Origin of the sequence: Saccharopolyspora elongata, assembly GCF_004348985.1 — a bacterium.
Lineage (GTDB): Bacteria > Actinomycetota > Actinomycetes > Mycobacteriales > Pseudonocardiaceae > Saccharopolyspora > Saccharopolyspora elongata.
In genome coordinates, this window is record NZ_SMKW01000014.1 from 57,015 (window position 1) to 152,628 (window position 95,614).

General features: G+C 70.5%; 97 protein-coding genes. 77 read left to right on the forward strand and 20 right to left on the reverse strand.

What is annotated here, in order from left to right; translation table 11 throughout:
• Positions 1 to 8: 8 nt before the first annotated feature.
• Positions 9 to 242 (reverse strand): Lrp/AsnC ligand binding domain-containing protein, encoded by a 234-nt coding sequence (locus tag E1288_RS13195; RefSeq protein WP_132484746.1) that lies wholly within the window; start codon positions 240 to 242, stop codon positions 9 to 11.
• Between the two features lie 97 nt (positions 243 to 339).
• Between E1288_RS13195 and E1288_RS13200 the strand changes: the two genes are divergently transcribed.
• Positions 340 to 1,305, forward strand: coding sequence for a thiamine-phosphate kinase (locus E1288_RS13200; protein WP_132484748.1), 966 nt, complete (start codon positions 340 to 342; stop codon positions 1,303 to 1,305).
• A gap of 82 nt (positions 1,306 to 1,387) precedes the next feature.
• Here E1288_RS13200 and E1288_RS13205 read toward each other — a convergent pair whose 3' ends face one another.
• On the reverse strand, positions 1,388 to 2,605 hold the full coding sequence (locus E1288_RS13205) for an MFS transporter (protein WP_235883528.1): 1,218 nt from the start codon (positions 2,603 to 2,605) through the stop codon (positions 1,388 to 1,390).
• A 489-nt stretch (positions 2,606 to 3,094) separates the two neighbouring features.
• On the opposite strand from E1288_RS13205, the gene E1288_RS13210 reads away from it, so the two are divergent.
• Entirely contained in the window at positions 3,095 to 3,769 is a 675-nt protein-coding gene (locus E1288_RS13210) for a uracil-DNA glycosylase (protein ID WP_132484752.1), read from the forward strand.
• Between the two features lie 322 nt (positions 3,770 to 4,091).
• Complete coding sequence (locus E1288_RS13215) at positions 4,092 to 4,679, forward strand: Rv1733c family protein (protein ID WP_132484754.1); 588 nt, start codon at positions 4,092 to 4,094, stop codon at positions 4,677 to 4,679.
• 276 nt (positions 4,680 to 4,955) lie between these two features.
• Here the strand turns inward: E1288_RS13215 and rpmB are convergent, their stop codons facing one another.
• Positions 4,956 to 5,147, reverse strand: coding sequence for a 50S ribosomal protein L28 (gene rpmB / locus E1288_RS13220; protein ID WP_093262649.1), 192 nt, complete (start codon positions 5,145 to 5,147; stop codon positions 4,956 to 4,958).
• Positions 5,148 to 5,435: 288 nt separating this feature from the next.
• On the opposite strand from rpmB, the gene E1288_RS13225 reads away from it, so the two are divergent.
• The 7 genes from E1288_RS13225 (at position 5,436) to E1288_RS13255 (ending at position 16,126) form a co-directional block, all read left to right on the forward strand.
• Positions 5,436 to 6,986, forward strand: a complete 1,551-nt coding sequence (locus tag E1288_RS13225) for a DAK2 domain-containing protein (protein ID WP_132484756.1) — start codon at positions 5,436 to 5,438, stop codon at positions 6,984 to 6,986.
• A gap of 183 nt (positions 6,987 to 7,169) precedes the next feature.
• The gene (locus E1288_RS13230; protein ID WP_132484758.1) at positions 7,170 to 7,508 is read left to right on the forward strand and encodes a GntR family transcriptional regulator; all 339 of its coding nucleotides are present in this window, start codon (positions 7,170 to 7,172) and stop codon (positions 7,506 to 7,508) included.
• A 50-nt stretch (positions 7,509 to 7,558) separates the two neighbouring features.
• Positions 7,559 to 8,509, forward strand: coding sequence for a DUF1648 domain-containing protein (locus tag E1288_RS13235; RefSeq protein ID WP_165968091.1), 951 nt, complete (start codon positions 7,559 to 7,561; stop codon positions 8,507 to 8,509).
• Positions 8,510 to 8,520: 11 nt separating this feature from the next.
• Complete coding sequence (locus tag E1288_RS13240; protein ID WP_132484762.1) at positions 8,521 to 9,405, forward strand: CPBP family intramembrane glutamic endopeptidase; 885 nt, start codon at positions 8,521 to 8,523, stop codon at positions 9,403 to 9,405.
• 100 nt (positions 9,406 to 9,505) lie between these two features.
• Entirely contained in the window at positions 9,506 to 9,967 is a 462-nt protein-coding gene (locus E1288_RS13245) for a hypothetical protein (protein WP_132484764.1), read from the forward strand.
• Between the two features lie 84 nt (positions 9,968 to 10,051).
• Positions 10,052 to 12,289 (forward strand): ATP-dependent DNA helicase RecG, encoded by a 2,238-nt coding sequence (gene recG, locus E1288_RS13250; RefSeq protein WP_132484765.1) that lies wholly within the window; start codon positions 10,052 to 10,054, stop codon positions 12,287 to 12,289.
• A 459-nt stretch (positions 12,290 to 12,748) separates the two neighbouring features.
• Complete coding sequence (locus tag E1288_RS13255) at positions 12,749 to 16,126, forward strand: pyruvate carboxylase (RefSeq protein WP_132484766.1); 3,378 nt, start codon at positions 12,749 to 12,751, stop codon at positions 16,124 to 16,126.
• Between the two features lie 53 nt (positions 16,127 to 16,179).
• On the opposite strand, the gene E1288_RS13260 is transcribed toward E1288_RS13255, so the two are convergent.
• The 4 genes from E1288_RS13260 to E1288_RS13275 all read right to left on the reverse strand — a co-directional run bounded on the left by E1288_RS13260 (position 16,180) and on the right by E1288_RS13275 (position 20,147).
• A complete protein-coding gene (locus E1288_RS13260) occupies positions 16,180 to 16,602 on the reverse strand; it encodes a PIN domain-containing protein (RefSeq protein WP_132484767.1) in 423 nt (140 codons plus the stop codon).
• Positions 16,599 to 16,838 (reverse strand): DUF6364 family protein, encoded by a 240-nt coding sequence (locus tag E1288_RS13265; protein ID WP_132484768.1) that lies wholly within the window; start codon positions 16,836 to 16,838, stop codon positions 16,599 to 16,601. The genes E1288_RS13260 and E1288_RS13265 overlap by 4 nt, the downstream gene beginning before the upstream one ends.
• An 89-nt stretch (positions 16,839 to 16,927) precedes the next feature.
• Positions 16,928 to 18,031: an alpha/beta fold hydrolase gene (locus tag E1288_RS47945; RefSeq protein WP_132484770.1), complete on the reverse strand. Its 1,104-nt coding sequence runs from the start codon at positions 18,029 to 18,031 to the stop codon at positions 16,928 to 16,930.
• A 61-nt stretch (positions 18,032 to 18,092) separates the two neighbouring features.
• Positions 18,093 to 20,147, reverse strand: a complete 2,055-nt coding sequence (locus E1288_RS13275) for a HelD family protein (RefSeq protein ID WP_132484772.1) — start codon at positions 20,145 to 20,147, stop codon at positions 18,093 to 18,095.
• A gap of 225 nt (positions 20,148 to 20,372) precedes the next feature.
• Between E1288_RS13275 and rsmD the strand changes: the two genes are divergently transcribed.
• The 8 genes from rsmD (at position 20,373) to mutM (ending at position 25,615) form a co-directional block, all read left to right on the forward strand.
• A complete protein-coding gene (gene rsmD, locus E1288_RS13280; protein WP_132484774.1) occupies positions 20,373 to 20,933 on the forward strand; it encodes a 16S rRNA (guanine(966)-N(2))-methyltransferase RsmD in 561 nt (186 codons plus the stop codon).
• Positions 20,934 to 21,037: 104 nt separating this feature from the next.
• Positions 21,038 to 21,520 (forward strand): pantetheine-phosphate adenylyltransferase, encoded by a 483-nt coding sequence (gene coaD / locus E1288_RS13285; protein ID WP_093262682.1) that lies wholly within the window; start codon positions 21,038 to 21,040, stop codon positions 21,518 to 21,520.
• A gap of 110 nt (positions 21,521 to 21,630) precedes the next feature.
• Positions 21,631 to 22,056 (forward strand): ribonuclease domain-containing protein, encoded by a 426-nt coding sequence (locus E1288_RS13290; RefSeq protein WP_132484776.1) that lies wholly within the window; start codon positions 21,631 to 21,633, stop codon positions 22,054 to 22,056.
• Positions 22,057 to 22,253: 197 nt separating this feature from the next.
• Positions 22,254 to 22,985, forward strand: coding sequence for a DivIVA domain-containing protein (locus E1288_RS13295; RefSeq protein WP_132484778.1), 732 nt, complete (start codon positions 22,254 to 22,256; stop codon positions 22,983 to 22,985).
• A gap of 167 nt (positions 22,986 to 23,152) precedes the next feature.
• The gene (locus E1288_RS13300; RefSeq protein WP_165968092.1) at positions 23,153 to 23,725 is read left to right on the forward strand and encodes a YceD family protein; all 573 of its coding nucleotides are present in this window, start codon (positions 23,153 to 23,155) and stop codon (positions 23,723 to 23,725) included.
• Positions 23,726 to 23,727: 2 nt separating this feature from the next.
• Positions 23,728 to 23,910, forward strand: a complete 183-nt coding sequence (rpmF, locus tag E1288_RS13305; protein ID WP_093262685.1) for a 50S ribosomal protein L32 — start codon at positions 23,728 to 23,730, stop codon at positions 23,908 to 23,910.
• 14 nt (positions 23,911 to 23,924) lie between these two features.
• A complete protein-coding gene (gene rnc, locus E1288_RS13310) occupies positions 23,925 to 24,671 on the forward strand; it encodes a ribonuclease III (protein ID WP_132484780.1) in 747 nt (248 codons plus the stop codon).
• Between the two features lie 53 nt (positions 24,672 to 24,724).
• Entirely contained in the window at positions 24,725 to 25,615 is an 891-nt protein-coding gene (gene mutM / locus E1288_RS13315) for a bifunctional DNA-formamidopyrimidine glycosylase/DNA-(apurinic or apyrimidinic site) lyase (protein ID WP_132484782.1), read from the forward strand.
• Between the two features lie 99 nt (positions 25,616 to 25,714).
• On the opposite strand, the gene E1288_RS13320 is transcribed toward mutM, so the two are convergent.
• Positions 25,715 to 26,116 carry an SRPBCC family protein gene (locus E1288_RS13320; RefSeq protein WP_132484784.1) on the reverse strand — a complete coding sequence of 134 codons (402 nt, stop codon included), beginning with the start codon at positions 26,114 to 26,116 and terminating at the stop codon, positions 25,715 to 25,717.
• Between the two features lie 62 nt (positions 26,117 to 26,178).
• On the opposite strand from E1288_RS13320, the gene E1288_RS13325 reads away from it, so the two are divergent.
• From E1288_RS13325 to E1288_RS13345, 5 genes are all read left to right on the forward strand, one after another.
• The gene (locus E1288_RS13325; protein ID WP_132484786.1) at positions 26,179 to 26,778 is read left to right on the forward strand and encodes a CGNR zinc finger domain-containing protein; all 600 of its coding nucleotides are present in this window, start codon (positions 26,179 to 26,181) and stop codon (positions 26,776 to 26,778) included.
• A 282-nt stretch (positions 26,779 to 27,060) separates the two neighbouring features.
• A complete protein-coding gene (locus E1288_RS13330) occupies positions 27,061 to 28,314 on the forward strand; it encodes a bifunctional glycosyltransferase family 2/GtrA family protein (RefSeq protein WP_132484788.1) in 1,254 nt (417 codons plus the stop codon).
• Positions 28,311 to 30,389: an ArnT family glycosyltransferase gene (locus E1288_RS13335; RefSeq protein WP_132484790.1), complete on the forward strand. Its 2,079-nt coding sequence runs from the start codon at positions 28,311 to 28,313 to the stop codon at positions 30,387 to 30,389. Before E1288_RS13330 ends, E1288_RS13335 begins: the two co-directional genes overlap by 4 nt.
• A 138-nt stretch (positions 30,390 to 30,527) precedes the next feature.
• On the forward strand, positions 30,528 to 31,244 hold the full coding sequence (locus E1288_RS13340) for a response regulator transcription factor (protein ID WP_093262694.1): 717 nt from the start codon (positions 30,528 to 30,530) through the stop codon (positions 31,242 to 31,244).
• A complete protein-coding gene (locus E1288_RS13345; RefSeq protein WP_132484792.1) occupies positions 31,241 to 32,689 on the forward strand; it encodes a sensor histidine kinase in 1,449 nt (482 codons plus the stop codon). The genes E1288_RS13340 and E1288_RS13345 overlap by 4 nt, the downstream gene beginning before the upstream one ends.
• 247 nt (positions 32,690 to 32,936) lie before the next feature.
• Here the strand turns inward: E1288_RS13345 and asnB are convergent, their stop codons facing one another.
• A complete protein-coding gene (gene asnB, locus E1288_RS13350; protein WP_132484794.1) occupies positions 32,937 to 34,772 on the reverse strand; it encodes an asparagine synthase (glutamine-hydrolyzing) in 1,836 nt (611 codons plus the stop codon).
• Between the two features lie 264 nt (positions 34,773 to 35,036).
• On the opposite strand from asnB, the gene E1288_RS46895 reads away from it, so the two are divergent.
• The 7 genes from E1288_RS46895 to E1288_RS13380 all read left to right on the forward strand — a co-directional run bounded on the left by E1288_RS46895 (position 35,037) and on the right by E1288_RS13380 (position 43,169).
• Entirely contained in the window at positions 35,037 to 35,207 is a 171-nt protein-coding gene (locus tag E1288_RS46895) for a hypothetical protein (protein ID WP_165968086.1), read from the forward strand.
• A 5-nt stretch (positions 35,208 to 35,212) separates the two neighbouring features.
• A complete protein-coding gene (gene kdpF, locus E1288_RS13355; protein WP_207954339.1) occupies positions 35,213 to 35,299 on the forward strand; it encodes a K(+)-transporting ATPase subunit F in 87 nt (28 codons plus the stop codon).
• A complete protein-coding gene (kdpA, locus tag E1288_RS13360; RefSeq protein ID WP_132484798.1) occupies positions 35,299 to 36,960 on the forward strand; it encodes a potassium-transporting ATPase subunit KdpA in 1,662 nt (553 codons plus the stop codon). Before kdpF ends, kdpA begins: the two co-directional genes overlap by 1 nt.
• Positions 36,957 to 39,026 carry a potassium-transporting ATPase subunit KdpB gene (kdpB, locus tag E1288_RS13365; RefSeq protein WP_132484800.1) on the forward strand — a complete coding sequence of 690 codons (2,070 nt, stop codon included), beginning with the start codon at positions 36,957 to 36,959 and terminating at the stop codon, positions 39,024 to 39,026. The genes kdpA and kdpB overlap by 4 nt, the downstream gene beginning before the upstream one ends.
• Positions 39,027 to 39,203: 177 nt before the next feature.
• Complete coding sequence (locus tag E1288_RS13370; protein WP_132484802.1) at positions 39,204 to 39,806, forward strand: potassium-transporting ATPase subunit C; 603 nt, start codon at positions 39,204 to 39,206, stop codon at positions 39,804 to 39,806.
• Positions 39,807 to 39,942: 136 nt separating this feature from the next.
• The gene (locus E1288_RS13375) at positions 39,943 to 42,492 is read left to right on the forward strand and encodes a sensor histidine kinase (protein WP_132484804.1); all 2,550 of its coding nucleotides are present in this window, start codon (positions 39,943 to 39,945) and stop codon (positions 42,490 to 42,492) included.
• A complete protein-coding gene (locus E1288_RS13380) occupies positions 42,489 to 43,169 on the forward strand; it encodes a response regulator (protein WP_132484806.1) in 681 nt (226 codons plus the stop codon). The genes E1288_RS13375 and E1288_RS13380 overlap by 4 nt, the downstream gene beginning before the upstream one ends.
• A gap of 28 nt (positions 43,170 to 43,197) precedes the next feature.
• Here E1288_RS13380 and E1288_RS13385 read toward each other — a convergent pair whose 3' ends face one another.
• Genes E1288_RS13385 through E1288_RS13400 form a run of 4 tightly spaced genes read right to left on the reverse strand, consistent with a single transcriptional unit; the run spans position 43,198 to position 46,072 of the window.
• Positions 43,198 to 43,641 carry a hypothetical protein gene (locus E1288_RS13385; RefSeq protein WP_207954331.1) on the reverse strand — a complete coding sequence of 148 codons (444 nt, stop codon included), beginning with the start codon at positions 43,639 to 43,641 and terminating at the stop codon, positions 43,198 to 43,200.
• Between the two features lie 27 nt (positions 43,642 to 43,668).
• Entirely contained in the window at positions 43,669 to 45,234 is a 1,566-nt protein-coding gene (locus E1288_RS13390) for a putative T7SS-secreted protein (RefSeq protein ID WP_132484810.1), read from the reverse strand.
• Positions 45,234 to 45,581: a hypothetical protein gene (locus E1288_RS13395; protein ID WP_132484812.1), complete on the reverse strand. Its 348-nt coding sequence runs from the start codon at positions 45,579 to 45,581 to the stop codon at positions 45,234 to 45,236. The genes E1288_RS13390 and E1288_RS13395 overlap by 1 nt, the downstream gene beginning before the upstream one ends.
• A complete protein-coding gene (locus E1288_RS13400; protein WP_132484814.1) occupies positions 45,581 to 46,072 on the reverse strand; it encodes an SseB family protein in 492 nt (163 codons plus the stop codon). Before E1288_RS13400 ends, E1288_RS13395 begins: the two co-directional genes overlap by 1 nt.
• Positions 46,073 to 46,446: 374 nt before the next feature.
• On the opposite strand from E1288_RS13400, the gene E1288_RS13405 reads away from it, so the two are divergent.
• From E1288_RS13405 to E1288_RS13450, 10 genes are all read left to right on the forward strand, one after another.
• A complete protein-coding gene (locus E1288_RS13405; protein ID WP_165968093.1) occupies positions 46,447 to 46,818 on the forward strand; it encodes a hypothetical protein in 372 nt (123 codons plus the stop codon).
• A gap of 8 nt (positions 46,819 to 46,826) precedes the next feature.
• On the forward strand, positions 46,827 to 47,435 hold the full coding sequence (locus tag E1288_RS13410; protein WP_268951830.1) for a DUF3558 domain-containing protein: 609 nt from the start codon (positions 46,827 to 46,829) through the stop codon (positions 47,433 to 47,435).
• An 8-nt stretch (positions 47,436 to 47,443) separates the two neighbouring features.
• Complete coding sequence (locus E1288_RS13415; RefSeq protein WP_132484818.1) at positions 47,444 to 48,709, forward strand: PPE domain-containing protein; 1,266 nt, start codon at positions 47,444 to 47,446, stop codon at positions 48,707 to 48,709.
• Between the two features lie 2 nt (positions 48,710 to 48,711).
• Positions 48,712 to 49,515: an ESX secretion-associated protein EspG gene (locus E1288_RS13420; RefSeq protein WP_132484820.1), complete on the forward strand. Its 804-nt coding sequence runs from the start codon at positions 48,712 to 48,714 to the stop codon at positions 49,513 to 49,515.
• A gap of 90 nt (positions 49,516 to 49,605) precedes the next feature.
• Positions 49,606 to 50,301, forward strand: coding sequence for a hypothetical protein (locus E1288_RS13425; RefSeq protein WP_132484822.1), 696 nt, complete (start codon positions 49,606 to 49,608; stop codon positions 50,299 to 50,301).
• 37 nt (positions 50,302 to 50,338) lie between these two features.
• Positions 50,339 to 50,653, forward strand: coding sequence for a type VII secretion target (locus E1288_RS13430; RefSeq protein ID WP_132484824.1), 315 nt, complete (start codon positions 50,339 to 50,341; stop codon positions 50,651 to 50,653).
• A 14-nt stretch (positions 50,654 to 50,667) separates the two neighbouring features.
• Positions 50,668 to 51,432, forward strand: coding sequence for a hypothetical protein (locus tag E1288_RS13435; protein WP_132484826.1), 765 nt, complete (start codon positions 50,668 to 50,670; stop codon positions 51,430 to 51,432).
• A complete protein-coding gene (locus E1288_RS13440) occupies positions 51,429 to 51,947 on the forward strand; it encodes a hypothetical protein (protein WP_132484828.1) in 519 nt (172 codons plus the stop codon). Before E1288_RS13435 ends, E1288_RS13440 begins: the two co-directional genes overlap by 4 nt.
• A 116-nt stretch (positions 51,948 to 52,063) precedes the next feature.
• Positions 52,064 to 52,687 carry a nucleoside/nucleotide kinase family protein gene (locus tag E1288_RS13445; RefSeq protein ID WP_132484830.1) on the forward strand — a complete coding sequence of 208 codons (624 nt, stop codon included), beginning with the start codon at positions 52,064 to 52,066 and terminating at the stop codon, positions 52,685 to 52,687.
• A 332-nt stretch (positions 52,688 to 53,019) separates the two neighbouring features.
• A complete protein-coding gene (locus E1288_RS13450; RefSeq protein ID WP_132484832.1) occupies positions 53,020 to 53,442 on the forward strand; it encodes a hypothetical protein in 423 nt (140 codons plus the stop codon).
• Positions 53,443 to 53,472: 30 nt separating this feature from the next.
• On the opposite strand, the gene E1288_RS13455 is transcribed toward E1288_RS13450, so the two are convergent.
• The 3 genes from E1288_RS13455 to E1288_RS13465 form a co-directional block, all read right to left on the reverse strand.
• Positions 53,473 to 54,297: an NBR1-Ig-like domain-containing protein gene (locus E1288_RS13455; protein WP_132484834.1), complete on the reverse strand. Its 825-nt coding sequence runs from the start codon at positions 54,295 to 54,297 to the stop codon at positions 53,473 to 53,475.
• Positions 54,298 to 54,391: 94 nt separating this feature from the next.
• Positions 54,392 to 54,580, reverse strand: a complete 189-nt coding sequence (locus E1288_RS13460) for a hypothetical protein (RefSeq protein WP_132484836.1) — start codon at positions 54,578 to 54,580, stop codon at positions 54,392 to 54,394.
• Positions 54,577 to 55,056: a hypothetical protein gene (locus E1288_RS13465; RefSeq protein ID WP_132484838.1), complete on the reverse strand. Its 480-nt coding sequence runs from the start codon at positions 55,054 to 55,056 to the stop codon at positions 54,577 to 54,579. The genes E1288_RS13460 and E1288_RS13465 overlap by 4 nt, the downstream gene beginning before the upstream one ends.
• Before the next feature lie 145 nt (positions 55,057 to 55,201).
• Here E1288_RS13465 and E1288_RS13470 point away from each other — a divergent pair, with 145 nt between their 5' ends.
• Both E1288_RS13470 and smc read left to right on the forward strand, forming a co-directional pair.
• Positions 55,202 to 55,495, forward strand: coding sequence for an acylphosphatase (locus E1288_RS13470; RefSeq protein ID WP_132484840.1), 294 nt, complete (start codon positions 55,202 to 55,204; stop codon positions 55,493 to 55,495).
• 225 nt (positions 55,496 to 55,720) lie between these two features.
• Positions 55,721 to 59,443, forward strand: a complete 3,723-nt coding sequence (smc, locus tag E1288_RS13475; protein WP_235883529.1) for a chromosome segregation protein SMC — start codon at positions 55,721 to 55,723, stop codon at positions 59,441 to 59,443.
• Here the strand turns inward: smc and E1288_RS13480 are convergent.
• The gene (locus E1288_RS13480) at positions 59,419 to 59,814 is read right to left on the reverse strand and encodes a zf-HC2 domain-containing protein (protein WP_132484842.1); all 396 of its coding nucleotides are present in this window, start codon (positions 59,812 to 59,814) and stop codon (positions 59,419 to 59,421) included. The genes smc and E1288_RS13480 overlap by 25 nt on opposite strands.
• A 145-nt stretch (positions 59,815 to 59,959) precedes the next feature.
• On the opposite strand from E1288_RS13480, the gene E1288_RS13485 reads away from it, so the two are divergent.
• A complete protein-coding gene (locus E1288_RS13485; RefSeq protein ID WP_132484844.1) occupies positions 59,960 to 60,565 on the forward strand; it encodes a hypothetical protein in 606 nt (201 codons plus the stop codon).
• Positions 60,566 to 60,628: 63 nt separating this feature from the next.
• Here E1288_RS13485 and E1288_RS13490 read toward each other — a convergent pair whose 3' ends face one another.
• Both E1288_RS13490 and E1288_RS13495 read right to left on the reverse strand, forming a co-directional pair.
• Positions 60,629 to 62,128, reverse strand: a complete 1,500-nt coding sequence (locus tag E1288_RS13490) for a sodium:solute symporter (protein WP_132484846.1) — start codon at positions 62,126 to 62,128, stop codon at positions 60,629 to 60,631.
• Positions 62,129 to 62,137: 9 nt separating this feature from the next.
• Positions 62,138 to 63,268, reverse strand: coding sequence for an anhydro-N-acetylmuramic acid kinase (locus E1288_RS13495; RefSeq protein WP_235883532.1), 1,131 nt, complete (start codon positions 63,266 to 63,268; stop codon positions 62,138 to 62,140).
• A gap of 141 nt (positions 63,269 to 63,409) precedes the next feature.
• Here E1288_RS13495 and ftsY point away from each other — a divergent pair, with 141 nt between their 5' ends.
• The 27 genes from ftsY (at position 63,410) to whiG (ending at position 88,773) form a co-directional block, all read left to right on the forward strand.
• Entirely contained in the window at positions 63,410 to 64,840 is a 1,431-nt protein-coding gene (ftsY, locus tag E1288_RS13500; RefSeq protein WP_132484850.1) for a signal recognition particle-docking protein FtsY, read from the forward strand.
• A gap of 138 nt (positions 64,841 to 64,978) precedes the next feature.
• Positions 64,979 to 65,410, forward strand: coding sequence for an SRPBCC domain-containing protein (locus E1288_RS13505; protein ID WP_132484852.1), 432 nt, complete (start codon positions 64,979 to 64,981; stop codon positions 65,408 to 65,410).
• 3 nt (positions 65,411 to 65,413) lie between these two features.
• Positions 65,414 to 65,743 (forward strand): ArsR/SmtB family transcription factor, encoded by a 330-nt coding sequence (locus tag E1288_RS13510; protein WP_132484854.1) that lies wholly within the window; start codon positions 65,414 to 65,416, stop codon positions 65,741 to 65,743.
• Positions 65,744 to 65,795: 52 nt separating this feature from the next.
• The gene (locus E1288_RS13515) at positions 65,796 to 66,536 is read left to right on the forward strand and encodes a DUF899 family protein (protein WP_132484856.1); all 741 of its coding nucleotides are present in this window, start codon (positions 65,796 to 65,798) and stop codon (positions 66,534 to 66,536) included.
• A gap of 117 nt (positions 66,537 to 66,653) precedes the next feature.
• A complete protein-coding gene (locus E1288_RS13520) occupies positions 66,654 to 67,343 on the forward strand; it encodes a FadR/GntR family transcriptional regulator (RefSeq protein WP_132484858.1) in 690 nt (229 codons plus the stop codon).
• A complete protein-coding gene (locus E1288_RS13525) occupies positions 67,340 to 68,578 on the forward strand; it encodes a CynX/NimT family MFS transporter (protein ID WP_132484860.1) in 1,239 nt (412 codons plus the stop codon). Before E1288_RS13520 ends, E1288_RS13525 begins: the two co-directional genes overlap by 4 nt.
• A gap of 102 nt (positions 68,579 to 68,680) precedes the next feature.
• Positions 68,681 to 70,021 carry an ammonium transporter gene (locus E1288_RS13530; RefSeq protein WP_132484862.1) on the forward strand — a complete coding sequence of 447 codons (1,341 nt, stop codon included), beginning with the start codon at positions 68,681 to 68,683 and terminating at the stop codon, positions 70,019 to 70,021.
• Positions 70,018 to 70,356: a P-II family nitrogen regulator gene (locus tag E1288_RS13535; protein WP_132484864.1), complete on the forward strand. Its 339-nt coding sequence runs from the start codon at positions 70,018 to 70,020 to the stop codon at positions 70,354 to 70,356. Before E1288_RS13530 ends, E1288_RS13535 begins: the two co-directional genes overlap by 4 nt.
• Positions 70,357 to 70,882: 526 nt before the next feature.
• Entirely contained in the window at positions 70,883 to 71,467 is a 585-nt protein-coding gene (locus E1288_RS13540) for an AAA family ATPase (protein WP_132484866.1), read from the forward strand.
• Between the two features lie 304 nt (positions 71,468 to 71,771).
• The gene (locus E1288_RS13545) at positions 71,772 to 73,517 is read left to right on the forward strand and encodes a DEAD/DEAH box helicase (RefSeq protein ID WP_132484868.1); all 1,746 of its coding nucleotides are present in this window, start codon (positions 71,772 to 71,774) and stop codon (positions 73,515 to 73,517) included.
• A 232-nt stretch (positions 73,518 to 73,749) separates the two neighbouring features.
• Positions 73,750 to 75,294, forward strand: a complete 1,545-nt coding sequence (gene ffh / locus E1288_RS13550; RefSeq protein ID WP_132484870.1) for a signal recognition particle protein — start codon at positions 73,750 to 73,752, stop codon at positions 75,292 to 75,294.
• Positions 75,291 to 76,364 (forward strand): metal-dependent hydrolase family protein, encoded by a 1,074-nt coding sequence (locus E1288_RS13555; protein WP_132484872.1) that lies wholly within the window; start codon positions 75,291 to 75,293, stop codon positions 76,362 to 76,364. Before ffh ends, E1288_RS13555 begins: the two co-directional genes overlap by 4 nt.
• A 118-nt stretch (positions 76,365 to 76,482) precedes the next feature.
• Positions 76,483 to 77,304, forward strand: coding sequence for a CPBP family intramembrane glutamic endopeptidase (locus tag E1288_RS13560; RefSeq protein ID WP_132484874.1), 822 nt, complete (start codon positions 76,483 to 76,485; stop codon positions 77,302 to 77,304).
• Between the two features lie 109 nt (positions 77,305 to 77,413).
• Positions 77,414 to 78,166, forward strand: coding sequence for a CPBP family intramembrane glutamic endopeptidase (locus E1288_RS13565; protein WP_132484876.1), 753 nt, complete (start codon positions 77,414 to 77,416; stop codon positions 78,164 to 78,166).
• A gap of 190 nt (positions 78,167 to 78,356) precedes the next feature.
• Positions 78,357 to 78,797, forward strand: coding sequence for a 30S ribosomal protein S16 (rpsP, locus tag E1288_RS13570; RefSeq protein ID WP_132484878.1), 441 nt, complete (start codon positions 78,357 to 78,359; stop codon positions 78,795 to 78,797).
• On the forward strand, positions 78,794 to 79,033 hold the full coding sequence (locus E1288_RS13575) for an RNA-binding protein (protein ID WP_010305954.1): 240 nt from the start codon (positions 78,794 to 78,796) through the stop codon (positions 79,031 to 79,033). The genes rpsP and E1288_RS13575 overlap by 4 nt, the downstream gene beginning before the upstream one ends.
• Positions 79,034 to 79,041: 8 nt before the next feature.
• Positions 79,042 to 79,581: a ribosome maturation factor RimM gene (rimM, locus tag E1288_RS13580; protein ID WP_132484880.1), complete on the forward strand. Its 540-nt coding sequence runs from the start codon at positions 79,042 to 79,044 to the stop codon at positions 79,579 to 79,581.
• A gap of 72 nt (positions 79,582 to 79,653) precedes the next feature.
• Positions 79,654 to 80,466 (forward strand): tRNA (guanosine(37)-N1)-methyltransferase TrmD, encoded by an 813-nt coding sequence (gene trmD, locus E1288_RS13585; protein ID WP_132484882.1) that lies wholly within the window; start codon positions 79,654 to 79,656, stop codon positions 80,464 to 80,466.
• Between the two features lie 192 nt (positions 80,467 to 80,658).
• Positions 80,659 to 81,018 (forward strand): 50S ribosomal protein L19, encoded by a 360-nt coding sequence (gene rplS, locus E1288_RS13590; protein ID WP_132484884.1) that lies wholly within the window; start codon positions 80,659 to 80,661, stop codon positions 81,016 to 81,018.
• Between the two features lie 274 nt (positions 81,019 to 81,292).
• Positions 81,293 to 82,207: a signal peptidase I gene (gene lepB, locus E1288_RS13595; protein ID WP_132484886.1), complete on the forward strand. Its 915-nt coding sequence runs from the start codon at positions 81,293 to 81,295 to the stop codon at positions 82,205 to 82,207.
• Between the two features lie 7 nt (positions 82,208 to 82,214).
• The gene (locus tag E1288_RS13600) at positions 82,215 to 82,967 is read left to right on the forward strand and encodes a ribonuclease HII (RefSeq protein ID WP_207954332.1); all 753 of its coding nucleotides are present in this window, start codon (positions 82,215 to 82,217) and stop codon (positions 82,965 to 82,967) included.
• Positions 82,968 to 83,000: 33 nt separating this feature from the next.
• On the forward strand, positions 83,001 to 83,324 hold the full coding sequence (locus E1288_RS13605; RefSeq protein ID WP_009943624.1) for a DUF2469 domain-containing protein: 324 nt from the start codon (positions 83,001 to 83,003) through the stop codon (positions 83,322 to 83,324).
• 345 nt (positions 83,325 to 83,669) lie between these two features.
• Positions 83,670 to 84,071 (forward strand): YraN family protein, encoded by a 402-nt coding sequence (locus tag E1288_RS13610; RefSeq protein WP_132484888.1) that lies wholly within the window; start codon positions 83,670 to 83,672, stop codon positions 84,069 to 84,071.
• The gene (locus tag E1288_RS13615) at positions 84,072 to 85,592 is read left to right on the forward strand and encodes a YifB family Mg chelatase-like AAA ATPase (protein ID WP_132484890.1); all 1,521 of its coding nucleotides are present in this window, start codon (positions 84,072 to 84,074) and stop codon (positions 85,590 to 85,592) included. It begins immediately after the preceding gene.
• On the forward strand, positions 85,592 to 86,752 hold the full coding sequence (dprA, locus tag E1288_RS13620) for a DNA-processing protein DprA (RefSeq protein ID WP_132484926.1): 1,161 nt from the start codon (positions 85,592 to 85,594) through the stop codon (positions 86,750 to 86,752). The genes E1288_RS13615 and dprA overlap by 1 nt, the downstream gene beginning before the upstream one ends.
• A 112-nt stretch (positions 86,753 to 86,864) precedes the next feature.
• Entirely contained in the window at positions 86,865 to 87,839 is a 975-nt protein-coding gene (locus E1288_RS13625) for a tyrosine recombinase XerC (RefSeq protein WP_132484892.1), read from the forward strand.
• Positions 87,814 to 88,773, forward strand: a complete 960-nt coding sequence (gene whiG, locus E1288_RS13630; RefSeq protein ID WP_132484894.1) for an RNA polymerase sigma factor WhiG — start codon at positions 87,814 to 87,816, stop codon at positions 88,771 to 88,773. The genes E1288_RS13625 and whiG overlap by 26 nt, the downstream gene beginning before the upstream one ends.
• 60 nt (positions 88,774 to 88,833) lie before the next feature.
• On the opposite strand, the gene E1288_RS13635 is transcribed toward whiG, so the two are convergent.
• Positions 88,834 to 89,403, reverse strand: coding sequence for a M23 family metallopeptidase (locus tag E1288_RS13635; protein WP_132484896.1), 570 nt, complete (start codon positions 89,401 to 89,403; stop codon positions 88,834 to 88,836).
• 404 nt (positions 89,404 to 89,807) lie between these two features.
• Here E1288_RS13635 and rpsB point away from each other — a divergent pair, with 404 nt between their 5' ends.
• From rpsB to E1288_RS13670, 7 genes are all read left to right on the forward strand, one after another.
• Positions 89,808 to 90,656 carry a 30S ribosomal protein S2 gene (rpsB, locus tag E1288_RS13640; protein WP_132484898.1) on the forward strand — a complete coding sequence of 283 codons (849 nt, stop codon included), beginning with the start codon at positions 89,808 to 89,810 and terminating at the stop codon, positions 90,654 to 90,656.
• 190 nt (positions 90,657 to 90,846) lie between these two features.
• Entirely contained in the window at positions 90,847 to 91,662 is an 816-nt protein-coding gene (gene tsf, locus E1288_RS13645; protein WP_132484900.1) for a translation elongation factor Ts, read from the forward strand.
• 241 nt (positions 91,663 to 91,903) lie between these two features.
• Positions 91,904 to 92,650 carry a UMP kinase gene (gene pyrH / locus E1288_RS13650; protein ID WP_093262788.1) on the forward strand — a complete coding sequence of 249 codons (747 nt, stop codon included), beginning with the start codon at positions 91,904 to 91,906 and terminating at the stop codon, positions 92,648 to 92,650.
• Positions 92,651 to 92,813: 163 nt separating this feature from the next.
• Positions 92,814 to 93,371: a ribosome recycling factor gene (frr, locus tag E1288_RS13655; protein ID WP_132484902.1), complete on the forward strand. Its 558-nt coding sequence runs from the start codon at positions 92,814 to 92,816 to the stop codon at positions 93,369 to 93,371.
• Positions 93,372 to 93,407: 36 nt separating this feature from the next.
• Positions 93,408 to 94,253 carry a phosphatidate cytidylyltransferase gene (locus E1288_RS13660; protein WP_132484904.1) on the forward strand — a complete coding sequence of 282 codons (846 nt, stop codon included), beginning with the start codon at positions 93,408 to 93,410 and terminating at the stop codon, positions 94,251 to 94,253.
• Between the two features lie 354 nt (positions 94,254 to 94,607).
• Positions 94,608 to 95,339, forward strand: coding sequence for a class I SAM-dependent methyltransferase (locus E1288_RS13665; protein WP_207954333.1), 732 nt, complete (start codon positions 94,608 to 94,610; stop codon positions 95,337 to 95,339).
• A 76-nt stretch (positions 95,340 to 95,415) separates the two neighbouring features.
• Positions 95,416 to 95,614 (forward strand): transposase domain-containing protein (locus E1288_RS13670; RefSeq protein WP_207954334.1); only part of this gene is annotated, 199 nt, incomplete at its 3' end.

Here is a 95,614-nt window from a genome sequence, read left to right on the forward strand (position 1 = left end):
ACGGATCGTCACAGGTGCACCACGGGGCAGGTCAGGGTGCGGGTGATGCCTTCGACGTTCTGGATCTTCGCCACGACCATCTTGCCGAGCAGGTCGACGTTCTCGGCCTCGGCGCGCACGATCACGTCGTACGGGCCGGTGACGTCTTCGGCGCTGATGATGCCGGCGAAGTCCTTGATCTCATTGGCGACCGTGGCGGCCTTGCCGACTTCGGTCTGGATGAGGATGTATGCCTGAACCACGGCGTGCCCCTTCGTGTGGCCGATGTGCTCGGGGTAGGAAACTGGCAGAAAGCTACCCCATCGGACCGAGCGGATGCTCAAGGAAGGAAGGTCCCAGTTGGGTCCTGATTCATCGCAGGACGCACAGACCGTTTCCCAGCTGGGTGAGTTCGGCCTCATCGATCGGGTTACGGCCGGGCGGCCGCAGTCACCTGGCACGTTGATCGGGCCGGGCGACGACGCCGCGGTCCTGGCGGCCCCGGACGGCCGGGTGGTGGCCGCAACCGACGTGCTGGTCGAAGGGGTGCACTTCCGTTTCGACTGGTCGACACCGGAGCAGGTGGGCCGCAAGGCCGTCGCCGTGAACCTCTCGGACATCGCCGCGATGGGCGCGGTGCCGACCGGTCTGCTGGTGGGCCTGGCCTGCTCCCCGGACCTGCCGACGAACGTGGCCGACGAGCTGTCCGCGGGCATGTGGGAAGAAGCACAGCGGGTCGGCATCGGCATCGTCGGCGGAGACATGGTGTCGGCGACCTCACTGACGATCTCGATCACAGCGCTGGGCGACCTGCAGGGCCGGGAGCCGGTCACGCGGTCGGGCGCGCGGCCGGGGGACGTGGTCGCGGTGGCCGGGCGGCTGGGCTGGTCGGCGGCCGGTTTGGCCGTGCTGGGGCGGGGTTTCCGCTCGCCGGTCGCGGTCGTCGGCGCGCACCGCGTGCCGGAGCCGCCGTACGCGGCGGGGCCGCAGGCGGCCGTCGCGGGCGCGACGTCCATGGTGGACACCTCGGACGGGCTGCTGGCCGATCTCGGGCACATCGCCGAGGCGTCGCAGGTGGCCATCGACGTCCGGACCGAGCAGGTCGAGGTGCCGCAGCGGCTGACCGAGGTCGCCTCGGCGCTGGGCGCGGATGCCCGGCACTGGGTGCTCACCGGCGGCGAGGACCAGGCGCTGGCCGCGACGTTCCCGCCGGGACGTCCGCTGCCGGAGGGCTGGCACGCAATCGGCGTGGTCGCCGAGGGCGCCGGTGTCACGGTGGACGGTGGCGAGTACGAGGGCCCGGCGGGCTGGGAGCACTGGCGTTGATGCGGGATCGCCGAGGGCTTCCCCGAACGCGGAGAACCCCGATGCGCCACTGGCGCATCGGGGTTCTCCGCGTTCGGGGCGACTAGCTCGCCGAGGAACTCGCCGGGGCGGGCGCGTCCTGCATCAGCGGCTTGTTCGCCGTCTCCTTCATCAGCAGGATCGGCACCAGCGCCACCAGGGCCGCGGCCATCAGGTAGAACGCCGGGAACATGGTGTTGCCGGTCGAGGTGACCACGGCGTCGTTGACCAGCGGCGCGGTCCCGCCGAAGGCCGCCGTGGAGATGTTGTACCCGATGCAGAAGGCCGCGTAGCGGACCTTCGTCGGGAACATCGCCGGCAGCGTCGCCGCCAGCGGCCCGATCAGCTGCACGTGCCCGATCGCCAGCAGGCCCAGCCCCAGGATCGTGGTCAGCACGGTGCCCTGGGAGATCAGCATGAACGCCGGGATCGGCAGCACGATGAAGCAGATCGCCGCGGACAGGAACAGCGGCTTGCGGCCGATCCGGTCCGACAGCGCGCCCACCGGGGTGATGATCACCAGCATGAACAGCACCGTGAGCAGCAGCGGGACCAGGACCTGGTACTCCTGACCGTCCTCCACGTGGAGCGTGTTCTTGAGGTACGTCTCCATGTAGGTCAGGATCGTGTAGTTGGCGATGTTGATCAGCACCACGATGCCCATCAGGATCAGCAGCTGCCGCCACCATTCCTTGATCAGGTCCTTCAGCGGCGACTTGGCCACCTGGTGCGTCGCTTCCAGCTGCTTGAACGCCGGCGTGTCCTCCAGCTTGCTCCGCAAGTAGAGGCCGACTGCGCCGAGCGGACCGGCGATCAGGAACGGAATGCGCCAGCCCCAGCTTTCCATCGAGGCGCTGTCGAGGTTCAAGATCAGGATCGTCGGCACCAGCGCGCCGAATCCGAATCCGACGAGCGTGCCGAATTCCAGCCAGCTACCCCAGAAGCCGCGGCGGCGGTCCGGTGCGAACTCGGCGATGTAGGTCGCCGCGCCGCCGTATTCGCCGCCGGTCGAGAAGCCCTGCAGCAACCTGCACAGCAGCAGGAGCATCGGCGCGAAGACGCCGATGGCCTCGTAAGTCGGCAGCAGACCGATGACGAACGTCGATCCGGACATCAGCAGGATCGTCAGCGCCAGCACCTTCTGCCTGCCGATCCGGTCGCCCAGCGGGCCGAAGAACAGGCTGCCCAGCGGCCGGAACAGGAAGGAGATCGCGAAGACGCCGAAGGCCGAGATGGTCTCGAGCGGGCCGGGGAAGAACTGGTGGCCCACGTATGCGGCCACATATGCATATACGCCGAAGTCGTACCACTCCGTGCAGTTGCCGATTGCCGCTGCGCCGACCGCGCGACGGAGCAGAGAGCGCTGCTCGGCTGATGTTTCGGCTGATTCCTGCGAAGTCATGAGTTTGCGGCCCACCTCCGGGTCATGCCATCCACCCTTGCGGTCTTCAGAACTCCGGTGAACCTAGCCGAGCGGCCTTGAGGAGGCCACCAAAAGACGTGGATTGCGTTATTGCGATGTTATTTCCTATATGCAAAAGGTCACCGATCGAGCGGTCCGCGCGTTGTGCCGGAGTGTCGCCGATTTGACAGCCGAATTCGGCGGATGACTAGCGGAAATGGTGCTTTCGTGTGACAACCGGATACGGGTGTGCGCCATATCGCCTGGCATGTTACTTCCATCGAGTGTGACGTGCGACACATTGACCGTTCGAAGTCGATCTCGGGGGTTGTCCGGAGGGCGATCTTGGTAGCTCGCTAGGGTGCTCGGATGGTCGCACAGCCGTTGCACGAACTCGTGGAGGCCGGGTGGGCGAAAGCCCTGGAGCCGGTCGCCGATCAGATCAAGAAGATGGGCGAGTTCCTGCGCACCGAGGTAGCCGAGGGCCGGACGTACCTGCCCGCCCCGGAGCACGTGCTCCGCGCCTTCCAGCAGCCGTTCCACGACGTGCGGGTGCTGATCGTGGGCCAGGACCCGTACCCGACGCCCGGGCACGCGGTCGGCCTCAGCTTCTCCGTCGCGCCCGGCGTCGCGCCGCCGCGCAGCCTGGTCAACATCTACCGCGAGTACACCGAGGACCTCGGCCACCCCACGCCCTCCGGGGGCGACCTCACGCCGTGGACCGAGCGGGGGGTGCTGCTGCTCAACAGGGCGCTGACGGTCCGGCCCCGCAACCCCGGTTCGCACCGGGGCAAGGGCTGGGAGGAGATCACCGCGCAGGCCATCCGCGCGCTGGCCGCGCGGGAGGAGCCGCTGGTGGCGATCCTCTGGGGCCGCGACGCCCGCGACCTGCGCCCGCTGATGCCCGGCGTGGAGTGCGTCGAATCGCCGCACCCGAGCCCGATGTCGGCCGACCGCGGCTTCTTCGGTTCCCGCCCGTTCAGCCGGGTGAACGAGATCCTCGAACGCCGCGGCATGGAACCCATCGACTGGAAGCTGCCGTAGAAGGGTTTCTGCTGGCCTTGCTCAGCGGTGCAGGTGGCGGAACCTCAGACGCCGCCTGGACTGTGGGAGCCCCGACTTACGTATGACCAATACGCGGCGTCGGGGCTGTCCTCGCCAGGCGACGTCTGAGAACCCGCGGCGGCGCAAGTTGCGAGCGTGGCGAAAGAGAAAGCGGCTGCGCCGCTTGCCTGACCGCCCAGTATCGCCGAGCAAGCCCCGGCGCGGGCGCGTTTTGCCTGTTCGCGGCGTATGGATTTCGGTTCCGCCCGGTCGTACATTGGCCCTTGCCGGATGATGCGTTCAGGGCGGAAGAAGGCTCGTCATGAGAGCCGGCCGGAACGGCAGCGAGCTGCGGTGCCTGATCCGCAGGATCTTTCCGGGCGCGAACCCGCTGCGGCGGCGCACCGACTACTTCGAGCCCGCCGCGCTGCTGCTGGTCGCGCTGATCGCGGTCGCCACGGTGGTGGCGGCCCTGTTCGTCGCGCAGTCCGAGCTGCGCGGTCGGCTCGCCGACGTGGATCGCGAGCAGACGGCCAAGCACCAGGTGGTGGCGACGGTCGTCGCCGAGCTCGGCGCCGGCGCCGGGAACGCGCACCGGCCGGTCGCGGTGCGCTGGGGGCAGCCGCCGGACGAGCGCTTCGCCGTCATCGAGCTACCGGCCCGCGCCCCGGCGGCCGGAACCGTCCCGGTGTGGCTGGACCAGCAGGGCCGGCCGACCTCGCCGCCGCTGACCCGCGCCGAGGCGACCCAGGCCGCAGGCATGGCCGGGGCGAGCGTGCTGCTCGGATCTGCGCTGGTCACCACGATCGCCCTGATGGGGGCCCGGTTGATCGTGACCCACAGGCGGCTCGCAGCCTGGGCCGCGGAGTGGGAGAAGGTAGGCCCCCAATGGCGCAACCACGCCTCATGAACGGTACGTGGTCCTTTTGCGTGGCGGTGCGGGTGGCGGAACCTCAGATGCCGCCTCGGCTGCGGGATCCCCGACTTGTGTATGCCCAATACACGGCGCTGGGGCTGTCCTCGCGAGGACGACATCTGAGAACCCGCGGCGGTGCAAGTCGCATGCGTGGTGAGAGAGGAAGCGGCTCGCGCCGCTTGCCTGGCGGCGAGGCGTCGCTCAGTGCATTGACGGAGCACGCAGAAAGCCCCGGGGCGTTGGGCCCCGGGGCTTTGCGCGCAGTCGAGTTCAGCCGCGGACGACCTTGCCGGCCTTCAGGCAAGAGGTGCACACGTTCATGCGCTTGCGCTGCGAAAGGCCGATCTTGGCGTGCACGGTCTGAATGTTCGGGTTCCACCGGCGCTTGGTCTTCCGGTGGGAGTGCGAGACCGAGTTGCCGAAGCCTGGTCCCTTACCGCAGACGTCGCAGACGGCAGCCACGTCAGACACCCCTTAACTTTGCTTGACGGTTACAGCGATGAGAGCCGCAAGCGCACCACGGCCGCATCAGCCTCGCGTGAGCGCTCACTGTCCACCGCCGTGACCGGCGGCCTCAGCCCGGAGAACCCGGTTGCCCGGGGTCATCGCCACCCTGGGACCGGATCAGTGTAGCCCACCGGCGGAGGCGCTTCCGGCGGTGGGGGCGAGTGCCGATGCGTGCCGAACCTGGCGCGGACAGCGACTAGTCTCGGACAATCCGATCGTAGGTGGCTGCGTGGGAGGTCGCGGGTGTTGCGGACGCTGACTGCGGCGGCTGCCCGCCGGTGGGCCGACCTGGCGCTGGCCGGGCTGGCTGCCGAGCGCGACGCGATCGACCGGATCAACGTCTACCCGGTCGCCGACGGCGACACCGGCACCAACCTGCTGCACACGATGCGCGCGGCGGTGGACGCACTCGACGCGGTCGAGCCGGACACGCTCGGCGGCGTGCTCGCCGCGCTGTCGAAGGGCGCGCTCGGTGGCGCGTGCGGGAACTCCGGCGTGCTGCTTTCGCAGGCCCTGCGCGGCATCGCCGAGTCGTTGCGCGACGTCGCCGAAGCCGATGGCCGGGCGTTCGGTGCGGCGTTGGCCCGCGCGGACGAGCTGGCCAGGCAGGCCGTCGCCGAGCCCGTAGAGGGCACGGTGCTGTCGGTGTTGCGCGCCGCAGCGCTCGCGGCCGGGGCCGGCGAGCTCGACGCGGTCGTGCATCGCGCGACCCGGGCCGCTGTCGACGCGTTGGCCGCCACTCCGGGCCAGCTCTCGGTGCTCTCCGACGCCGGCGTCGTCGATGCCGGCGGGCGGGGCCTGGTGATCATGCTCGACGCTTTGCACGCGGTGGTGCGCGATGGCGAGCGGCTCGCGCCGGAGGCGCCGGTGGCGGGCGACTCGGGTGTGCTGGAGCACGAGTCGCAGCACGAGTACGAGGTCATGTACCTGCTGGCCGACACCGATCAGGACCGGGTCGCGGCGCTGCGCGATGCGTTGTGCGCGCTCGGCGACTGCGTGTCGGTGGTCGGTGACGGCGCGGACTCCTGGGCCGTGCACGTGCACTGCGACGACATCGGGGCGGCGATCGAGTCGGGCATCGGGACCGGGCGCGTGCACAAGATCAAGGTCACCCGGTTCGCCGACCAGCAGGCCGCGTTCGCGCGGGACGTCGCCGTGCTCGCCTGCGTCACCGACGACGTCCTGGGGGATCTGTTCGCCGCCGAGGGTGCGGATGTGCTGGTCGGCGGCGCGGAGCTGACCGAGGAGCGGCTCCGCGAGGCGTTCGTCGCGACCGGCGCCGCGCACGTCGTCGTGCTGCCCAACGACGCGGCGACGGCTGCTGCGGTGGAGAGGGTCGGCGCGATCGGCGAGGGGCAGGACGTGGTCGTGGTGCCGATGGCGTCGCCGGTGCAGGGGCTGGCCGCGCTCGCGGTGCACGATCCGACCCGGCGCCGGGCCGCCGACCAGGTGGCGATGGCCGAGGCGGCGGCCGCGACGCGGCGCGGCGAGCTGCGCATCGCCGATGCCGAGGCGCTGACCTGGGTCGGCCGCTGCCTGCCCGGCGACGTGCTCGGGCTGATCGACGGCGAGGTCGTGCTCATCGGCGACGACGTGCCCGCCGCGGCCCGCGAGCTCGCCACCAGGATGCTCGCCACCGGTGGCGAGCTGCTCACGGCGCTGGTCCGGGCCGATGCCCCGGACGGCCTGCCGGATGCGCTGGCCGGGCACCTCCGCCACGCCCATCCCGAGGTCGAGTTCGCCCACTACCCGGGCGGGAACCTCGACGCGCTGCTGCTCATCGGCGTCGAGTAGCACCTCCGCCGCGTTCGCCCGCATCGCTCCGATGTTGTCGTGTTTTGCCTGGTCAGGACCGTGTGCACTTCTTGCTGCTATGGCGACAAGAAGTACGCACGGGTCCTGACCTGCGCGGACGGTGAGGCTGCTGGCAGGCAAGAAGTGAATGGTGCTAGTGTCATTGGCACCATGTTGCTTTCGTTGGATTTGCACGATCAGCGGCCGCTGCACGAGCAGGCGGCTGACGCCATCCGGCGCGCCATCACCGACGGCGAGGTCTCGCCGGGCGATCGGCTGCCACCCGCGCGGGACCTGGCGGTCGCGCTGCAGATCAACCCCAACACCGTGCTGCGCGCGCTGCGCGAGCTGCGCGAAGAGGGGCTGCTCGAGTTCCGCCGCGGGCGCGGCGTCACGGTGCTGCGCCGACCGGATGCGAAGGCCGCGCTGCAGCGGAAGGTCGGCGAGCTGCTGGCCGAGGCCGAGCGCCACGGCTATCGGCCGGACGACGTCATCGAGTGGATCAGGCAGGGGGAGAGATGAGGGATTCATCCGGGCCGGAGTCGGGTGGCCCACTAGACGCAGGAGGCGAAATGACCTACCGCACCCGGTTCCTGGCCGCCTCGGGCCTCTGGGTCGTGGCCGTGGCGGCGGTGCTCTACTTCGGCATCCGGGCCTTCCGCGACCGGCTGCCCGATCCGATCGCGTCGCACTGGGGCTTCGCCGGCGCGCCGGACGACTCGACGTCGCTCGCGAGTTTCCTGATCTTCGTCCCGGTCGGCTGGCTGGTGCTCGGGTCGGCCGCAGCCGGGTACGGCGCGCGCGGCTGGCGGCGACGGCGCACCCGGGCCGCCGCGGGCGCCATCATCGCCACCGGCGCGCTGTTCATGATCGGCCTGGCGGCGCTGACGGTGTGGGCGAACCTCGACGTCGCCGAGTGGCGGCAGGCGCGGTCGATGAACTGGCAGGTGATCCCGGTGCTGCTGATCGCGGCGCTCGCCGGCCGGCTCGGCTGGCTCGCCTTCCACCGGGGGCCGGACGAGGCGGCGCAAGACGCGGACGAGGGACCGGAGCTGGCGCTGAAGCCGGGTCAGCGGGCGGTGTGGCTGGCGTCGGTGTCGAGCCCGGCGCTCCGCGCGGGTGGCTGGCTCGTGCTGCTGGCCGCGGCCGCGGCCGCCGTCTTCCTGCCCTGGCCGATCGTGCTGGCCCCGCTGCTGGCGGGCGCGGCCTGCCTTGCCCTGTCCTCGGCGCGGGTGCAGATCGACGAGCGCGGGGTCCGGGTCGCGTTCGGTCCGCAGCGCTGGCCGTCCCGGCTGATCCCGCTGGCGAAGATCGACGGCGCGCGGGTCGAGACCCGGCGTCCGCTGGAGGTCGGCGGCTGGGGCTACCGGGCCCTGCCGAGCAGCACCGCGATCATGCTGCGCGGCGGCGAATGCCTGGTCCTGCGGCTGACCTCCGGCCGCGACTTCTACATCAGCGTCGACCACGCCGAACGCGGCGCGGAACTGATCAACGCGCTCGTCACCGAACGCTCGGCGCTGTGACGGGAGACAACGTGGGACGTCGCGATCTGTGGGTGTACTTGCTGGTGGCGCTGGGCGGCGCGTGGCTGGTCGCGCTGCCGCTGTGGCTCGCGGGCGGCCTGGGCAGCGGTTTCCCGTGGCTCGCCGGAGTCATGATGTTCACGCCGACGCTGGGCGTGCTCGCGGTTCGGCTGCTCGACCGCCGCGTGCCGGCCCGCGAATGGGCCCGCGCGACCGGCCTGACCTTCGGGCCGCGCAAGGGGCGCACGGTCGTGCTGCTGCTGGCCGCCTGGCTCGGCCCGCCGCTGATCAGCGCGGCGGCCGTCGCACTCAGCGCGGCCGTCGGGGTCCTCGCGGTGGACTTCGACTTCAGCCTGATGCGCGAGGCCATGGGCGGCGCCCCGCCGATCGGCGTCGGGACGATCGTGCTGATCCAGCTGGTGTCGATGGTCCTGTTCGTGCCGCTGATCAACTCGGTGCTGGCCTTCGGCGAGGAGTGGGGCTGGCGGGGCTGGCTGCTGCCGCGGCTGACGGAGTTCGGCACCTGGCCCGCGCTGCTGCTCTCCGGCCTGGTCTGGGGCGTCTGGCACGCACCGCTGACGCTGCTCGGCTACAACTACCCGCAGCTCGGCCCCTGGGCGGCGGTCCTGTTCACCGGGTTCTGCGTGATCTACGGGGTGCTGATGGGCTGGCTGCGGCTGTACTCGGGCAGCGTCTGGCCCGCGGTGCTGTGCCACGGCTCGTTCAACGCGTCCGCCGGGCTGCCGATGATCCTGGGTTCCGCGGCCGAGCCGCCGAACGTGGTCATCGCCGGGATCACCGGCCTGGTCGGCTGGGCGCTGATGGCCGCGCTGGCGCTGCTCGTGACGCGCCGGTGGCGCCTGGACCGGGCCCCGCAGCCGGTCGCGGCCGCCTGACCAGCCCCGGCCCGGTCGGCGATGCCCGGCCGGGCCGACCGGTGGCGGCGGCCTGGCGCTACTGTCGTTACTGGTCGTCGACTGTCCCGGGGAGCGTCCAGTGAGTGTCCGAAGCCGGTATCTGTGGTTCGTCGGTGGCTGGACCGTGCTCATCGCGCTGCTGATGATCGTCGTCCCGCTGCTGCTGCGCGCCCGGTTGCCAGAACCCATCGCGATCGAGTGGACGTCGTCGGGGGCGCCGAAGAGTTCGAGCTCGCTGCGCGACTTCCTGTTCGACAAGCTCGTCTGGTGGCTGGCGGTAGCCGCGGTGTGGAGCGTGTTCGGGGTCCGCGGGGTGCTGCGGCGGCGCGGCCTGGCCTGGGCCGGGGCGGCGCTGGGCGTCTTCGGCTCGCTGATGCTCGGCACCGTCGTGCTGACCACGCTCACCAACCTGGACGCCCCGGACTTCCGGGACACCGTCGATCTCCACGCGCAGGGCTGGCTGCTGCTGGGCGGTGCGCTCGCGGGCTGGCTCGGCTGGCGGCTGGGCAGCCAGAGCGCGCGGGTCGCCGCCACCGACTGATCGGCTCGTCGGTGCCGTCCGATAACTTGCGGGTGCCTGCCCGGCGGGAGGACCGGTGACGATGCGCACGGCGGAGGACATGCAGTGACCACATTGGACGCGAAGCTCGACCGGGTGCTCGGCGCCAAGACCGGCAAGGCGCTCGATTCGGCGCTGGGCCTCGTCACGGTGGGGGATCTGCTGCGCCACTACCCGCGCCGCTACGCCGAGCGCGGCGAGCTGACCGCGATCGCCGGGCTGGAGCTCGGCGAGCACGCCACGGTGCTCGCGCAGGTCGAGCGGGTCAGCAAGCGCACCATGAAGTCCCGCCGCGGCACCATCGTCGAGGCCCGGATCACCGACGGCCACCGCTCGCTGAGCTGCACGTTCTTCAACCAGGCGTGGCGGGAGCGGGAGCTGCTGCCGGGGCGGCGCGGCATGTTCGCGGGCAAGGTCACCGCCTTCCGCGACCAGCTGCAGCTGGCGCACCCCGAGTACCAGCTCTTCGACGCGGACAAGACCGATCTCGGTTCGGCGGCCGAGGAATTCGCCTCCGCGGTGCTCCCGGTCTACCCGGCCGCGCAGGGCCTGCCGTCGTGGTCCATCGCGCGGTGCGTGGGCCAAGTGCTGGACGTCTGGGACGGCGCCGAAGACCCGCTCCCGGCGGAGCTGCGCGACCGGATGGGGCTGGCCGATCTCGAGTCGGCGCTGCGCAAGATCCACCGCCCGCAGAACTTCGGCGACGTCCAGGCCGCGCAGGACCGGCTGAAGTGGGATGAGGCGCTGGCGGTGCAGCTGGCGCTCGCGCAGCTGCGCGGCGCGGCGAAGTCGCACCCGGCGCCGGTGTGCCGGATGCGCGACGACGGCGTCCTGGCGGCGTTCGACCAGCGGATGCCGTTCGAGCTGACCAAGGGCCAGCAGGAGATCGGCGAGCAGATCGCCGCCGATCTGACCACCGAGCACCCGATGAACCGCCTGGTGCAGGGCGAGGTCGGCAGCGGCAAGACGGTGGTGGCGCTGCGCGCGATGCTGCAGGTGGTGGACTCCGGCCGACAGGCGGCGATGCTCGCGCCGACGGAGGTGCTCGCCGCGCAGCACGCCCGCTCGCTGCGCGAACTGCTCGGCGATCTGGCGATGGCCGGCGAGCTCGGCGGCGCGGAGAACGCCACCCGCGTCACGCTGCTGACCGGCTCGCTGAACGCGGCGCAGCGCAAGAAGGCCTTGCTGGAGGCGGCTTCCGGCGAAGCCGGGATCGTCGTCGGCACGCACGCGCTGATCCAGGACCGGGTGTCGTTCGCGGATCTCGGCCTGGTCGTGGTGGACGAGCAGCACCGCTTCGGCGTCGAGCAGCGCGACGCGCTGCGGGCGCGCGGCGGGGACGACGCGTCGCCGCACGTGCTCGTCATGACCGCGACGCCGATCCCGCGCACGGTGGCGATGACGGTCTACGGCGACCTGGAAACCTCGGCGCTGCGGGAACTTCCGCGCGGCCGCTCGCCGATCAGCACGAGCGTCGTTCCGGTGGCGGAGAAACCGGCCTGGCTGGACCGGGCCTGGGCGCGCATCCACGAGGAGGTCGCGGCCGGGCACCAGGTCTACGTGGTGTGCCCGCGGATCGGCGACGACGAGGAGAACCCGGGCAAGGGCAAGAAGAAAGCGGCGAAGTCCGCTGTGGACGACAGCGACGGCGGCGGCGAGGAGCCGCCGCCGGAGGACGGCGAGGAGCGGCGGCCGCCGCTGGCGGTGCTCGACGTCGCGGAGCAGCTCGCGGCCGGGCCGCTGGCGGGCCTGCGGCTGGGCATCCTGCACGGCAGGCTGCCCGCCGACGACAAGGACGCGGTGATGCGCGCCTTCGCCGCGGGCGAGCTCGACGTGCTGGTCGCCACCACCGTCATCGAGGTCGGCGTCAACGTCCCGAACGCGACGGTCATGGTGATCATGGACGCCGACCGGTTCGGCGTCAGCCAGCTGCACCAGCTGCGCGGCCGCGTCGGCCGGGGCAGCGCGCCGGGCTTGTGCCTGCTGGTCAGCGAGGCGATGGCGGGTACCACGACGCGGGACCGGCTGGACGCGGTCGCCTCCACCACGGACGGCTTCGAGCTGGCCCGCCTGGACCTGGAACTGCGCCGCGAGGGCGACATCCTCGGCGCGGCGCAGTCGGGCCGGAAGTCGGGGCTGAAGATGCTGTCGCTGCTGCGCGACGAGGATGTGATCGCCCAGGCCCGCGAGGAGGCGGACCGGGTGGTCGGCGAGGACCCGCGGCTGCGGAACCACGTGGGCCTGGCCCGGATGGTCGCGGAGGTCGTCGACGCCGAACGCGCGGAGTACCTGGAGAAATCCTGAATCGGGGTGCCATGGCACCCCAGGTCAGGAGCCGTGAGTGCTTTGGGGCGCCATAGCACCCCAAAACACTCACGGGTGGCGTCACCGGGCGCAGTCCCGTCGGCAGGACCGCGAGGGTCAGGTCCGGCAGTGGGCGAACAGCGCCCGGCCAGTACCAGGTCGGGCGAAGCGTTCGAGCTTTCCAGCGCCATCCACGGTGTTGTGGTCTTCTGTGGCCGGCAGCCGCCGATCGGGCGGTGATCCCGAGCGGGCGCCACGCCTGGGCTCCAGTAAGAGATCGAAAATTCGAATCAAGCGAAATTTTCACCTATTTCTTTTGGTCTAGACCTTGCTTCGATCCGGTATTTGGGCAGGTCATAAAGGCCCCGAGGTGTCCATCACCTGAGAGGTTCTCCCGGTTAGAGGAATTTTCGCGGTACGGTGCTCACACCGACCGACACCTGCCCAGGAGGAGCCGGCATGTTCCGCAAGGTCCTCGTCGCGAATCGCGGCGAGATTGCGATCCGCGCGTTCCGCGCCGCGTACGAACTAGGCGCGGGCACGGTCGCGGTGTTCCCTCACGAAGACCGCAACTCGCTGCACCGCCTGAAAGCCGATGAGTCGTACGAGATCGGCGAGCCTGGGCATCCCGTCCGCGCTTACCTGTCCGTCGAGGAGATCGTCAAGGCCGCCCGCGAGGCCGGCGCGGACGCCGTCTACCCCGGCTACGGCTTCCTCTCCGAGAACCCCGAACTGGCGCGCGCCTGCCGGGAAGCCGGGATCACCTTCGTCGGCCCCAGCCACGAGATCCTGCAGATGACCGGCAACAAGGCGACCGCGGTCGCCGCCGCCCGCGAGGCAGGCGTGCCGGTGCTGGACTCCTCGGCGCCGTCCCGCGAGATCGGCGAGCTGCTCACCGCCGCCGAGAGCATGACGTTCCCGGTGTTCGTCAAGGCCGTCGCCGGTGGCGGCGGGCGCGGCATGCGCCGCGTCGACAACCCCGCCGGGCTGCGCGAGGCGCTGGAAGCCGCGATGCGCGAGGCCGAATCGGCCTTCGGCGACCCGACGGTCTTCCTGGAGCAGGCGGTCATCAACCCGCGGCACATCGAGGTGCAGATCCTCGCCGACGCCGCGGGCAACGTGATCCACCTCTACGAGCGCGACTGCTCCGTGCAGCGCCGCCACCAGAAGGTCATCGAGATCGCCCCGGCGCCGAACCTGGACCCGAAGCTGCGGGAGCGGATCTGCGCCGACGCCGTCGCCTTCGCCCGCAAGATCGGCTACGTCAACGCGGGCACCGTGGAGTTCCTGGTCGACGAGCAGGGCCGCCACGTGTTCATCGAGATGAACCCGCGCATCCAGGTGGAGCACACGGTCACCGAGGAGGTCACCGACGCCGACCTGGTGCAGTCGCAGCTGCGCATCGCCGCCGGCGAGACGCTCGAAGACCTCGGCATGACGCAGGACGCGATCCGGTTGCGCGGCGCGGCCCTGCAGTGCCGCATCACCACCGAGGACCCGGCCAACGGGTTCCGCCCGGACACCGGCATGATCAGCGCCTACCGCTCGCCGGGCGGCGCGGGCATCCGGCTCGACGGCGGCACCGCGTTCGCCGGCACCAGCGTCAGCGCGCACTTCGACTCGATGCTGGTGAAGCTGTCCTGCCGGGGCCGCGACTTCGCCACCGCCGTCGCCCGCGCCCGCCGCGCGGTCGCCGAGTTCCGGATCCGCGGCGTGTCCACGAACATCCCGTTCCTGCAGGCGGTGCTGGACGATCCGGACTTCGCCGCGGGCAAGGTCACCACGTCGTTCATCGGCGAGCGGCCGCACCTGCTCACCGCCCGCCACTCGGCCGACCGCGGCACCCGGCTGCTGAACTACCTCGCCGACGTCACCGTCAACCGGCCCAACGGCGAGCGCCCGACCACCCCGGACCCGGTGCACAAGCTGCCTGCGATCGACCTGTCGGTGCCGCCGGCGGCCGGCTCCAAGCAGCGGCTCACCGAGCTCGGCCCGGAGGGCTTCGCCCGCTGGCTGCGGGAATCCAAGGCCGTCGGCGTCACCGACACCACCTTCCGGGACGCCCACCAGTCGCTGCTGGCGACCCGAGTACGCACCCGCGACCTGCTCGCGGTCGCGCCGCACGTGGCGCGGCTGACGCCGGAGCTGCTGTCCCTGGAGTGCTGGGGCGGCGCGACCTACGACGTGGCACTGCGGTTCCTCGCCGAGGACCCGTGGGAGCGGCTGGCGAAGCTGCGCGAGGCCGTGCCGAACATCTGCCTGCAGATGCTGCTGCGCGGCCGCAACACGGTCGGCTACACGCCTTACCCGACCGAGGTGACCGAGCACTTCGTGCAGGAGGCCACCGACACCGGCATCGACATCTTCCGCATCTTCGACGCCCTCAACGACGTCGAGCAGATGCGCCCGGCCATCGAGGCGGTGCGGGCCACCGGGAAGTCGGTCGCCGAGGTCGCGCTGTGCTACACGGCCGATCTGTCCAACCCGGACGAGAAGCTGTACACGCTGGACTACTACCTGCGGCTAGCCGAGCAGATCGTCGACGCAGGCGCGCACGTGCTGGCGGTCAAGGACATGGCCGGGCTGCTGCGCGCGCCGGCGGCGGCGAAGCTGATCTCCGCGCTGCGCAAGGAATTCGACCTGCCGGTCCACGTGCACACCCACGACACGCCGGGCGGCCAGCTGGCCACCTACCTGGCGGCCGTCCAGGCCGGGGCGGACGCGGTGGACGCCGCGACGGCGTCGCTGGCCGGCACCACCTCGCAGCCCGCGCTGTCGTCGGTGGTGGCCGCCACCGACCACACCGAGCAGGCCACCGGGCTGGACCTGCAGGCGGTGTGCGACCTGGAGCCGTACTGGGAGTCGGTGCGCAAGGTCTACCAGCCCTTCGAGGCGGGCCTGGCGTCGCCGACCGGGCGCGTGTACAAGCACGAGATCCCCGGCGGCCAGCTGTCGAACCTGCGCACCCAGGCGGTCGCGCTCGGGCTGGGCGAAAAGTTCGAGGAGATCGAGGCGATGTACGCCGCGGCCGACCGGATCCTCGGCCGGCTGGTCAAGGTGACCCCCTCGTCGAAGGTGGTCGGCGACCTGGCGCTGCACCTGGTGGGGGCCGGCGTGGACCCGGCCGACTTCGAGGCCGACCCGCGCAAGTTCGACATCCCGGACTCGGTGATCGGGTTCCTGCAGGGCGAGCTCGGCGAGCCGCCGGCGGGCTGGCCGGAGCCGTTCCGCACCCGCGCGCTGGCGGGCCGCACCGCGGTGCGCAAGCTCGCGGAACTGTCCGATGAGGACCGCGAGGGGCTCGTCTCGGACCGCCGGAGCACCCTGAACCGGCTGATGTTCGCCAAGCCCACCAAGGAGTTCACCGAGCACCGCGAGGCGTACGGCGACACCTCCCTGCTGCGCAGCAAGGACTTCTTCTACGGGCTGCGCGCGGGGGAGGAGTACTCGGTGGACCTGGAGCCGGGCGTGCGGCTGCTGATCGGCCTGGAAGCGATCAGCGAGCCCGACGAGCGCGGCATCCGCACCGTGATGGCCATCCTGAACGGGCAGCTGCGGCCGATCCAGGTCCGCGACCGCTCGGTGGCCACGAACCTGCCGGTCGCGGAGAAGGCCGACCGGTCCAACCCCGGCCACGTGCCGGCGCCGTTCGCGGGCGTGGTGACGCTGTCGGTCGGCGAAGGCGACGCGGTGGAGTCGGGCCAGACGATCGCCACCATCGAGGCGATGAAGATGGAGGCGGCGATCACGGCCCCGCAGGGCGGCCGGGTGAAGCGCCTGGCGATCGGCGCGGTCCAGCAGGTCGAGGGCGGCGACCTGATCATCGAACTCGGCTGATCGGAACCACGAAAGCGGGCCGTTTCCCCAGGAGACGGCCCGCTTTCGGCGTTTCAGGAGCGGAACGGGTTCTCGATCAGCAGGTTGCCGAAGCGCCGACCGTGCTGCATGTCCTCGGAAAGCAGTTTCGTCGCCCCGGCTCTCAGCGCTGCTTCGACGATGAGCGCGTCGTAGAACGCGACCGTGTGGTCCTCTTCCAGCTTGCCGGCCAAGACGATCAACAGCGGGTCGGTGCGAACCGGGTCCCACTCGGCGTACTTCGCCACCACCTGGCGCGCGGTTTCGCGGGACAGCTTGGTCTTTCGGGTCGCCACGGAGTAGAACTCCTGGAGCACTTGGGTGCTCAACACCCCGGTTTCCGTCGCCCAGAGCTCTTCCAGCAATTGGCGAGATTGGGTGGCGCGCAGGTCGCCGTCGTGCACGATGTGGGCGTAGACCAGGATGTTCGTGTCGATGAATGTGAGTTCAGCGGTCACCTGTCGTAAAGCTCCTCACGGGTCCATGATGGTGCGCTTTCGCCCGACCGCGCGGCCTCGTCCATGAGTGCGAGGGCTTCTTGCTTGGCGCGTTCGTAGCGCTCATCGGAGTCGGCGATCTTGGTGATCTGCTGGGCCAGAAGTCCGCTCAGCGACGTGTGCCTTCGTGCTGCTGCGATTTTCGCGCGCCGAATTACTGCCTCGTCCAGCTGGATTGTCACGTTTCTGCTACCCATGACCACACGATATCACGTGCACCACGCTACTTTGACGTGCAAGATGGTTTGACGTGCGGTTTTGTGCACGATCGAGTGATCTGGTCCGGTCACCGGTCGGACTGGACGAGGCCGTGTTCGTAGGCGTAGATCACCGCGTGCACGCGGGTTCGCAGGCCGAGTTTCGCGAGGATCCGGTTCACGTGGGTCTTCACGGTGCCTTCCTCGATCGTGCAGGCGGCCGCGATTTCGCCGTTGCTCATCCCGCGCGCCACCAGCCGCAGCACGTCGACTCCCGTCGCACCGGAATGGCGCGCGGCGTTCGTCAGGGGCCTCCTGCACCACCCGGTACGCGGTCCGGCCGACGGCCGGCGGCAGCCCGGCCGCGATGCCGGTTCGGTGCAGCCTGACCTTGCGCTCCCGGGAGGAGAGCCGGTCGGCGAGCCGGTCCAGGTCGGCCAGGCCCGGCTGACCGCCGGCCGGTTCCTCCCGCAATTCCCGCAGCAGGTCTTCGCGCGCGGCAGCAGCCAGGAGGGCCAGGACCGGTTGGTGTGGTCCATGACGCTGTCCAGGTACATCCGGCCGATGCGGTCCGGGAAGAACTCGGCGTAGGCCTGCCCGAAGACCGTTCCGTGGGAGTTGCCGTAGTAGTTCAGCTTCTCCTCACCCAACGCGGTCCTGATCGCGTCCATGTCGCGGGCGACCTGCCACGTGTTCAGCCTGCCCGCCAGCGGCCCGGCCGCTTCGGCGCAGCCGGTGCCGAAACGCCGGTTCTCGGCGGCGTAGGCGTCGTAGGTGGCCCGGTCCGGGAACACCCATTCCGCGTTCTCCGGCATGGGCATCGCATCCGGGCACCGCACCCCGGCGCTCTCCTCGAAGCCGCGCGGGTCGGAGACGACGACGTCGAACCACCGGGTGAGGTCGGCGAAGGCGGCCTTCGACTGGCGCAGCACCGAGATCTGCTGGGCGGGGCCGCCGATGTTGACCAGCAGCGTGCCCTTGCGGTTGGCCGGATCCTGCGCGGGGAGCCTGGCCAGCCCCAGGTCGATCCGGTCGCCGCCGGGATCGGCCCAGTCGACCGGCACGTCGATCCGGCCGCACTGCAGGCCGTCCCCGCAGTCCTGCCAGGACGGCCCCGGTTCGGCGGACGCGACGTGCACCGTCCCCGCCGCGAGCAGCCCCGCGCCGAGCACGATGGTGAGCAGTTTCTTCATGCGCCCAGGCTTTCGGGAACCCGGGCGGCCTGGCGTCCAACTTTCGATAGATCTTCGCGGGCTACGGCGTCTTGAGGACCGTCAGGAGCTGGGTCGCCCGGCTGAGGGCCACGTAGAGGGCCCGGCGGCCGGTGCTGGATTCCGCGGCCAGGCCGTCCGGGTCGACGACCACCACCGCGTCGTACTCCATGCCCTTGGCCTCCAGGCTGCCGACCACGCGGAGCCGCTCCGAATCGGATCCATCCACAGTGGACAGCCACTCGCGGACCTCGTCGCGGCGGGCCATCGTGGTGACCACGCCCACCGTGCCCTCGGCCGCCGCCACCAGCTCCACCGCGGCCGACCGCGCCGCCTGCGGCAGCTCGTCGGCGGCCACCTCGCGCACCGCCGGCTCGATGCCGGTCGTGCGCACCGCGACCGGCAGGTCGTCGGCCGGCACCAGGTCGCGGACCGCGTCGGCGGCGACGGCGAAGATCTCCGCCGAGTTCCGGTAGTTGGTGTGCAGTGTGAACCGGCGGTGCGTGCGCTGAGCGCTCAACGCCTCCTGCCGCGCGGCGGCGGCCTCGGCCGGATCGGGCCACGACGACTGGACCGGGTCGCCCACGATCGTCCAGCTCGCGTACCGCCCGCGGCGGCCCACCATGCGCCACTGCATCGGCGAGAGGTCCTGCGACTCGTCGACCACCACGTGCGCGTACTCGTCGTAGTTGACCGCGCGGCGCGACTGCTCCGCCTCCGGATCGGTGCGGCGGCGCTTCGGCGGCGGCCCGGCCAGCACCCGCAGCTCGTCGATCAGCGCGATGTCGGCGACCGTCCACTCGGTCACCTCGGACCACGACTTCGCCAGCAGGTCGACCTCCTCGGCCGACAGCAACCGGCGGGCGGCCTGGGACAGCCGCGCCGGGTCGGACAGCCAGCGCAGCACCTGCATCGGGTACAGCGGCGGCCACCACGCGACCAGGAACCGGTGGAACTCGATGCGCTCGCCGATCTCGCTGATCAGCCGCTCCCGTTCGGGCTGGAAGTCCTCGTCGGCGGCCTGCTTCGCCTGCTGCCACAGGGCTTCCAGCAGCGCGTCGGCCGCCCGCATCCGGTACCGGTTGGGCTGGCCGCCCTTGTTGTGCAGCGAGCGGCGGATCCGCTTCAGGTCGTCGGCCTGCAGCTTCAGCACCGTGCCCCGGTAGAACATCTGCAGGTGGTCCGGGGCGTCCGGCGGCGGCAGCCGCAGTGCCCGCCGGAGCACCTTGACCATCCGCGAGGAGCCCTTGACCTCCGCCGTGCGCGGATCGTCGATCTTGGCCGTGCCGATGCCGTCCAGCACCTCGCCGAGCGCCCGCAGCTCGACGTTGTGCTCGCCCATCGACGGCAGCACGCGGGAGATGTAGGACATGAACACCGGGGACGGGCCGACCACCAGCACCCCGGGGCCGCCGAGCCGGCGCTGGTCGCGGTAGAGCAGGTAGGCGGCGCGGTGCAGCGCCACCGCGGTCTTGCCGGTGCCCGGGCCGCCGGTGATCTCGGTGACCCCGCCCTCGGGCGCCCGGATCGCGTCGTCCTGCTCCTTCTGGATGGTGGCGACGATGTTGCGCATCGAGTCGCCGCGCGACCGGGTCAGCGCCGCCATCAGCGCGCCGTCGCCGATCACCCGCATGTCCGCCGGCGCCCGGTCCGGGTCCAGCAGGTCGTCGGAGAGGTCGACGACCTGCTCGCGGGACGAGCGGATCACCCGGCGCCGCACGACGTCCAGCGGCTGCTCGGGAGTGGCCTGGTAGAACGCCGCGGCCAGCGGGGCCCGCCAGTCCACCAGCAGGTTGTCGAACTGCGGGTCGCGGATGCCCAGCCGGCCGATGTGCACGGCATCGCCGCCGGCGAAGTCCAGGCGGCCGAACACCAGTCCCTCGGACTCGGCGTTCAGCGCCTGCAGCGTCCGGTTCGCGTGGTACAGCATCACGTCGCGCTCGTTCAGCGCTTCGGGAGTGGCCTCCAGGCCGTACTCGTAGCTCTTGTCGCGCATCGCCTCGGCTTCGGCGCGCAGTTCGTCGAGCCGGGCGTAAACCCGGTCGACGTGCTGCTGCTCGACCGCGATCTCGGCCTGCTTGGTGGACGCTTCGGACACCTGTGTCGTTCTCCCGTGTGGCGCAGTGGGCAGACCAATCAGCCTACGGCCCATCGCGGCGGCTGCTTGCTGCTCCCAGGAGCTAAGAACCCGAATACCCAGGCGTAAACTGAGCCGAACATCAACGCCCGCCGCGCGAGAGCGCCTGGCGGGCGTTTTGCGCCGCGGTGCCGCTTGCCAGGCCCGCGGAGCACCGGTCGGACGCGGGTGCGCGACGATGGTCAGGTGACTCGGATCGTGGCCGGAAGCGTGGGCGGGCGGCGCATCGACGTGCCCCCGCGAGGCACCAGACCCACCTCGGAGCGGGTGCGGGAAGCCCTGTTCAGCGCGCTCGAATCGGCCATCGAGCTGGCCGGCGCGCGGGTGCTCGACCTCTACGGCGGCTCCGGGGCGCTCGGCCTCGAAGCCCTCTCCCGCGGCGCCGCGCACGCCACGTTCGTCGAATCCGACCGCCGCGCCGCCCAGCTGCTGCGCCGCAACGCCGCGTCGCTCGGGTTCCGCGACGTCCGGGTCGAGCAGGCGAAGGCCGAAACCCTGATCGGCATCCCGACGGCGCAGCCGTTCGACGTGGTGCTGGCCGACCCGCCCTACGACCTCGCGCCCGAGCTGCTGCAGCGCGTGCTGGCCGGGCTGGCCCCGAACGGCTGGACCGCGCCGGGCAGCCTCGTCATCGTCGAGCGCGCGGTGCGCAGCGGCGAACCGGACTGGCCGCCGCCGCTGCAGGCCTTCCGCACCAAGCGCTACGGCGACACCGCCGTCCACTGGGCCGCGCACGAGGAGTCGTGAGTGCGAAGCCGGGCTGGAGCCCGTTTTCGCACTCACGACCCATGCGGTGACCCGCGCCACGTGATCGTGGGGGCATCCCCTGCCTGCTGCTAACGTGCCAGCTCATGAGGCGTGCCGTGTGTCCTGGCTCCTACGACCCGGTGACGAACGGTCATCTGGACATCATCGAGCGAGCGTCGAAGCTGTTCGACGAGGTCGTCGTCGCGGTGCTCATCAACAAGAACAAGAAGAGCCTGTTCAGCGTCGAAGAGCGGCTGGAAATGCTGCGCGAGGTCACCGCCCAGTGGCCGAACGTGCGCATCGACGCCTGGCACGGTCTGCTCGTGGACTACTGCAAGGCGCACGACATCGGCGCGATCGTCAAGGGCCTGCGCGCGGTCAGCGACTTCGACTACGAGCTGCAGATGGCGCAGATGAACCAGCAGCTGTCCGGGGTCGAGACGATGTTCATGTCCACCAACCCGCTGTACAGCTTCCTGGCCAGCTCGCTGGTCAAGGAGGTCGCCACCTACGGCGGCGACGTGTCGAACCTGCTACCGCCGACGATCGAGCGCCGCCTCCTCGACCGACTGGCCGAGCAGAACTGACCGCGATTGGGCCGATCGGTTCAATGCGTGTCCCACGATGGTGCCCGTGACATTTCGGGTTCACGTCAGCTTCAGTGCGTGAACACGTCATCGACGTAGCGTGCTCGGCCATGAAGCGGATCACGTCGAAGACACTCCAGGTCCTGTTGGCCGGTCTGATCGCCGTGGTGGGGCTGGTCGGGTTCCAGGCGAGCGCTCTGTCCGCCGCGCCGACGGCTGCCGTCGCGCAGGCGCCGTGCGGGGACACCTCGGGCTTCCAGAAGGTCGACCTCTCGGCGCTGCCGAAGGAGGCGACCGACACGGTCAACCTGATCAAGAAGGGCGGCCCCTACCCGTACCCGCAGGACGGCACGGTCTTCCAGAACCGGGAAGGCATCCTGCCGAAGTGCGCCAGCGGCTACTACCACGAGTACACCGTCAAGACCCCCGGCAGCGACGACCGCGGCGCCCGCCGGTTCGTGGTCGGCGACGGCGGCGAGTACTTCTACACCCAGGACCACTACGACAGCTTCCAACTGACCAACATCAACGCGTAGTCCACCGCGAGCCGTGCGCGTTCCGGGCCGTCCGGGACGCGCACGAGCGCGTTCGGGGGCTTGACACGCGGAACTGGATTTCCCCCGCCGCGCTGCCCGGCCCGGGCAGACTGGTAGCAGGACAAACCCATGATCGGCGGCTGCGGGTGTTCTGACATGCTTGCCACTGCGGCGGCTACGACGGCAGGGAGATCAAGGTGTACCGGGTGTTCGAGGCGCTCGACGAGCTGGTCACGATCGTCGAGGAAGCGCGTGGCGTGCCCATGACTTCGGGGTGCGTGGTGCCCCGCGGCGACGTGCTGGAGCTGCTCGACGACGTGCGGGACGCGATCCCGCAGGAACTCGACGACGCCCAGGACGTGCTCGACCACCGCGACGAGGTGGTGTCCACCGCGGCGGCGCAGGCCGACAAGTCGGTCACCGACGCCCGCAACGAGGCCGACCGCACGGTCGGCTCGGCGCGCGCCGAGGCGGAGCAGCTGCTCGCCGACGCCCGGGAGCAGGCCGACGAGCTGCTGGCCGAGGCGCGGGCGCAGGCGGAGCAGGCGGTGACCGCGGGCCGCCGCGAGTACGAGGAGTACGTCGGCCGCGCCCAGAGCGAGGCCGACCGCATGGTGCAGGCCGGCCGCGCCGCCTACGAGCAGTCGGTGCACGAGGGCAAGGCGGAGCAGGCCCGGCTGGTGGCCGACACCGAGGTGGTGCAGGCGGCGAACGCCGAGGCCAAGCGCATCGTCGACGAGGCGAACGAGGACGGCGAGCGGCTGCGCAGCGAGTGCGACGCGTACGTCGACTCCCGGCTCGCGGACTTCGAGGACCTGCTCAGCCGCACGCTGCGCACGGTCGGCAAGGGCCGCCAGCAGCTGCGCAGCCCGATGGGCGCCCCCTTCGACTACGAGGAGTGGCACGCCGGCAACACCGGCGCCAACTGATCTCCGCGCCACCGGGCCCGCGCCGGAGGCGGTCCCCGGTGGTGGAAGGCCCTGGTGTCGCGGCTGGAAGGGTGTCGCGTACCCTGGGAAAGCTGGCTGGGGATGATGCGCAGTTTCTCATCCGCCTATGCCGCACCGCCCTGTCGAATTGACCACCGAAACTTGTGATGTCTCAGAACCATGCAGCGCACACCGCGCACGTCGGCCCCTGGGTGATCGATACCCGGGAGATCGGCCACCGGGCCGGAAGCAGCCGTGCCTACACGCGCAGTGCCCCGGCGCCGACCGGGTTCGGGCTGGACATGATCAAGGTGCCGGAGGGCGATCCGGTGCAGCTCGACCTGCTGGCCGAGTCGGTGGTGGAGGGCGTGCTGGTGTCCGGCACCGCCGTGGCCACCTTGGCCGGCGAGTGCGTCCGGTGCCTGGACCCGATCTCCGACGAGGTCGAGGTGGAGGTGCGGGAGCTGTTCGCCTACCCGGACAGCGCCACGGACGTCAGCACGGATGACGACGAGGTCGAGCGGGTCGTGCACGACCTGATCGATCTCGAACCGGTGGTGCGGGACGCGATGTTGCTGTCGCTGCCCTCGGCGCCGTTGTGCTCGCCGGACTGCCAGGGGCTGTGCTCCGGGTGCGGCGTGAAGTGGGCCGAACTCGCCCCGGATCACACGCATGAGACCATTGATCCTCGCTGGGCTGCGCTGCAAGAGCGGCTCGGCGGGACCGAGGAGGAGAAGTAGTCGTGGCCGTCCCGAAGCGCAAGATGTCCCGGGCCAACACCCGTCACCGCCGGTCGCAGTGGAAGACCTCGGCGCCGACGCTGGTGCAGTGCTCCAACCGCTCCTGCCGCGAGCAGAAGCTGCCGCACGTCGTCTGCCCGGCCTGCGGTCAGTACGACGGCCGCCAGATCGTCCAGCCCGCCTGATCGGCGGTCGCGCAGTGGGGGGAAAGCAGTCGCGGGTCCGGAAGGTCGATCGGGCTCCGCTGTTGGCAGCGCTCGGCGTCGAACTCGACGCCGAGCTGCTCACCCTTGCCCTCACCCACCGCTCGTACGCCTACGAGAACGGTGGCCTGCCGCCCAACGAGCGGCTGGAGTTCCTCGGCGACGCGGTGCTCGGCCTGGTGATCACCGATCACCTGTACACCGAGCACCCGGACCTGCCCGAGGGGCAGCTCGCGAAGCTGCGCGCCAGCGTGGTCAACATGCACGCGCTGGCCGGCGTCGCTCGCGGGCTCGGTGAGGGCGGCTTGGGCGAATACCTGCTGTTGGGCAGGGGCGAGGAGCTCACGGGGGGCCGGGACAAGGCGAGCATCCTCGCGGACGGCCTGGAAGCCGTGCTCGGCGCGGTGTACCTGGCGGAGGGCATCGACGTCGCCCGTGGTGTCGTCCACCGGCTGTTCGAGCCGCTGCTGGCCGAGGCGCCGCAGCGCGGGGCCGGGCTGGACTGGAAGACGAGCCTGCAGGAGCTGACCGCGTCGGCGGGGCTCGGCGTGCCCGAGTACCGGGTCGAGGAGCAGGGCCCGGACCACCGCAAGGAGTTCAGCGCCTTCGTGGCGGTCGGCGGGCAGACCTACGGTCGCGGCGATGGCCGCACCAAGAAGGAAGCCGAGCAGAAGGCCGCCGAATCGGCCTGGCGCCAGCTCTCCGAACAGACCACCGAAGACGCCGGAACCCCTTCCGCGTAGCGGAATCCGGGGCCGCGCGCCGGGGTCCGGCGCGGGTGGTCGAAGATGTTTTCGTGCCCGAGTTGCCTGAGGTCGAGGTCGTCCGGCGCGGTGTCGCCGAACATGCTGTCGGCCGGACGTTGTCCGGCGTCGAGGTCCTGCATCCGCGAGCTGTCCGCCGACACGTGCCCGGTCCGGATGATTTCGCCGGTCGGCTCGTCGGTCGCTGCCTGAGCGCGGCGCGGCGGCGCGGCAAGTACCTGTGGCTGGAGCTCGGCGACGAGGCCGGTGCACCCGAATCCGGCGGCGAAGCGCTCGTAGTGCACCTGGGGATGAGCGGTCAGCTGCTCGTGCAGCCCGGCGACACCTCGGACGAGAAGCACCTGCGGGTGCGGATGAGGTTCTCCGACGGCGATCCGGAGCTGCGGTTCGTGGACCAGCGCACCTTCGGCGGCCTGCACCTGGCCGATCTGGTCGAGGTGGACGGGATCGCGCTGCCGAAGCCGGTGGCGCACATCGCGCCCGACCCGCTGGAGCAGGTGTTCGACCTCGAGGCGGTGGCCGACCGGCTGCGGGCGCGGCGCACCGGGATCAAGCGGGCGCTGCTGGACCAGAGCCTGGTGTCCGGCGTCGGCAACATCTACGCCGACGAGGCGCTGTGGCGGGCGAAGCTGCACTGGGCCCGGCCCACGGCGACGCTGACGCGGTCCAAGATCCGCGAGCTTTTCGGCGCCGTCACCGATGTCATGCAGCAGGCGCTGCACGCGGGTGGCACCTCGTTCGATGCCTTGTACGTCAACGTGAACGGCGAATCCGGCTACTTCGACCGGTCGCTGGCGGTGTACGGGCAGGCGGGGCACCCGTGCCCGCGGTGCGGGGCGTCGGTGCGACGCGATCCGTTCATGAACCGCTCGTCCTACACCTGCCCGGTGTGCCAGCCCAAGCCCCGCAACGCCCACCTCTGACGTTCATCCTTCCGGGTAGTTCTGGCGTTTTCGCGCGAAAACGGCGCCCGTCAGGCGTGGCGAGCGCCGGTTTCGCGCGAAAACGTCGTCAGCAAGGGCTCACGGCTCCGTTGCCAGGGCGGTTGTCACGGCGGTGATCGTGCGCTGCCAGTGGTCGCGTTGGCGGGCGCGCTCGTCCGCGTCGGCCAGCCACTCCTGGTGGAAGCGCAGTTGCGTGCGGTCGCCCTTGCCCACGATCGCGACCTGCACCGTCGTGTCGTGGTCCCAGTCGGCCGGCCGCCAGGTGAGCCGGACCCGGTCGAGTTCGCGGTGGCTGCGGATCTCGCCGGTCGTGCCGTCCGCCGTCCGGTAGGTCGCGCCCTTCTCCAGGGTGGCGCCCGCGCCGAGCCACAGCGCGATGCCCGCCGCGCTGGTGAGGAAGCGCCAGACCGCTTCCGGCGGGTGGGGCACGGTCTTGGAGACCCCGATCTGGAAGCCGGCGTCCTTGGTCTGCCCGATCATGTCCGCGCCCCGTCCTCGATGTAACCGGTTAAAGTGGTAGAGAAACCGAATATAGTGGTTACATGCGGGTGGGAACAAGGCTGCTGACCGCGGCGACCGGCGAACGGTTCCGGTTCGACGCCGGGTGCTTCTGCCTGGAGCTGCTGATCACCGGCGGACCGGGGCCGTACCAGCGCTACGAGATCCTGCACGAGCCGGCGGATCTGGCGCGCTGGCTGGAAGGATCGCGGCTGGCCGAGGTCGCGCCGCTGAGCGGCGACGACATCCGCATCCAGCCCGCCGAACTCCGCCGCATCAAGCGGTTCCGGGACACGATGTGGTCGGTCGCGAGGACCGTGGCGCACGGCGAGCGCCCGTCGAGCGCCGACCTGGAGGTGCTCAACGACAGCGCGGAGCCGCCGCCCCGGCCGCGGCTGGACCCGGCGACGGGCGTCCGGCAGTGGGCCTCGCCCGTCACCGGCGGCCAGATCCTCGGCGCCGCGGCCCGCGAGGCCATCGAGCTGCTCGGCGGCGATCGAGTCGAGCGGCTCCGGGAATGCGCGGCGGACGACTGCCAGTTGCTCTTCCTCGACACCTCCCGGCCGGGCTCCCGCCGGTGGTGCTCGATGCAGCGCTGCGGCAACCGCCACAAGGTGAACGCCCACCGGGCCCGCCAGCCCTGACATCCGAGGGGCCCGATTTCAAGTCACATCGGGGACTTTCCGGTCCGCCGACTCGGCGTCCACAGTGGTCGTTGAGGGATCCAGCGGTGAGCGGTCGCTTCTGGGAAATCTTCGGGAAATTGCCGGAAGCCCGCTGATCACGGCCGGAACGGGCCTGGTTGAGCTGCGGAAATGCGATCGGGTCCGGTCGCGGCCGCCGATTCCCAGGGATTTCCCAGCCTGTTTCCACGACACTCGCACCTCGCCCCGGCTTGATGGACGCCGGAAGCGAGGTGGTGGGAGATGAATGCTGTGCCGCAGCTCGGCGTCGACGCGCATCGCGTGGCTCGCCGGACCGCGACGATCGACGTGGTGATCCCGGTCTTCAACGAGGAACGAACCCTCCCGGGATGCCTGGAGGTGTTGCGCGAGCACCTGTCCGAAGGTTTTCCGTTCGCCTGGACCATTACGGTGGTCGACAACGCGAGCACGGACGGCACGCTGGGCGTCGCCCGCGAGCTGGCCCGTTCGATCGATGGCGTGCGGGTGCTGCACCTGGACCGCAAGGGGCGCGGCCTGGCGTTGCGCACCGCGTGGGGTTACAGCGACGCGGATGTCGTGGTCTACATGGACGTCGACCTGTCGACCGGCCTGGACGCGCTGCTCCCGCTGGTCGCCCCGCTGGTCAACGGGCATTCGGACCTGGCGATCGGTTCGCGGCTGGCGACCGGCGCCCGCACGGTCCGCGGCGGCAAGCGGGAGCTGATCTCGCGCTGCTACAACAAGATGATCCGCTGGACGCACGGTGCCGGGTTCACCGACGCGCAGTGCGGTTTCAAGGCGGCGCGCGCTGACGTGGTGAAGCCGCTGCTGAAGCACGTGAGCGACGATTCCTGGTTCTTCGACACCGAACTCCTGCTGCTGGCCGAGCACAACGGGCTGCGGGTGCACGAGGTGCCGGTGGACTGGGTCGAGGACGTCGACACCCGGGTCAACGTGGTGCGGACCGCCGTCGACGACGTCGCGGGCCTGGTCCGGGTGGCCCGAGCCAAGATCATGGGAGCGGCGAAGGTTCCCGGCCTGCCGCAGCGGCCCGCGCCGCGCGCCGCGCACCCGCAGGCGGTGCTGGCGAAGCGCGAGAACGGCCTGCTGTGGCAGCTGGTTTCGTTCGGCGTGATCGGCCTGGTGTCCACAGTGCTCACCTCGATCCTGTACGCCCTGCTGCGGTCCTGGTGGCCGCCGCTGCTGGCGAACCTGGTGGCGCTGACCGTCACCACGTTGTGGAACACCGAGGCCAACCGCCGGTTCACCTTCCTCGGCGGGTCGGCCGCTTCCGGCCGCGTGCACCTGCAGGGGCTGGTCGTGTTCGCCCTCTACTACGTCGTCACCTCCGGCGCGCTGCTCGGGTTGCACGCCTGGCAGCCGGATTCGTCGCGGTGGCTGGAAGTTCTCGTGCTCGTGGTGTCTTCGATGATCGGAACCGGGCTGCGGTTCGTGCTGCTGAGGTCGTGGGTCTTCCGGCCCGCGGCACTGCTGGAGGAAGAGGAACAGGGATGACGTCGGTTGATGCGACGAACGCGCAGCGCGCGGCCGCGCCGTGGCAGCGGATCTCGCTGGCCGCGATCTGCGTGCTGTCCGGGGTGCTGTACTGCTGGGGAATCGGCGGGTCCTGGGGGAACTCGTACTACTCGGCGGCCGTGAAGTCGATGTCGCAGAGCTTCGAGAACTTCTTCTTCGGCTCCTTCGACCCGGCCGGCGTGGTCACCGTGGACAAGCCGCCGATGGCCCTGTGGGTGCAGGTGCTTTCGGTGAAGGTGTTCGGGTTCAACCAGTTCGCCGTGCTGTTCCCGCAGGTGGTGGCGGGTGTCGGCGCGGTCTTCCTGCTGCACCGCGCGGTCCGGCGGTGGGCGGGGGAGCACGCCGCGCTGATCGCCGCGCTGGTGCTGGCGCTGACCCCGATCACGGTGGTGATCAACCGGGACAACAACCCGGACACGCTGCTCGTGCTGCTGGTCGTGGCGGCCGCGTACGCGATGACGCGATCCTTCGAGTCCCGCAAGGCCACCGGGTGGGTCGCGTTGGCGGCGTTCCTGGTCGGCTGCGGCTTCCTGACGAAGATGTTGCAGGCGTGGATGGTGCTGCCCGCCTTCATCGCGGCCTACCTGGTCGGCAGCCGCGCCGGTTGGGGGCGGCGCTTGCTGGACTTGGGCGTGGCGGCCGCGGTGGTCCTGGTCGGCTCGTTCTGGTGGGTCGTCGCGACCGCGCTGTGGCCGTCGCCGAAGCCGTACATCGGTGGCAGCGCGGACGGTTCCGCCTGGGATCTCGTGTTCGGCTACAACGGCTTCGGGCGGATCTTCGGCGGCGGTGGTGGGGGCTTTCAACCGCCCAGTGGCGGGCTCCAACCGCCGGGCAGCAGCCAGCCGCCGGGCGGTGGCGGCGGATTCTCCGGCTCGTCGGGCGTGCTGCGGTTGTTCAACGAGCAGCTCGCCGGCCAGATCAGCTGGCTGCTGCCGCTGTGCGCGTTGGTGCTGGTCGCGATGCTGGTCGCCGGGGTGCGGCGGTGGCGCGGCGGTCGGCCGCTGGACCGGGAGCAGGCCGCGGGCTGGGTGCTCTGGGGCGGTTGGCTGGTGGTCATCGGCGTCATGTTCAGCTTCGCTCAGGGCATCATGCACCCCTACTACACGACGATGCTCGCGCCTGCCGTCGGCGCGATCGTCGGGGCCGGTGTCGTCCGGTTCTGGCGCTGGTACCGCGAACCGCAGGGCAAGGCGTGGCTGCTGCTTCCGGTCGGCGTCGCGGTCACGGTGGCGTGGGCGGTGGCCATCGTCGCGCGCGACCTGAGCTGGCACGCGTGGGCCGGGTACGCGGCCGCCGGGTTGGGCGTGCTCGCGCTGGTCGTGCTCGTGGTCGGCCGGCGCGGCAAGGCGCTGGCCAGAACGGGCCTGGCGCTGGGCTTGGCCGCGGCCCTGGCGGTGCCGACGGCGTGGTCGGCGATCGGCGCGGTCAGCGCCCAGAAGAGCATGGGTGGTGCGAACCCGATGGCCGGGCCGGAGACGGGCATGCGCCCACCGGGAGTGCGGTTCCCGGATGCGGGCGACGGCGGGCCCCCGGACGGGCAGAGCCAAGACGGCGGGCAGAACTCGGTCGAGCCGGGCGGCGCCGAGCAAAGACCGATCTTGATCGTCGGCGGCATGGGCGGCGGCGGGTCGCTGAGCGCGGAGCAGCGCAAGATGCTCGACTACGTCCAGGCCAATGCGGGTGATCTCGACGTGCCGCTGGCGGTAGAGGCCGGCTCGATGGGCGCTTCGTCCTACATCATCAACTCGGACATGACCGTGGTCGGCATGGGCGGATTCAGCGGCGGCGACGACGCCCCGTCGGTGGCTCAGCTGACCGAGTGGAAGCGGACCGGTCAGCTCGGCTTCGTCCAGCTCGGCGGCATGGGTGGCATGCCGCGTCGGGACGGCATGGGCGACGGCGCACCGGCTGGCGCGCAGCCTCCCGGCGGCATGCCGGGCGGCGAGGTCAGGCAGGAACGCGACGAATGGGTGAAGCAGAACTGCACCCCCGTCGACCCGGCCGCCTGGGGAGGCGCGGCGGACACGGCGGTACAGCTCTACAGGTGCAACTGACCCCGCGGGTGGGTGCGCGGCCGCGTCGTGCACCCACTCCGGGGAGCTCCGCGGTGGGTACTGTTCTGCCTGACCTGCGGAAACACCGGCCCATCCGGTTCCCAGACTTCTTCCAGGCTTTTCCCAGGGAGGTGGGCGATGCTTGACGGCGTGGCGGATACCAACAGCGCGCGCGTCCTGGTCGTCGACGACGAGCCCAACATCCTGGAGCTGCTGACGGCGGCGCTGCGCCTCAGCGGATTCGAGGTGCACGGCGCGGGCACCGGTGCCGACGCGCTGCGGGCCGCCGTGGAGTTCCGGCCGGACATCGTGGTGCTCGACGTGATGCTCCCGGACCGGGACGGGTTCTCGGTCGCCTCCGAGCTGCGCGCCAACGGCAACGCCGTGCCGGTGCTGTTCCTGACCGCCCGGGACGCCGTCGAGGACCGCATCGCCGGCCTGACCGCCGGCGGCGACGACTACGTCACGAAGCCGTTCAGCCTCGACGAGGTGGTGCTGCGGCTGCGCGCGATCCTGCGCCGGGTGCAGCCCGCGCAGGCCAACGACTCACGGCTGCGCTACCACGACCTGGAGCTGGACGAGGAGACCTACGAGGTCCGCCGCGGCGGCAGCCTGGTGAACCTGTCGCCGACCGAGTTCAAGCTGCTGCGCTACCTGCTGATCAACGCGGAGAAGGTGGTCAGCAAGGTGCAGATCCTGGACCGGGTGTGGAACTACGAGTTCGGCGGGGACAGCAGGATCGTCGAGTCCTACATCAGCTACCTGCGGCGCAAGGTCGACTCTGCCGCGCCGCCGCTGATCCACACCATCCGCGGTGTCGGCTACGTGCTGCGCCTGCCGCCGGAGCAGCGATGACGGTGCTGCGGACGCTGCGCGGGCGGCTGGTGCTCGTGCTGGTCGGCGCGCTGGTGGTCGGCCTGTTCCTGATGGGTGTGACCAGCACCGCCCTGCTGAGCCGGTCGCTGGTCGAGCGCACCGACGACCGGCTGGCGGCGCTGTCCGAGCCGTGGGAGCACGGGCTGGTCGCGCCGCCGGACCCGCTGCGGCCCCCGCCGGACCCCGCGCTCGAACGCGGCGAGTTGCCCACCGAGTTCCGGGTGCTGATGTTCGATCCCGGTGGCGGCCAGGTCGGCGCCGTGATCGGGCAGCCCCAGACCGACCAGGGCGGCCCGGTGCTGCGGGATCCGCAGCACGGCCCGCCGATCAAGACCGTGCCCGACCGGGCGGGCGGCTCGGACTGGCGGGTGCGGACGGTCGCCCTGCCCAACGGGCGGTACGTGGTGCTCGCGCTGTCGCTGGCGAACGTCGAGGCGACCGTGCGCCAGCTGATCGTCATCGAGCTGGTGGTCGGCGCCGTGGTGCTGCTCGTGCTGGCCGTCGCGGCGGCGCTGACGGTGCGGCTGAGCCTGCGGCCGCTGAACCGGATCGAGCACACCGCCGACGCCATCGCGGCCGGGCAGCTCGACCGGCGCGTGCCGGACCAGGACCCGCGCACCGAGACGGGCCGGCTCGGCGCGGCGCTGAACACGATGCTCGGGCGACTGGTGGACGCGTTGCAGCAGCGGGAGCACTCCGAGCTCCGGTTGCGGCGGTTCGTCGCGGACGCCGGGCACGAGCTGCGGACGCCGTTGACGTCGATCCGGGGCTTCGCGGAGCTGTACCGGCGCAGCGATCAGCACCGCGAGGAGGACGTGCGGATGATGATGCGGCGCATCGAGTCCGAGGCGGAGCGCATGGGCGGCCTCGTCGACGACCTGCTGCTGCTGGCCCGGCTGGACCGGGAACGCACCATAGACCTGGTCGACGTCGATGTGGTGCCGCTGGTGCAGGACGTCGTGCAGGACGGGCGGGCGCGCGACCCCGAGCGGGAGATCGAGCTGCGGGACGGGGATCGCCCGCTTCGGGTGCTCGCCGACAGCCCTCGGCTCCGCCAGGTGCTGACGAACCTGGTGAACAACGCCCTGATGCACACCCCGCCGGGTTCGCCGGTCACCGTCGAGGTCGCGCGGGGTTCGGCCGGGGGAGGGGCGCTCGCGGCGGCCGGCGCGGAGCTGCCGACGGGCACCCCGGTGGCGTTGATCTCGGTCACCGACACCGGCCCGGGCATCCCGCCGGAGCATGCACCGAGGATCTTCGACCGCTTCTACCGGGTCGACGACGGCCGGCACCGCGACGCCGGCGGAACGGGCCTCGGCCTGGCGATCACGACGGCGATCGCCGAGTCCCACAACGGCAGGGTGGAACTGCACGCCAACCCCGACGGCGGCAGCACCTTCCGCCTCCTCCTGCCCCTGACCTGACCGGCGCGACGGAAAGCGCCCGATTTTAGGCAAAATCGGGAGCCAGCCGAACAGCACCGTTGGAGCCGGGTCTCCCAATTTTAGGCAAAATTGGGGGCCTTCTTGCCCGGTGGGGATTCCAATTTTAGGCAAAATCGGGAAGTTCCCCACGGCGCCTCGGAGCGTGGCGTTTCGGCGGAACCGGCGCTTGATCGATCGTGCTCGGGAGTTGCGCAATTTCTCGGGAATTGCGTAACCCCCGTTCCGGTCAGAGCTTGATCGTCGGGTTGTGGATGTCGAACCACATCGACAGGTCGAGGGCCCTTTCGAAGGTGAAGCGCGCCATCGGGTCGATCCGCGCCGGGTCCTGCGCCAGCGTTCCGCGCAGCCACCGCTCGTCGAGCAGCGACAGCGCCGGGTCTCCCGCGGCGACGAGGTCCGCCACCTGGCGCTGCAGCACCGCCGCGTACTTCGGGTCCTGAGTGGACGGATATGGGCTCTTCACCCGCTCCACCACCGACTTCGGCAGCACGTCGGCGGTGGCGTGCCGCAGCAGGCTCTTCTCCCGGCCGTCGAAGGTCTTCAGCGACCATGGGGCGTTGAAGACGTACTCCACCAGCCGGTGGTCGCAGAACGGCACCCGCACCTCCAGGCCGACCGCCATGCTCATCCGGTCCTTGCGGTCCAGCAGGACGCGGACGAACCGGGTCAGGTGCAGGTAGCAGATCTCCCGCATCCGGCGCTCGAAGTCGCCCTCCCCGTCGAGCACCGGGACCGAGCCGATGGCGTCGCGGTAGCTGTCGGCCACGTAGGACTCCAGGTCCAGCGCCGCCGCCAGGTCCGGGCTGAGGACCTCCGCCCGCTCGGTGGAGTGCGTGCGCACCGCGGCGATCCACGGGAAGGTCTCGGCCTGCCGCACCTGCGGGTCGTGGAACCACTTGTAGCCGCCGAAGACCTCGTCCGCGGACTCGCCGGACAGCGCCACGGTCGAATGCCCGCGGATCGCCTTGAACAGCAAGTAGAGCGACTGGTCGAGGTCGCCCATCCCCAGCGGGACGTCCCGGGCCTTTACGGTGGCGCGGCGCACGGCGGGATCGGCGAGCGCGTCGGGGTCCAGGACGATGTCCTGGTGCAGCGACCCGACGTGCTCGGCGACGTCGTGGACGTACGGCGTGTCGGGCGTGCCACGCATCTCGTCGGGCACGAAGTTCTCGGCCTGGCCGAGGAAATCGACCGCGAAGCTGCGGACCTGCTCGCCGCTGCGCGCCAGCTGGCGGCCGGCCAGCGCGGTGATGGCGCTGGAGTCCAGGCCGCCGGAGAGCAGCACGCAGCGCGGCACGTCGGAGATCAGCTGCCGCGCGACGATGTCGTCGAGCAGCTCGCGGACGTGCGCGACCGAGGCCTGCTGGTCGTCGTCGTGCGCCGCGGCCCGCAGCCGCCAGTAGGTGTGCTCGCGCAGGCCCTTGCGGTCGACGGTGACGACGGTGCCCGGCTCCACCTCGCGCATGCCGGACCACATCGCCTGCCGCGGCGTCTTGACCATCGCGAACATCTCGCGCAGCCCGTCGACGTCGACGACCTTCTCGGCCAGCGGGTTGGCCAGGATCGCCTTCGGCTCGGAACCGAACAGCACGCCTTGCCCGGTCGGGTAGTAGTACAGCGGTTTGATGCCCATCCGGTCGCGGATCAGCAGCAGCTGCTCGCTGCGGGTGTCCCAGACGGCGAAGGCGAACATCCCGTTCAGGTGTTCGGCGACCTGCGGGCCCCACTCGAGGTAGCCGTGCAGCACGACCTCGGTGTCGCTGTCGGTGTCGAAGCGGTGGCCGCGGCGCCGCAGTTCGTCGCGTAGGTCGGTGAAGTTGTAGGCCTCGCCGCTGTAGACGATCGCGACCTCGCCGTCGGGCGTCGCGGCCTCCATCGGCTGCGCCCCGCCGGGCAGGTCGATGATGGCCAGCCGCCGGTGGCCGAGGGCGGCGTGCGGGCGCACCCAGGTGCCGCCGGCGTCCGGGCCGCGGCAGGTCATGGTGGCGCACATGGCGTCGATGGCGGGTCGTTCGCCGGTCAGGTCGCGCTGGAAGTCGATCCAGCCGGAGATGCCGCACATTTCGGGTTCTCCTCCGTGTCGGTTTGACCTCGCGTCGGGCCGCGGGCGCCGGGTTCCGGGTGGTCCGAGCCACACGCGCTTTCATTAGCCAGGTTAACGAGATCGTTGCATCGACGAAACCAACTCACGGAGTGAAGTCACCCACTCACAAATCGTGCGGATCAGCGAAACCGCCCGAAAACCGGCGCAGTCGGTTCACTCGATCGGGCGCATCAAGAACGCATCAATGCGCTCGGGGCGGGCGTCAAGGAGCCGTCATAGGCCTTGGCCACGCCCATCGCGGGGATTTCGCTGGACGTAGGAGGCCACCACGAGCCGGTGGCCCGATTTCGAGTGAAGGAGTGCGCAGCGGTGGCTGATCTCGCCTACGCCGTGCTGCTGATCGGCGGGTTCCTCGTCCTTGCGTTGACCCTCCGCGGTTTGGAGCGCTTGTGAGCACCATGCTTGCCAACGTCGCCGGAGGCGTGTTGGCGCTGCTGTTGATCGGTTACCTGTTCGTCGCGCTTATCCGGCCGGAGAAGTTCTGATGAGTTCCCCCTTGGTCGGCCTGGTGCAGGTCGGCCTCCTGATCCTGGCCATCGGCGTGGTCTACCGGCCCCTCGGTGACTACCTGGCCCACGTCTACACCAGCGAGAAGCACTGGCGCGTCGAGAAGGCGGTGTACCGCCTGGTGCGCATCGACGGCGACGCCCAGCAGCGCTGGACCACCTACGCCGCCGGCGTCCTCGGCTTCTCGGTCATGTCCGTCGCGCTGCTCTACCTGATGCAGCGGTTGCAGCCGCTGCTGCCGCTGAGCTTCGGCCGCGGCGCGGTCGACCCCGCGACGGCGTTCAACACGGCGGTCAGCTTCGTGACCAACACGAACTGGCAGTCCTACGTGCCGGAGCAGGTGCTCGGGCACACCGTGCAGATGGCCGGGCTGACCGTGCAGAACTTCGTCTCGGCTGCCGTCGGCATGGCGGTGGCGATCGCGCTGGTGCGCGGCTTCGCCGCCGCCGGGACCGGCCGCATCGGCAACATCTGGGTGGACATCACCCGCGGCTGCACCCGCGTGCTGCTACCGATCGCGGTCATCGCGGCGGTGCTGCTCGTCGCGCTCGGCGGGGCGATGAGCCTCGCCTCGGGCATCCAGGTCATCGGTCTGGACGGGCAGGCGCACACCATCGCCACCGCGCCGATCGCCAGCCAGGAGGTCATCAAGGACCTCGGCACCAACGGCGGCGGCGTGCTCAACGCCAACTCGGCGCACCCGTTCTCCAACCCCGGCGGCATCAGCAACCTGCTGCAGATCTTCCTGATCCTGGTCATCCCGCTGACCCTGACCCGCACCTTCGGCACCATGGTCGGCGACCGCCGCCAGGGCCGGGTGCTGCTGTCGGTGATGGTCGCGATCATGGCCGTGATGACCGCGGTCGTCTGGTGGGCCGAAAGCCACCCCAACGGCCCGGCGACGCTGGCCGCCGGCGGTGCCCTGGAAGGCAAGGAGACCCGCTTCGGGCTGTTCCTGTCCGGCCTGTTCGCGGTCGCCACGACCGGCACCTCCACCGGCGCCGTCAACGCGATGCACGACAGCTTCACCGGGCTCGGCGGTCTGGTGCCGCTGCTGAACATGCTGCTCGGCGAGGTCGCGCCCGGCGGCGTCGGCGCGGGGTTGTACGGCATCCTGGTGCTGGCCGTGATCGCGGTGTTCCTGGCCGGGCTGATGGTCGGCCGCACGCCGGAGTACCTGGGCAAGAAGCTCGGGCGGCGGGAGGTCACCGCGGCCGCGCTGTCGATCCTCGTGATGCCCACGATGGTGCTGCTCGGGGCCGGCACCGCGCTCGCGCTGCCGTCCACTCAGGACGCCCTGAACAACACCGGCGCGCACGGCCTGTCGGAGGTCCTCTACGCCTTCGCCTCGGCGGGCAACAACAACGGCAGCGCCTTCGCCGGGCTGACCGTGACCAGCGACTTCTTCCAGGTCGCGCTCGGCATCGCGATGCTCTTCGGCCGGTTCGTGCCCATCCTCGCGGTGCTGATGCTGGCCGGCGCGGTTGCCCAGCAGCAGCGCGTCCCGGCCACCGCCGGCACGCTGCCCACCACCGGCCCGCTGTTCGCCGGGCTGCTCGGCGGCACCGTCATCCTCGTCGCGGCGCTGACCTTCCTGCCCGCGCTCGCCCTCGGACCGATCGCGGAGGCCCTCGCATGACCACCATGCTGGAGAAACCCCAGGAGTCGCAGCAGGAAACCGGGCCGCGGAAGATGTCCGCGGGCGCGTTCAGCCCGCGCCAGCTGTGGACGTCGCTGCCGGAAGCGCTGCGCAAGCTGAACCCGAAGCACCAGCTGGCCAACCCGGTCATGTTCGTGGTGTGGGCCGGCTCGGTGCTGACGACCGTGCTCGCCGTGGCCGAACCGAACGTGTTCAGCATCTCGGTGGCCGCCTGGTTGTGGTTCACCGTGCTGTTCGCCAACCTCGCCGAAGCCGTCGCCGAAGGCCGCGGCCGGGCGCAGGCGGAATCGTTGCGGCGCACCAAGACCGAGGCGGTCGCGCGGCGGCTGGTCGACGGCGTCGAGGAGCAGGTGCCGGGCACGGCGCTGCGCATCGGCGACCGGGTCGTGGTCGAGGCCGGCGAGGTCATCCCCGGCGACGGCGACGTCGTCGAGGGCATCGCGACCGTCGACGAATCGGCGATCACCGGCGAATCCGCCCCGGTGATCCGGGAATCCGGCGGCGACCGCTCGGCGGTCACGGCCGGCACGACGGTGCTCTCCGACCGGATCGTCGTGGAGATCACCACCAAGCCGGGCGAAACGTTCGTCGACCGGATGATCGCGCTGGTCGAGGGCGCGCAGCGGCAGAAGACGCCGAACGAGATCGCGCTGACGATCCTGCTGTCCACGCTGACGATCATCTTCCTGCTCGCGGTGGTCGCCCTGCAGCCGATGGCCGGCTACTCCGGCTCGCTGCTGTCGCTGATCACCCTGACCGCGCTGCTGGTGTGCCTGATCCCGACGACGATCGGCGCGCTGCTGTCGGCGATCGGCATCGCCGGCATGGACCGGCTGGTGCAGCGCAACGTGCTCGCCAAGTCCGGCCGCGCCGTGGAGGCCGCAGGCGACGTGGACACGTTGCTGCTGGACAAGACCGGCACGATCACCTTCGGCAACCGGCGCTGCACCGAGCTGCTGCCCGTCGGCGGCGCCACGCTCGGCGAGCTGGCCGAGGTCGCGCGGCTGTCCAGCCTCGCCGACCGGACCCCGGAGGGCACCAGCATCGTGGCGTACTGCGCCGAGCAGTACGGGCTGCCCGCGCGGCCGCGCGGTTCGGAGCTGCAAGCCGAAGAGGTCGCCTTCACCGCGCAGACCCGGATGAGCGGCATCGACATCGACGGCCGCGAGATCCGCAAGGGCGCCACCAGCGCGGTGCGCGCCTGGGCCGGCGGCATCTCGTCCGAAGTGGAGGGACTCACCGGGGAGATCGCGTCGCAGGGCGGCACGCCGCTGGTGGTCGCCGAGCGCAGTGGCGGCGAAACCCGCGTGGTCGGCGTGATCCGGCTGTCCGATGTGGTCAAACCCGGCATGAAGGAGCGGTTCGCCGAGCTGCGCGCGATGGGCATCCGCACCGTGATGGTCACCGGCGACAACGAGCTCACGGCCAAGGCCATCGCCGCCGAGGCCGGCGTCGACGACTACCTCGCCGAGGCCAAGCCCGAGGACAAGATGGCCCTGATCAAGGCCGAGCAGGAAGGCGGCCGCCTGGTCGCGATGACCGGCGACGGCACCAACGACGCGCCCGCGCTCGCGCAGGCCGACGTCGGCGTGGCGATGAACACCGGCACGGCGGCGGCCAAAGAGGCCGGCAACATGGTCGACCTCGACTCCGACCCGACGAAGCTGATCGAGATCGTCGAGATCGGCAAGCAGCTGCTGATCACCCGCGGCGCGCTGACCACCTTCAGCATCGCCAACGACCTGGCCAAGTACTTCGCGATCCTGCCCGCGATGTTCGTGGCGATCTACCCGCAGCTGGACGCGCTGAACATCATGCGGCTGGCCACCCCGGCGTCGGCGATCCTGTCGGCCGTCGTCTTCAACGCGCTGGTCATCATCGCGCTGATCCCGCTGGCGCTGCGCGGGGTCCGCTACCGGCCGACCACGGCGAGCGCGCTGCTGCGGCGCAACCTGCTGGTCTACGGGCTCGGCGGCATCGTCACGCCGTTCCTCGGGATCTGGCTGATCGACCTGGTCATCCGCTTCATCCCGGGCATCGGCTGAGAGGGCCCGAGACCTGCCGAGGATCCCGTTGGTCCGCGATTTCAATGGAAATTGCGGTCATCCGGCGTGTCAGGTCCCGACACGCCGGGACCTGTGGACAACTTCCCGCAATTTCAATGGAAATCGGACCTTCGATTTCCATTGAAATTGCGGCCGACCCGAACCGAAGAGGCACTGATGAAAAGCACACTGCTGCGGCAGGCGTTCGCGGGGTTGCGGCTGTTGCTGGTGGCGACCGTCGTGCTCGGCGTGGCGTATCCGCTGGCGATCTGGGGCATCAGCCGGATCCCCGGCCTGCAGGCCAACGCCGAGGGCTCGCAGATCGTCGTGGACGGCAAGGTCGTCGGCTCGTCGCTGATCGGCATCGACCCGGTCCCGGCCGACCCGGCCAACGACCCGTACTTCCACACCCGCCCCGCGGCGTCCGCCGAGGGCGCGCTCGGCCCGGGCGACCCGGCGAGCACCGGCGGCTCCAACTACGGCGGAGCCAGCGAGGACCTGCTCGCCGCCGTGCAGGAGCGGAGCGACGCCATCGCCGGCCGCGAGGGCGTGCGGCCCGAGCAGGTGCCGACGGACGCCGTCACGGCGTCGGGCAGCGGCGTCGACCCGGACATCAGCCCGGCCTACGCGGAGCTGCAGGCGGCCCGGGTGGCCCGCGTCACCGGCATCCCGCTGGAGGAGGTCCGGCGCCTGATCGCCGAGAACACCAGCGGTGGGATCGTCGCCGAGCGCGTGGTGAACGTGACGACCCTCAACGTCGCCGTCCACCGGGCAAGGTGATGCCGACAGGGTAAGTTGCCTGGTCAGGGCCCGTGCGTACTTTTGGTTGCCATAGCGGCACAAAGGACGCACGGGCCATAGGCGGTACTCGTTGAAGGCAACCGCTAATAACAGCGGTTCATAGGAGACTGGAAGCGTGGCGGAGAAGGGGCGAAGGCGCGGCGAGCTGCGGATCTACCTCGGTGCGGCGCCCGGGGTCGGCAAGACGTACGCGATGCTCAACGAGGCGCGGCGGCGCATGGAGCGCGGCACCGACGTGGTCGTCGGCTTCGTGGAAGACCACGGCCGCGCCAAGACCGCCGCGCTGCTCGACGGCCTGGAGGTCCTGCCGCGCCGGCGCGGCAGTCACCGCGGCGTCGAACTCACCGAGATGGACCTCGACGCGCTGCTGGCCCGGAAGCCGGAGGTCGCCATCGTCGACGAGCTCGCGCACACCAACGTTCCCGGCTCCCGCAACGAGAAGCGCTGGCAGGACATCGACGAACTCCTCGATGCCGGGATCAACGTGCTGTCCACGGTCAACGTGCAGCACCTGGAGAGCCTCAACGACGTGGTGGAGACGATCACCGGCGTCCGGCAGCAGGAAACCGTGCCGGACGAGGTGGTGCGCCGCGCCGAGCAGATCGAACTCGCCGACATCACCCCGGAAGCGCTGCGCCGCCGCATGGCGCACGGCAACGTCTACGCGGCGGACCGGGTGGACGCCGCGCTGGGCAACTACTTCCGCACCGGCAACCTGACGGCGCTGCGCGAGCTCGCGCTGTTGTGGCTGGCCGACCAGGTCGACGTGGCGCTGCGCCGCTACCGCGCGGAGAAGAAGATCACCGACACTTGGGAGGCCCGCGAACGCGTCGTGGTCGCCGTCACCGGTGGCCGCGAGAGCGAGACGCTGATCCGCAGGGCCCGCCGGATCGCGGCCCGAGCGGGCGCGGAGCTCCAGGTGGTGCACGTGCTGCGCGGCGACGGGCTCGCCGGGGCGTCGCCGACCGGCATCGCGCGCGCCCGCAAGCTCGCCGACGCCGTGGGCGCCAGCTTCCACAGCGTCGTCGGCGACGACGTGCCCGAGGCGCTGCTGGAATTCGCCCGGGCGGCCGACGCCACGCAGCTGGTGATCGGCACCTCGCGGCGGTCCCGCTGGGCGCGGCTGTTCGACGAGGGCATCGGCGCCGCCACGGTGCAGAAGTCCGGGCCGATCGACGTGCACATGGTCACCCACGCCGAGGCCGGCGGGCGGCGATTCCTCCGGAAGATCACCAGGAATCCGCTGTCCTCGGCCCGCCAGCTGTGGGGCTGGGTGCTGTCGGTGCTGGTGCCCAGCGCGGTCACCGCGGTGGCCTACTTCTTCGGCGATGTCGCGCTGTCCACGGACGTCGTCGGCTACTTCCTGGCCACCGTCATCGTCGCGCTGGTCGGCGGGATGGCCCCGGCGATAGTCGCCGCACTGCTCTCCGGCGGGCTGCTGAACTTCTTCCTGACGCCGCCGCTGTACACGCTGACCGTGTCCGAGCCGCAGAACCTCGTGACGCTGGTCGCCATGATGATCGTCGGCATGCTGGTGGCGATCATGGTCGACCGGGCCGCGCGGCTGGCGGAGCAGGCCACCAACGCCCGCACCGAAGCCGCGCTGCTCACGTCCTACGCGCGCACCGTGCTCACCCACCCCGATCCGCTGCCGCGGCTGCTGGAGAAGGTGGTGGAGAACTTCGGCCTCACCTCGGCGGCGCTGCTCGAACGCACCAAGGACGGCTGGCACGTGGCGGCCTCCACCGGGGCGCTGCCCTGCACCAGACCCGAGCAGTCCGATGTGGACATCGAGGTCAACCCGGACGTCCACCTGGTGCTGAAGCGCCCCGGCAACAGGCCGCTGCCGGCCGCGGAGCGCACCGTCCTGGAAGGCGCGGCGGGGCAGGCGCTGGTCGCGCTGCGGCAGCAGCGGATGGCCGCGGAGGCGCAGGAGGCCCAGCGGCGAGCGGACGCCACCCAGCTGCGCACCGCGCTGCTGTCGGCGGTCGGCCACGACCTGCGCACCCCGCTGGCGTCCATCAAGGCCTCGGTGAGCAGCCTCCGCGCCGCCGACCTGCAGCTGTCCGAAGAGGACACCGCCGACCTGCTCGCCGGCGTCGAGGAATCCTCGGACCGGCTGACCGAGCTGGTGGACAACCTGCTGGACTCCTCCCGGCTGGCGACCGGCGCGATCGCCCCGCGGCTTCGCCCGGTGAGCTACGACGAGGTCGTCGCGGGCGCGCTGGCCGGGCTGGACGGGCGGCAGCACATCGACGTCGACATCGACGAGAGCCTGCCGCCGGTGCTCGCCGACGTCGGGCTGCTGGAGCGCGTGGTGGCCAACGTGGTGCAGAACGCGCTGAAGTACGGGCGAACGAACGGCCACCGGATCAGGGTGCGGGCGAGCGAGCACGCGGCGCGGGTCGAGCTGCGCGTGGTCGACCACGGGCCGGGGCTGCCGGAAGACGCGGCCGAGTCCGCGTTCGCGCCGTTCGAGCGGCTGGGCGAGCACGGCGAGCGCGGCGACACCGGGGTGGCCGGGGTCGGGCTCGGCCTGAGCGTGGCGCAGGGTTTCATGACGGCGATGCACGGCACGATCCGAGCCGAGGACACCCCCGGCGGCGGGTTGACGATCGTGCTCTCACTCCCGGTGGTCGCCGCTGACGGACAGGGGAAACGATGACGAGGGTCCTGGTTGTCGACGACGAGCCGCAGCTGCTGCGCGCCTTGCGGATCAACCTGACCGCGCGCGGCTACGAGGTGCTGACGGCCACGGACGGGTCGTCCGCGCTGCGCGCGGCCATCGAGGGCAAACCTGACGTGGTGATCCTCGACCTCGGCCTGCCGGACATGGACGGCAACGAGGTGATCGCGGGGCTGCGCGGCTGGACGACGGTGCCGATCATCGTGCTGTCCGCGCGCACGGACTCCACGGACAAGGTGCACGCCCTGGACGCCGGGGCGGACGACTACGTGACGAAACCGTTCGGCATGGACGAGCTGCTGGCGCGCTTGCGCGCGGCGGTCCGGCGCGCCAGCACCAGCGACGCGGCCGACGAACCGGTGGTGGAGACCGCGACGTTCACGGTGGACCTGTCGGCGAAGAAGGTGCTGCGCGAAGGCATCGAGGTGCACCTGACGCCGACCGAGTGGGGCATGCTGGAGGTCCTGGCCCGGAACCGGGGCCGCCTGGTGGGCCAGAAGCAGCTCCTCAAGGAGGTCTGGGGACCCCAGTACGCGAACGAAACCCACTACCTCCGCGTCTACCTGGCCCAACTCCGCCGGAAGCTGGAACTGGACCCCAGCCACCCCCGCCACCTGATCACCGAAGCGGGCATGGGCTACCGCTTCGAACCGTGACCTTCGGACCCCCACTCGGTCGATGGAGCTAGGTGCCGACGGTCTGGCTGTGGTACTTCATCTGCTCGTCGGAGCGGACGACCTTGTTGGAGTCGTGCATCGACGGCGCGAGCAGGTCCACGGTCTCGACGACGCCCCGCCCCGGAAGTTCGATCACGCCCCGATCTCCGGGGAAGTACCGGGGATCGAGGGCGTTCGGGGACCAGACGTCGTAGCGGCATCCCTGGGTGAGCAGCATGATCCAGTTCGGTTCCAGGTGGTTGAGCCGCACCATGAACAGCGCGTAGAACAGGTTCGCGCTCGTCTCCGTGTAGGTGTTGGCGCCCACGGTCACCCACACCTGCACGTCGTCGCCGATCACCTGCCAGGTGACCCGCGCGTCCAGCGCACCTGGCTCACCGGTTTCGGGATGCTTGGCCCACACCCGGACCAACCGGGACACCGGAGCTCCCCCCTGCGGTGTCGGTTGCATGTTTTCTCCTCTTGGGCGTTCTGTTGGTCAGAGCCTGCTGCGAAGCAGGTTTTCACGTTCGACGAGCCGCGATAGCTCGCTGCGGATCTCAGCCGCCCTCGCAGGCGGTGGACCCTGATCCAGGGCTTGGGAGAGTTTTTCCTTGACGCCTTCGATGGACCGCAGTTCTTGCAGAAGATCGGCCTCAGTGCGAGGTAGCGGCTCGGATGGCGGTTCTGGGCGTTGTGGCGCCTCCGGCTCGTGCGGATGGGGATCCGGGGCGTCGTGCGGATCGGGCCGGTGGCCGTCGTCCATCCAGCTGTCGGGCACGTCGTCGTCCCAGTCCGGCCTCGGCCGGCCCGGCGTGTCCGTGCCGGGGCTGTACGACGGTTCCGGCGGGGGTTCGGGTTGGCTGCCCTGCGGGCCGAATGGTTTGCCGTCGTCCGGGACGTAGTTGTCGTACGGGTTCGGCGGCGCGTCGTGGATGGGGCGGTCCGTGGGCAGCGAGTCGTAGTCGCCCCACGGGGTCGTGGGCGCTTCCGGGGCGTGGCGGGCGGCGTCGCCGAGACGATCCGCCGTTCTTCCCGCGTCGGTGGCTTTGCCCAGGTCACCGAGGCCGTCTCCGATTTTGCCGGCGATCTTGGTGGCCCTGGTGGCCACGCCGGCCCCGCCGAAGGCCGAGGCGACCGCGTCCGGGGCCATCGAGCCGAGTGCCTTCGCCGGGTTCTGCTTCCAGCCGTCCACATCGACGACGGTTTTGACCGCCTGGTAGGGGTTTTCGGCGATGGACATGACCGTGGTCGAGGCGGCCCTGTCGAACGCCGCCTTGCCCTCGGGGTCGATTCCCCACATGCCGGGCTGGCTGTAGAGGAAGGCTTCCCCGAGCCCCCACAGGCCCGTGCCCACGCCCACGACGCCCTCGACGGCGCCCGCACCGAAGTCGTAGATGGTGCCGCCGAACAGCTGGCCGACGTCGGCGATGTTCGCGCCGAGCTGCGCGAGTTCGCTCGGCTTCGCCGGCGCGGCCTGGACCGCTTCCAGGACGATCTTCGTGGCTCGCTCGTCCGCCGCCTGCACGGCAGCCTTGGCTGCGGCGATCTGGCCCTCGGCGCGGGCCCGAACCTCGGCATTGGGATCGACGAACGCGCTCGGCGCGACTCCCGAACTCCCTGATTCGTATGCCTTGACCGCCGCGTTGTGCTGCTTCGCGGCGGCTAGGGAGGCCTCGTTCGCGCGGTCGAGTTCTTCCTTTGCGCGCGCGGCCTTCTCCTTCTCCTCGGCGAGGACCTTCTGGTAGTCGAGGACGGCCTTGCCCGCATCGCTGAACGCGTCGGCCGCCGCCAACCACTCCGCCGGAGCCCTGTCGAGGTAGTTCTCCCGGAAGGCATCGCCGGCCTGGCCGGTCCAACCACCGGAATCGATCGACTTGATGCCCTGACCGGCGCGGTCGAAGGCGCCGCCGAGCTTGGTCAGGTGCTCGCCGATCTCGCCGACGGTGACCGGATCGCCCGGGATGACGTCCTGCGGACCGATTCCGGTCAGCTGCCCGAGCTTGTGCAGTTCGTGCCCGGCCTCGGCGACGTCCTGCTCGAAGGTACTGCTGTTGCCGACCATCAGCCCTCTCGCAACGCCTCGATGAGCTTCTGCTCCGCCTCGGCATCCATCCGCTGGTAGGCCGCGCGCGCTTCGCCGAGCGCCGCCACGGCGGCGTTGCCGTCCTCGACCAGGTACCGGATGCCGAACTCCCAGGCATCGCCGAAGCCCATCAGCGCAGCGCCCAGGGTGCCGGGCCCCACGTGCGCGATCGAATCGAACATCTTCTGCTTCAAGCCCATGCCCTGTTCGCCGGCGGCGGCGCCGCCCCAGCCGGCCATTTCGCCGAGCTCGGTCACGGCGTCCCGGATGCCGGGCTCGGCGCTTTCCAGGGCACCCACGTCGACGGTGAATCCGCCTTGTGCCATTACTTTCCGCCTTCGGTCAGTGCGATTTCGTCGGGCACGAGCCCGCGGATCGGCGCGAGCGCGGTGCCGTGCTCGCTGCCCGGATCGAGGACCAGGCCGGTGCTCCTGGGCAGAGCCGGCAGGCACTGGTCGATGAGCTCGGCGCCGGTCAGCTCGCCGTAGCGCACGTTGTCGGCGCCGCGCCCGGCGGCGCGGTAGAACTCGGCCATCCGGCCCGGCGAGGTGAACACCCCGAGCCAGGACAGTTCGCCGTCGCGCCCGGTGGGCAGCGCGAAACGACCGTCCTCATCGGACACCGCGACGTAGAGCGCCGTGCCGCGCAAGGCGGCGGCGAGCTGGGCGATGGTCGCCTGGTCGGCGCGGAACCGGCGCAAGGCGTCGAGCAGCTCGGCGGCAGGTTCCGGCGCCGGCTCGTCGAAGATCGAACCGGTCAGCCGAAGTACGCCCCGGCCGGGAAAACCCCTGCCAGGACGGCATTGTGCAAGCGTCATGGAGCCACGCCTCCCCAGCGCGGATCATGGAATCAACGGGGCGGAACAGTACCCAAGCGGGCGTGTTCCGATGCCCATTTGATCATCACTCACCGTGTCGAGAAGATCACGGTCCGGGTTGCACCGTTCGGCGGTAAGTGCTCGTGAGTCGAGGTTGCCGGCGTCGGGGTTCCGGGCTCGAAGGATCCGGGCGGCGGCGTGCTGGTGTTCTCCGCTGCCCGTGGGCCGACTTCGTGGTGGCCTCATGCGGATCCGCGCATGGGCCCGTTGGGTTGGTGTGAAGTTTCCGAGAGTTGGTGCGGGGCGGGAAGTCGCGCTGCTAGGGTCGGCCTTCGACCGGGTGATCAGACGCCGCGACCTGGGGGTTTCCCGCGATGACGACGCCAGCACCACCACCGCCGCCGGTTCCGGGGGGCGCCGGTCAAACCATCACCGTCAACAAGGACAACGTCCTCGAGGTGCGCAAGGTCATCCTCATGGCGGCCGATGAGGCAAAGCAGAAGCTTCAGGAACTCCAGCCCAGTTTGATCGTTTACGCGCCTGCGAGCGATGACATCAGCAATACGTCGGCGTCGGTGTGGACCGCGAACCTGGTGGGCAATCCGGACTCCCATTTTGCCCGCCTCCAGCAGTACGTGGATAACGTCGTCGGCTTGGGGCGGCAGCTCGAAGAGGCAGCCAAGCAGTACGGCTATACCGATGACGACATCGCTGCATCGTTCAACATGCAGCAGAGGCAGATGTGAGGAATTCGGTGCGGGTACATCGGTTGGGCGGTTTGATCGCTCTGACTGCGGCAACTGCTCTGCTGGCTGGTTGCACGGTGAACGGCCCGGACGCAGAACCCACGTCTGAACCAACTTCCACGCCCACAAGTGGATCCGGGGCTTCGCTGGAGCTTCCACCTCGCCCCCGTGACCTTCCGGTTGGTGGGGCTCAGGACGCAGAGATCTGTTCTTGGTTGCTGCCTGAGCAGCAAGCACAGCTGCAAGTTGCCAGGCCAAGACCAGCGGTCAAGAACGGCAACAACTACAACGGTTGCATTTTCAACCCTGACGGGACCGGGGTCAGCGCCGGAGTCGCGCTTCGGGTAGTGCCCGAAGGTCTTGACGCCTTCGTGCAGAAGGTCAACAGCGCTGAGGGATCCCGGAAGGTTCTCGAGGTCAAGGGATTCGGTGCAGTCCAAAGCCAGATCGCTGGCGCAGAGCGCCTCGGTTGTTCGGTCTTCGTCGACGCTGCCCAAGGGCAAACGTTGTACGTCGACCTGAACCTCCTTGCTTCGGACGGCATGGACAACAACCAGATGTGCGAGCGGGCGAAGCAGGCCGCCGAGGCGGCCGTGACGACCTTGCAGGGTAGCTAGGGGGAGTCGTGACCAGCATCGATCCGATCCGGGACATCCGGTTCGAGGGGATGGACATCCCCCAGCTCCAGGAATGGATCACCCAGATCAAGCAGGGGCGCGGCGCGGAGTCGATGCAGGGCGCGGTGCGCGCGCTGGACGAGTGCGTGCAGGTGGTCGTCGATCTCGACGAGACGCTGCGGCGCGAGCTCGGCAAGCTGCAGATCGCGTGGGAGGGCAACGCCGGGAGCCTCGCGGCGGCGGCGACCCAGCAGCAGTCCGTCTTCATGGCCGATGCCCCGGATCCCCTGAAGGCGTCCGCGGACAGCGTCGACGCGCAGGGCCGGGGCTACGAGTCCGCCCGCAACGGGCTGCCGAACAATGACGAGCTCAAGCACAAGCAGTCGGAGAACGCGGTCGAATGGGCCGGCGGTGCCTTCGGCTACGAGAGCGACTACGACAAAGAAGCCAAGAACATCGAGGGCCAGAAGCAGGCCGCGCAGGCCGCGCTCAGCTCGTACCGCAACACCTCGGTCAGCCAGGCCGATTCGTACCAGCCGCTGCCCGAGATGCCGCCCGCCATGGTGTCCGCGCAGTCGGCGTCCGGGACGAGCATGCCGGGCGTCGGCGTGGGTTCGGTCGGCGGCGGCTATTACGGCGGCGGCTCGGCGGTCGACGGGGGCACGCCCGGTGTCGTCGTGGGCGGCGGGAACGTCGGCAGCGGCAACATCGGCGGCGGAATCAAGCGCGGCGATGGCGTGGATGCGCAGGATCCCGGTGACCGCAGCGGCACGGGCCGGCACCCGGACGAGCGCGAGACCGGCGGCGAGGCGGACCAGACGCCGGAGGCCGCCGCGACGAGCAGCGGTATCAACCCCGGCACGGTGCTCGGCATCGCCGCAGGTGGTGCGGCGGTCGCGGGTATCGGTGCCTACGCCGCGAGCAGGATGCTCGGCGGCCGGGGCCCGGCCGCGGCATCGGCCGGCGGTGGCTCGGCTTCCGGGCTGAGCCGAGGCGGTTCGTCCGGCATCGGCGGCGGTCCCGGCGACACGGTGGCCGGGCGGTCCGCGGGCAACACACCGGGCAGCCGCCCGATGGCCGGTTCGATGATGGGACCGGCGGCGACCCGCGGCGAGAAGCGCAGCGAAGACGCGGAGCACGAGAACAAGTACGTCGCCGACGAAACCCCGTTCGACGACGAGCGGCTGGTCGCGCCGCCGGTGCTCGGGCACTTCGAGCCCGACGACGAAGCCGACGACGAATCCCCCGACGACGAGCCGAAGAAGCGGGACTGACGTTGCGCCCTGGAGCAGAAGCCGATCCGATCGTGCTGTCCGCATTGGAATTCGATGTGGTCTGCGAGGCGGAGAAGCTCACCGAGCGTCGGCACATCATCCTCAACGTGCCGAGCCCGGGAGCGACCTACTCGGAGCGCGCGCAGCTCGTCGCGGACGTGTGGGCCGGGCTCCGCGAGCGCCGCCTGGCGGAGCCCCACCGCGACCGGGTCGACGTCGACTTCGCGGACCTGCTGGGCCTGCTGGACCGGCCGCAGCGCAGCATCGACGTGCGGATCTGGGCGGACCGGTCGATCCGCGCCCTGGCGTCGGCGAACGGCGGCACCGGCCTGCTGACCATTGTGGACGGCGACATCGTCGAGCTGACCCCGATCCGGGCGAGCTCGCTGGTGGAGGCGGCGGTGTCGGTGGCCGGCGACATGCCGCCGGGACCGGGCCGGGCGGTGAGCCTGCCCAACGAGGTCCTCCGCGAAGCCAGCGACTACGCGGGCCCGAACAACCCGCTGCTGCTCACCGACGAACTCCGGGCCCTGGGAATCGGCCCGGACGACGCGGCGGACGTGGCGAACATGGCGGACGGAATGGGAATCCGGGGCCAGTTCGGCGTGGAGGTCTGCCCGAACCGAGGCGGCAGGCCGGAGCGGGCGAACAGGGTGGTGGCGTTCCACGACACGGACAAGGGCCGCTACAGCCACGTGGTCCGCCCCAGCGGAGACGGCCGCCGCTGGAGCACGATAGCCCCGGCGGACAACGCGAGGATCGCGGAGTACGCCCGAGAACTCCTGGCCGAGGTCTGGGACGACTGAGAACGAGAACGCCGGCTTGCCGATCGGGCACGAGTGGGAACCATCGGCGGCTTGGAACCGTCGTACCCCAAGAACGGGAGGTACTGCGGGATGAGTTTTGGTCGGCATCAACCCGACGACTGGGAATACGACGACACCGATTGGCTTGCTCAGGCCGACGAACCGACCCGGGCATCGACGGCCGTCGACACCGTGGTGGGACAGGACCCGTCCGGCGTCGTCTCCGTCAGCTCGACATTCGACGCCGAGGTCGTGTCGGTGGCGCTGGCGGACAACTGGCGACAGGTCGTCGACCCCCGGCAACTGCACGTCGGCGTCGTCGTTGCCGCGAACGCGGCAACGATGCTGGCGCTGGGCACGAAGCTGGAGTCGGCGGACCTCGAAGGGACCGATCAACTCCAAGCCGCACCCGGTTACGACGATTCGCCGCTGAGCTCGCAGGACATCACCAGGCTGCTCGACGAGGTCACCGCGGATCTGAACGCTTTCACGCATCAGCTCGCCGCCATCGCCGACCAGACCGTCACCGCGGAAAGCCCCGGCCGCAACGTCAGCGGCACGGCCCAGCGAGGTCAGATCCTGCAACTATCGCTCGACCCGAACTGGGCTTCCGCGGCGCGGAACTCGGAGATCGAGACCGAGCTCGCATCGTTGCTCGCAACGCTGCAGAGCAAGTCGACGCCGACGGATCTGGCGGGCGGGCCGCGCAGTCGCGCGATCGACGAGTTGAACGGTTTGGCGTCCAATCCGCAGCTGCTTCTCCGGCGACTCGGGCTCGGTTCCTGACCGGTAGATGTCGTCGCACGCATGGAGGTGAGAAACGATGACCAGTGCTGGAATCGGCGTGGCGTTGGAGGCGATGCGCTCCGACGCCAAGACCTGGGACACGGCCGCCGGGGACCTCGACGGCCCGCTGAGCACGATCGGGACGTTGCAGATCGACCCGGGTTCCTTTTCGATGTGGGCGGTCGACCGGGGGGTCGACAAGACCTATGACGAGGCGCGAAGCGCGCTGGAGGACATGCTGAAGCAGGCTGCCGACTACTTCCGCGAGATCAGCTCGGACCTGACCGAAGCGGCCGCGCAGTACGAGCGCGACGACGAGCAGGGCAAGCACGGAATCCAGAACGCGTACTGAATCCGGGGATGGCAATGACGAACACCCTCGTCGCGCAGGCGAGCGACAAGTCCAACGACCTCAACGAGAAGATCCAGGACTTCTTCAACAAGGTCAACGACCTGATGAGCTGGGTGCCGGACTTCCTCTCGTACCTCATCGAGCCCATCAAGCAGGGCATGCAGGCGCTGGCCCAGAAGGTCCAGGAGTTCTGGGACCGGATCACCCAGCTCTTCGAGCAGCCCGGTGACTCGGACAAGCTGCGGGAAACCAGCGACAAGTGGGCCACCGAGGTCGGCGACAAGGCTGGGGAGATCGCCGGCGACATCAACCTGCAGAAGCTGAAGGCCAACGTCGAGTGGACCGGCAAGGCGGCCGAGGCGTACAAGGCGCTGGTTCCGGCGCAGGGCGACGGGCTTTCGTCGGTCAAGCTGATGGCGATGCAGATCCGCACTTCGCTGAACAGCCTGGCGAGCGCGCTGGATGCGTTCTGGCTCGCGATCGGCGTCGCCCTGGGTGTGTTCGTCGTCGGTGCCGTGGGCGCGATCGCGGCGGCCTGCACCGTCGTGGGCATCCCGGCGGCGATCGGCGCGATCGCGACCGCGGCGGGCGTGTCCATCGGGTTGGTGACGACCGCGATCATCTCGATGAACAGCTTCACTACCACCATCGAGACCGAGCAGACCGCGATCAAGCAGAAGATCACCGACCTCGGCGACAAGTGGTCGCGCTCGGACCAGGACCTGTCCGACGGGAGTGTCAGCGACGGCGACGGATCGGACTGGAAGGCCAACCAGTGACCGTCCACCGGCCGTACTGGGAGCACGTCCCCGTGCCGGACGACGTCGCGCGCAGGATCAGATCAGGCGCGGTCCGGTTCGGTGCGGGTTCGCTGGTGCTCAGCTTGGTGGAGGGGATCGCTATCCTCGTGCTGGGGTTCGGCCTGCCGACCGCGCACCACCCGATTTCCGGCATCGCCGTCATGTTCGGCGGTATCTCGGCGTTCTTCCACTTCTTCTCCAGCATCACGGTCTTTTCCGGGCGGTCCTACGTCAAGAACGGCCAGCTCAACAAGACGGCTGCGGGTAAGGCATGCCGGTTGCTGGCGGTCTTCTGGGGCGGGACCATCGCGACGTCGCTGGGCAGCTGCGGCCTGCTGGCTATGGTCATTCGCTCGTCCGGACGCTCGTCGGTCCTCCCGGAGGTGCAGTACACGCCAGCGATCATCGGCTACCTGCTGCTCCTTCTGGTGCCATGCGTGCTGTCCGCGGTCAACTTCTTCATCGGCCGCCACCTGCTGCGCCCCGCCGCGTAGCACCAAGCACCGGCAGTTCGATCTCGATGCCGTCGAGTAGGAGATCGCTCGGGAATTTGCCGCGGCCGCAGGTTCGGGCCCGCGTAGCCTGGGCGACGGCTGTGCGGAGGTGCGGTGTGGTCGGGTATTCGGAGTTGGTCGAGCGGGCTCGGGCGCTGGCCGGTAGCGGGCAGCGGCGGATCTTGGGGATCGCCGGGGCTCCCGCGGCCGGGAAGGGGTTCGTCGCCCGGCGGGTCGTCCGGGAGCTCGGCGGTTCCGCCGTTCTGGTGCCGATGGACGGCTTCCACCTGGCCAACTGCCAGCTGCGGCGGCTCGGGCGGGCCGATCGGAAAGGCGCTCCCGACACCTTCGACGCCGCCGGGTACGTCGCGCTGCTCCGGCGGATCCGGGAATGCGGGCCCGGCACCGTTTACGCCCCCGAGTTCCACCGCGAGATCGAGGAGTCCTACGCCGGGGCCATCGCCGTCGATCCCGATGTGCCGCTGGTGATCACCGAGGGCAATTACCTGCTGCTGGATTCGCCGCCGTGGTCGGCGGTCCGGGAACTGCTCGACGAGGCGTGGTTCCTCGCGCCCGATGACGATGTCCGGGTACGGCGGCTCATCGATCGGCACATAGGTTACGGGCGGACTCCCGAGGAGGCCGAGGAATGGGTGCACCGCAGCGATGAGCGCAACGCCGCGATCATCTCGGCCAGTCGGGGCCGGGCCGATCTGGTCGTCGTCGGCGACCCAGAATGATTTCCCCGAATTGCATCTGAATAAGTTTCAAAAATGGGGTAAGGTGTCGTCTTGGGGTCTGCGGAGTGGGCTGGACGGCCCGTCGGAAATGTCCTGACGATCTGCTGGACAACTCGCTGACCTGCTAAAACATTGATCATTGGCCGCTGGTCAATCGGTTAATTCATTCGCTCATTGTCGGCTGGAAAACCTGTCGGAATGCTGGCTATGTTGGTTCCAGTCCGGTTCCGGACGGCATTTTCGGAAACCCGAGGAGAAGCGATTTCGTTCGGCGGAGAAGCCGAATCGCGAAACTCCCGGGTGAACGGTCTCTCAGCGAGGAGTGAACAATCATGACCAGCAAGCTGGCTCGCGTTTTCGCAATCGGTGCTTCGGGCGCTGTGCTGTTGGGCGGGATGCTCGTCGTCGCGCCGGTTGCTTCTGCGAGTGCGCAGGGATGCACGGGCACCAATCTGCGCACCGATCCGGCTCTCCTGTGCACCACCGTCGACGGCGAGAGCACGACGGTCAAGAACATCCAGGCCTCGATCGACATCAAGAACTACACCTGCAACGCCGACTTCAAGGTCTGGGGCACCTACGCGGACGGCCGGAAGTACTCCGACACCGGGCACGCCAAGTGCGGCCTCGGCCGGGTCTGGGTCGATTTCAAGCCCGGCGGCGGCAAGTTCGAGAACGGCACCAAGGTGTGCAGCGCGCTGGTCGAGAACGGCAAGGTCCGGGCGGAACACGCCTGCATCGAGATCAAGAAGTGATCGGGCGTGCCGTGAGCCCGGGCGGCGGGCTCACGGCACCACCGCCACGTCGAAGTAGATCGGGCGCAGGGCGCTCGCCGGGTAGAACAGCACCCCGTTCTCGTCGACCATCTTCCACGCGATCTTGCACCGCCCGGGCGCGCTGCCCGCCTCCACCGGCACGCTCAGCCGCACCGCCTGCCCCGGCTCGACCACGGTGATCGACACCCGGTGCGGCGCGGTGCACTGCGATCCACCCTCGCGACCGGCCTGCTCGAGGTAGCGGCCGGTCCAGCGGACCTGGCCGATGTTGCGCAGCTCCCAGGTCTTGACGAAGCGCCCGCCGGCTTTGACCTCGATCCCGTCCGGCGGGTCCTCGCCCAGCATGAACGAGGCGTCGCCGGGGATCGGGCGCTGCGGCGGCGACAGCCAGAAGAACACGCCCGAACCCGCCGCCAGCACGACCAGGGCCGCGAGCACGACCAGCGGCCAGCGCCGCTTCGGAGCAGGAGCAGGAGCAGGAGCAGGATCGGGAACCGGCTCCGGTTCGCCGCTCACCTGGGCTTCCTCCCAGCGCCGCGTCCACTCGCGACGGACGGCCTCGGCGTCCTGGCCGAGCGCGTTCACGGCGAGGCTGCGGACGAATTCCCATGCCGTCTCCCACGACGGCAGATCCCGGCCGCGGGCCGCCGCCGACAGCGCCGACTTCGACGCCGCCGCGCCGAACTCGGCGCGCATCCGGTCGTAGGACGGATCGCCCGCGGCCTCCTTCAGCTCGCACAGCCGGAACGCGAATTCGGCGACCGGGCCGTCCGCCGGGTCGGGGCGCTGCTGCTTCCGGCCGCGTTTGCCGGTGCTTGCCGCCGCCTCGTCCATCGTTCGCCCTCGCCCGTGCGCTGGTGTTCTGACCGCCACCCGACATTTACTAGCACGATTCCGTGACGATGGGTGCACGGGTGGGCGCGCAGCGTCAGCGCTCGGCGAGTTCTGCCCGCACGTCGTCGGGGATCCGGCCGGTGTGGTCGATGGGCGTCCACGGCTCGCTGCGGATCCACTGAGAGCCGCAGCCGCGGCAGGCCAGCAGCGGAAACCCGTTGAGCTCCTTGGGCGTCCGATGCCACGAGCACAGCGACCGGCACGCGTGGACGGCCAGCGTCACGCGTCTTCCCCGGACGATTCCCACTCGGTGGTGTCCGTCGGCACTGGGTCCTCGGTGGTGGTCGTCGTCGTCGGGATCGGCTTGCTCGTCGTCGGCGGCTTGGTGGGGGTCGTCGTCGGCCGCGTCGGCGGCGTGGGCGGCTCCGGCGGCGGCGGAACCGGGAAGTCGCCGGGGATTTCGGTGCTCGTCAGCGTCGTCGACGACGTGGTCCGGCTGGCGGTCGTGGACGTCTCCGAGGTCGCGCTGCTGCTTGGCGGCGGCGGGGGCAGCAGCGGCGGCGTGGTGTACGTGTCCGCCGGCCGCGACGTGGCGGTCGGCTTCAGCGTGAAGTCCGGCGTCGCCTCGTCGTGCTGCTGCGCGCCGGCGACCATCGCGGCGGTCGTCGCGAAGATGGTGGCCACCGCGATGCCGGACGCGGCCAGCATCACCAGCTGCTTTGGCCGGGCGTCCGGGTCTTCCGGCAACATCGGGTCCATTGCGTGCCCCACTCGTCGGGCGGCCTGCGCCGGGTGCCCCGAAACCCCAGGCTCCCAGCCGAATCGGGCGGATCATACCGGCAGCCCGAGCAACCGCGGTCGTGGATGCGAGCCAACACCGCGCGCGCGGCGGCCGTGCGGCATCATGCCGGGCGTGACCGATTCGCAACAGGCACGACTGACCGCTTGGGTGCACGGGCGGGTGCAGGGCGTGGGTTTCCGCTGGTGGACGCGTTCCCGGGCGCTGGAGCTCGGCCTGGTGGGCAGCGCGACCAACCGGCCGGGGAGCCGGGTCGAGGTGGTCGCCGAAGGGTCCCGCGAGGCCTGCGCGAAGCTCCTGGCGGCGCTGCGCTCCGGCGAAACCCCGGGGCACGTCGACCACGTCGCCGAGCAGTGGTCCGAGCCCAAGGGCGGGCTGACCGGTTTCGTCGAGCGCTAGCAGCGGTTTCGCCTGGCCGGAAGCCGTGCGTACTTCGTGTCGCGATAGCAACCAAAAGTACGCACGGGTCCGGGGCGCACCCGGCGTTGATCTCCAAGTGCCCGGTGCGCGGGGAAAATCGCCGCAACCAGCGGTTCTGCGCAGTCGCGAGTGGCCGCAGCGGTAGGCTTCACCGGATGTGACCGCCGGTGAACCGGACGAAACACGGGAAGGTCGATCGCAGCCGTGCACCTGAAGAGCCTGACGCTGAAGGGGTTCAAGTCCTTCGCCTCGGCCACCACGCTGCGCTTCGAACCCGGCATCACCTGCGTCGTCGGCCCCAACGGCTCGGGCAAGTCCAACGTGCTCGACGCGCTGCGCTGGGTGATGGGCGAGCAGGGTGCCAAGGACCTGCGCGGCGGCAAGATGGAGGACGTGATCTTCGCGGGCACCGCGGGCCGCGCCCCGCTGGGCCGCGCCGAGGTCACGCTGACCATCGACAACTCCGACGGCGCGCTGCCGATCGAGTACACCGAGGTCTCCATCACCCGCCGGATGTTCCGCGACGGCGCCAGCGAGTACGAGATCAACGGCAACACGTGCCGGCTGATGGACGTGCAGGAACTGCTGTCGGACTCCGGCATCGGCCGCGAGATGCACGTCATCGTCGGGCAGGGCCAGCTGGCCAGCATCCTGCAGGCCAAGCCGGACGAGAACCGCAGGCTCATCGAAGAGGCCGCGGGCGTGCTCAAACACCGCAAGCGCAAAGAGAAGGCGCTGCGCAAGCTCGACGCGATGCAGGCCAACCTGACCCGGTTGACCGACCTGACCAGCGAGCTGCGCCGCCAGCTCAAACCGCTCGGCAAGCAGGCCGAGATCGCCCGCAAGGCGCAGACCGTGCAGGCCGACCTGCGGGATTCCCGGCTGCGCCTCATCGCCGACGACCTGATCACCGCGCGCGCCGACCTGGCCCGCGACGAAGCGGACCAGGAAACCGCGCGCGCCAAGCGCACCGAGGTCGAGCGCGCCCTGCAGTTCGCGCAGTCCGAGGAGAAGACCCTCGAAGAGCAGGTCGCCGCGGACGCGCCGAGGCTGACCCGCGCGCAGGAGACCTGGTACCGGCTGTCGGCGCTGGAGGAGCGGCTGCACGGCACGCTGCGGCTGGCCGCCGAGCGCCATCGGCATCTGACGGCGCAGACCGAAGAGCACCGCCCCGGCCGCGACCCGGATCAGCTCGACGCCGAGGCAGAAGAGGCCGCAGAGCAGGAGATCGAGCTCCGCGAGCAGGTCGAAGAGGCCCGCGAGGTGCTCAACGAGGTCGTGCTGCGCCGCTCGGAGCTGGAATCCGAGCTGAAGCAGGCCGAACAGGCGCATCTCGCCGCCGTGCGGGCGATCGCCGACCGCCGCGAGGGCGCTGCCCGGCTGTCCGGCCAGGTCGAATCGCTGCGCAGCAAGGTCAGCGACACGGCCGACGAGATCGAACGGCTGTCGGATTCGCTGGACGAAGCCACCGGGCGGGCCGAGGAAGCGGAGCGCGCGCAGGCCGACGCGGAGGAGGAGAGCGGCGGCTACGACTCCGACGACGCGGGGCTTCAGGAACGCCGCGAAGGCGCAGCCGAAGCGCGCGATGCGGCGCGCGCCCGCGTCGAGGAGCTCGTGAAGGCCGAGCGGACCGCGGAGCGGGAGATCGCGTCCTGGAAGGCGCGAGTCGAAGCGCTGTCGATGGGCTTGCAGCGCAAGGACGGCGCCGGCGCGCTGATGTCGTCGGGAGACCGGGTGCCGGGCCTGCTCGGCACGGTCGCGGCGCTGCTCAGCGTCGAGCCGGGCGCGGAGGCCGCACTCGCCGCGGCGCTGGGCGCGGTCGCCGACGCCGTCGCCGTTCGTGGTGTCACGGACGCGGTGACGGCCCTGGAATTGCTCAAGGCGGACGAGGCGGGCCGCGCCGGACTGCTCATCGGTTCCGCCGTGGCCGTCGACCGATCGGACTGGCCGCAGCTGACCGGCTCGGCGCGCTGGGCGGTCGACCTGGTCACCGCGCCCGACGGGCTGAGCGGGGCCGTGGCCAAGGCGCTCGACAAGGTCGCGGTCGTCGACGAGCTGACCGACGCCCGGGAACTCGTGCAGCGCCATCCCGAAGTCCGCGCCGTGACGGCGAACGGCGACGTGCTCGGCGTGCACTGGGCGATCGGTGGTTCCGAAGACCGGCAGAGCACCATCGAGGTGCAGGCCGCCGTCGACGAGGCCGAACGCGAACTCGCCGCCGCCGGGCGCCGCCTGGAGCAGCACTCCGCGGCGCTGGAAGGCGCGCGAGCCGAGGAAGAAGCGCGGCGTGCCGAAGTGCGGGCCGTGCAGGAGCAGATCAACGACGCCAAGGTGCGGCGAGCCCGCAGCACCGAACGGCTTTCCAGCCTGCAACGCGCCGCCCGCGCCGCCGGCGCCGACGTCGACCGGATCCGGCAGCAGCGCGTGAAGGTCGAGCAATCCCGCGAACAAGCCCTGGTCAAGCTCGCCGAACTCGAAGAGCGGCTGAGCATCGTCAAGTCCGAACAGGACGAAGCGGCGGAGCCGGACACCGGCGAACGCGACCGGCTGGGCACCGAGCTCAACGCCGTGCGGCAGCAGGAAATGGACGCCCGCCTCGGACAGCGCACCGCCGAGGAGCGCGCCCGGGCTGTGCAGGGGCGCGCCGACCAGCTGCGCCGCGCAGCGCGCCACGAGCGCGAAGCGCGCGCCCGCGCGGAAGCGGCTCGCAAGGCCCGGGAACGCGCAGCGCGCGTGACCCAGGCCGTGGTCACCGGGGCCGAGACGGCGCTGGAGCGCATCGCGCGATCGCTGAGCGCCGCGACGGAGGAGCGGGACGTCGCGCAGGCGAAGCAGAGCGAGCACGAGCAGGCGCTCGGCGCCGTGCGAGCGCGCGTGCGCGAGCTCAGCGGGGAGCTGGAGAAGCTGACCGATGCGGTGCACCGCGACGAAGTCGTGCGTGCGGAGCAGCGGTTGCGCATCGAGCAGCTGGAAACCAAGATCATCGAGGATTTCGGGATCGGCCTGGACGACCTGGTCGACGAGTACGGGCCCACCGTGCCGATCCCGCCCGGCCCCGCCGAGATCGCCGAGTACGAGGCGGCCAAGGAGCGCGGCGAGGACGTCAGCCCGCCGCCGCCGATGCCGTTCGACCGGGCCACCCAGGAGCGCCGCGCCAAGCGCGCCGAGAAGGACCTCTCCTTGCTGGGCAAGGTGAATCCGCTGGCGCTGGAGGAGTTCGCCGCGCTGGAGGAGCGCTACAAGTTCCTCTCCACCCAGCTGGAAGACCTCAAGGACAGCCGCCGCGACCTGCTCAGCGTGGTCAAGGAGGTCGACGACAAGATCCTGGAGGTGTTCGCCTCCGCCTTCCAGGACGTGGCCGCGGAGTTCGAGACCGTCTTCAAGGTCCTGTTCCCCGGCGGCGACGGGCGGCTGACGCTCACCGACCCCGAGGACATGCTGACCACCGGCGTCGAGGTCGAGGCCCGGCCGCCGGGCAAGAAGGTCAAGCGGCTGTCGCTGCTCTCCGGTGGGGAGAAGTCGCTGACCGCGGTGGCCATGCTGGTGTCCATCTTCCGCGCCCGGCCGTCGCCGTTCTACGTGATGGACGAGGTCGAGGCGGCGCTGGACGACACCAACCTGCGGCGCCTGATCACGCTGCTGGACCAGCTCCGCGAGACCTCGCAGCTGATCATCATCACGCACCAGAAGCCGACCATGGAGATCGCCGACGCCCTGTACGGCGTGACGATGCGCGGCGACGGCATCACGCAGGTGATTTCCCAGCGCCTGCGCGGCGATTCCGGCAAACGGCGCAAGGACGACGCGCCCGACGCGCCGCCCGAAGGCGACGTCGCCGCGGTGCTGGACGGCTCGGCGGCGCCGGAAAGCGTTGCGGGAGAGCCGGATCCGGCGCCCGGGGATCAGGCCGACGTGCCGAGGGCGTAGCCGACGCCGAAGGCGACGAGCGCAGCCACCAGCGCGAAGCCGAACACCACCGACCAGCCCGGCCGGGCCGGCGCCCAGCGGGCCGGCTTCGAGTCCCGCGGTGAAATCCACTGCGGCGCAGCACGATTCCACAATTCCGGCCGCCCCAGCTCGGTCCGGCACGCCGCGCACTCCGACAGGTGGGTGCGCACCGTCAGCCATTCGACGTCGCTGAGCACGCCCGCCGAATAGGCGTTGAGCTTCGCCCGCAGATCCGCATGATCCTGCACCGCAGCCCCCATCCGCAGCCTCGGTGATCGCTTGGGTAGATCATCGACCCGTGGCAACTCCTGCTGAAGCCCCGGGGGTCGGGCAATGGTGTCGTCGGCCACCTCGGTTCAACCTCCGGAACGGCATGCGGGACGATGTTTCCGCGGTCCGGCGTCGATCCTCGGGGGCAGATGCCGGCCGGACACCGGGCGCGGAGTTCCCGCATCACCCCGAGTGCGGGGTCCCACCAGGTACAGGAGGCTTTCCATGACCAACCCGTACGGCCCCCCGCCGGGGCAGCAGCCGTACCCGCAGCAGGGCCCGCCGATGGCGCCGCCCGGCGGCTACGGCCCGCCGTCCGGCCCGATGCCGCAACAGCCGATGCCGCCGCAGATGCAGCCGGGAATGCCGCAGCAGGGCTACCCGCAGCCGCCGGCCCCGGCCGCGCCGCAGGGCCAGCCGATGGCGCCGCCCGCGCCCGGCATGGGGCGCATCATGATCGACTGCTCGTACTTCTGGCTGGCGTTCATGCTGATGTTCTTCAAGCCGCAGCTCACCATCAACGGGCAGCCGGGCCCGATCCTGACCTGGGGCAAGACCCCGGTCGACCTGCCGCCCGGCCAGTACCAGATCGGCATCCACGTCAACTACCTGTGGCAGGTCGGCCTCGCGACCGCGGTGATCCCGGTCAACGCCGGTCAGCAGGTCGACGTCCACTACGCGGCGCCGGTGATCGTCTTCATGAACGGTGCCATCGGCCCGACCCCGCAGAAGGCGCCCGGCATGGGCCTGGCCATCGGGATCATGGCCGGCAGCGTCGCGCTGTGCTTCCTGATCATCCTGCTGTCGGTCATCTCGGCCGCCGTCGCCTGAGTCGCCCGCCGTGACCGCAGTTTCAATTGAAACTGCGGTCACGACAGCAAGACCCACGGCAGTTCACGCGTTGTCGGCCTGCTTGACGGCGGCTTCGGGCGCCCGTCGCGGGTGGCGCAGCGACAGCAGTCCGCCCACCACGAGCGTCACGATGACGCCGAGCGGCGTGTACCAGGGGAAGGCCAGCGGGGCTTCGCCGCCTTCGCCGTCCGGGAAGGTGACCCCGAGGATCACGATCGCCATCACCACGACGGTCACCAGGAACGCGATCACCGCGTCGGGTTGGGTCGCCCGCTTCACCGCGAGCCCGAGGAAGAACGACCCGAGCAGCGCGCCGTAGGTGTAGCCCGTGATGCTCAGCCCCAACTCGATGACCGGGTTGTCGGTGCTGGTGAACATCGAGGCGAACACGAACAGCAGCACGCCCCACGCGAGCACCCAGAACTTCGCCTGGCGCAGCACCGCGTTGTCGTCGAGCTTGCGCTTGATCAACCGCTGGTAGACGTCGGTCACGGTGGACGTCGCGAGCGAGTTCAGCGACGAGCTCATCGCGGCGGCGAGGATGCCCGCGATCAGTAGCCCGGCGATGCCCGGCGGCATCTCGGTGATGATGAACGTCGGGAACAGCTCGTCGTTCGTGCTCATGCCCATTTCCTTGGGCTTCACCCCGTCGTAGAACGACCACAGCATGGTGCCGATCAGCAGGAACAGGCCGAACTGGAAGAACACCAGGATGCCGCTGCCGATCAGTGCGCCCTGGCTGGCCTTCAACGTCCGGGTCGCCAGCAACCGCTGCACGATCAGCTGGTCGGCGCCGTGTGAGGCCATCGAGAGCATCGCGCCACCGACGATCGCCGTGACGAACGAGTACGGCTCGGTCACGATCGACGACGAGAAGTCGAACAACTGGAACTTGCCGGCGTCCAGGGCGGAGGCGAACCAGTCGGCGGGCAGCTTCCCGGCCAGCACCACGACCGCGATGACACCGCCGACGACGTAGAGGACCATCTGCAGGGCGTCCACCCAGACCACGGCGCGGGTGCCGCCGAGGTACGTGTAGAGCACGGTGATGATCGTGATCACCAGGAGGATCTGCCAGAACGACACGTCGATGCCGGCCGCCCCCAGCATCACCTTCACCGGGATGGCCGTGGCGAACAGCCGCACCCCGTCCGCCAGCAGCCGGGTGATCAGGAACGTCGCCGACGCGGTGACCTGCACCCCCGGGCCGAACCGCTTGCCGAGGAACGCGTAGGCGGTGACGAGCTCGCCCCCGTAGTAGCGGGGCAGCAGCACGAAGGCCACCACGACCCGGCCGATCAGGTAGCCGATCGCCAGCTGCAGGAAGGTGAACGACCCGAGGTAGGCGACCGTCGGCGTGCTGATCACCGTCAGCGTGGACGTCTCGGTGGCCACCACCGCGAAGCACACCGCCCAGGACGGCATGTTGCGGTCGCTGACGAAGAAGTCCTTCGCCGAGCGCTGCTTGCCGGCCAGCAGCACGCCGAGGACCGGCATCAGAACCAGGTAGCCGATGATGATCGTGATGTCGACGGGATGCACTGGCGCCTCCTACGCGGGCTGCATTCGCAGCCGCCTCGGCTGCTGGATGGCGGGCTCGGGGAGCCGGAGCGGGCCGGATCCCGGGGTGATGCTGCCCAACAAGCGGGGCCCGGCGGCCCCGGTGGTGCCCGGCGCGTTGCCGCTGACGCCGTGCCAGGTGAGGAATCCGAGCAGCGCGGTCAGGTACGCCTCCTTGCCGTCCGCGGGCATGCCGAGGTCGTCGCTGACGACCAGCGGCGCGTCCAGCAGGCGGCGCAGGGCGGCGAGCAGGACAGGATTGCGCACCCCGCCGCCGGACGCAACGACCTTCGTGGCCTGCTCGTTGCGGCAGGCGTCGGCGATGGTGCGCGCGGTGAGCTCGGTCAGGGTCGCCAGCAGGTCGCCGTCGCCGACCTCGCCGGGCAGCTCGTCCAGCGCCCGGGCCAGGTAGTCGGCGTTGAAGTGCTCCTTGCCGGTGGATTTCGGCGCCGGCCGCCGGTAGTAGCCGTCGGCGAGCAGCACTTCGAGCAGTTCGGCGTGGACGGTGCCGGTCGCGGCGATGCTCCCGTCGGTGTCCTGCGGCGTGCCGGTGATCCGGCCCGCCGCGAGGTCGATCAGCGCGTTGCCTGGGCCGGTGTCGTAGGCCAGCGGCCGCCGCCCGCCGACCACGGTGATGTTGGCGATGCCGCCGATGTTCAGCGCGACGGTCGTGCCGGGCTCGTCGGCCAGCCACAGCGCGTCGAACACGCCCGCCAGCGGGGCGCCCTGACCGCCGGCGGCGACGTCGCGGGCCCGCAGGTCGGACACCACCGGCAGGCCGGTGGCCTCGGCGATCCACGCAGGCTGCCCGATCTGCAGGGTGCCGCGCGCTCGCCCGCTGCCCTGGACCCAGTGGTAGATCGTCTGCCCGAGCGACGCCACGAGGTCGGCGCGGCCGTCCGCGAGCTCGACCCCGAGCCGGGCCGCGGCCGCGAACTGCTGCCCGACGTAGGTGTCGAGCCGGCACAGGTCTTCGGCGCTGCAACCGGCTGGCGGGAGCACGGCGCGCAGCTTCTCGTGCAGCACGTCCGGGTAGGGGAGCACGGTGGCGCCCAGCGGGCGGAGCTGCACGGTGTCGCCGTCCAGCCGCAGCTCGGCCACGGCCACGTCGACGCCGTCCATCGACGTGCCGGAGAGCAGACCGATCACGCGCAACCAACCCACATGTGTGGTCTATTGCACAGCGCATGGTAAATGCAAGCGTCTCGCGCTCATTGTTGGTGAATTGCTCACTTGGTGTGCCGGGCGCGTTCCGAGGCCGGTATGACCAGGTGGGAGGATGGGCGAGTGACCACCGAGAACCTGATTCTGATCATCGTCGCCGTCGTGGTGGTGCTGGCGATCGCCGTGGTCGCCGGCGTCGTGCTGAACCGCCGGCGGCGGATCAGCCTGAGCGAACGGGACGAGACTGCGGGCCGGGCCGAGTCCGTCAAGGGCGGCGGGTATCGCGCCGACAACGGGATCAGCCTGTCCAGCGGCGGCACCACCACGGCGGCCCCGCCGGAGCATCCGGCGGGCGAGCGCACCGAGGTGGAGGGCCAGCCCGGCGTCGGCGACGACGCCGCGGTGCCCCGCGACACCGAGCGGCGCGGCATCGTGGACGTGCCCCTGCCGGACGGCGGCACGGTGACCGAGGAGCCGCCGGTCAAGGAGCCGCCGGTCGAAGCACCGGCCGAGGTTCCGGAGCAGGAGCGCGCCGAGCCGGTGCCGGAGCCGGCGCCCGCGGTGCCGGAGGAGATCGAGGAGATCGAGGAGATCGAGCCGACCTCGGGTCGGCTGGAGCGGCTGCGCGGCCGGCTCTCCCGCTCCCGGTCGACGTTCGGCCAGGGCCTGCTGGGCCTGCTCGGCGCCGGCGACCTGGACGAGGACTCCTGGGAGGAGATCGAGGACACCCTCCTGCTGGCCGACCTCGGCGCGGCGACAACCACCGAGATCACCGAGCGGCTGCGCACCGAGATCGCCACGCGCGGCATCCGCACGCCGGACGAGGCGCGTGCGCTGCTGCGCGAGGTGCTGGTGGACGCCCTCGGCCCGGACATGGAGCGCGCGGTGCGCGCGCTGCCGCACGGCAACCCGGCCGATGGCGGCAAGCCGGCCGTGGTGCTGGTCGTCGGCGTCAACGGCACCGGCAAGACCACGACCACCGGCAAGCTGGCGCGGGTGCTCGTCGCGGACGGCCGGACGGTCCTGCTCGGCGCGGCCGACACCTTCCGCGCCGCGGCCGTCGAGCAGCTCGCCACCTGGGGCAGCCGGGTGGGCGCCGAGGTGGTGCGGGGCAAGGAAGGTGCCGACCCGGCGAGCGTGGCGTTCGAAGCGGTCAGCCGCGGCAGCGACACGGCCGTGGACGCGGTGCTGGTCGACACGGCCGGCCGCCTGCACACCAAGACGGGCCTGATGGACGAGCTGGGCAAGGTCAAGCGCGTCGTGGAGAAGAAGGCCCAGGTCGACGAGGTCCTGCTGGTGCTGGACGCGACGACGGGCCAGAACGGCCTGACCCAGGCGCGGGTGTTCTCCGACGTGGTGGACGTGACGGGCATCGTGCTCACCAAGCTCGACGGCACGGCCAAGGGCGGCATCGTCTTCCAGGTGCAGCGGGAACTGGGTGTCCCGGTGAAGCTGGTAGGCCTCGGCGAAGGCCCGGACGACCTGGCCCCCTTCGAGCCGGGAGCCTTCGTGGACGCCCTCCTCGGCTGACAAGTCCCGAGAACAGCCCCCGCGCCCCAAGCGCGGGGGCTGTTCGCTTTTCACGCTTCCCAGCGGCCTTGACGCAACTGGTTGGTTGCAATACTGTCGCAACCAATAGGTTGCGATTGAAGGTTGCTGGAGGGCGCCATGGGATTCCCCGATCGGATCGAACGGACCACGGACCTGGCCCATCCGCCGAGCAAGGTGTGGGCGGCGCTGACCACCGCGGAAGGACTCATCGGCTGGTTCGGCAACGACGCCACCATCGACCTGCGCCCGGGCGGGGCCGCGCGGATGAGCTGGCCCGAGGGTGACGTCGCGGACATCCGCGTCGAACGGGTCGAGGAGCCCAGGGTCTTCGGCTTCACCTGGCGGGTCGACGGCATGCCCGCGGATGATCCGCGACGGACCTACGTGGAGTTCACGCTCGAACCGACCCCGCGGGGCACCCGGCTGACCGTGGTGGAGACCGGCTTCGCGCAGCTGCCGGAAGGCAACTACCGCACCGGGTACGACTCCCACGTCGAGGGCTGGGCGCGCGAGCTGGGTGAACTGGTCGGTTACCTCGACGCCGCCTAGACCATGCCGCTCGATCACGAAGCGATCGCCGAGCAGGTATTCGTCGCGCTCGCCGACCCGACCCGGCGCGGGATCCTCGCCGAGCTGGCCGCCGGTGGCCCGGCCACCGCCACGGATCTGGCCGCCCGCCTGCCGATCACCCGGCAGGCGATCGCCAAGCACCTGGTGCTGCTCTCCGAAGCGGGCCTGGTGACGGCCGAACCCGGCGAGCGACGGCGGGTGCGCTACCGGCTGCGCTCCGAGCCGATGCGCGTGGCGCAGCAGTTCCTGGGCGCGCTGGCCCGCGACTGGGACGGCCCGCTCGACGCGCTGAAGAAACACCTCGACCAGTGAGTCGGCGCCCCGAAAGCACAGGAACGGAAACCGGGAAACGGAGGACGGCACGATGAACGAGTCGACGAACGCCGCGTTGCCGAAGGTGGTCGACCGCGTCGCCTGGCAGGCCGAACTGGATGCGCTGCGGGTCCGGGAGAAGGCCCACACTCGCGAAGGCGACGCGATCGCCGCGGCCCGTCGCCGGCTGCCGATGGTGGAGGTGGACGCCGCGATCCAGCTGATCGGCCCGGACGGCCCGGTCAGCCTGCTGGCTGCGTTCGAAGGCCGGCGGCAGCTGATCGCGTACTTCCACATGTGGCACGACGACCAGCCCGCGGCCGAGCAGTGCGAGGGCTGCACGTTCTACAACGGGCAGGTCCGCGAGCGCTCCCACCTGCACACCCGGGACGCGACCTACGCCACCTTCTGCTACGGCCCGTACGAGCAGAGCGTGCGCTACCGGGACTTCATGGGCTGGGACGGGCCGTGGTACTCGGTGCGGGAGTGCGCCGAGGAGCTGCTGGCCGGTCGCCGGGTCGGGGTGTTCTACCTGGTGTGCTACTTGCGCGAGGGCGATCGGGTGTTCGAGACCTACTGGACCACCGGCCGCGGCGCCGAGGTGCTCGACAACAACTACGCGCTGCTGGACCGCACCGTCTACGGCCGGCAGGAAACCTGGGAGGACTCGCCCGCCGGGTGGCCGCAGCACTGGGACGTCGACCGCGACACGCTCCGCGTCCGCGGGCGGCCCACGGCCCAGTGGGCCCGCCTGGAAGCCGGGCGCTCCGACGACCTCGGCGACCGGAGCTGAGCACGCCGAGCTGATCGGCCGGAACCGCACGGCGCATCCGGCCGATCAGCCGGATGCGCGCTGGAAATTTGTCTGACGACTGATGTCTGCCCTAGGGTTTCGCCCGGAGGTGTTGGTATGCGAGTCGTCGGGCACCGGTCCTCCGTGGACGAGGTCATCGCCGCGCTCAACGAGCAGCTCTCCGGTGGGGCCTGGGCTCCCGGTGAGCGGATTCCGACCGAGCTGGAGCTGGTCGCCGAGCTGGGGGTCAGCCGGACCGTCGTCCGGGAGGCCGTGCGGGCGCTCGTGCACCTCGGGCGGCTGGAATCCCGCCAGGGCGCCGGGACGTTCGTCGTGTCCACCGCCGATCCGGCGCCGATGCTGCGGCAGTTGCGGCTCGCCGGGGTCCGGGACGTCTTCGAGGTGCAGCTCGCCTACGACGTGCAGGCCGCCCGGTTAGCCGCGATGCGTCGCGACGACACCGACATCCAGCGGCTGCGCGAGCTGCTCGACCTCCGCGACCGCGCGGACTCGCCCGAGACCTTCGCCGCCGCCGACGTCGACTTCCACGCCGCGGTCGTGGCGGCGGCACGCAACCCGGTGCTCTCGGAGATGTACCGCTACCTCAGCGAACGTCTCCAGGAGAGCCTGGAAACGGTCCGCGCGGACGCCGCGCTGTCCGAAGGCGGGCCGGTCACCCACCGGGCGCTGCTGGAGGCCATCGTCGACGGTGACCCGGAGGCCGCCGCGGCGGCCGCGCATGCCGTGATTAAGCCGAGCCTGACGTCCCTCGGGGGCGTTCTCGACGAGAGGGGAAACGCGCAGTGAGCACCCGAGTCCAGCAGGCACCGGCATCCCCGGTGGGCACCGCCGTGGCCGCCACCCTGGTGCTGGTCGTGCTGGTGGCGCTGGCGCTGCGGCCGCCGTTCACCGCGGTCGCCCCGCTGCTGGAGCAGATCCAGCAGGACCTGGGCGTGTCGAACACCTTCGGCGGCGTGCTGACGACGCTGCCCGTGGTGTGCCTGGGGGTGTTCGCGTTCGTCGCGCCGAAGCTCCGGCAGCGCTTCGGCGACGAGAAGGTACTGGTCGGCTGCCTGATCGTGCTGCTGATCGGCAACTCGCTGCGCGCGCTGGGATCGATCTGGACGCTGCTGGCCGGGACCGTCGTGGTCGGCGCCGGGATCGCGGTGGCGAACGTGGCGCTGCCGGGCCTGATCAAGCGGGACTTCCCGCACAAGGTGCCGGTGATCACGGCGGTCTACACGATGTGCCTGACGCTGGGCGGCGCGATCGCGGCGAGCGTGGTCGTGCCGCTGGGCGCCGCGCTGTCGTCCGCCTGGCGCGCTCCGCTCGGGATCCTCGCGGTTCCCGTCCTGCTGGCCCTGGTGATCAGCCTCTTCGCGCTGCGGCGCAGCTCCGGCGCGCCGCCGCAGCCCTCCAGCGGCGGCCGGTTGTGGCGGAACCCGCTGGCCTGGCAGGTCACCGTCTTCATGGGTGTGCAGTCGGCGATGGCCTACGTCACGTTCGGCTGGCTGCCGACGATGCTGCAGAGCCGGGGCATGAGTGCCGGGCTCGCCGGCCTGGCGCTGGGCATCCAGGCCGCGGTGCAGGCCGTCGGCTCGATGAGCGTGCCCGTGCTGTGCCACCGGCTCCGCGACCAGCGCCTGATCGCCGTGGTGCTGGCGGTACTGCTCATGCTCGGCTTCACCGGGATCCTCGTCGGCCCGACCGCCGGGCTGTGGCCGTCGGTGGTCGTGCTCGGCCTGGCGCAGGGCGCGGCGTTCGGCTTGGCGCTGACGTTGTTCGGGCTGCGCTCGCCGGACAGCGACACCACGACTGCGCTGTCCGGGATGGCGCAGGGCGGCGGGTACCTCATCGCCGCGGCCGGTCCGCTGCTGATCGGGCTGCTGCACGACGTGACCGGCGGCTGGATCGCGCCGCTGGTGCTGCTGCTGGGTTGCTCGACGATCTGGCTCTGCACGGGCCTGCTGGCCGGGCGGCCCGTCCAGGTGCCTTCGGTGATCGACGCGCAACGCGGCGGTGACCTCACAACGCCGCTGTAACCGGCGGTGAGCCGGATTTCACGGCCGCGTAACAGCGGAACGGGCCGCCGGAAACAGGCATTCCTCAGGATGCGGGCCAACTCGGTCGCATCGGGAGGCAATGTGAATTCAGGCGACACCGCATGGGTGCTCATGAGCGCGGCGTTGGTCCTGCTCATGACCCCGGGTCTGGCGTTCTTCTACGGCGGCATGGTGCGCTCCCGCGGCGTGCTCAACATGTTGATGATGAGCCTCGGCAGCATCGGCGTGGTGGGCGTGCTGTGGGTGCTCATCGGCTACTCCACCGCGTTCGGCTCCGACATCGGCGGGGTCGGCCTGCTCGGCAACCCGGCCGAGTTCTTCGGACTGAGCTCGCTGCTGGCCGGGGACCAGGTCTCCGGCAGCATCCCGACGCTGGCGTTCGTCGGCTTCCAGGCGATGTTCGCGATCATCACCGTGGCGCTGATCTCCGGCGCGATCGCCGACCGGGCCCGCTTCGGCCCGTGGCTGCTGTTCGCCGGGTTGTGGGCCGTGGTGGTGTACTTCCCGGTCGCGCACTGGGTGTTCGCCTTCGACACCGAGGACGACGCGGGCAACGTGACCGCCGTCGGCGGCTGGATCGCCAACCGGCTGGCCGCGATCGACTTCGCTGGCGGCACCGCGGTGCACATCAACGCGGGCGCCGCCGCGCTGGCCCTGGTGCTGGTGCTCGGCAAGCGCAGGGGCTGGCCGAAGGACCCGGGCAAGCCGCACAACCTGCCGTTTGTGGTGCTCGGTGCGGGCCTGCTGTGGTTCGGCTGGTTCGGGTTCAACGCCGGTTCGGCGCTGGCGGCCAACACCACCGCCGCGGTCGCGCTGGTGAACACCCTGGTGGCGACCAGCGCCGCGATGCTCGGCTGGCTGCTCGTCGAGCGCATCCGCGACGGCCACGCGACCACGCTCGGCGCCGCGTCCGGCATCGTCGCGGGCCTCGTGGCGATCACCCCGGCCTGCTCCTCGGTGACGCCGCTGGGCGCGATCGCGGTCGGCGCGATCACCGGCGCGGTGTGCGCGCTCGCGGTGAGCCTGAAGTACCGGTTCGGCTACGACGACTCGCTGGACGTCGTCGGCGTGCACCTGGTCGGCGGTCTGCTGGGCACGCTGCTGATCGGCCTGTTCGCCTCGTCGGCCGCCCCGGCCGGGGTGGACGGCCTGTTCTACGGCGGCGGGCTCGACCAGTTGTGGCGGCAGGCGGTCGGCGCGGTCGCGGTGCTCGCCTACTCCTTCGTGCTCAGCCTGGTGCTGGCGCTGCTGGTCAAGGCGGTCGTAGGGTTCCGGCTGAGCGCCGAGGACGAGGCCGTGGGCATCGACGAGACCGAGCACGCCGAGACCGCGTACCACTTCGGCGATGACCGCTCCGCGCGACGCCGGTCCGCGGCGCCTGCCGACGAGGTCGAACGCAAGCTGGAGGGCAGCCGCGCATGAAGTTGGTGACCGCGATCGTCCAACCGTCCAAGTTGGACGATCTGAAGGAGGCGCTCGGTCGGCTCGGGGTGCTGGGCATGACCGTCAGCGAGGCGCAGGGCTACGGGCGCCAGAAGGGCCACACGGAGGTCTACCGGGGCGCCGAGTACGCCGTGGACTTCATCGAGAAGCTGCGCGTCGAGGTCCTCGTCGACGACTCCGATGTGGACAAGGCCGTGGACGGGATCGTGACCGCCGCGCGCACCGGCCGCGTCGGCGACGGCAAGGTCTGGGTCACCTCGGTGGAAACCGTGGTCCGGGTGCGCACCGGGGAGACCGGGGTCGAGGCGATCTGATCCCGTTTCCCGACCGAGCCGGAGGGCGCCGCCGATCGATCGGCGGCGCCCTCCGCGTTCTGCGGCTCCGGGCTCGTGAGCGTTTTGGAGTGCCATGGCGATACAAACCGCTCACGAGCCCCCGCGCGCGACCGGCTTGCCTGAGTGGATTTCGCCGGACCACTCGGTGGCGAGTGCGTAACACTACGCAGCCGTACTCAGGGGGCTTCACGGTCTCGCCGGGCCCGCTCGGACGGCAGACTCCTAAGTGCGACGCGGCGACAAGGGGGAACCGGAGGGGGCCCCGCCCGTACTGGGGGTCGGGCGGGAAACACCGGGCTTCGCGTTCGCGACGGGGGAGCCGCGTGGGTGACCGGGGGGACACGGTCGCCCACGCGGATCGGGTGCGGTATCTCGTGGCGCCCCAGGGGGATGGTGGGAAGGCGGTTCGTTCGGGGAGAGCGAGCCGCCTTCCGCTTTTGCGTTCGGTGGCGTTGCGCACTCGGCCCGTCCGCCAAGATCGATCACGCGTAACCTGGACGCCGTCGTGGACATATCGGACGTACTCCCCTCGGCCACCAGCCCGCCGCCGACGGTGCGCATCGGGCGGCGTTCGCTCGTCGTACTGGCCGGCCTGCCGGGCGCGGGCAAGAGCACGGTGCTCGGAAAGCTCCGCGGTGGCGCGGACATCTCGACGCTGGACTCCGACCAGGTTCGCGCCGTCCTGCGCAAGGTCCTGCCGAGCCGCCTGCCCTACCGCTACTACCGCCCGCTGGTGCACCTGGTGCACCGCAGCCGCATAGCCTGGCGGTGCGCGCGCACGTCCGGACCGGTCGTCGCGCACGAGCCCGCGACCCGCGCCACCACCCGCGCGTTGCTGCTGACCTTCGCCTGGCTCACCGGACGGCAGCGGGTGCTGGTGTGGCTGCACGTGGACCCGCGCGAGGCGCTGGCCGGGCAGCGGGCGCGCGGCCGGCTGATCCGGCCCGGATCGTTCCTCCGGCACGTGCACCGGGCCGAACGGATGCACCAGCAGCTGCGCGACGGCGCGACCCCGCGGGGCTGGCACCGGGTGCACCTGTTCACCCGGAACCAGGTCGCCGACGGCCTCCGGCTGGACGTCGTAGCGTGACTTGCGTCCCGTTGTGCCGGGCCACCGCCCCGCTCCCCGATGGCGATCGCTAGGCTGGATGTTCGGCGCAGCGGCAGGATGCCGCGGCGCCAGGCTGAGAATGATCGAGCTGCGGGTGACTGGCAACAGGGTGTGCGTCCAGCTGAGCGCGCGGTTCGAAATGCGCAAGCGGCGCCCCGCGGCGATCTAGGGCTCACGAGCCGACGCCTCGCCGATCACCCCGGACCCCGGGCGGGTAGTTGCAGGGCCGTTTCCGCAGACCATCAGCCCCCTGCCGAGTCCACCGAGGAGATCCGCTTCCAGCATGTCGACATTCGACGAACTTGACCTTGACCCGCGCGTCCGCCAGACGCTCACCGAGATCGGCTACGAGACCCCGTCGCCGATCCAGGAGAAGACCATCCCGCTGCTGCTGGAGGGTCGCGACGTGCTGGGCCTGGCCCAGACCGGCACCGGCAAGACCGCCGCGTTCGCCCTGCCGATCTTGTCCCGCCTCGACCTCGACGCCACCGGCCCGCAGGCCCTGGTGCTCGCGCCCACCCGCGAGCTGGCGATCCAGGTCTCCGAGGCGTTCCAGCGCTACGCCGCGCACATCCCCGGCTTCCACGTGCTGCCGATCTACGGCGGCACCAGCTACGGCCCGCAGCTCGCCGGCCTGCGCCGCGGCGCGCACGTCGTCGTCGGCACCCCCGGCCGGTTGATCGACCACCTGGAGAAGGGCTCGCTCGACCTGACCGGGCTCAAGAACCTGGTGCTCGACGAGGCCGACGAGATGCTGCGGATGGGCTTCATCGAGGACGTGGAGAAGATCCTGCAGTCCGTGCCGGCCAGCCGGCAGGTGGCGCTGTTCTCCGCGACCATGCCCGGCGCGATCCGCAAGATCAGCCAGAACTACCTCAACGAGCCGGTCGAGATCTCGGTCAAGACCAAGACCAGCACCGCGACCAACATCAACCAGCGGCACGTCCCGGTGCGCGCGGCGAGCAAGCTGGACGCGCTGACCCGGATCCTCGAGGTCGAGTCGTTCGACGCGATGATCGTGTTCGTCCGCACCAAGCAGCTCACCGAGGAACTCGCCGAGAAGCTGCAGGCCCGCGGCTTCAGCGCGGCGGCGATCAACGGCGACATCGCGCAGGCGCAGCGCGAGCGCACCATCGGCCACCTCCGGGACGGCAAGATCGACATCCTGGTGGCCACCGACGTCGCCGCCCGCGGCCTCGACGTCGAGCGCATCTCGCACGTGCTCAACTACGACATCCCGCACGACACCGAGTCCTACGTGCACCGCGTCGGCCGCACCGGCCGGGCCGGGCGCAGCGGGGAGGCGATCCTGTTCGTCTCGCCGCGCGAGCGGCACCTGCTGCGGTCGATCGAGCGGGCCACCCGCCAGCAGATCCAGCAGATGGAGCTGCCCACCATCGACGCGGTCAACGACCGCCGGCTGGCGAAGTTCGCGCAGAGCATCACCGACATCCTCGCCAAGGGCGGCCTGGAGGTCTTCCAGGAGCTGGTGGCGGAGTACGAGCGGACCCACGACGTGCCGGCCGTGGAGATCGCCGCCGCGCTGGCCGCCATGGCCCAGGGCGACCGGCCGCTGCTGCTGGACCCGGAGCCCGTCGAGCCGCCGGCCCGCCGCGACGGCTCGTCGTTCCACCCGGCCAACTCGGACACCGAGACCTACCGGGTCGAGGTCGGCCGCCGCAACCGGGTCACCCCGCGGGCCCTGGTCGGGGCGCTGGCCAACGAGGGCGGCCTGCCCAGCAAGCACATCGGGCACATCGACATCCGCAACGAGCACACCCTGATCGAACTGCCCGCCGACCTGCCGGACGAGCTGCTCAGCAAGCTGCGCAACACCCAGGTGGCCGGGCGGGGCCTGCGGATCAGCCGCGCCGACGGCGAGTTCATCAACCGCCGCCCGCGCCGCCCCGGCCGGGACGGTGCCCGCGACCGCGACCGCGACAAGCCGCGCCCGCACCGCAAGGGCCAGCGTTCGCCGCAGCCCCGCGCTGCGGGCGGCAAGCGCCGCGAGGACTTCTCGCACAGCTGAGCGGAAGGGTGGCCGGTTTCCCGGGAAGCCGGCCACCCCCACCGGGTGACGGCGCCGCCGGGTTCGCGGCCCTCGATCACGCTGGGTTCCCGCACCTGGCGGCAAGGTCACCCGGTGGCCGCGCCATTTCTCGCGAAATTGCGCTTCCTAGCCCACGCCGGGCCGGTGACCCGGCCGGTTACCCTCGCATAGGTACCCAGGTACATCCCTCGACTCTGGAGCCCGTGAACCCGTGTTCGACACTCTCTCCGACCGGCTCACCTCGGTCCTGACGAACCTGCGCGGCAAGGGGCGGCTGTCCGACGCGGACATCGACGCCACCGCGCGGGAGATCCGCATCGCCCTGCTCGAAGCCGACGTGGCGCTCCCCGTGGTGCGCAACTTCATCAAGGGTGTCAAGGAGCGCGCCAAGGGTGCCGAGGTCTCGCAGGCGCTGAACCCGGCCCAGCAGGTCATCAAGATCGTCAACGAGGAGCTCGTCACCGTCCTCGGCGGCGAGACCCGGCGGCTGGAGTTCGCGAAGACGCCGCCGACCGTGATCATGCTGGCCGGTCTGCAGGGTTCCGGTAAGACGACGCTGGCCGGCAAGCTCGCCAAGTGGCTCGCCGGGCAGGGCCACACGCCGCTGCTGGTGGCCTGCGACCTGCAGCGGCCGAACGCGGTGAACCAGCTGCAGGTGGTCGGTGAGCGCGCCGGGGTGCCGGTGTACGCGCCGGAGCCCGGCAACGGCGTCGGTGACCCGGTCGAGGTGTCCCGCCGCAGCATCGAGGAGGCCCGCCGGGCGCAGCACGACATCGTCATCGTCGACACCGCCGGCCGGCTGGGCATCGACGAAGAGATGATGAAGCAGGCCGCCGACATCCGGGACGCGATCACCCCGGACGAGACCCTGTTCGTGCTGGACGCGATGATCGGCCAGGACGCGGTGAACACCGCGCAGGCCTTCCGCGACGGCGTCGGGTTCTCCGGCGTGGTGCTGACCAAGCTCGACGGCGACGCCCGCGGTGGCGCCGCGCTGTCGGTCCGCGAGGTCACCGGCCAGCCGATCATGTTCGCCTCCAGCGGCGAGAAGCTGGAGGACTTCGACGTCTTCCACCCGGACCGGATGGCCAACCGGATCCTGGGCATGGGCGACCTGCTCACCCTCATCGAGCAGGCCGAGCAGGCCTTCGACCAGGAGCAGGCCGAGCAGGCCGCGGCGAAGCTCGGCACCGGCCAGCTGACCCTGGAGGACTTCCTGGAGCAGATGCAGGCGGTCCGCCGGATGGGCCCGCTGCAGAACCTGCTGGGCATGCTGCCGGGCGCGGGCCAGATGAAGGAGCAGCTGGCCAACTTCGACGAGAAGAGCCTGGACCGCATCCAGGCGATCATCCGCGGCATGACGCCCGCCGAGCGGGCCGACCCGAAGATCATCAACGCGTCCCGCCGCCAGCGCATCGCGCGCGGCTCCGGCGTGGCCATCAGCGAGATCAACGACCTGGTCAACCGGTTTTTCGAAGCCCGCAAGATGATGCAGCAGATGGCGGGCGGCTTCGGCTTCGGCGGTGGCGGGGGCAGCAAGAACCGCAAGGGCAAGAAGGGCAAGAAGGGCAAGAAGGGGCGCGGCCCGACGCAGCCCAAGGGCATGCGCGGCCTGCCCGGTGGTTTCCCCGGCCTGCCGCCGGGCGGCATGGGCATGCCGGGCGCGGGCCCGGACCTGTCCAAGCTGGAGGGTGGCATGAACGACCTGCCCGCCGGTTTCGACCCGTCGAAGCTGAACTTCGGCAAGAAGAAGTGACCGCCCTGCACCTGCGCGCCGTCGTGCTGCCCGACGGCGCGCAGCGCGAGCTGTGGGTGCAGGACGGCCGGATCAGCCTGGACCCGGTGCCCGGCGCCGAGACCGTGTTCGACGGCGGCTTCGTGCTGCCCGGCCTGGTCGACGCGCACTGCCACGTCGGCATCGGCCCCCAAGGTCCGGTGGAGCTCGACGAGGCCGTGGCGCAGGCGGAGGCCGACCGCGACGCCGGCACGCTGCTGATCCGCGACTGCGGCGCCCCGGTCGACACCCGGTCGCTGCAGGAACGCGAGGACCTGCCCAGGATCATCCGGGCCGGGAAGCACCTGGCGCGCCCCAAGCGCTACATCCCGTACCTGGCCGATCAGCTGGAGCACGAGGAGCAGCTGCCCGCGGCGGTCGCCGAGCAGGTCGCGTACGGCGACGGGTGGATCAAGCTCGTCGGCGACTGGATCGACCGGTCGGTGGGCGATCTCGCGCCGCTGTGGAGCGACGAGGTGCTGGCCGAGGCGATCTCGACGGCGCACCGGCTGGGCGCGCGGGTCACCGCGCACGTGTTCGGCGAGGACGCGCTGCCCGGCCTGATCAACGCCGGGATCGACTGCATCGAGCACGGCACCGGGCTCACCGACGACACGATCGAACTGATGGCCCGCAACGGCACGGCGCTCGTCCCGACGCTGATCAACATCGAGAACTTCCCGTCGTTCGCGTCGGCCGCGACCAAGTACCCGGCCTACGCGGCGCACATGACCGACCTCTACGAGCGGGCCGACCGGACGGTCGCGAAGGCGATCGAGGCGGGCATCCCGGTGTACGCGGGAACCGACGCCGGCGGCGGCATCGCGCACGGCCTGCTGGCCGACGAGGTGCGCGCGCTGCACCGGGTCGGGATGTCCACCGAGCAGGCGCTCGGCGCGGCGTCGTGGGCCGCGCGCGAGTGGCTGGGCTGGTCCGGGCTGCAGGACGGTGCCGCGGCCGACCTGGTCTGCTACGACGAGGACCCGCGCAAGGATCTGTCGGTCCTGGACCACCCGACGCGGATCGTCCTGCGCGGCAACGTCGTCGGCTGATTCCCCGCCGCGGCTCCCCGATGTGATCTTCCTCGCGCGAAGTCGCAGGTCGTGGCGCCGGAAACGGCGTGAGCTCCTGGAGGATGCTTAGGGTGAGCCCGGCTGAGGGGAGCGCAGCGTGGGGGAACAGCCCGAGCGGGAGCCGCGGGAGTTCCCGAGGCACCCCGGAGAACCGATGCGCCCGGTGGAGGACACCACCGACGCCGACCTGCACCCCCGCTTCTGGGAGGCGCAGCTGGAGGCGGCGCGCCGCGGCTCGCTGGCGTGGGGGTTCGCGGCGTTCTTCATCGGCTACGGCGGCTACTACCTGACCGTGCTGATCCTCAACGCCGCCAGGCCGTCCCGGGCCGGCGGGTTCGATCCGACGACGCCGCCCAACACCGGCCCGCTGCTGTTGCTGGCCTTCGCCCCGAACATCCTGCTCGGCCTGGTGCCCGCGGTGTTCTCCTGGTGGCGCGGCAGGGGACTGCGCTCGGATTTCGGCATCCTGCCGAAGCGCCGCGACTTCAAGGTGGGCCTGGCCTGCGGGGGCATCGCGCTGTTCGGCTCCTGGGCGCTGACGCTGGTGATCATCGCCATCTCCGGCCCGCCCCCGGAAACCGACCTGGCGCGGCTGATGCAGGGCGAGCGGACCGTCTGGCTGTTCGTGTTCGCGCTGTTCGCCTTCCTCGGCGCGCCGTTGACCGAGGAACTGCTGATGCGCGGCGCGCTCTGGGGCGCTCTGGAGCACTACCGCATCCCGCGGTACGCGATCCTGGTGCTGACCGCCTTGATCTTCGCCCTGATTCACCAGGAGGTGTGGCGCACACCGGTGTTGTTCTTCGGCGGCCTCGCGATCGGCGCGGCGCGGATGATCACCGGCCGGGTGGCTGCGAGCATGATCGCGCACGCGACGAACAACTTCCTGCCCGCACTGCTGCTGTTCGCCATCGCCGGATGAACATCGCTGCCGTTCGCCGCACCGCCGGGGGTAACCTGGCGGCTTCGCCGGCGTCCGCACGCCGACACGGCCAGGAAGATGGCCGCCGACCGGCACCACGGAGGCGCCCATGAACACCCCGAACCAGTCGGAGCCCGCCGCGAACACGCCGCTCGAGCCCGCCGGGTCCGAGGCCGCACCGCCCCGGACCCACCGTTGGGGGCTCGGCGCGTTCTTCTTCGCGCAGGCGATCTTCGTGCTGGTCTCGGTGACGCTCGCGGCCGCGCTGGGCAGCCCGGACGGCATGGCGCTGGTCCTGATGCTGGTGTTGCCGACCGTGCTCGCCGGGGCGGTGGCCGTCCTGATCACCATCGTGCGCGGCAACGGCCCGCGACTGGACTTCGGCCTCGAATGGCGCTGGTCGGACGTCACCACCGGGCTGGCCATCGGTGGCATCGGCCTAGTCACGACGACCATCGCCACGATGCTGTGGGCGCAATGGATGGGGCCGGACGCGCAGTCCACGGTGAGCGGCCTGCTCGACGGGGTGCAGCTGCCCCCGGCGCTGGCGGTGGTGATCTTCCTGCACGTCTGGCTGGTCGCGCCGCTGTGCGAGGAGTTGCTCTACCGCGGGCTGCTCTGGGGCGCGATGGAACGGCTGCGGTGGAGCCAGCTGAACGTGTTCGTGCTCAGCACGGCCGTCTTCGCCATCGGCCACCTGGAGCCGGAGCGCACCGCGTTGCTGCTGGTCATCGCGATCCCGATCGGCGTCGCCCGGATGGTCACCGGGAGGCTGACGGCGAGCGTGGTCGCGCACCAGGTGAACAACTTCCTGCCCGCGCTCGGCCTCCTGCTGCTCTCGCTGGGTCTGCTCCCGACCTAGCGCGACGGCCACCGGACGGGTCCGGGGTCATGGCGGCGGCGGTATCTGGCACAATGGGATGCTGTTCGCCGCGAGGGGTCCCTCTCACCGCTTGTGGCCGCTTTTGACTAAGAGCATTCCACTCCGCTGCCCCACGCGGCTTGGCATGCTCACCGGAGCACCAACGAGAGTCTGAGGAGCACCAGCACCCGTGGCTGTGAAGATCAAGCTCGCGCGGATCGGCAAGATCCGCGAGCCGCACTACCGCATCGTCGTTGCCGACGCCCGCACCCGCCGCAACGGCCGGGCCATCGAGACGATCGGGCAGTACCACCCGAAGCAGAACCCGAGCGGCATCATCGTCAACTCGGAGCGGGTGCAGTACTGGCTGGGTGTCGGCGCGCAGCCGACCGAGCCGGTGCAGAACATCCTGGAGATCACCGGCGACTGGCAGAAGTTCAAGGGCCTGCCGGGCGCCGAGGGTCGGCTGAAGGTCGCCGAGCCGAAGCCGAGCAAGCAGGAGCTGTTCGAGGCCGCACTGGCCGCCGCCGGCGAGGAGCCCACCACCGAGGCCACCACCCCGAAGAAGAAGGGTGCGAAGAAGGCCGAGGACAAGGCTGAAGAGCAGAAGTCCGAGGAAGGTCAGGCGTGACGGTCCTCGCGGACGCGCTTGAACACCTGGTGCGCGGCATCGTCGACAACCCCGACGATGTCCGCGTCCAGCTGCTCACGACCCGACGCGGTCGCACCCTCGAGGTGCACGTGAACCCGGATGACCTGGGCAAGGTCATCGGTCGTGGTGGTCGCACCGCGACCGCGCTGCGGACCGTGATGTCCGGCATCGGCGGCCGCGGCATCCGGGTCGACGTGGTCGACACCGACCGCTGAGCACGAACATGAGCGAGCACGAGCTGCAAACCCTGGCCGTCGGCCGCATCGTCCGGCCGCACGGCGTGCGGGGGGAGCTTGTCGTCGAGGTGCTCACCGACAGCCCGGAGCTGCGCTTCGCTCCCGGCTCGGTGCTCGGGATGCAGCGTCGCGGGGTGGTCCGCGCGCAGAACCTGACGGTGACAGCCGCCCGGCAGCACGCCGGGCGGCTGCTCGTGCGTGCGGAGGGCGTCGAGGGCCGGGATGCCGCCGAGGAACTGCGCGGCGTGCTGCTGACCGTCAGCTCCGACGTCCTCGAACCGATCGACGACCCGGACGAGTTCCACGACCACGAGCTGATCGGCCTGCGGGTCGAGCGGGTCTCCGGCGAAGAGGTGGGCGAGGTGCGGGAAGTCCTGCACACGCCGGCCGGTGAGCTGCTGTCCGTGCGCACCACCGACGGCCGCGAGGTCCTGGTGCCGTTCGTCGCCGAGATCGTTCCCGAGGTCGGTCTCGCCGCCGGTCGCCTCGTCGTGGATCCGCCGGAGGGCCTGCTCGAAGCCGAGTGACGCCGGACCGGCAACAGCAAGATCAAACCGCCCCCGCCGCCGGAGCGGGGGTTTTCCTTTTCCGAGGGCCACATGCGCATCGACGTCATCACGATCTTCCCCGACTACCTGGCGCCGCTGCGGGAAGCGCTGCTCGGCAAGGCCATCGAGCGCGAGCGGATCGCGGTCGGCGTGCACGACCTGCGGGACTGGACGCACGACGTGCACCGGGCGGTCGATGACAGCCCCTACGGCGGCGGCCCCGGCATGGTGATGAAGCCGGACGTCTGGGGCGAGGCGCTGGACGGCGTTTGCGGCGCCGCCGCGGGTTCTGCCGGCTCAACAGCCCCGGTGCCCCGGCTGATCGTGCCGACCCCGGCCGGGCGGCCGTTCGACCAGCGCACCGCGATCCGCTGGTCCGCCGAGCCGTGGCTGGTGTTCGCCTGCGGCCGCTACGAGGGAATCGACCAGCGGGTGATCGACGATGCCGCCACCCGGATGCCGGTGGAGGAGGTGTCCATCGGCGACTACGTGCTGGTCGGCGGCGAGGTCGCCGCGCTGGTCATGATCGAGGCGGTGGCCCGCCTGCTGCCCGGCGTGCTGGGCAACCCGCTGTCGGCCGAGCAGGACTCGTTCTCCGACGGGCTGCTGGAAGGCCCCTGCTACACCCGGCCCGAGGTGTGGCGCGGGCACGCGGTGCCGGATGTGCTGCGCTCCGGCAACCACGCCGCGATAGCCCGCTGGCGCCGCGATCAGGCGCTGGCCAGGACCTACCTGCGGCGCCCTGAACTGCTGGCCGAGCTGCCGGAGGGGACCCTGAACGCGGCCGACCGAGCGCAACTCGATAAACTGCGGGAGTCGGAGCATTCCGACGAGTCCCGGGATGCCGGAGACGCGCAGCGCTGACCCCGCGTCGGCGGGGGCGGTTCAGACGCCGAAATGCGGATCTGGCACACTGGAACGGTTGATGCAGCCGAATGACGAGTTCGGCGAGCTCACATGCAAGTTCACCCCGTGTCAGGCGGTGCCCACCAGTAGGTCGGGTCATCGACGTTGGAGAACACGGGTGCCTTCGACACGGATGAGGACGGACCACCGATGAACACCCTGGACGCGCTGGACGCCCAGTCGTTGCGTTCCGACATTCCGGCCTTCCGGCCTGGCGACACGCTGAAGGTCCACGTCCGCGTCATCGAGGGTTCGCGCGAGCGGATCCAGGTCTTCCAGGGCGTGGTCATCCGCCGCCACGGCGATGGCATCCGGGAGACCTTCACCGTGCGCAAGATTTCCTTCGGTGTCGGTGTGGAGCGGACGTTCCCGGTGCACACCCCGAACATCGCGCAGATCGAGGTCGCGGCGCGCGGTGACGTTCGGCGGGCGAAGCTGTACTACCTGCGCGAGCTGCGCGGCAAGAAGGCGAAGATCAAGGAGAAGCGCGAGACCGCGCCGGCTTCCTGATCGACAGCCAACTCGGAACCACGACAACGGCCCAGGTGCACGCACCTGGGCCGTTTCGCGTGTCCGGGCGCGCGCTCGTTTTGCCCGGTGGCCGGGGGAACCGGTTGTTCCACCTTTGAGTGATCGCCGGGGGTGCTGTGCCCCACCGCTGTGCCGACGCGAATCGGATGTACCGGAAAAGAGCACGTCACAGCGGCGCCGCGAAGCGGTGGAACGGGCCCCCGGAGCCGGGGGAGCGCGACGGCGCCCACCGCGGTTCCAGTAGCCTGGCCGGGTGGCCGACGTCATGCGCAGCGGATCAGCGGAAGACCCCCAGGGTGCGGAGCACTCCAGCGGTGCCCCGGACGTGCCGGGTGGCGCTTCCCGCCGCCGCAAGCCCAAGGACAAGAAGAAGGGCTCGTTCTGGCGCGAGCTGCCGATCCTGATCGTCACCGCACTCGTGCTGACGGTGCTCATCCAGGCCTTCCTGGCCAGGGTGTACGTGATCCCGTCGCAGTCGATGGAGCAGACCCTGCACGGGTGCACCGGCTGCAACAACGACCGGGTGCTGGTGGACAAGATCACCTACCGGTTCAGCGATCCGGAGCCGGGCGACGTGGTGGTGTTCCGCGGCCCGCAGCCCTGGGTGCAGAACGAGTTCGAGGCGGACGAGCCGTCCAATCCCGTCGCCGGCTTCTTCCAGGGCGCGGCTTCGCTGCTGGGCTTCGGCGCCCCGGACGAGAAGGACTTCGTCAAGCGGGTGGTCGCCGTCGGCGGTCAGACCGTTGAGTGCTGTGACGCGCAGAACCGGGTGCTGGTCGACGGCAAGCCGCTCAACGAGCCGTACCTGTACTGGGAGCCCGGCCGCGGGGTCGGCCAGGACGAGTTCAAGGCCGTGACGATCCCGCCGGGGCACCTGTGGGTGATGGGCGACAACCGCAACGACTCGGCGGACTCGCGGGTGCAGGGCGGTGGCGGCACCAACGGTGCGGTGCCGGTCGACAACGTGATCGGCAAGGCTCAGCTGATCGTCCTGCCGCCGACCCGCTGGCAGAGCATCCCGGAGCCGAACCCGCAGACCACCGCGCTGGGCGCGCCCGCCTGGCAGACCGGGGTGCCGTTGGGCGTCGGTTTCGCCGCGGCGTTCCCGACGCTCTGGCTGGGTCGTAGGCTCGTCGGTGTGGTGAAACAGCGACGGTCGTCGGAGTGACGTCGACGTGACGGTGGCGGCGTTCCGGCCGCCGAGGTCGGTGATCCGGCGCAGCAGCGGTAATTGGGCCCTTCAGAGCGCGTTGGACCGCCGGGGCCTCGGGCCGGTGGCAGGTGTGGACGAGGCCGGGCGCGGTGCGTGCGCCGGCCCGCTCGTGGTGGCGGCGTGCGCGCTCCGCCCGGGCGACGCGCGGCGGTTCGACGGGCTGACGGACTCGAAGGTGCTTTCGGAGGCCGACCGGGAGCGCCTGTACGGCCGCATCACCGAGCGTGCCCTGAGCTGGTCGACCATCGTGATCTCGGCCGAGGACGTCGATGCGCTCGGCATCCACGTGGCGAATCTGGAGGGCATGCGGCGGGCGGTCGCGCAGCTGACCCCGCATCCCGGCTACGTGCTGACCGACGGCTTCCGGGTGTCGGGGCTCGCGACGCCCAGCGTGGCCGTGGTGAAGGGCGACCTGGTCGCGGCCTGCGTGGCCGCGGCGTCGGTGCTGGCGAAGGTGACCCGGGACCGGATGATGACCGCGCAGCTGCACACCGAGTTCCCGGACTACGGGTTCGACGAGCACAAGGGCTACAGCACGCCGGTGCACTCGGCCCGGCTGACGCAGTTCGGCCCCTGCGTCGAGCACCGGTGGTCCTATGCGAACGTGGTGGCCGCGGCGCAGCGGCACGGGATGCGCTCGCCGCGAACCGTGACGAGCAAGCCCGGGTTGTTCGATGCTTCCGACAGGGATGTGGTGGACAATGAGGCGTTGTAGTCCGAACGGCAATGCAGAAGGGCTCGCACAGCGATGAGCGCCGAGGATCTCGAGAAGTACGAGACCGAGATGGAGCTGCAGCTCTACAAGGAGTACCGCGACATCGTCGGGCAGTTCACCTATGTCGTGGAGACGGAACGGCGCTTCTACCTGGCCAACGCGGTGGACGTGCAGGTGCGCAACTCCGACTCGGAGGTCTACTTCGAGGTGGCGATGTCGGACGCGTGGGTGTGGGACATGTACCGCCCGGCGCGGTTCGTCAAGAACGTGCGGGTGATCACGTTCAAGGACGTCAATGTGGAGGAGCTGGACAAACCGGACCTGCGGCTGCCGGAGAGCGGCCCGTTCGGTTCCTGATCCCGGTCTCGAGGAAGCTCGGGCGGCCCGAAACCCGGCCGCCCGAGCTTTTTCATGCGCGCATGCCGGCCGGACGTGGCGGCGCCGCAGATTTTGCAAATTTCGCAGTGCGCAGTGCGTTTTTGGTTCGGAAGTGGGCCGCCCCCACCCGTCGGGGTGAGCTGAGTTGTCCACAGGGAATTGATTAATCCACAGATTCCGGAATATCACTGGATATCGGCTTCGCTTCCGGGCACGTTGGATTCATCGACGTGCCCGGAACCGTTGGCGCAGTTGGCGAAACTCGCTCACATGCGCCCGGGATACCGGCACGGGAAACCTGAATCCCGAACCGAGGAGAAAGCCGTGCGCCGGAAGAAGGCCGTGGGCCAGCTGTCGGATGACGACACCAGGGGCCGCAGACACGCGTTGGGAATCGAAGGGGAGCGACTGGCGGCCGTGCTCCTGGAACGCCGCGGTCTCACAGTGCTGGACCGGAATTGGCAGTGCCCGCAAGGAGAACTCGACATCGTCGCCACCGACGGCGACACGGTGGTGTGTTGCGAGGTCAAGGCCCGCTCCGGCGTCGACTACGGCGGACCGGAGTACGCGCTCGTGCCGGAGAAGATCAACCGGATCAGGAGCGCGGCCCGGTCCTGGCTGGCCGCGCGCCGATTGGTGGGTTGCCGGGTGCGGTTCGACGTCGTGTCGGTGCTGTGGCCGCCCGGCAAGCGCCCCCGCATCAAGCATCTCGAAGGGGTGTTCTAGATGGCGCTGCGGAAGACGTGGGCGGTCGCGCTGTTCGGAGTGGACGGCGCGCTCGTCGAGATCGAAGCCGACGTGCGCAAGGGCGGACTGCCATCGGTGCAGCTCCTCGGCCTGCCCGACACGGCCCTGCAGGAATCGAAGAACCGGGTGCGCGCGGCGATCCAGAACTGCAAGGAGGACTGGCCGGCCAGCTGCGTGACGCTGGCGTTGTCCCCGGCCGCGATGCCCAAGACCGGCACGTCGTACGACCTTGCGCTGGCCTGCGCGGTGCTGGCCGGGGCGGAACTGGTCCCGCCACACCGGTTGGCGGGCACGGTGCTGTTCGGCGAGCTGGCCCTGGACGGGCGGATCCGGCCGGTCCGCGGGCTGCTGCCGGCGTTGCTGACCGCGCGGCGGGAGGGCATGCGCCGCGCGGTGGTGCCGGCCGACGGGTTGGCCGAGGCGCACCTCGTGGAGGGCATCGACGTGCTCGGCGCCGGACACCTGCGGGACGTGGTGGCCTGGTTGCGCGACCTCGGCGAGCTCGACCGCCGCCCGCCACCGGACGCCGAGCCGCCGGCCGAGGACGATGCGCCGGACCTCTCCGACGTGCTCGGCCAGCCCGAGGCGAGGTGGGCGCTGGAGGTCGCCGCGGCGGGCGGCCATCACCTGCTGATGGTCGGGCCGCCGGGCACCGGCAAGACGATGCTGGCCAAGCGCCTGAGCGGTTTGCTGCCGAGCCTGACCGTGCCGGAGGCGCTGGAGGTCACCGCGATCCGCTCGATCGCTGGTGACCTGTCCGAGTCGGCGACGCTGATCCGGACGCCGCCGTTCGTCGCGCCGCACCCCTCGCTGTCGATCCCGGCCCTCATCGGCGGCGGTACCGGGTTGGCGAGGCCGGGTGCGGTCAGCAGGGCGCATCGCGGGGTGCTGCTGCTGGACGAGGCCTGCGAGTTGGGCGCGAAGCGATTGGAGGCGTTGCGCACGGCGTTGGAGGAAGGCGAGGTCCGGCTGGCCCGGCGCGACGGCACGCTGCGCTACCCGGCGCGGTTCCAGCTGGTCCTGGCGACGAACCCGTGCCCGTGCGCGCCGGCTCGGGATCTCGACTGCCAGTGCCCGCCGCAGGTTCGGCGGCGCTACCTCGGCAAGTTGTCCGGGCCGCTGCTGGATCGGGTCGACCTGCGGGTCCGGATGCGCCCGATCACCGCGATGACCGTGCAGGCCGGTGCCGAGCCGGAGGGCAGCGCGGCGGTGCGCAAGCGGGTGGAGAACGCGCGAGCGGCGGCCCGGCAGCGGTGGTCCGCGCACGGGTGGCAGACCAACACGGAGGTGCCGGGGCCGGTGCTGCGGCGCGAATTCGCGCTGCCCGCGGCGGCAACGGCGTTGCTGGACCGCGGGCTGGAGGTCGGCGCGATCACGGCGCGCGGTGCGGATCGGTGCCTGCGCGTCGCCTGGACGCTGGCCGACCTGGACGGCCGGGATCGACCGGATGCGGAGCACGTGGCTGCGGCCTTGGAATTCCGGGACAGGAGGGCGGCGTGATGGCTCGATGGGCGTCGATGGGGGAGCGGTCGAAGCGGGAACTGCTGGTAGCCAGGGCCTTCCTGGGCGCCGTCGCCGAACCGCCGGCTCCGGCGCTGGCCAGGTTCGTCACGGAGTACGGCCCTTGCCGCGCGGTCGGCCTGATCCAGCGCGAGAAGGCACCGGCGGATGTCACGGCGGAGGTCGAGGCGCGGCGATGGCACGTTTCGGGTGAACAGTTGCTGGTGGCGGCCGAGGCCGCCGGTGTCCGGCTGGTCGTGCCGGAGGCCCCGGAGTGGCCGCGCGAGGCGTTCGACGGCCTGTTCGGGGCGAGATCGGTCGACCTGCCGGGGATCGCCGAGCCGATCGCGCTGTGGGTCCGCGGCAAGGCGGCGCTGGCCGAGGCGGCGGAGCAAGCGGTGGCCATCGTCGGCGCCAGAGCCGCCACCGGATACGGCGAGCACGTGGCGGCGGAGTTCGGCCACGGGCTGGCGACGGCGGGGTTCACGGTGGCTTCCGGGGCGGCGTACGGCATCGACGGCGCCGCGCATCGGGGCGCGCTCGCCGCGGGCGGCCTGACGGTGGCGTTCCTCGCCTGCGGCGTCGACGTCGACTACCCGGCCGGGCACGGCAGGTTGCTGCGAGCCATCGCCGAACAGGGCGCCGTCGTGAGCGAGTATCCGCTCGGCACGCCGCCGCGGAAGCATCGCTTCCTGGTGCGCAACAGGCTGATCGCGTCGTTCGGCAGCGCGACGGTGGTGGTCGAGGCGGGTGCGCGCAGCGGCGCCGCCAACACCGCGCACACCGCGGATGCCTTGGGAAGGCCCGTGCTGGCCGTGCCCGGGCCGGTGACCTCGAAGAATTCCGTTGGTTGCCACGGGATGGTGCGGTCCGGCCAGGCCGTGCTGGTCACCCGAACCCAGGAGGTCCTGGAAGCGCTGAGCCCGCTCGGCGCGCAATTGCCGGTGGAAATCCCCGCCCAGTCGCGCCGGACCGACGCGCTGCATCCGGATGCGCGGCGCCTGCACGATGCGCTGACCGGTATCGATTGCGCCAGCGCGGACGAGCTGGCGCGGGATTCGGGGCTGCCGCTGGGCAAAGTCCGGGCGTTGCTGCCGGAGCTGGAGCTGGCCGGGTTCGTGGCGCGGACCGAACGGGGGTGGTCGATGACGGGGTCATGACGTCGAGGCAGATGCGCCCCCGTCGCGCAAGATGATTCGCATACCGGTCAAGTGATCATGATTCGGCGTGGCGATGCTTGACCGACGCCGGTGGAACGGCCAGCTTCGATACATGGCCCGCACACGTTCCGCCGAACCGCGAAGGCCGGATCTTCGCGCGGCTCGGGCGAAACTGCCCGAGCCGCTCGGAACCGCGGTCGACGCGTTCGAAAGACACCTCGCCGCGGAACGCGGGTTATCCGCGCACACCGTTCGCGGATACATCGGCGACATCGTCTCGTTGCTGGGGCACCTCACCGGCTCGGCCGGCGATGCAACCCTTGCTGTGCTGGACGTTTCCGTCCTGCGGGAATGGCTTTCGGCGCAACACGCGCACGGCACGAGCCGGGCCACGCTCGCCCGGCGGACCGCGTCGGCCCGCACGTTCACCGGGTGGGCGTTCCGCGCCGGGCTGCTGCCCGTCGACCCGGGCCCGCGGCTCGCCGTTCCGTCGAAGCAGCGGAAACTGCCCGCCGTGCTGCGCGTTGACCAGGCAGGTTCGGCGATGCAGGCTTCGGCAGTGGGCGCGGAACAAGGGGACCCGGTGGCCTTGCGGGACCACGCGGTGCTCGAACTGCTGTATGGCACCGGAATCCGCGTCGCCGAGCTCTGCGGGCTGGACGTCGACGACGTCGATCGCGAGCGCCGGCTGGTCCGCGTGATCGGCAAGGGCGACAAAGAACGCGCTGTGCCGTTCGGCGTACCGGCGGATCAGGCGCTCGGCCGCTGGATTTCCGCTGGTCGGCCGAGTCTGGTCCGGGAATCGTCGGGTGCCGCGTTGTTCCTGGGTGTCCGAGGTGGACGGCTCGACCCGCGTGCGGTGCGCCGCACCGTCCACGACGCGGTCGGCGTGGTTCCCGGTGCCCCGGACGTCGGTCCACATGGGCTACGTCACTCGGCTGCGACCCATTTGTTGGAAGGCGGTGCGGACCTCCGTAGCGTTCAGGAGTTGCTTGGTCACGCTACGCTCGCAACGACCCAGCTTTACACCCACGTGACCGTTGAACGGCTGAAGGCGATCCATGACCGAACCCACCCCCGTTCCTGACCACACCGGGGGCGGCGCCGACACGGTGGCCGCGAGATCGACCTCGGTACCGGTGACTGCCCGTGACCAAGGCGGTGGAACCAACGGCCATGTCGGCGACCGCCTCGCGCGCCGGCTGTCCGTGGCGACCGCCGAGCCTGCCAGGCCTCCCGCGGGCAGGGACCAGCGCAGCGGAGACGAGGTCGAGGCCGGGATAGTCGCGCTGTGGCAGGCGTTCGGCCAGCGCCGCGACCAGGAACTGCGCGACCGGCTGGTGCTGCACTACGCGCCGCTGGTCAAGTACGTGGCGGGCCGCGTCGGCACCGGGCTGCCGTCGCACGTCGAGGTCTCCGACCTGATCCAGTCCGGGATCTTCGGGCTGGTCGACGCGATCGAGAAGTTCGAACCGGAACGCGGCCTGAAGTTCGAGACGTACGCCATGCAGCGCATCCGCGGCGCCATCCTCGACGACCTGCGGGCCCAGGACTGGGTGCCGAGGTCCGTGCGCAGCCGCGCCCGCGACGTGGAGCGGGCGCTGGAGCGTCTGGAGGCGAAGCTGCAGCGCACCGCGACCGATGCGGAACTGGCCGGCGAGCTCGAACTATCGCTCGACGAGCTGCGCGAGCTGTTCGCGCAGCTGCAGATGACCAGCGTGATCGCGCTCGACGACCTGATCGGCGCGGGAACGGCGCAGGCGTCGCTGGCCGAAACGCTGCCCGACGACCGGGCCGAAGACCCGGTCGCGGCCCTGGTAGACCGGGACAGCCGGCGCCAGCTGGCCGAGGCGGTGGAGCGGCTCAGCGACCGGGACCGCGTGGTGGTGACCCTCTACTACTTCGAGAACCTGACGCTGGCCGAGATCGGGAAGGTGCTCGGCGTCACCGAATCGCGGGTCTGCCAGCTGCACACCCGCGCGGTCCTGCGCCTGCGCACCAAGCTCACCGAACAGGCCTGATCGGCGACTCGGCGGGGACCGACGCGCCGGTTCCCGCCGAAGAACACCACAGCACCGGTGTCACCGCCACGGCTTGAGCCGGACGTGGCCGAACCCGAGCAGGCGCAGCGGGTCGAGGTAGTTCAGGCGTTGCCGAGCGCCCCAGTGCAGGCAGGCCAGCGGCGGCTCGGCGGCGCACTCCGGATGTCCCGGTTCCAGGTGGCCGATCGGCTGCCCACGGGTGACCTGGTCGCCGACCGAGACGCCCGGCGCCACCGGCTCGTAGGTGGTGCGCAGGCCGCCGGTGTGCTCGATGGAGACCAGGTTCCGGTCCACCATCCAGCCCGCGTAGACGACCACGCCGTCCCCGGCGGCCAGCACCGGTTGGCCGACCTCACCTGCGAGGTCGACGCCCCGGTGACCCGGGCCGAAGGCGTGTGCCGGCGCCTCGAAGGGGCGAACGACGGCAGGAGGCGGCGCCAGCGGCCAGCCGAACAACGCGTCCGCCGAAGGCGAGGCGCGCAGTGGTGCGCCGGGCCTCGGCAGTGCCGGCTCCGCGGTAGGCAGCCTGCGGGGCGGTTCGAGTTCTGCGGGCAGGCCGAGGGACGCGGCGGCACCGCAGCAGACGAGTGTGGAGATCAACAAGCGCATGGTGCAACGGTGGCCGCCGGCGGTCCAGGTGAACAGGGGGAAATCCAGATCTGTGGACAAACCAGGTCGCTGTGGACAACTCGCAGTCCACGATCGGGTCAGCCGGGACGTCCAGTACACTGTCAACGCGGTTTCGTGTCCGCACGGATCGACTTCGCGTGCCCGCACGCCACGCCTGCGCAAGTGACCCGACCTCGCGGTCGGTCGCTGAGCGGAACAGTACCGAGTTCAATACCTCGGATGCTGCTGCTCTCGCAGGGTGCCGGTGCTCCCGCGGTCCCGAGCTCGTCGAGCGAGGGTGGGGGCGACCGGGCGGGTACCAGGGCGACGGACCACCCGGTCTGTCGCGGCAACCGAATCGCGCGCCAACCGGCGCGCCCGACTCAAGAGGTGCGAACCAGGCCATGGCCGTCGTCACCATGAAGCAGCTGCTCGACAGCGGCGTGCACTTCGGGCATCAGACCCGGCGCTGGAACCCGAAGATGAAGCGCTACATCTTCACCGAGCGCAACGGCATCTACATCATCGACCTGCAGCAGACGCTGACCTACATCGACGGGGCGTTCGACTTCGTCAAGCAGACGGTCGCGCACGGCGGGACGATCCTGTTCGTCGGCACCAAGAAGCAGGCGCAGGAAGCGATCGCCGAGCAGGCCCTGCGGGTCGGCATGCCGTTCGTGAACCAGCGCTGGCTGGGTGGCATGCTCACCAACTTCCAGACCGTCCACAAGCGTCTGCAGCGTCTCAAGGAACTCGAGACCATGGAGCAGACCGGGGGCTTCGAGGGCCGCACCAAGAAGGAAATCTTGATGCTGACCCGCGAGAAGGACAAGCTCGAGAAGACCCTCGGCGGTATCCGCGACATGAGCAAGGTGCCCAGCGCCGTGTGGATCGTGGACACCAAGAAGGAGCACATCGCCGTCGGTGAGGCCCGGAAGCTGGGCATCCCGGTCGTCGCGATCCTGGACACCAACTGCGACCCGGACGAGGTCGACTACCCGATCCCGGGCAACGACGACGCGATCCGCTCCGCCGCCCTGCTGACCCGCGTGGTCGCCGACGGTGTCGCCCAGGGCCTGATGGCCCGCAGCGGCCGCACCAACGGTGCCCCGGAGGGTGAGGAGAAGCCGGCCGGTGGCGAGCCGCTGGCCGAGTGGGAGAAGGAGCTGCTGGCCGGCTCCGGCCAGGCAGCCGGCTCCGGCCAGGCCGCCGAAGCCACCACCGAGGGCGGCGAGCAGGCCGCGCAGTCCTGAGTCCGCTTGCCGCGCGCCGGTCGTGAAGGTCGGCGCGCGGCGCGGTCCGGCTACCCGTCAGACGATCTGACGGGTGCCACCCGGGCCGGGTTCGCATCCCTGCTGAGCTGGTTGAACGCCACGGGACGCGGCCCGGCCGATGTCTGCAAGACCTTCGAAGCTGCGTACTAAGAGGGACGGATAACGCACGATGGCGAACTTCAGTGCGGCCGACGTCAAGCGTCTTCGCGAGCTGACCGGCGCCGGCATGATGGACTGCAAGAAGGCTCTTGAGCAGGCCGACGGCGACTTCGACAAGGCCGTCGAGAGCCTGCGCATCAAGGGCGCCAAGGACGTCGGCAAGCGCGCCGAGCGCGCCACCGCCGAGGGCCTGGTCGCCGCCGACGGCGGTGTGCTGATCGAGCTGAACAGCGAGACCGACTTCGTCGCCAAGAACGACGAGTTCATCGAGCTGGCCAACAAGATCGTCGCCGCGGTCAAGGCCGCCGGTGCCGGTGACCTGGAAGCCGCCCTGGCGGCCCCGCTGGACGGCAAGACCGTGTCCGAGGTCATCCAGGAGCTGTCGGCCAAGATCGGCGAGAAGCTCGAGCTGCGCCGCGTCGCCAAGTTCGACGGCGAGGTGGCCACCTACCTGCACCGCCGCTCCGCGGACCTGCCCCCGGCGGTCGGCGTGCTGGTCGAGTTCACCGGTGGCAACGCGGACGCCGCGCGCGGTGCCGCGATGCAGGTCGCCGCGCTCAAGCCGAAGTACCTGAGCCGCGACGACGTCCCGGCGGACATCGTCGCCAACGAGCGGCGCATCGCCGAGGAGACCGCGAAGGCCGAGGGCAAGCCGGAGCAGGCGCTGCCGAAGATCGTCGAGGGTCGCCTGAACGGGTTCTTCAAGGAGAACGCGCTGCTGGACCAGCCGTCCGTGCAGGAGAACAAGAAGACCGTCAAGGCCCTGCTCGACGAGGCCGGCGTCACCGTCACCGGTTTCGTCCGGTTCGAGGTCGGCCAGGCCTGACCGGTCGCTGTTCGGCGGCACGCCGGGCGGCACCCCGATCAGGTGGTGCGCCGCCGGTTCACCGGGTGAGGTGAAACCGGCGGAGACCCGGCGGCCGCGACTCACGGCATCAGCGCCCCGCCTTCGTTCGCAAGGCGGGGCGCTTTCGCAAGATCACGGCGCCGGGACCCGGTGCCGCTGTCGGCGAGCGGAGCGATCCGCGCAAACTTAGAGCGAAACCGAACTTCGCGGGAGGAATCCAGTGACCGACGGCCCAGCGCACCGCGGCTACAGCCGGGTGCTGCTCAAATTGGGCGGCGAGATGTTCGGCGGGGGCAGCGTCGGGATCGACCCGAACGTGGTCGGCGCGGTGGCCCGGCAGATCGCCGAGATCGTCGCCGATGGCGTCGAGGTGGCCATCGTGATCGGCGGCGGCAACTTCTTCCGCGGTGCCGAACTGCAGCAGCGCGGCATGGAACGCGCGCGCGGTGACTACATGGCGATGCTGGGCACCGTGATGAACTGCCTGGCACTGCAGGACTTCCTGGAGCGCGAGCACGGCATCGACACCCGGGTGATGACCGCGATCACCATGGGGCAGGTCGCCGAGCCCTACATTCCGCGGCGCGCGATGCGGCACATGGAGAAGGGCCGCGTGGTCATCTTCGGCGCCGGCACCGGCATGCCGTACTTCTCCACCGACACCACCGCGGCGCAGCGGGCACTGGAGATCGGCTGCGAGGTGGTGCTGATGGCCAAGGCGGTCGACGGCGTCTACACCGCCGACCCGAAGACCACCCCGGACGCGCAGCTGTTCGACAGGATCACGCACCGCGAGGTGCTGGAGCGCGGGCTGAAGGTCGCCGACGCGACCGCCTTCAGCCTGTGCATGGACAACCACATGCCGATCCTGGTGTTCAACCTGCTGGAAGAAGGCAACATCGCCCGCGCCGTCGGCGGTGAGAAGATCGGCACGCTGGTCAGCACCCCGGCCGAGCAGCAGGCCTGAGCGACGCGCATCCGAGGTCGTGCCGGGTGACCACCCGAGCGACCCGGCCCGTTGCCCCACCAGGGGTGCTGGAATCCTGATCTGGGGTGGCCCGCCCTGGGGCGGCGCTGCGCAGCAGGCGACACTACGAATGTCCACCGGTCGGCAGACTTAAGGAGCAGCCGTGATCGACGAAGCTCTTCTCGAAGGCGAGGAGAAGATGCAAAAGGCGGTGGAGGTGGCCAAGGACGATCTGGCCACCGTCCGCACCGGCCGTGCGAACCCCGCGATGTTCTCCAGCATCGTCGTCGACTACTACGGTTCGCCGACGCCGTTGAACCAGCTCGCCAGCGTCTCCGTGCCGGAGGCGCGGCTGGTGGTCATCAAGCCGTACGACGCCAGCCAGCTGGCGGCGATGGAGAAGGCCATCCGCGACTCCGACCTCGGCGTGAACCCGTCCAACGACGGCCAGCTCATCCGGGTCGCGATTCCGCAGATGACGGAGGAGCGCCGCAAGGAGATGGTCAAGCTCGCCAAGCACAAGGGCGAGGAAGGCAAGATCACCATCCGGGGCATCCGCCGCAAGGTCAAGGAAGAGATCGACCGGATCGTCAAGGACGGCGAGGCCGGCGAGGACGAGGGCACCCGCGCCGAGAAGGAGCTGGAGAACCTCACGCACCGCTTCACCGGCCAGATCGACGAGCTGGTCAAGCACAAGGAAGCAGAACTTCTCGAGGTCTGAGTGGTGACGGCCGGCCAATGCGAAGGTGAGTCCGGAATGTCCGCAGACAGCCCGGACCCGCCTTCGCGTCCTTCCCGGGCCGGACGCGATCTCCGTGCCGCCATCGGCGTCGGGGTAGTGCTCGGTGCCGCGATCATCCTTTCGCTGCTGATGGTGCGGTTCGTATTCATCGGCATCGTCGCTGCCGCGGTGGCGGTGTCCACCGTCGAGCTGGCGAACGCGCTCAAGCGCGGTGCCGACATCCGCATCTCGCTGGTCCCCGTGCTGGTGGGCGGGCAGGCGATGTTGTGGCTGTCCTGGCCGTTCGGCCTGCGCGGAACGCTGGTGGCGTTCGTCATCACCGTGCTGGCGTGCATGGCGTGGCGGTTCCGGCACGGCGTCGACGGCTACGTGCGGGACGTGACCGCATCGGTGTTCACCGCGGCCTACGTGCCGTTGTTCGCCGCGTTCGCGGCGATGCTGGTGCGGCCGGAGGACGGCGCCTTCCGGGCGCTGTGCTTCATGATCGGCGTTGTCGCCTCGGACACCGGCGGCTACGCGTTCGGTGTGCTGTTCGGCAAGCACCCGATGGCGCCGAAGATCAGCCCGAAGAAGTCCTGGGAGGGCTTCGGCGGGTCGATGCTGGTCGGCGTGGTGGCCGGGGTCCTCTCGGTGACCCTGATGCTCGACGGCCAGTGGTGGCAGGGCGCGCTGTTCGGGGCTGCGCTGGTGTGCACCTCGACGCTGGGCGACCTGATGGAGTCGCTGATCAAGCGCGACCTCGGCATCAAGGACATGGGCAACCTGCTGCCCGGGCACGGCGGCCTGATGGACCGGATGGATTCCCTGCTGCCGTCGGCCGCGGCCGCCTGGATGATGCTCTTCTGGCTCGTCCCGGGCTGAGGACCCCGGCTCGGGGTACGCGATTTCAATGGAAATCGGACCTCCGATTTCCATTGAGGGTTTTCATCCTGGTCGGGTACCGCAGCCGCGGCGTCTGACCTGCGCCTGAGTGCGCGGCCTGTCGCCAAGCGCCGTCAGGCGCTTTCGGGCCCATCCTCGCAACTGGCACCGCCGCGGGTTCTCAGCGTTCGCCTGGCGAGGACGGCCCTGACGCCGTGTATTGGCCATACATAAAGTCAGGGCACCCACAGCCAGGCGGGCGCTGTAACTCCCGCAGGGGGGCCGCTACCGGCACCGCCACGCAGAACGAGGTTGGAAAAACCTCATTGAAATCGCGTCGGAGAGAGGACCGTGATGCGTACCTGGCGGAAGCAGGCGCGGCCGCAGGTGACGCCGAGCCCGAACATCTGGCACTGGCCCGAGCTCTTCGAACTGGAGAACCGCGCACAGGATTCCACCGGCGCGTTGTGGCAGGCGCTGCGGGAGCGCTGCAACTGGGGCGGGCTGGACGTCGTCGACATCGGCTGCGGCGACGGCTTCCACCTTCCGCTGTTCGCCGCCGCGGCCAGGACGGTCATCGGCATCGAGCCGCACCCGCCGCTGGCCGAGCGGGCCCGTGCCCGGATGGCGGGCACGCCGGGCGTCGACGTCCGCATCGCGCCTGCCCAGCAGTTGCCGCTCGCCGACGCCAGCGTCGACCTGGTGCATGCCCGCACGGCGTACTTCTTCGGCCCCGGCTGCGAACCGGGCCTGGCCGAGGCGGAGCGGGTGCTCCGCCCGGGCGGGGTGATCGCGATCGTCGACCTGGACGCGTCGAGCTCGCCGTACGGGGATTGGATGCGGGCGGACGCGCCGCAGGTCGACCCGCATGCGATCGAGTCGTTCTTCCAGCGCCACGGCTTCGACAGCGCCTCCGTGGACACGCAGTGGCGCTTCGACGACCGGGAGACCCTCGAAAAGGTGCTGGGCATCGAGTTCTCCGCGAAGGTCGCCGCCCGCGCGGTTCGCGAGGTGCCCGACCGCACGGTTCCGGTCGGCTACCGCGTCCGGACCCGCCGCAAGCCGACCGGCCTGCTGCGCGCCTGAGCGATGTAATGGTTGAACTGGCCTAGTCCCAATGCCGGTCGTTTAGGTTGTCGCGTGGCCGGTATCCTGCGTACTTGTGGATCTTGAGGCAGGTGCGGGCGCGGGTGTCAGCGTGGCCGATCGGGCCGCCGTCGGTGTGCTGGCCCGAACGTTCCCTGTGGAATTGGTCGATCGAGTTATTGATCAGTACTGGCGTAGGGAACAGCGGACCCGCGCACTGCCCGCCCGGCTGATGTTCTACTTCACGCTGGTCTTGTGCCTGTTTCCGCACGAGT

What these genes read in the sequence shown, in the direction of transcription:
- E1288_RS13210 (WP_132484752.1), top strand. Translation starts at nt 3,095, where the DNA reads ATGGTCGCACAGCCGTTGCACGAACTCGTGGAGGCCGGGTGGGCGAAA.
- E1288_RS13215 (WP_132484754.1), top strand. Translation starts at nt 4,092, where the DNA reads ATGAGAGCCGGCCGGAACGGCAGCGAGCTGCGGTGCCTGATCCGCAGG.
- E1288_RS13235 (WP_165968091.1), top strand. Translation starts at nt 7,559, where the DNA reads ATGACCTACCGCACCCGGTTCCTGGCCGCCTCGGGCCTCTGGGTCGTG.
- E1288_RS13255 (WP_132484766.1), top strand. Translation starts at nt 12,749, where the DNA reads ATGTTCCGCAAGGTCCTCGTCGCGAATCGCGGCGAGATTGCGATCCGC.
- E1288_RS13265 (WP_132484768.1), bottom strand. Translation starts at nt 16,838, where the DNA reads ATGGGTAGCAGAAACGTGACAATCCAGCTGGACGAGGCAGTAATTCGG.
- E1288_RS47945 (WP_132484770.1), bottom strand. Translation starts at nt 18,031, where the DNA reads ATGAAGAAACTGCTCACCATCGTGCTCGGCGCGGGGCTGCTCGCGGCG.
- coaD (WP_093262682.1), top strand. Translation starts at nt 21,038, where the DNA reads ATGAGGCGTGCCGTGTGTCCTGGCTCCTACGACCCGGTGACGAACGGT.
- E1288_RS13290 (WP_132484776.1), top strand. Translation starts at nt 21,631, where the DNA reads ATGAAGCGGATCACGTCGAAGACACTCCAGGTCCTGTTGGCCGGTCTG.
- E1288_RS13300 (WP_165968092.1), top strand. Translation starts at nt 23,153, where the DNA reads ATGTCTCAGAACCATGCAGCGCACACCGCGCACGTCGGCCCCTGGGTG.
- E1288_RS13320 (WP_132484784.1), bottom strand. Translation starts at nt 26,116, where the DNA reads ATGATCGGGCAGACCAAGGACGCCGGCTTCCAGATCGGGGTCTCCAAG.
- E1288_RS13325 (WP_132484786.1), top strand. Translation starts at nt 26,179, where the DNA reads ATGCGGGTGGGAACAAGGCTGCTGACCGCGGCGACCGGCGAACGGTTC.
- E1288_RS13330 (WP_132484788.1), top strand. Translation starts at nt 27,061, where the DNA reads ATGAATGCTGTGCCGCAGCTCGGCGTCGACGCGCATCGCGTGGCTCGC.
- E1288_RS13335 (WP_132484790.1), top strand. Translation starts at nt 28,311, where the DNA reads ATGACGTCGGTTGATGCGACGAACGCGCAGCGCGCGGCCGCGCCGTGG.
- E1288_RS13340 (WP_093262694.1), top strand. Translation starts at nt 30,528, where the DNA reads ATGCTTGACGGCGTGGCGGATACCAACAGCGCGCGCGTCCTGGTCGTC.
- E1288_RS13345 (WP_132484792.1), top strand. Translation starts at nt 31,241, where the DNA reads ATGACGGTGCTGCGGACGCTGCGCGGGCGGCTGGTGCTCGTGCTGGTC.
- asnB (WP_132484794.1), bottom strand. Translation starts at nt 34,772, where the DNA reads ATGTGCGGCATCTCCGGCTGGATCGACTTCCAGCGCGACCTGACCGGC.
- kdpF (WP_207954339.1), top strand. Translation starts at nt 35,213, where the DNA reads ATGCTTGCCAACGTCGCCGGAGGCGTGTTGGCGCTGCTGTTGATCGGT.
- kdpA (WP_132484798.1), top strand. Translation starts at nt 35,299, where the DNA reads ATGAGTTCCCCCTTGGTCGGCCTGGTGCAGGTCGGCCTCCTGATCCTG.
- kdpB (WP_132484800.1), top strand. Translation starts at nt 36,957, where the DNA reads ATGACCACCATGCTGGAGAAACCCCAGGAGTCGCAGCAGGAAACCGGG.
- E1288_RS13370 (WP_132484802.1), top strand. Translation starts at nt 39,204, where the DNA reads ATGAAAAGCACACTGCTGCGGCAGGCGTTCGCGGGGTTGCGGCTGTTG.
- E1288_RS13380 (WP_132484806.1), top strand. Translation starts at nt 42,489, where the DNA reads ATGACGAGGGTCCTGGTTGTCGACGACGAGCCGCAGCTGCTGCGCGCC.
- E1288_RS13385 (WP_207954331.1), bottom strand. Translation starts at nt 43,641, where the DNA reads ATGCAACCGACACCGCAGGGGGGAGCTCCGGTGTCCCGGTTGGTCCGG.
- E1288_RS13390 (WP_132484810.1), bottom strand. Translation starts at nt 45,234, where the DNA reads ATGGTCGGCAACAGCAGTACCTTCGAGCAGGACGTCGCCGAGGCCGGG.
- E1288_RS13395 (WP_132484812.1), bottom strand. Translation starts at nt 45,581, where the DNA reads ATGGCACAAGGCGGATTCACCGTCGACGTGGGTGCCCTGGAAAGCGCC.
- E1288_RS13400 (WP_132484814.1), bottom strand. Translation starts at nt 46,072, where the DNA reads ATGACGCTTGCACAATGCCGTCCTGGCAGGGGTTTTCCCGGCCGGGGC.
- E1288_RS13405 (WP_165968093.1), top strand. Translation starts at nt 46,447, where the DNA reads ATGACGACGCCAGCACCACCACCGCCGCCGGTTCCGGGGGGCGCCGGT.
- E1288_RS13425 (WP_132484822.1), top strand. Translation starts at nt 49,606, where the DNA reads ATGAGTTTTGGTCGGCATCAACCCGACGACTGGGAATACGACGACACC.
- E1288_RS13430 (WP_132484824.1), top strand. Translation starts at nt 50,339, where the DNA reads ATGACCAGTGCTGGAATCGGCGTGGCGTTGGAGGCGATGCGCTCCGAC.
- E1288_RS13435 (WP_132484826.1), top strand. Translation starts at nt 50,668, where the DNA reads ATGACGAACACCCTCGTCGCGCAGGCGAGCGACAAGTCCAACGACCTC.
- E1288_RS13450 (WP_132484832.1), top strand. Translation starts at nt 53,020, where the DNA reads ATGACCAGCAAGCTGGCTCGCGTTTTCGCAATCGGTGCTTCGGGCGCT.
- E1288_RS13455 (WP_132484834.1), bottom strand. Translation starts at nt 54,297, where the DNA reads ATGGACGAGGCGGCGGCAAGCACCGGCAAACGCGGCCGGAAGCAGCAG.
- E1288_RS13465 (WP_132484838.1), bottom strand. Translation starts at nt 55,056, where the DNA reads ATGGACCCGATGTTGCCGGAAGACCCGGACGCCCGGCCAAAGCAGCTG.
- E1288_RS13470 (WP_132484840.1), top strand. Translation starts at nt 55,202, where the DNA reads ATGCCGGGCGTGACCGATTCGCAACAGGCACGACTGACCGCTTGGGTG.
- E1288_RS13485 (WP_132484844.1), top strand. Translation starts at nt 59,960, where the DNA reads ATGACCAACCCGTACGGCCCCCCGCCGGGGCAGCAGCCGTACCCGCAG.
- E1288_RS13495 (WP_235883532.1), bottom strand. Translation starts at nt 63,268, where the DNA reads ATGGACGGCGTCGACGTGGCCGTGGCCGAGCTGCGGCTGGACGGCGAC.
- ftsY (WP_132484850.1), top strand. Translation starts at nt 63,410, where the DNA reads ATGACCAGGTGGGAGGATGGGCGAGTGACCACCGAGAACCTGATTCTG.
- E1288_RS13505 (WP_132484852.1), top strand. Translation starts at nt 64,979, where the DNA reads ATGGGATTCCCCGATCGGATCGAACGGACCACGGACCTGGCCCATCCG.
- E1288_RS13510 (WP_132484854.1), top strand. Translation starts at nt 65,414, where the DNA reads ATGCCGCTCGATCACGAAGCGATCGCCGAGCAGGTATTCGTCGCGCTC.
- E1288_RS13515 (WP_132484856.1), top strand. Translation starts at nt 65,796, where the DNA reads ATGAACGAGTCGACGAACGCCGCGTTGCCGAAGGTGGTCGACCGCGTC.
- E1288_RS13520 (WP_132484858.1), top strand. Translation starts at nt 66,654, where the DNA reads ATGCGAGTCGTCGGGCACCGGTCCTCCGTGGACGAGGTCATCGCCGCG.
- E1288_RS13535 (WP_132484864.1), top strand. Translation starts at nt 70,018, where the DNA reads ATGAAGTTGGTGACCGCGATCGTCCAACCGTCCAAGTTGGACGATCTG.
- E1288_RS13545 (WP_132484868.1), top strand. Translation starts at nt 71,772, where the DNA reads ATGTCGACATTCGACGAACTTGACCTTGACCCGCGCGTCCGCCAGACG.
- E1288_RS13565 (WP_132484876.1), top strand. Translation starts at nt 77,414, where the DNA reads ATGAACACCCCGAACCAGTCGGAGCCCGCCGCGAACACGCCGCTCGAG.
- rimM (WP_132484880.1), top strand. Translation starts at nt 79,042, where the DNA reads ATGAGCGAGCACGAGCTGCAAACCCTGGCCGTCGGCCGCATCGTCCGG.
- trmD (WP_132484882.1), top strand. Translation starts at nt 79,654, where the DNA reads ATGCGCATCGACGTCATCACGATCTTCCCCGACTACCTGGCGCCGCTG.
- rplS (WP_132484884.1), top strand. Translation starts at nt 80,659, where the DNA reads ATGAACACCCTGGACGCGCTGGACGCCCAGTCGTTGCGTTCCGACATT.
- E1288_RS13605 (WP_009943624.1), top strand. Translation starts at nt 83,001, where the DNA reads ATGAGCGCCGAGGATCTCGAGAAGTACGAGACCGAGATGGAGCTGCAG.
- E1288_RS13615 (WP_132484890.1), top strand. Translation starts at nt 84,072, where the DNA reads ATGGCGCTGCGGAAGACGTGGGCGGTCGCGCTGTTCGGAGTGGACGGC.
- dprA (WP_132484926.1), top strand. Translation starts at nt 85,592, where the DNA reads ATGGCTCGATGGGCGTCGATGGGGGAGCGGTCGAAGCGGGAACTGCTG.
- E1288_RS13625 (WP_132484892.1), top strand. Translation starts at nt 86,865, where the DNA reads ATGGCCCGCACACGTTCCGCCGAACCGCGAAGGCCGGATCTTCGCGCG.
- whiG (WP_132484894.1), top strand. Translation starts at nt 87,814, where the DNA reads ATGACCGAACCCACCCCCGTTCCTGACCACACCGGGGGCGGCGCCGAC.
- E1288_RS13635 (WP_132484896.1), bottom strand. Translation starts at nt 89,403, where the DNA reads ATGCGCTTGTTGATCTCCACACTCGTCTGCTGCGGTGCCGCCGCGTCC.
- rpsB (WP_132484898.1), top strand. Translation starts at nt 89,808, where the DNA reads ATGGCCGTCGTCACCATGAAGCAGCTGCTCGACAGCGGCGTGCACTTC.
- tsf (WP_132484900.1), top strand. Translation starts at nt 90,847, where the DNA reads ATGGCGAACTTCAGTGCGGCCGACGTCAAGCGTCTTCGCGAGCTGACC.
- E1288_RS13660 (WP_132484904.1), top strand. Translation starts at nt 93,408, where the DNA reads ATGTCCGCAGACAGCCCGGACCCGCCTTCGCGTCCTTCCCGGGCCGGA.
- E1288_RS13665 (WP_207954333.1), top strand. Translation starts at nt 94,608, where the DNA reads ATGCGTACCTGGCGGAAGCAGGCGCGGCCGCAGGTGACGCCGAGCCCG.